Raw genomic sequence first — 114896 nt, 5'->3', positions numbered from 1 at the left:
CGGAGGCCGACGGCATCATGGACCACCTGCGCCAGCGCGACGCCGAGCGCATGGCGCTGGAAGCCACCGGCGGCCTGTTCGCCGGGCGTGCGCTGATACTGGGCAACGCCGCGCGGCGGGCGGCGGCGGCCGAGCCATCGGCGGCGCCGACGAACTGAGCCCCTAAAGCGGGCCGAACAGGTCCGGCTCCAACGCCCCTTCTATCGCCAGCATCCTCAGCTTGGTGCGCGCGCCGCCGCTGGCGGAGAAGCCGCCGGGGCGCCCGCCTGCGGCCAGCACACGGTGGCAGGGCACCACGGGCGCAAAGGGGTTGTGGCCCATCGCCTGGCCGATGGCGCGGGCCAGGCCCGGGTCACCCAGGGCCTGCGCGACCTCGCCATAGGTGCGGGTCTCGCCCGGCGGGATGGCGCGAACGCATTCGTACACCTGACGCTGGAACGGCGTGAGGCGCCGCATGTCCAGCGTGATCTCACGCAGGTCGCTGCGCGTGCGGCCCGCCAGCAGCGCCTGCACGCCTTCGATCGCCGTGCGCACCGCGTCGGGAGGCGTGACCTCTGGCAGCACCGGCAAGCCCGCCAGCAACCGGGCGCGGGTGCGTGCCGCCTCGGGTTCTGGCAGTTGCACCGCCAGCACGCCACCCGGTCCCCAGGCGATGCCACATTCGCCGATGGCGGTGGGGAACAGGGCGTGACCACAACCCGCCAGCGGTTCCGCATGAGCCTGGGAGGAAAGGCTGCTGATGTCCATGTTCTGAGGTTTGGTGCTGCGTTCTCGATAGGTCGGGACGTGGGCTCACATGGCGACCCCCATGAAGGCAGTCTACGTCTCTCCAGCTCCCTATGGAAATGAGACGCTCCATGCCCAATACGCTGCCCAAACTGGTTCTCCTGGCGACGATGGCCTCCATCCAGGCCTGTGGCGGTGGTGGCGGCGACCCCGACCCGGGTGCACCTGCACCTGCGCCAGCTCCCGCACCTGCGCCAGCCCCCGCACCTGCGCCAGCCCCCGCACCTGCGCCAGCCCCCGCACCTGCGCCAGCTCCCGCACCTGCGCCAGCTCCCGCACCTGCGCCAGCTCCCGCACCTGCGCCAGCTCCCGCACCTGCACCAGCTCCCGCACCTGCACCTGCACCTGCACCAGCTCCCGCACCTGCACCAGCTCCCGCACCTGCACCAGCTCCCGCACCTGCGCCAGCTCCCGCACCTGCGCCAGCTCCCGCACCTGCCCCTGCCCCTGCCCCTGCCCCTGCCCCTGCCCCTGCACCTGCACCTGCACCTGCACCTGCACCTGCACCTGCACCGGTCAATGTGCCTCCCACCGCCAGCTTCGTTCACACGGTCGATGAGTTGGCGGTGACTTTTGACGCGGGGCTGTCCTCTGACGTGGATGGCAGCATCGTCAGCTACCGCTGGGACTTCGGTAACGGCCGTACGGGGACGGGCGTGCGCGCCGGCTTCACCTACGCGACGGCGGGCAGCTATGCCGTGACGCTCACGGTCACGGACGACAAGGGGGCTTCTTCTCAGCGCACGGCCAACATTTCGCTCAGTTCGATGCGCACGGGTTTTGAAAGTGGCTCGCTCGGCAAGACGAACGTCGTGTGCACCACGCAGCCCCCCAACGTCGTGGCCACCACCTTGCTGTCCGACGAGGGCATACCCAGGACGCCGTTCAATGGAGAGACGGTGTTGAAGGTGCAATGGTCCCAGGCGACCTACGATGGCAACCGGGATACCCGGGGCGCTGAGCTTTGCCCGGGCCTGCTGAGGGCCTGGAAGGAAGCCTGGATCGGTTTCATGTTCTACCTGCCCTCGAACTACCCCAGAGACAAGAACGCCGCCCTGTTCCAGATTTTTGGGGTGGGCGCTCCGGGCGGATGCTCAAGCTGGGCGGCTCTGCTCTACATCGTGGACAACCGCATGGCCGTGGACCACCGTGTGGCTTGTGTTGTACCAACGACGGGCACGGTGGTTGCCGACATGCCTCGTGACACCTGGATTCCGATCGTGGTCCACATGGTCACGTCGCGCCAGCGCGCCGGACAGGTTCAGGTCTGGGTCGGCAACGACGCCACGCAGGACACCCCCAGCTACAGCGCCACCGACATCAACTTCGGTTTCGGCAACTGGGACGGCGACACGCTGCTCTCGTCCATCGCATTCAAGTTCGGCCAGTACAACTACGACTATGAAAACTACACGCCGGGTGAGGTCCGCACCACCTACTACGACAACCTGCACATCATTCCCATGGCGCACAGCGACGGCTGGCGCGCGGTCCATCCGGCCAGGGACAGCTTCGCCTATTCGGGCGCGGCGCTGGGTGCGAGCACGCAACGCACGGTGGTGGACTATGCCTTCGACAACACCGTCAACACCAACTACTGGATGGGCTATGGCCCCAGCGGCTGGCTGCAGTACCGTTTCCCCGACCGCAAGCCCACCCGCATCACGCGGTATGCGCTGGTGAGCGGTACCTCGTCCGCCGCCCGGGACCCGAGGAACTGGGTCTTGCTGGGATCGCAGGACGGCCAGATGTGGGAAACGCTGGACTTTCGCAGCAACCAGACCTTTGCCAGCCGCTCGCTGGAGCGCAGCTTCGATGTGGCCAACCCGGGGGCCTACGTGTACTACCGCCTGCGCATCGACGCCAACAACGGCGACGCCGGCTTCACCCACCTGGGCGACCTGAAGCTGACGCCCTGACGGCGGAGGCTCAGCGGGCGCGCAGCGCGGCCTTGAGGGCGGTGCCGATCTCGGGGCGCTCCAGGAACGGGTCGGCCGGATTCGTCTGGTTCACGATGCCTTCCATGCGCGCGCGCACGTTGCCCAAGGCCCGTGGGTGGCTGAAGATGTAGAAGCGGTCCGCGCGGACGGCATCGAACACGGCCTGCGCCACCTCGGCCGCCGTGACCTTGCCCGAGCCCACCGCCTTGTCGGTCATGGCCTGGCCGATCAACTGGCTTTGCGTGGGTTTTTCGTCGGCCAGGTCGGCTGGGCGGTTGCGGTGGCTCTGGTGGATGCCGGTGGGCACGAAGTACGGGCACAGCACGCTGGCGCTGACCTGGTCGCTCACCAGCCGCAGGTCCTGGTACAGCGTTTCCGTGAGGCTGACCACCGCGTGCTTGCTCACGTTGTAGACCCCCATGTTCGGTGGTGTGAGCAGGCCGGCCATGCTGGCGGTGTTGACGATGTGGCCACGCCAGGATGGGTCCACGCGCGCGGCGGCGAGCATCATGGGTGTGAACAGCCGCACGCCATGGATCACGCCCCAGACGTTGACGCCGAGCACCCACTCCCAGTCGCGCACGGAGTTTTCCCAGATCAGTCCGCCCGAGCCCACGCCGGCGTTGTTGAACACGAAATGCGGCGCGCCAAAGGTCTGTTGCACGTCGGCGGCGAGGCCTTCCATCTCCGCCTGGCTGGACACGTCGACGCGGCGAGCCAGCACCCGCGCGCCAGCCGCCTGCATCTCGGCGCTGGCGCGGTCCAGCGCGTCCTGCTGCACATCGACCAGCACGAGGTTCATGCCCAGGCGCGCGCCGATGCGTGCGCATTCCAGCCCGAAGCCCGAACCGGCGCCAGTGAGCACGGCGGTCTTGCCGTGGAAGTCTTCGATCATCGGTGTCTCCTTGTGGTGGAAGGGGTTTCAGGCGGCCCGGACCATCTCGACGTGGTCGATGCCGTCCTCAAGATACAACGCGCCTTCGGGCTGGAAGCCGTGTTGGCGGTAGAAGTCCTGCAGGCGCGCCTGCGCGCCGATGCGGATGGGGCGCAGGCCCCACAGGCCCTGCAGGGCCTTCACCGCCTCGCGCATGAGCACGTGGCCTACGCCGCTGCCCCGTGCCTGGGAGGCGCTGATGACGCGGCCGATGCTGGCCTCGCGGAACTTCAGTCCGGCGGGCACCAGGCGGGCATAGGCCATCAGGGCGCCGTCGGGAGATTCGCCGAGCAGGTGAAAGCAGTCGGGATCGGCGTCGTCCATGTCCTGGAACAGACAGGCCTGCTCCACCACGAACACCTCGGCGCGCAGCCGCAGCAGCCGGTACAGCGTGCGCGCGTGCAGGGCATCGAAAGGCAGGCAACGCCATTGCAGGGCCGAGGCATCCAGGCTCAAGCGCGCACCTCCCGCAGCATGTAGCCGATGCGCGGAAAGTGCACATGCACCCGGCCGGCGCGGTCGTCGGTGCGCTCCAGCGTGTAGCGCGTGCGCGTGGCCGCGCGCAGGATGCCTTCGGTGGGCTCCTGGCCAAAGGATTCCGCCGCCACCGTGACGCGACTGCCCAGCGCGATGCCGTGCTCGTCCTGGAAGGCCTCATCGGCCAGGGGCGCGGGCTCGGCGCCCGCCGCGATGGCCACGGCTTCGGCGGCTCCCAGCTTGGCGGGCTGCCCGTGCCCGATGGCGGCGATGCGGTCCATCCAGGCCAGCACCCGGGGCGTGGCATCGAGGATGCCAGCCACCGCAGGATTGACCACACGGCTGAACCACAGCGGGTGGTAGGCCGAAAAGTCGGCGATGCAAGGCGCATCACCCAGCAGGAAAGGCTGTTCCTCGACCATCGTGGAGAGGCGGCGCAGGTAGCTGCGGTAGGCTGCAGTGGCGTCTCCCGGGCGCGGCGTGACCATGCTGCCGCGCATGGCCGCGCGGTCGGCGGCAAAGGCCTGGCCGGTGCCGGGCGGCTGGTTGGCAAACAGTGCGGCCGCGCCCTTGGGGCTGAGCGTGTAGCCCATGGAGGCCCAGAACAGGGTGCTGTCGGCCCATTGCGCGAGCACGCGCGCCAGGCCCTTCTGATGCGCCGGGTACAGCGTGGGCGTGGGCTGGAGGTGCTCCAGCACGTCGGCGATCAGCGCGGTATCGCAATAGATGTCGGCGCCCATCTGCAGCAGCGGCGTTCGCCGGTAGCCACCGGTCAGCGCGAGCACGTCCGGCTTGGGCATCACAGCGGGAATGTGCACGCTGCGCCAGGCCAGGCCCTTGAAGCCGAGCAGCAGGCGTGCCTTCTCGGCAAAGGGCGACATGGGGTAGTGATGGAGGATCATGTTCGTTGGGCGTTGGGCGTTGGGCGTTGGGCGTTGGGCGTTGGGCGTTGGGCGTTGGGCGTCGGGCGTCGGGAAACCTTCTCTGCTCGCTCAACGCCCAACGCCCAACGCAGAACCCCCCACACCCCACGGCATGGCCCGCGCGATGAGGGTGTCGAAGGCCACGCCAGCTCCCAGAGAGCCGAAGCTGTGGCCCCACTGGCCGTCCAGGCGCGAATCGCAGAAGGCGCCGAACACCTCGGGTGGCGCGCACTGTGCCAGCAGGGACGCCTGCACGGCCAGGGCCACGTCCTGCGCGAGGCGGCGGGCTTCCATCTCGGTGGCCATCTCCTCCACGCGCAGCGGCAGGCGGTCGGCCAGGTGGTCCAGCGCGCGGTGCATGCCGCGTGCGGGCGCGAGCTCTGCGGCCAGCGCCTGAGCAGCGTCGGCCTGTTTCATCGCCGGGCCGCCCCGCAGGGCGCGCAACAGATCCAGCGCCATGATGTTGCCCGCGCCTTCCCAGATGGAGTTGAGCGGCATCTCCCGGTAGATGCGCGCCATGACGCCCTCGCCGCCTTCTTCCACATAGCCGTTGCCGCCCAGGCACTCCATGGCTTCCTGGGCGAAATGGCTGCCGCGTTTGCAGATCCAGAACTTGGCCACCGGCGTGAGCAGCCGGCCCATCGCCTGCTCGTGGGGGTCTGACGGGTGGTCGAAGCTGCGCGCCAGTCGCAGCGCCAGCGCGGTGGCGGCCTCGGATTCGAGCGCCAGGTCGGCCAGCACGTTCTTCATCAGCGGCTGGTCGATGAGGCGTTTGCCAAAGGCCTTGCGCTGCACGGTGTGGTTGAGCGCGATCGACAACGCCTGGCGCATCAGCCCGCTGGTGCCCAACGCGCAGTCCAGCCGGGTCATCGTGCCCATGGCGAGAATCTGCGGCACGCCCCGCCCTTCTTCGCCCACCAGCCAGGCCGTGGCGTCGGAGAACTCCACCTCGGAGCTGGCGTTGGCCTTGTTGCCCAGCTTGTCCTTGAGCCGCTGGATCTGGATGGCGTTGACGCTGCCATCCGGCAGTACCCGCGGCAGGAACAGGCAGGACAGGCCGCTGGGCGTCTGCGCCAGGATCAGGAAGGCATCGCACATCGGCGCCGAGAAGAACCACTTGTGGCCGGTGACGCTGAACCGCTGTCCCCAGGCGTCGCTACCCACGGCTTCGGCCCGCGTGGTGTTGGCCCGTACGTCGGAGCCGCCCTGCTTTTCCGTCATGCCCATGCCCATGGTCAGGCCCGGCTTGTCGCGCCAGAGCCTGAGCGCGGGGTCGTAAGCGCGGCTGGACAGCCCCGGTCCCCAGTCCCGGTAGATGGCGGGGTTGTCCTTGAGCGCCGGCGTCACCGCGTAGGTCATGGAGATCGGGCACAGGACAGAGGGCTCCAGCTCGGTGAACAGCATGAACCCGGCCGCGCGCAGCAGGTGCGCGTGGCCCGTGGCCTGTTGCTCGGGCGAGAACGCGGTGCCGTGCAGCCCGGCGCCGACGGCCGCTCCCATGAGGGCGTGGTAGCTGGGGTGGAACTCGACCTGGTCGGTGCGGTGGCCGAAGCGGCTGTGCGTGCGCAACTGTGGCGTATGCACATTGGCCAGCCGCGCGTGCGTCTGCATTTCGGCACTGCCCACGGTGGCGCCCAGGGCGTGCAAGGGCGCTGTGTCCAGCGAAGGCGCATTGAACGCCAGCGCGGCGCGCATCGCCTGGTTGCCCTCGAACAGGTTGATGTCCACCAGCGGCTCAGGCTGGTTGAAGACCTCGTGCGTCGGGGCCATGGCCACCTCCTTCGGTCAGATCAGTTTCACCAGTTGCTTGCCGAAGTTCCTGCCCTTGAGCAGGCCCATGAAGGCCTCGGGCGCGGAAGCGATGCCCTGGGCGACGGTCTCGCGCGGGCGCAGCTTGCCCTGGGCCACCAGCGTGCCCAGTTCCTTGAGCGCGTCGGGCCAGACCTCCATGTGTTCGCTGACGATGAAGCCCTCCAGCCGGATGCGGTTGATCAGCAGCAGCGCGGGATTGCTCATGGGCAGAGGCTGGCCATCGTAGCCGGCGATCATGCCGCACAGGGCAATGCGGCCAAAGGCGTTCATGCGCAGCAGCACCGCGTCCAGCACCATGCCGCCGACGTTCTCGAAGTAGCCGTCGATGCCCTTGGGACAGACGTCCTTGAGCGCCTTCGCCAGCGAGTACATGTCCTTGTGCTGCCGGTAGTCGATGCAGGCGTCGAAACCCAGTTCCTCCACCGCGTACTTGCATTTCTCCGCCCCACCGGCGATGCCGACCGCGCGGCAGCCGCGCGCCTTGGCCAGGGCGCCCAGGGCACTGCCCACGGCACCGGTGGCGGCACTCACCACCACGGTCTCGCCCGGCTTGGGATCGATGATCTTCACCAGGCCGTACCAGGCCGTGACCCCGGGCATGCCGACGGCCCCCAGGTAGTACGACAGCGGGATGTGGGTGGTGTCCACTTTGCGCAGCGCGCCTGGCTGGGCGGCATCGACCACGGCGTATTCCTGCCAGCCTCCCATGCCCACCACCTGGTCGCCCGGCTGGAATTTGGCGCTGCGGGACTCCACCACTTCGCCCACGGTGCCCCCGATCATGACCTCGCCCAGGGCCTGGGAGGCGGCGTAGCTCTTGCTGTCGTTCATGCGGCCCCGCATGTACGGATCCAGGCTGAGGTAGTGGTGCCGCACCAGCACCTGGCCATCCGCCAACGGCGGCGTCTCGGTGCTGACCAGCTTGAAGTTGGCCACGGTGGCCTCGCCCTGGGGGCGGTTGTCGAGCAGGATCTGTCGGTTGGTGGGCATGTTCGTCTCCTAGTCGGTGGAAATGCGGTTGAGCGGCTGGGCGCTGCCGGGGCTGGTCGCCAGGCGTGGCATGAGCTTGAAGGTGCCGGTGGCCTGGGCGCACAGGCGGCCCTGGGCGTCGTGGATGGTGCCTTCCGTGAACACCAGGGTGGCGGTGCGGTGCAGCGTGCGGCCATGCGCACGCAGCGGCCCCTTGGCCGCGCGCATGAAGCTGGTCTTCATCTCGATGGTGACGGCGCCCAGCTCGGGCTGGGCCGAGCGCGCGGCGTGGGCCATGACCACGTCCAGCAGGGTCATGCTGGCGCCGCCGTGCACCACGTCGAAAGAGTTCAGGTGGTCGGGGCCGGGGTCGAAGCTGAGCTCGGCTTCACCGCCTTCGAACTTGTGGAGCTTGAAGCCGAGGTGCTCGACGAAAGGGATGCGTACGGAAAATTCCATGGGTCTGACAAGAGTTCCGTTCGTCCTGAGCCTGTCGAAGGACTTTTGTGAAGGGTGGGCAGGGGCTTCGACAGGCTCAGCCCGAACGGTGTTGGTTCAGTCCGAACGGTGTTGATTCGGCTCGAACAGTGTTGATTCGCCTCGAACAGTGGTCGGTTCCGTCCGAACGGTGTTTGCTCAGTCCGAACGGTGTGGGTTCAGCCGCCGGTGACGATGGAGACGCCGCCGTCCACCGCCAGCCACTGGCCGGTGATGTGCTTGCCGGCGTCCGAGGCATACAGCAGCGTGATGCCCTTGAGGTCCTCTTCATCGCCCAGCCGCCGCAGCGGCGCGTGCGCGGCCAGTTTCTCCTCGCCCATGGCCTTGAGCGTGCCCACGGTCATCTTGCTGGGGAAGAAGCCAGGGCAGATGGCGTTGACCGTGATGCCGTACTTGCCCCACTCGGCGGCCAGCGCGCGGGTGAAATTGATCACCGCCCCCTTGGAGGTGTTGTACGCGATGGTGTTCATGCCTGGCGGGTTGCCGCCCAGGCCGGCGATGGACGCCGTGTTGAGGATGCGCCCGCGCTTGCGGGCGATCATGCTGCGGCGCGCCACTTCCTGGCTGAGGATGAAATAGCTGCGCACGTTGAGGTTCATCACCTTGTCCCAGGCGTCCAGGGGATGTTCCTCCGCCGGCGCGCCCCAGGCTGCCCCCGCGTTGTTGACCAGGATGTCGATGTCGCCCATGCGCTGCAGGGTCTCGTCCACCAGCCGGCGGCAATCCTGTTCGTCCTGGCCGTCGGCCGCGACCCAGCGCGCGTCGATGCCAGCGGCCTGCAGCTCGGCCGTCGCCTGCTCCAGATCGGCCGCTTTGCGCGAGCTGATCATCACCCGCGCTCCCGCCTCGCCGAGGGCGTGCGCCATCTGCAGGCCCAGGCCGCGCGAGCCGCCGGTGACAAGGGCCGTGCGGCCCTTGAGGTCGAAAAGTTGCTGGACGGTACGGGTGCTCATGCACGTGTCTCCTGGTGGTCGATCTATGGGGATTCAGAATGCCTCTTCGGGCAGGGATGCGCAAGTCATGTCGCGCCGGCTCACCACCTGCAGCCAGGCGCCGGTCCTGGGCAACTCGTAGTGGAAGAAGAAGCGCATGGCGGCCAGGCGACCGGTGCGCGCGGCGCTCTCGGGGAGGGCCAGCGCGGCGAGCGCCACGTCCAGCCATGTCCAGGCCAGCACCGTGTGGCCAAAGGCCTGCAGGTAGGGCACGGCATTGGCCAGCGCCTCGCCAGGCTCCGCCGTGGCCCAGGCCGCCTTGGTCGCAGCGCCTATCTGGGCCAGAGCCTGACCCAGCGCGTTGGCGTGCGGCGCCAGATCGGGCTGGTGGATGGCGCGCTCGATGGTGCCGTTGATGCGCTGGGCGAGCAACTGCAGGCCGCGCCCGTTCTCCATCAGCACCTTGCGCCCCAGCAGGTCTATGGCCTGGATGCCGTGTGTGCCCTCGTGGATCATGTTCAGGCGGTTGTCGCGCCAGTACTGTTCCACCGGGAAGTCGCGCGTGTAGCCGTAGCCGCCGTGCACCTGGATGGCCAGGCTGTTGGCCTCCAGGCACCATTCGCTGGGCCAGCTCTTGGCGATGGGCGTGAGCACCTCCAGCAGCAGGCGCGCTTCGTCGGCGGCCGCTTCGTTGCCGGTGTGCTGCTCATCGACCAGGCGCGCGCAGTACAGCTCCAGCGCCAGCGCGCCCTCGCAATAGCTTTTCTGGGCCAGCAGCATGCGCTTGACGTCGGCGTGTTCGATGATGTGGCTCTGTGGCTGGCCCGGGTCCTTGCCGCCGGGGCCCACCGGACGGCCCTGCGGCCGGTTCTTTGCATAGTCGAGGCTGGCGTGGTAGCCCGCCATGCCCAGCATGGTGGCGGCCATGCCCACGCCGATGCGGGCCTCGTTCATCATGTGGAACATGCAGCGCAGGCCCTCGCCGGGCTGGCCGACGAGGTAGCCGATGGCGCCCGCGCTGCCGCGCACGGGGAACTTGCCCTCGCCGAAGTTGAGCAGCGTGTTGGTGGTGCCGCGCCAGCCGCATTTGTGGTTCAAGCCGGCCAGCGCCACGTCGTTGCGTTCGCCGGTGAGCCTTGCGTCGGCATCCACCAGCTTCTTGGGCACCACGAACAGCGAGATGCCCTTCACACCCGCCGGCAGCTTGCCGTCGGGGCCGGGAATCTTGGCCAGCACCAGGTGGACGATGTTCTCGGTGATCTCGTGCTCGCCGGCCGAGATCCACATCTTGTTCCCCTTGAGGCGAAAGCGCGGACCCAGCGGGTCGTCCATGAAGTCACCGCCATCGGGCACGGCGCGCGTGGCCACATCGCTCAGGCTCGACCCCGCCTGGGGTTCGGACAGGCACATGGTGCCCGACCAGCGTCCCGCGAACTCGTTGAGCGCGAACACGCGCCTTTGCGTCTCGGTGCCGTGCGCCATCAGCAGGTTGGCGTTGCCCACGGTGAGCATGCCCGCCCCGATGCTGACGGAGGCCATGGCAAAGAAGGCATTGGCCGCCGCCTCCACCGTGTACGGCAGTTGCATGCCGCCAATGTCGTGGTTCTGCGCAGCGCTGAGCATGCCGCTCTCGGCGTAGGCGGCCCATGCATCGTGCGTGGCCTGCGGCAGGGTCACGCGCTCACCGTCGAAGTGCGGCTCCTGCGTGTCCACGAGGCGGTTGAAGGGCGCGTACTTTTCGCGCGCGATGCGCTCGCAGGTGTCGAGCACGGCATCGAAGGTCTCGCGGCTGTGGTCGGCGAAGCGCTCGCGCTGCTGCAGCGACTGGACACCAAGCCAGTCGTACAGCAGGAAGTCGACGGTGGGGCGCAGGCTCATGGATTCTCCATCACGCAGACAGACAGCAAGGCGGCACCCGGTGTGCGGTCCGAGCCCAGGAAGCCATGGATCCGGCTCTGCCGGGGCACAGGCATGGCCCCTCCGGGAGTTTGTTGTGCGACCGCGCGACGCGCGGCATCACAACACTTCAAACACCCCGGCCGCGCCCATGCCGCCGCCAATGCACATGGTCACGCACACGCGCTTGGCGCCCCGGCGCTTGCCCTCGATGAGTGCGTGCCCGGTAAGGCGCTGGCCCGAGACACCGTAAGGGTGGCCGACGGCGATGGCACCGCCGTTGACATTGAGCCGATCGGCCGGGATGCCCAGCTTGTCGCGGCAGTAGATCACCTGCACGGCGAAGGCCTCGTTGAGTTCCCAGAGGTCGATGTCCGAGACTTTCAGGCCGAGCTTCTTGAGCACCTTGGGCACGGCGTAGACCGGGCCGATGCCCATTTCGTCGGGCTCGCAGCCAGCGACGGCAAAACCGAGGAAGCGGCCCATGGGCTTGAGGTTGTGGGACGCCGCGTACTGCTCGCTCACGACCACGCAGGCGCCCGCACCATCGCTGAACTGGCTGGCGTTGCCGGCGGAAATCACGCCACCGGGCAGCGCGGGCTTGATGCCGCTGATGCCCTCCTTGGTGGTGCCCTCGCGCAGGCCTTCGTCGGCGCTGACGGTCACTTTCCTGGTGATCAGGCCCAGGGTCTTGTCGGCTACGCCGGCCGTCACGGTGATGGGCGCGATCTCGTCGTTGAACTTGCCCGCCGCCTGCGCCGCGCAGGCCTTCTGCTGGCTGGCGGCGCCGTATTCGTCCATGGCGTCCCGCCCGATGCCGTAGCGCTTGGCCACCTGTTCGGCGGTCTGCAGCATGCTCCAGTAGATCTCGGGCTTCTTCTTGTCGAGGTCCAGGTCGCGCAGCATGTGCAGGTTCATCTCCTGCTGCACGCAGGAAATGCTCTCCACGCCGCCGGCCACGTACACATCGCCCTCGCCAGCGATCACGCGTTGCGCGGCCAGCGCAATGGTCTGCAGCCCGGAGGAGCAGAAGCGGTTGACGGTCATGCCGGAGACGCTGACGGGACAGTCGGCCATGAGGGCGATCTGGCGCGCGATGTTGGCGCCGGTGGCACCCTCAGGGTTGGCGCAGCCCATGATCACGTCCTCGACGGCGGCGGCCTCGACACCGGCGCGCCCCAGCGCGGCGCGCACGGCGTGGCCGCCGAGCGTGGCGCCATGGGTCATGTTGAAGGCGCCCTTCCAGCTCTTGGCCAGGGGCGTGCGGGCGGTGGAAACGATAACGGCGTTGCTCATGTGATTTCTCCTGGTTCGGTGCGCTGCATCAGCCGTTGAAGTTCTTGCCCTCGGCCACGAGCCGCTGGATCAGCGGCGCGGGTTCCCAGAACTTCGCGTCGTCGAGCGGGTTGCGCTGGAAGCGCTTCATGGCCTGGGCCACGTTGAACAGGCCGACCTCGTCGGCGTACTTCAGCGGGCCTCCGCGGTGCACCGGGAAGCCGTAGCCGAAGATGTAGACCACGTCGATGTCGCTGGCCTTGTTGGCAATGCCCTCTTCCAGGATGTGGGCGGCCTCGTTCACCAGCGAGAACACCAGGCGCTGCACGATTTCCTCGTCGGATATCTTGCGCGGCGTGATGCCCAGGCTCTTGCGGTGGTCGGCGATCATCTGCTCCACCTCGGCATTCGGGATGGCGTCGCGCTTGCCGGGCACGTAGTCGTACCAGCCCTTGCCGACCTTCTGGCCAAAACGGCCCTTCTCGCACAGCAGATCGGCGGTCTTGCTGTACTTCATGTCCGGGTGCTCCACGGCGCGGCGCTTGCGGATTGCCCAGCCGATGTCGTTGCCGGCCAGGTCGCCCATGCGGAACGGTCCCATGGCGAAGCCGAACTTCTCGATCGCACGGTCCACCTGCGCGGGCGTGCAGCCTTCGTCCAGCAGGAAGCCACCCTGGCGGCCGTACTGCTCGACCATGCGGTTGCCGATGAAGCCATCGCACACGCCGGAGACCACCGCGGTTTTCTTGATCTTCTTGGCCACGGCCATCACGGTGGCCATCACGTCCTTGGCGGTCTTCTCGCCACGCACCACCTCCAGCAGCTTCATCACGTTGGCCGGGCTGAAGAAATGCAGGCCGACCACGTCCTGTGGACGCTGCGTGAAGGCGGCGATCTTGTTCAAGTCCAGCGTGGAGGTGTTGGACGCCAGGATCGCGCCGGGCTTCATCACCTCGTCGAGCTTCCTGAACACCGCCTCCTTCACACCCAGGTCCTCGAACACCGCCTCGATCACGAGGTCGGCGTTGCGGATGTCGTCGTAGCTCAGCGTGGTCTTGAGCAGGCCCATGCGCTGGTCCAGCTTGTCCTGCTTGAGCTTGCCTTTCTTGACCTGGGCCTCGTAGTTGCCCCGCATCACGCCCACGCCGCGGTCCAGTGCCTCCTGCTTCATTTCAAGCATGACCACCGGAATGCCGGCATTGAGGAAGTTCATGGCAATGCCGCCGCCCATGGTGCCGGCGCCGATGACCGCCACGCTGGCGATCTCGCGCCGGGGCGTGTCCTCCGGAACGTCCGGGATCTTGCTCGCTGCGCGCTCGGCGGTGAACAGGTGGCGCAAGGCGCGGCACTCCGGCGTCCACATCAGGTTGATGAAGATCTCGCGCTCGAACAGCATGCCGTCGTTGAATTTCTTCTGCGTGGCCGCCTCCACCGCGTCCACGCACTTGGCCGGCGCGGGGAAGTTCTTGGCCATGCCCCTGACCATGTTGCGCGCGAACTGGAAGTAGGCATCGCCGTCCTTGTGCTTGCAAGGCAGGTTGCGCACCAGCGGCAATGCGCTGCCGTCGGCGTGTTTCGCCGCCACTTCCTTCGCCAGCGCAAGGGCCTCCTCGGCCAGTTTCTCCGGGCTGCTGGCGAGCTTGTCGAACAGCTTCTGGCCCGGCAGCATGGCCAGCATCTCGCTCTTGACCGGTTCGCCGCTCACGATCATGTTGAGGGCGGCCTCCACACCCAGCACGCGCGGCAGGCGCTGCGTCCCGCCGGCACCGGGGATCAGGCCCAGCTTGACCTCGGGCAGCGCCACGTTGCAGCCGGGCGCGGCGATGCGGTAGTGGCAGCCCAGCGCCAGTTCCAGCCCGCCGCCCATGGCCACGCTGTGCAGGGCAGCCACCACCGGCTTGCTGCAGTTCTCCACCGCCAGGATCACGCTCAGCAGATTGGGCTCCGCCAGGGCCTTGGGCGTGCCGAATTCCCGGATGTCGGCGCCACCGGAAAAGGCCTTGCCGCCGCCGGTGAGCACGACGGCCTTGACCGCCGGGTCCGCCTGCGCCTTCTCCAGGCCGGCCGTGATGCCCTGGCGCGTCGCCAGGCCCAGGCCATTGACCGGCGGGTTGTTCATGGTGATGACGGCCACATCGCCGTGGACCTGGTACTCAGCGGTCATGGAATCTCCTTCGTTGTGTCGGACGTTCTGAAAAAGAACGAGCGTTCGATTTTAAGGACTTGCTGCGGTGCCACAAGGGCCTCCTGTCGCGGCGGAGTCAAGGAGGCTTGCCAGCCCACAGGCATCGCCAGGGGCTCAGACCTCCAGCCACTCCTTGCGAGTGTAGGGATCGGCGCGCAGGCTGTCGGGCGTGCCCTGGAACACGATGCTGCCATGTCCCATGACCAGCGCGCGGTCGGAGATGCTCATGGCGATGGTCAGCTTCTGCTCGATCAGCAGCACGGCCACGCCGCGCGACTTGAGCTTCTGCAGGTACTGCCCCACCAGTTCCACGATCTTGGGCGCCAGGCCCTCGGTGGGCTCGTCGATGATGATCAGGTCGGGGTCGCCCATCAGGGTGCGGCACAACGTCAGCATCTGCTGCTCGCCGCCGGAGAGCACGCCCGCTTCGGTGTGCTGGCGCTCCTGGAGCCGGGGAAACATGGCGTACATGTCGTCGAAGGACCAGCGCGAGCCCTTGCCCTTGCCTTTCTGGCCCAGCATGAGGTTCTGGTGCACCGTGAGGCGGGGAAAGATGTCACGGTTCTCGGGCACGTGGCCTATGCCCAGGTGCGCGATCTCGAAAGGCTTGAGGCCGAGGATGTTGCGGCCCTTCCAGTCCACGCGGCCGCTGCCTTCGACCAGGCCCATGATCGCCTTGGCCGTGGTGGAGCGGCCCGAGCCGTTGCGCCCGAGCAGGGCCACGATCTCGCCGGGTTGCACCTGGAAGCTCACGCCGTGCAGGACGTGGCTCTTGCCGTAGTAGGCGTGCAGGTTTTCGATGTCCAGCATGGTGGTCAGTGCTCCGCGGTCTGCTGTGCCTCCAGGGAGCCCAGGTAGGCTTCCTGCACGCGGGCGTTGGCGCGCACCGCGTCCGGCGTGTCGAAGGCAATGACCTCGCCATACACCACGACGGCGATCCGGTCCGCCAGGCCGAAGACCACGCCCATGTCGTGCTCCACCGTCAGCAGCGTCTTGCCCACCGTCACTTCCCGGATCAGGTCGATGAAGCGGCTGGTCTCGCTCTTGCTCATGCCGGCCGTGGGTTCGTCCAGCAGCACCACGTGGGCGCCGCCGGCGATGGTGATGCCGATCTCCAGCGCGCGCTGCTCCGCATAGGTGAGGTTCATGGCCAGCACGTCGCGCTTGCGGTCCAGGTGGATCATGCGCATGAGCTCTTCGGCGCGGTCGTTGGCGTCGTCGAGGTCGGCCAGGAAGCGGAACAGCGTGTACTTGTAGCCCAGGCTCCAGAGCACGCCGCAGCGCAGGTTCTCGAACACGCTGAGCTTGGGAAAGATGTTGGTGATCTGGAAGCTGCGCGAGAGGCCCATGCGGTTGATCTCATAGGGCTTCTTGCCGTTAATGCGCCGGCCGTCGAGCAGCACGTCGCCACTGGTGGGTTCGAAGCGGCCGGAGATCAGGTTGAACAGCGTGGACTTGCCCGCCCCGTTGGGTCCGATGATGGCCACGCGCTCGCCAGGCCGCACCACCATGTTGGCGCCCCGGATGATCTCGGTCTTGCCAAAGCTCTTGCGCAGGTCGCGCAGCTCCAGCGCCGGTGTCTGTTGCTGGGTCATAGCGTCTCCCGCCGCTTGATTTCCTGTTCGATCTCCACCTGGATGTCGTGCCATTCGCGCAGGAACTGGCGCCGCGCAAGTTCGAACAGGCCCAGGCCGGTGAGCATCACGAACACGGCGCCAAACCAGCTCTGCGGGCTGCGCGCATTCAGCGTGGCGCCGAGGAAGCTCAACTCGTCGCCCAGCGCCGCGTTGAGCTGCAGGTGGTAGACCATTTCGATCATCGCGCCCGCCCCCACCAGCACCACCAGCGCCAGCAGGCCCAGCGCGAGGTAGCTGGTCCAGATGCGGCGCAGCATGCCGAAGGCGGCCACACGCACGTTCATCATCACCAGGCTGGCCACGCCGCCGGGTGCGTACATCACCATGAAGAGGAAGATCAGGCCCAGGTAGAGCAGCCAGGCCTTGGTGAACTCCGACAGCAGCACGAAGGCCAGCACCATGAGAATGCCGCCGATGATGGGGCCGAAAAAGAAGGTCGCGCCGCCCAGGAAGGTGAACAACAGGTACGCGCCCGAGCGGGCGCCGCCCACCACCTCGGCGGTGACGATCTCGAAGTTCAGCGCCGCCAGGCCGCCGGAGATGCCGGCGAAGAAGGCCGCGATCACGAACGCGATGTAGCGCACCACCTGGGTGTTGTAGCCCACGAACTCGACGCGTTCGGGGTTGTCCCGCACCGCGTTGAGCATGCGGCCCAGCGGCGTGCGGGTGAAGGCGAACATGAGCGCCGTGCAGACGAAGGTGTAGAGGGCGATCAGGTAATAGAGCTGGATCTGCGGACCGAAGCTGATGCCCAGCGGCCGCGCGCCAGTGACGCGGTTGCCGGCGATGCCGCCCTCGCCACCGAAGAACTCGGGGAACATCAGCGACATGGCGTACACCAGCTCGCCGATCCCCAGCGTGATCATGGCAAAGGGCGTGGCCGCCTTCTTGGTGGTCACCCAGCCGAACACGAGCGCGAACGCCATGCCCGCGAAGCCACCCACGATGGGAATGAGGCTGACCGGGACCGGCCACTGGCCGGCGCTCACGATGTTGAGCGTGTGGATGGCCAGGAAGGCACCCAGGCCGGAGTACACCGCATGGCCGAAGCTGAGCATGCCGCCCTGCCCCAGCAGCATGTTGTAGGACAGGCAGACGATGATGGCGATGCCCATCTGGCTGAGCATGGTCTGGCTCAGGCTGCTGGTGAACACCAGCGGCGCGACCGCGAGGAGCAGGGCGAACAGGCCCCAGACGATCCAGCGGCCCACGTTGAAGGGCTTGAACTGGTAGAACTGTTGCGCGGCCATGTTCAACCCTCCCGCGTACCGAGGAGGCCGCGAGGCCGGAAGATGAGAATCAGCACCAGCAACACGTAGGGCAGGATGGGGGCGATCTGGCTGATCTTGAGCTTCCACAGTGCCCAGCCGAAGGTCTCAGGCGTGAGCGTGAGGCCGATCACCCGGGCCAGATCGACCAGCGCCTTGTCGATGCCGACGGCGAAGGTCTGGATGATGCCGATCAGCAGTGAAGCCACGAAAGCGCCCGAGAGCGAGCCCATGCCGCCGACCACGACCACCACGAAGATCACCGAGCCCACGGTCGCCGCCATACCCGGTTCGGTCACGAAGGCGTTGCCGCCGATCACCCCAGCCAGGCCCGCCAGCGCCGCTCCGCCGCCAAAGACCAGCATGAACACGCGCGGCACGTTGTGCCCCAGCGTCTCCACGGTCTCCGGGTGGGTCAGCGCGGCCTGGATCACCAGCCCGATGCGCGTGCGCGTGAGCAGCAGCCAGATGGCGATGAGCATGAGCACCGCGACCAGCATCATGAAGGCCCGGTACGTCGGGAACTGGGTGTCGAACACCGTGAACAGCGGGCCCGAAAGCTCGGCCGGCACCCGGTAATCCACCGAACTCGTGCCCCAGACGAGTTGCACCATCTCCAGGATGATGAAGCTCAGGCCAAAGGTGATCAGCAGCTCGGGCACGTGGCCGAACTTGTGCACGCGGCGCAGGCAGTACTTCTCGAACAGTGCCCCCAGCACGCCCACCAGCAACGGAGCCACCACCAGCGCCGGCCAGAAACCGACGAAGCTCGTCGTGCTGTAGGCGAAATAGGCACCCAGCATGTAGAAGCTGGCGTGCGCGAAGTTGAGCACGCCCATCATGCTGAAGATCAGGGTCAGGCCCGAACTCAGCATGAACAGCAGCAGCCCGTAGCTCAGCCCGTTGAGCAGGAAGATGGTGAAGAATTCCATGAGGTGCGCAGCCAGTGGAAACAGAAAAACGCGTTCACCCGGATCGTATCGAGGGTTCCAGGGGCTTCGACAGGCTCAGCCCGAACGGTGGAGTGGCGACACCCTTGCGACAGGGGCCGCATGAATCAGACCCCACCACCCCAAGCCACCCAGCGAGCGCAGCGACGCGCCCCCAAGGACGGCAAGGATCAGACCCCACCACCCCAAACCACCCAGCGAGCGCAGCGACGCGCCCCCGAGGACGGCAAGGATCAGACTCCACCACCCCAAGCCACCCAGCGAGCGCAGCGACGCGCCCCCAGGGGCGGCAAGGGTCCGGCTTCGCCGGCCCGAGTCGCCGTCCCCCCTCCCAGCGCCGCAGGCGCGTCAGAGAGGGGGGAAGCCGCGCAGCGGCGCAGGGGGGAGTCCCTTTCAAGACGGCCGCTTCATCTGGCAGCTCGTGGGCGTGCTGGCCACATAGGGGTCCATCTGCTTGATGGGCACGAAGGTGTAGCCCGTGTTCTCCACGCTGTAGCGGTTCTTGGCGTCCACCTTCTGCCACTTGGTGACGAACATGGACTGCTGGAGTTGGTGGTCGGTCTTGCGCATGGTCACCTCGCCCGCGAAGCTTTTCACCGAGAGGCCTTCCAGTGCCTTGGCCACCTGCACCGGGTTGGTGCTCTTGGCCTTGGCCATGGCCGCGCCGAGCAGGTTGATGCCGTTGTAGGTGGCGAAGGTGTAGTAGTCGTCGTTGAACTTTTTCTTGAAGGCCGCGGCCATCTGGCCGATCTCGCCGGTGTGGTTGGCGTGGCCGTAGGCGATCACGTAGACCTCGCCTTCGCCGCCGGCCGCCAGCGCGGTGGGCGTGCCGGTGACCTGGGAGTAGTAGGTGTACATGGGCAGCTTGAGGCCGGCGTCGTTCAAGGCCTTGACGAACAGCGTGAGGTCGGCGCCCCAGTTGCCGGTGACGATGGTGTCGGCGCCGGACTGCTTGATCTTGGCGACATAAGGCGCGAAGTCCTTGACCTGCCCGATCGGGTGCAGGTCTTCGCCGACGATCTTCACGTCAGGCCGCTTGCGCGCGATGCCTTCCTTGAAGTACTTGGCCACCTGCTGGCCGTGCGAGTAGTTCTGGTTGAGCAGGTAGATGTTCTTGACCTTGGGCTGGTCCTTCATGAAGGTGGTCAGCGCCTCCATCTTCATGGTGGTGTCGGCATCCAGGCGGAAATGCCAGTAGTCGCATTTCTCGTTGGTCATGGCCGGGTCCACGGCCGCGTAGTTCAGGTAGATGACTTCCTTGCCCGGGTTGCGTTCGTTGTGCTTGGCCACGGCATCCAGGATGGCCAGCCCGGCGCCAGAGCCGTTGCCCTGCGTCACGTAGCGAAAACCCTGGTCGATGGCGGCTTTGAGCGTGTTCAGGCTTTCCTGTGGCGAGCCCTTGTTGTCGAAGCCAACCACCTGAAAGGTCACGCCGGCTGGGTTCTTGGCTCCGGAGAGCTGCTCGGCGGCAAACTGCCAGCTCTTGAGCTGGTTCTGCCCCACGTTGGCGAACGGACCCGAGAGGGGATCCATGAACGCGATCTTGACGGTTTCGCCCTTCTGGGCGTGAGCCGCCACTGCGCAAGCCAGCAGCGAGGCAACGGTAAGGCTCTTGACGGCGAAGTGCATGTCTGTCTCCAAGGTGTGGTTGGGGGAAGCGACGGACAGCTTACAAGTCCCCCCCGGCACCACACTCAGGGATAGCCCCTACGGGCTATCGCCTGGGAGACTGCTCTCAGACTATTGAGGCCTCAAATACCGGGCAACACGTAGTCCTTGAGCTGCTCGCGCAGCACCATCTTCTGCATCTTGCCGGTGGCGCCCAGCGGAATGGCGTCGACGAACACCACGTCGTCGGGCACCTGCCATTTGGCGATCTTGCCTTCGTAGAAGGCCAGGAGTTGCTCGCGCGTGAGGTCCGCGCCGGGCTTCTTCACCACCACCACGATGGGGCGCTCGTCCCATTTGGGGTGTTTCATGCCGATGCAGGCCGCCATCGCCACCCCCGGGTGGGCCATGGCGATGTTCTCGACATCGATGGAGCTGATCCACTCGCCACCGGACTTGATCACGTCCTTGCTGCGGTCGGTGATCTGCATGAAGCCGTCGGCATCGATGGTGGCCACATCGCCGGTGGGGAACCAGCCATGCCCGGCGGCGTCGCGGCGCAGCGGGTCGCCGCCTTCGCCCTTGAAGTAACTGGCCACGATCCATGGCCCACGCACCAGCAGGTCGCCGTAGGCCTTGCCGTCCCAGGGCAGTTCCTCCCCGGCGTCGTTGACGATCTTCATGTCCACGCCAAAAATGGCGCGCCCCTGCTTGAGACGCACCTTGAGCTGTTCGGCCGCCGGCAGCGCGAGCTGCGCGTTCTTGAGCGTGCACACCGTGCCCAGCGGGGACATCTCGGTCATGCCCCATGCGTGCAGCACCTCCACGCCGTACTGGTCGTTGAAGGCGTTGATCATGGCCGGCGGGCAGGCCGAGCCGCCGATGACGGTGCGGTTGAGCGTGCTGAACTTCAGGCCGCCGGCCTGCAGGTGGCCGAGCAGCATCTGCCAGACCGTGGGCACGCCAGCGGCCATGGTGACCTTCTCCGACTCGATCAGTTCATAGACCGACTTGCCGTCCAACGCCGGCCCCGGGAACACCAGCTTGCAACCCACCGCCGCCGCCGAATACGGCAGGCCCCAGGCATTGACGTGGAACATGGGCACCACCGGCAGCACGCTGTCGCGCGCGGACAGGCCCATGGCGTCGGGCAGCGCGGCCCCAAAAGCGTGCAGCAGCGTGGAGCGGTGCGAATACAGCGCGGCCTTGGGGTTGCCGGTGGTGCCGCTGGTGTAGCACATGCTGGAAGCGCTGTTCTCGTCGAATTCGGGCCAGTGGTAGGTGTCGGCGCGCTCGCCGATCCAGCCCTCGTAGCTGTGCAGGCCGGGTATGCCGCTGTCGGCGGGCAGCGCGGCGGCATCGCACAGGGCGATCCAGTGCTTGACCGTGGGGCAGCGCGCGGCCACGGCCTTGACCAGCGGCAGGAAGCTCATGTCGAAGCAGAGCGCCTGGTCCTCGGCGTGGTTGACGATCCAGACCAGTTGGTCCGGGTGCAGGCGTGGATTGAGCGTGTGCAGCACGCGGCCGGTGCCGCTCACGCCGAAGTACAGCTCCAGGTGGCGGTAGCCGTTCCACGCCAGCGTGGCCACGCGGCCACCCATGGGGATGTCCAGGCTGTCCAGCGCGTTGGCCACCTGGCGGGAGCGGCGAGCCACCTCTTTCCAGGTGCTGCGGTGGATGTCGCCTTCGACGCGGCGGGACACGATCTCCCCGGCGCCGTGGTGCCGCTCGGCGTGCACGATCAGCGAGGAAATCAGGAGGGGTTGGCTCTGCATCTGGCCCAGCATGGGAAATCTCCTTGTGTTTCTGACTTGAAGCGGGCTTTGCGCCCACCCGGTCATCATGCCCCAGTCCCAGGGCCCGATCCAGCCGCGCGGACCCGGATAGCCCGTCGGCCAGTGGGTACAAGTCGTCTCGGTGACAATGACCCCATGAGCCTGTCCACCCTCACCTGGACCCACCGGTTCGCCGGACTCGGCCCGGCCTTCTTCACCGAACTCCAGCCCACCCCCCTGCCCTCGCCCCACTGGGTCGGGCGCAGCCGCGCCATGGCGCGTGAACTGGGCCTGCACGAAGACGGCTTCATGGACAGCGACGAAGCCTTGCAGGCTTTCAGTGGCAACCGCGTGCTGCCCGGCATGCGGCCATTGGCCAGCGTCTACAGCGGACACCAGTTCGGCCACTGGGCCGGCCAGCTCGGTGATGGCCGGGCCATTTTGCTGGGTGAGCTGCCCGGCCCGCACGGGCCGCTGGAGATCCAGCTCAAGGGCGCTGGCCTCACACCCTACTCGCGCATGGGCGACGGCCGCGCCGTTCTGCGCAGTTCCATCCGCGAGTTCCTCTGCAGCGAGGCCATGCACGCGCTGGGTATTCCCAGCAGCCGCGCGCTGTGCGTCACCGGCTCGCCCGCGCCGGTCTACCGCGAACAGGTCGAAACCGCCGCCGTGGTCACGCGCGTGGCGCCCAGCTTCATCCGCTTCGGCCACTTCGAGCACTTCGCCCACAGCGACCAGCATGCGCAGTTGCGCGCCCTGGCGGACTTCGTCATCGACAACTTCTACCCGGTGTGCCGCGACATGGACGGTAACCCCTACGCGGCGCTGCTGGAGGCCGTGAGCGCGCGCACCGCCGAAACCCTGGCGCAATGGCAGGCCGTGGGCTTCTGCCACGGTGTGATGAACACAGACAACATGAGCATCCTGGGCCTGACCATCGACTACGGCCCGTTCCAGTTCCTGGACGCCTTCGACCCCGGCCACATCTGCAACCACTCCGACACCGGCGGGCGCTACGCCTACAACCGCCAGCCCAACATCGCCTACTGGAACCTGTTCGCCCTGGGCCAGGCCCTGCTGCCCCTGATGGACGACCCGCAGCAGGCGCTGGAAGCGCTGGAGCCGTACAAGACCCTGATGCCGGCGGCGCTGCAACGCCGCATGGGCGCCAAGCTCGGCCTGTCCGACGTGCAGGACGGCGATGCCGTGCTGACCGAAGACCTCATGAAACTCATGGCGCGCGACGCGGTGGACTTCACCATCTTCTGGCGCCGCCTGAGCCATGCAGTGGCGGATGTGTCCGTCTCACCAGCCGCCGCCTCTGCTCCCGCCGTTCGGGCTGAGCCTGTCGAAGCCCCTCTGCACGCGGTGCGCGACCTCTTCCTGCAGCGCGAAGCCTTCGATGCCTGGGCGGTGCGCTGGCGCCAGCGCCTGCTCGCTCAGCCCGGCTTCGACGCCGCCGCCACCGGCGCGCGCATGCTGCGCACCAACCCCCAGGTGGTGCTGCGCAACCACCTGGGCGAGCTCGCCATCCGCGCCGCCCGGGAGGGTGACTTCGCGCCGCTCGCCCGCTTGCAGAATGTGCTGGAGCAACCATTTGAAGCACTGCCCGGCCACGAGGACCTGGCCGATTTCCCGCCGGACTGGGCACGGCAGATCGAGATCAGCTGTTCGTCCTGACGGACCGCAGAAAGGAGATTCCATGACCTTCCCCATCCAGAAGACCGATGCCGAATGGCGCGAGGTGCTCGCCGCCAAAGGGGCCGAACCGCGCGCCTTCGAGGTGACGCGCCAGGCCTTCACCGAGCGCCCGTTCAGCGGCAAGTTCGAACAGGTCTGGGCCGATGGCAGCTACCACTGCATCTGCTGCGGCAACCTGCTGTTCGACGCCCAGACCAAGTTCGATGCCGGCTGCGGCTGGCCCAGCTTCTCGCAGGCGGTGCCCGGTGCCATCACCGAACTGGTGGACCGCAGCCACGGCATGGTGCGCGTGGAAACCGTCTGCAGCCAGTGCGGCGCGCACCTGGGCCATGTGTTCGAGGACGGCCCCGAGCCCACCGGTCTGCGCTACTGCATGAACTCCGCCGCCCTCGAACTCCAGCCCAGCAAGGACAACACGCCATGAAAGCCCAGAACGTTCTCGAGACCATCGGCCGCACGCCCCACATCCGGCTTCAGCGCCTGTTCGCCGGCGCCACGCAGCAGGTGTGGATCAAATCCGAGCGCAGCAACCCCGGCGGCTCGATCAAGGACCGCATCGCCCTGGCCATGGTGGAAACGGCCGAACGCAGCGGTGCGCTCAAGCCCGGCGGGACCATCGTCGAACCGACCTCGGGCAACACCGGCATCGGCCTGGCCATGGTGGCCGCGGTCAAGGGCTACAAGCTCATCCTGGTGATGCCCGACAGCATGTCGGTCGAACGCCGCCGCCTCATGCTGGCCTACGGCGCCAGCTTCGACCTCACGCCGCGTGAAAAGGGCATGAAGGGCGCCATCGCGCGCGCCGAAGAGATCGTCGCCAGCACGCCCGGTGCCTGGATGCCGCAGCAGTTCAACAACCCGGCCAACGTGGCTGTGCACGTCCAGACCACCGCCGAGGAAATCGCCGCCGACTTTCCGGAGGGCATCGATGTGCTCATCACCGGCGTCGGCACGGGCGGACACATCACCGGCTGTGCGCGCGTGCTCAAGGCGCGCTGGCCACGCCTGAAGGTGTTCGCCGTCGAGCCGGCCGCCTCTGCGGTGATCTCCGGCGGCAGCCCCTCGCCGCACCCCATCCAGGGCATAGGCGCCGGGTTCATCCCGGACAACCTGGACCGCTCTGTGCTGGACGGCGTGATCCAGGTCGATGCCGAGCCAGCGCGCGAGATGGCGCGCCGCAGCGCCCGAGAGGAAGGCCTGCTGGTGGGCATCTCCTCCGGCGCCACCCTGGCCGCCATCGCCCAGAAACTGCCCGAACTGCCGGCCGGCGCCGTGGTGCTGGGCTTCAACTACGACACCGGCGAGCGCTACCTGTCCGTGGACGGCTTCCTTCCCACCTGACGCCATGAAGAAACTGCAAGACATCCGCCTGTCCATGCTCGACCTGGTCGCCGTGCGCGAAGGCGGCACCGTGGCCGACGCGCTGGCCATCGCGCTGCGCACCGCGCAGCACGCCGAGTCCCTGGGCTTCACCCGCTACTGGCTCGCCGAACACCACAACATGAGCGGCATCGCCAGTTCGGCCACTGCGGTCCTGGTCGGCCACATAGCGGGCGGCACCCGTCGCATCCGCGTGGGATCGGGCGGCATCATGCTGCCCAACCATGCGCCGCTGGTGGTCGCGGAGGCCTTTGGCACACTGGCCGAGCTCTACCCCGGTCGCATCGACCTGGGCCTGGGCCGCGCACCCGGCACCGACCCCATGACCATGCGGGCACTGCGCCGCGACCGCGTGGAAACCGAAGCCGACTTTCCACGCGACGTGGCCGAGCTGCAGCAACTGCTGGGCCCCGCCCAGCCCGGCCAGCGTCTGGTGGCCAACCCAGGCGCAGGCACCCAGGTGCCGATCTGGCTGCTGGGCTCCAGCCTGTTTTCCGCGCAACTGGCCGGCGAAATGGGCCTGCCCTACGCCTTCGCCTCGCATTTCGCGCCGCGCCTGCTGCTGCCGGCACTGGAGATCTACCGCAACCGCTTCCGGCCCTCGGCGACGCTGGACAAGCCTTATGCCATCGTGGGCGTGCCGCTGGTGGCCGCGCCGACCGACGAAGAGGCCGAATTCCTGGCCAGCAGCACCTACCAGCGCGTACTGGGCATCCTCACCGGCCGCCGGGGCCTGCTGCCACCGCCTGTGGAAGGCTTCATGCGGGGCCTGCACCCGCAGGAGCGCGCCGGCATCGCCGACTTCCTGGCCGCCGCGGTGATCGGCGGGCCGCAGACCGTGCGCGAGGGCCTGGGGGAAATAGCGCAGGCCACCGAGGCCGACGAATTCATCATCGTGAGCGACGTGTTCGATCCTGCGCTGCGCCTGCGCTCCATGAGCATCACCGCCGAGGCCATGGCCCCACGGCCGGCGCCGGCGGTGCTGGCCACGACCTGAGGTTCAGGCTCCGCCGCGCACCAGCCGCATCACCTCTCCTGCATCCAGCGTGGCCGCTTTCTGCTGGATCTGCGGCAGGTACTGAGCCTGCATCTGTCTGGCCGGCCCCAGCAGGTCCTGGAAAGTCTGGCGCAGCAGTTCGGTGCTCATCACGCGCCCTCCAGCGTAGTAGCGCTTGGCCACCTGCCCCAGGGCGTAGGTGGTGGCGAAGGAGAACGCCATGCCCGTGGCGGCACCGCCCAGGCGCCCCACCGTGCGCCCGGCGGCTTTGCCCAGCAGGCCACCCAGCAGCTTGCGGCCGAACTGCTCCAGGTACTGCGAGGTCAGGCCCACACCGGCCGCGGCGATGAACTCGCGGATATGGCCCTGGTCCAGCTCCACGCCATGGGCCTTGCCGATGGCATAGACCATCTTGATCTGCAGCGGAATGATGGCCATGGAAGCCCAGGACTGCGGCAACAGCTCCAGCGCGCCGTTGAGCAGCGCGTGGTTGAGGATGGATCGGTCCAGTTCGGCATCGCGCACGGCGGAGGGCGAGGCCGCCGCCGTGGCGGGCACGTTCGTGGACAGGGGCGCCTGCGCGGCCTGCACCACGGCCTCGGCCTCGCGCTCGAAAGACGCCGTCTCGGCAGCGCCCAGTTGCAGACGGGCCTTGAGGTCGGCGAGAAAAGCCGTCTCGGCGGGCGTCTGGGCGCCATCGGCGTCGCAGACGCAGACCGCCATCTCGTAGGCCAGTTGGCGCTGCCCGGCATCGGCGAGCCCGGCCGCCGCGTCCGCCAGGGAAACGCGCTTGAGCAGCACATCCTGGTACAGGCGGGCCAGTCCGGCGCCACCGCTCTCCTGCCCCAGCGATTCGGCGATGCGCCGGATCGATTCGCGCTCGGCGTCGGCCTTGTGGCCATCGGCAAAGGCCGCCAGCAGGGCGATGGTGATAATGGACTGGTGTTCCTGGGCATTCATCGGCGGGTGGTCCTTGGGTAGACGGGTGAAAGACAAGACGCCCATTGCAGAGTGGCCGGGCCGCGTCCGAGTTCCGCGCGGCCGAACACGGATAATCCGGCCATGCGTTTCCTCATCGACTTTTTCCCCATCGCGCTGTTCGTGGCGGCCTACAAGATGGCGAACATCTACGTCGCCACCGGCGTGCTCATGGCCGCCACCGTGCTGCAGACCGGGCTGATCTACGCCATCGACCGCAAGCTGCAGACCCTGCACAAGGTGACGCTGGTGCTGGTGCTGGTGTTCGGCGCCCTCACCCTCTTCCTGCAGGACGAGCGTTTCATCAAGTGGAAGCCGACCGTGCTCTACGCCAGCATGGCCATCGTGCTCGCGGCGGCGCTCTGGATCTGGAAAAAGAACTTCCTGCAGATCCTGCTGGGCAGCCAGCTCAAGCTGCCCGAGCCGGTCTGGGCGCGGCTGACGGTGGCCTGGGTCGCGTACTTTCTGTTCATGGCCGCTATCAACGCCTACGTCGCAGCCTACTTCTCCACTGAATTCTGGGTCGACTTCAAGCTCTGGGGCTACATCTTCCCGGTGCTCTTCATCGTCGGCCAGGGTCTCTACATCGCTCGGCACATCAAGGATGAGCCGGCGCAGAAGCCATGACGACGGTCACCGCCGCCGCCATCGAGGCCCGGCTGCGCGAGGTCTTGTCGCCCACGCAACTGGAGGTCATCGACGAAAGCGCCGCGCACGCGGGGCACGCGGGCTCGAACGGCCTGGGCCACGGCACCCATTTCCGGGTGCGCATCGGGGCCAGCGCCTTTGCCGGCAAGAGCCGGGTGGCGCAGCACCGGCTTGTGTATGATGCCCTGCGCGCTTTCACGGACGCCGGCCTGCATGCCCTGGCCATCGAAATCCGTGCCTGACCGACCCCACATGCTCCATCCAGCGCCCGCGCGGGCAACGTTCTGATACCAGTTCGCCGAACCCGGTCCCGCAGCGCGGCTCCAATCCCCTTTTCACTCCGAGGAACACCATGAAATTGACCCTGTCGGCCCTGACCGCGGCTGTGCTGATCACGACCGCGACGGTGGCGTCGGCCCAGAACGTGGCCATCGTCAACGGCAAGGCCGTGCCCATTGCCCGGCTCAACGTGCTGGCCGACCAGATCGCCGCCACCGGCCGCCCTGTCGATGAGGCCGTGCGTGAACAGCTCAAGGACGAGGTCATCCTGCGCGAGATCTTCATGCAGGAGGCGCAGAAGCGCGGCGTGGGCACCAGCAAGGCGTTCAAGGACCAGATGGAGCTGGCCCGCCAGACCATCATGATCCGCGCCCTGTTCACCGATTTCCAGACCAAGAACCCGGTGACGGACGCGGAGATCAAGGCCGAGTACGACCAGATCGTCGCGGCCAACAGTGGCAAGGAGTACCGTGCCCGCCACATCCTGGTCGAGAAGGAAGACGAGGCCAAGGCCATCATCAAGGCCCTCAAGGGCGGTGCCAAGTTCGAGGACATTGCCAAGAAGCAGTCCAAGGACCCCGGCTCCGGCGCCAACGGAGGCGACCTGGACTGGGCCGCGGCCGCCAGCTTCGTACCGGAATTCTCCGAGGCCATGGTCAAGCTGGAGAAGGGCCAGCTCACCCAGGAGCCGGTGCAGACCCAGTTCGGCTGGCACGTCATCCGCGTGGACGACGTGCGCGCCGCGCAGATCCCCAACCTGGACGATCTCAAGCCTCAGCTCACCCAGCAGTTGCAGCAGAAGAAGCTGCGCGACTTCCAGGAAGGTCTGCGCGAGAAGGCCAAGATCCAGTAATCCCCCTGTTTCAAGGGTGTGAAGCGCGGCTTGGCCGCGTTTTTTTTTTGCAACAACCCTTTACATTGGTAGCATTCGGCGTTCGTACCCCTAGGGGGTGTTTATCGAACCGGGAGGTGTGATGTTGCCGAGTGCCAGTGTGCTGCGCCGGATTCTCTGGCCCAAACAGGCTTCGATGTTCGTGATCATCGGCGGCGCGGCCGGCCTGATCGGCGACATGACGAGCTTCTTCGCCTCGTTCATCTCGCCACCGATCCTGGCCGTGCTCTTCCTGGCCGCAGCGCTGGCCACCGCCTGGGTCTGCTTCAACAAGGCGGCCGACGTGGATGTGGCCAACGCCTCGGCCGTCGAGAGCGTGGTGGAATGCGGTGCCTGCGATGCGCTGCGCTTCAGTCTTTTCGCCGCCGTGGCCTTCGGCCTGTTCATGCTGATCGGCCAGGGGCAGTCGGCGACCGAGACGGTGGGCGAAAAGCTCGGCCTCATCCAGAAAGACGTGGCCGAAATCTCGGGCAACGTGCGCCAGCTCACCGACATGACCCAGTCGCAGCGCATACGGTCCAACCCCAAGACGGCGGAGGACTATTTTGCGAACGCCTGGATCTACTCGAACATCCAGCGCGACCAGTCCAAGGCCCATGCCTCGCTGGTGGAGATGTACGGGCGCTTTGGCCCGCGCAAGCTCGATGCGGCCGAGCTGTTCTTCAGCACGGGCCGCGAACTCAAGGGGCGCAACGAACTCATCACGCAGATGGCGCAGATTGCCGAGCAGCGGAAGGACGCCACCTTGCTGGTGGTGGCCGCGCGCAATGCGGCCACCGACGAAGACAGCGCACGCTTGAACACGCGGGCCCGCGAGCTCGACCCGGACCTGCCCTTTGCCTGGTGGGACGTCCAGCAGATGGGCCGCAAGACCGTGCGCGCCACGCCGGACCCCGTCGCGCAGTCGGCCATGATCCAGCGCCAGGTGGACGACCTCAAGGTGTTCCTGCAGCGGATGGGTGACCAGCCGGCTGGCCGCTACTTCTTCCTGCCCCAGTACCAGGGCGACCACGAGATGCTGGCGCGCCAGACCCTGACCAACTTCGAGTCCACGCTCAAGACCTACGAGCGCATCCTGAAGAGGCAAGCGCCGGCGAACTGAGCGCAGGCCTCAGCTCGCTGTCGCCAGGATCACGTCGGAGGCCTTGACCAGGGCGGTCACGGCCTTGCCCGGCGCCAGCGCGAGTTCGGCCACCGCGTCCTGCGTCACGATGGCCACCACCTCCAGGCCGTCGGCGGTGCGCAGGGTCACTTCCGCGTTCACCGCACCCGGCTTGATGGCCGCAACCTCGCCGTCGATGCGGTTGCGCGCCGACACCCGCGCGCCTTGCAGGTCCGTGGCCAGGATCACGGACGAGGCCTTGATCAGCACCACCGCCGCCTGCTGCGTCCTCAGCCCGAGCGCGAGCGTGCTCTCGCGGGTGATGATGGCCGCCAGGCGCTGGCCGCCGGGCAAGGTGACCTCGACCTCGTCATTGACGGCACCCGAACGCACCGCCGTGACCGTCCCTATCCACTGGTTTCTTGCGCTGGTCTTCATGTTCAACACCTTCAGCAGAGAGAAATCCTGGTCCAGGTCCATCGCTTCCTGACCGAGCAACTGGACGAAGCGCTGGTGCACCGCGTCCACCATCTCGTAGCGTTCGATCAGGCGCCGGCCGTGCTCGGTCAGGCGCGTGGAGCCACCGCCTCGCCCTCCCACAGCGCGCGCTATCAGTGGCTGGCGCGCGCGTTCGTTCATGTGGTGGATGGCGTCCCACGCGGCCTTGTAGCTCATGCCGAAGGCCTTCGCCGCCTGGGTGATGGAGCCGTGCTTCTCCACCGCGCGCAGCAGCGCCACCCGGCCATGACCGCCCAGGGACTCTCCTCCCACGGACAGCCAGATCGATCCCTGCACGTCTACCCGCTGCGCGCCCTTTGGTCCTCTGTGTGCCATGCCAGTGCCTGCTCCTTGTTGCCGGGCCAGGATACCAGCGGCTATGCCTGCAACTCGTCGTGCCGGCCCGGGCCCTCGACCACCCGCCCCGCTTCGATGAACACCACCTGCTCGGCCAGCCGACCGACGTCGTCGTCGTCGTGGGTGATCAGCAGCAGCGGCAGCCCCAACTGGGTCTGCAGGTCCCGGAGTTCGTCGCGCAGGCGTTCGCGCAGGCGCTTGTCCAGCGCGGCAAAGGGTTCGTCGAGCAGCAGCGCGGTCGGCTCGGTGACCAGGGCCCGGGCCAGCGCGGTGCGCTGCCGCTGGCCGCCGGAGATCTGGTGCGGGTAGTGTCCTGCGATCGCCTCCAGATGGAACGAAGCCATCCAGCGCGCCACGCGAGGGTCATCCACCGCCTTGCCCGGGTTGCGCAAGCCCTTGCGCAGCGCGAAGGCCACGTTCTGGATGACCGTGAGGTGCGGGAACAGCGCATAGTCCTGGAACACATAGGCCAGGTGCCGCTGCTGCGGCGAGGTGTGCACGCCGCGGTCGGTGTCGCACAGCAGCCGGCCGGCCACGGCGATGCGGGCCTGGTCCGGCGCGACGATGCCGGTGATCATGCGCAGCGTCTGCGTCTTGCCCGCGCCCGACGGCCCGAACAGCACGACGCGCTGCGCGGCGGTCTGGAAACCCACATCGAGCTCGAAGCGCGAGGTGCCCTGGCGCAGGATCTTGCGCACCTGGACGTCCCAGGTGAGCGCGGTCGTGGTGGCTTGTGCGATGGCGTGGAACATCGTCAACCCCTACCGGCGACGCGTCCGGGCACCAGGCGCCCGGCGCTCAGCAGCACCGCGATGCAGGTCACCGAGGTCACGGCAACCAGGAAGTTGGCGGTGCTGTCCTGGCCCGCCTGCACGGCTTCGTAGACCGCGATAGACAGGGTCTGGGTCTTGCCGGCGATGCTGCCGGCCACCATCAGCGTGGCGCCGAACTCGCCCATGGCACGGGCAAACGAGAGCAGCAGGCCAGCCAGGATGCCGCGCCACGCCAGCGGCAGCGATACCCGGAAGAAGACCGCCCATTCGTTGACGCCCAGGGTGCGCGCAGCGTCCTCCAGTTGCGGGTCCACGGTTTCAAACGCGGCGCGCGCGGCCTTGAAAACCAGCGGAAAGGACACGATGGTGGCGGCGATGATGGCGGCCTCCACGGTGAAGATGAGGCGGATGCCGAAGTGCTGGAGCAGCCAGGCGCCCAGCACGCCGTTGCTGCCGATGACCACCAGCAGGTAGTAGCCCAGCACGGTGGGCGGCATGACCATGGGCAGGGTCAGCGCCGCGTCCACCAGGTCCCGGCCGGGAAAGCGCCAGCGCGCCATGGCATAGCCCACGCCCACGCCCAGCAGCAGGTTGAGCGCGGTGGCCCAGCCGGCCACCTTCAATGTGAGGGCGAGTGGGACCCAGGCTTCGGCCATGACGCGAACCGGCCCGGCCGTTCAGGGTTTGCCGAAACCGTACTTGGCCAGGACGGCCTGCGCCGCCGGCGTGAAGAGGAAATCCACGAACTTCTTGCCCTGGGCGGCGTTCGGGCCGCCAGGCAGCGGTGCCACCGGGTAGAGGATGGGCTTGGGCGTGGGTACCTTGAAGGCGACCTTGACCTTGTCCGCCATGATGGCCGCGTCCGTCGCGTAGACAAAGCCCGCTTCCACCTCGCCGCGCGCCACGTAATCCAGTGCCTGGCGCACGTTGGTCGCACCGATCATCTTGGGCTCGATCGCTCCCCAGAGGTTGGCGCCTTCCAGCACGCTCTTGGTGTAGCGGCCCACGGGCACGCTGGCCGGCTGGCCGATGGCGATCCTGGCGTAGGCCGGCTGCGTGAGGTCGTTGACCGTGGCGGGCAGGCGGCTGCTGGTGGCGGGCACGATGACCACCAGCGCGTTGGACACGAAGTCCCGGCGCTGAGCCGGCTTCACCAGTGCCTGCGCCTGTGCCTGGTCCATGGTCTCCTGGTCGGCGCTGGCGAAGACGTCGGCCGGCGCGCCCTTGGCGATCTGCTGGAGCAAGGCACCGGAGGCGGCGAAGTTGAGCTGCACCTTGGTGCCGGGGTTCGCGGCTTCGAACAGCGGTGCGATCTCGCGCAAGGCATTGGTCAGGCTCGCCGCGGCGGAGACGGTGAGGTCCGCGGCGTGCGAGGCCATGGCCAGGCCGTAGGCCAGCACGAATGCCAGGTAGCGGATGAGGGAGGGCTTCTTCATGGTGTCTCTTCCAAGGTGTTGGCGGTGAATCGCAATATCAAAGTATATACAGCGATAGGCAAAGTAATGCCAGATGACCTTCCTCTACCAGGAAATCTGCAGAAAAGTACTTGGTATTTCGGTATAGCCTGGGCTATACGGCGGAGGCTTCAGCGCAGCGCCATGGCCAGCCAGATCAGGCCGATCATCACCGGCTGGTGCAGCAGGTAGTAGCTCAAGCTCCAACGCCCCAGCACGGCCAGTGCGCGCCGCGGCCCTGCCTTGGCCGGAGCATCGCTCGCGCCCAGCCAGGCCGGCCGGTGGCGCAAGGTCCAGCGGCCCGCCGCAAGGCCCCACCACACCACGCCCAGCCAGGGCAACAGAGGCACATAGTCCTCGGTGATGGGCTTGCGGCCGATGAAACCGAGCCAGTTCAGCCAGGGCTGGTTGAACACCTCAAACACCGGCCAGGCGGCCATGGCGGCTGGCGCGGCCAGTGGCAGCGCCATGGCCAGCCCGCCCAGCGGCCAGAGCCAGGCGCCCCACCCCGCCGTGGCGCGCGCCACGATGAGCATGACCGCAATGCCATGCAGCACGCCGAAGTAGATGAAGCTGTTGGGAAACATGAACATGGAGCCGGCGGTGACCAGCAGCGCAGCGCCCGCCACCTGTCCCCAGCGCCGCCAGAAGCGCGCCCAGTCCTGCCCCTGGTGAATCGCCACCGCCTGCGACAGGCCGGCGGTGAAGAGGAACAGGCTCACGATGGCGGTGCGCTGCCAGGTCCAGAACGGGTCGCGGTAGAAGTTCTCGTGGATCAGCCCGAAGAAGTTGAGGTCGAAGCAGAAGTGGTAGGCCGTCATCCACAGCATCGCCACCGCGCGCAGCACGTCGATGCGGTCCAGGCGCCGAGCGCTCATCGGGCGCGCGCCGTGCGCTGGATGTCCAGCAGCAACCCGGCCAGGGCCTCGGGTTCGCTCACCATGGGGTCGTGGCCGGTGGCCATCTCCAGCACCTGCCAGCCCGGTTCGCGGCGCACGCGCGCCCGCGCCGGCGCGATGGTGGCCAGCGCGGGCGAGGTGCAGTCGATGAAGGTGCGCGGCACGGCCGCCACGCGCGCGCCGTCGAAGTCCAGCGGCTGCTGGTACAGGCGGAAGGGTTGTGGCGTCTGGCGGCGGTTCACCCAGTCGCGGTCGGCGCCTTCGAGGCCGAAGATGGAAGCGTCCGGTGGTGGAAAGCTCAGGCCACCGCTGGCGCGTGACGCGTCGATGCGGGCCTGCCGGGTCTCGGCGGTGTGGTAGGTGCTCCAGCTGTCACCAGGGTACGGCACGGCCGCATCCAGGTAGACCAGGTGCGCGAGCGCACCGGGACGCTCGCGCTGCAAGCGGTCGGCCACGCCGGTGACCACCATGCCGGCGTAGCTGTGACCCACCAGCACGAGGCGGGCAACTTCTTCGGCCTCGATCAGCCCAATCACGTCCTGGATGTGGGTGTGCAGGTCGACCGCCGGGCTCAGCAGGTGAGCGCGTTCGCCCACGCCGGTCAGGGTCACGGCATGGGTGTCGACGCCAGCGCCGCGCAGCAGCGGCAGTACGCGGCGCCAGCACCAGGCGCCGTGCCAGGCGCCATGGACCAGCACGATGGCGGTGTGGTCGGGGACGGCGGCAGCAGGGGATGCGGGCATGGGCGTTCTCCAGGACAATCGCAGGTTCGACGGCGATTCTGCCTGCTCCACGACGACGCCCCATGCTGCCCCACCAGATCGAACTGCTTTCCCCGGCGCGCGACGCCGACATCGGCATCGAGGCCGTGAACCACGGCGCCGACGCGGTGTACATCGGCGGCCCATCCTTCGGCGCACGCACCAGTGCCGACAACCGGGTGCAGGACATCGCGCGGCTGGCGAAACACGCGCACCGTTTCGGCAGCCGCATCTATGCCACGCTCAACACCATCCTGCGCGACGATGAGCTGGAGCCCGCGCGCAAACTGGCCTGGCAACTCTACGACGCCGGCGTGGACGCGCTCATCGTCCAGGACATGGGGCTGCTGGAGATCGACCTGCCTCCGATCCAGCTGCACGCCAGCACGCAGACCGATATCCGCACTCCCGAGAAGGCGCGCTTCCTGCAGGACGCCGGCCTGTCCAAGCTGGTGCTGGCGCGCGAGCTGACGCTGCCGCAGATCGCCGCCATCCGGGACGCGCTGGATGCCGAGCGCTGCCTCATCGAGTTCTTCATCCACGGCGCGCTCTGCGTCGCCTACAGCGGCCAGTGCTATGTGAGCCACGCCCACACCGGCCGCAGCGCCAACCGGGGCGACTGCTCGCAGGCCTGCCGCCTGCCCTACGAAGTCAAGGACAGCCAGGGTCGCATCGTCGCGCACGACAAGCACGTGCTCTCCATGAAGGACAACAACCAGAGCGACAACCTGCGTGCCCTCATCGACGCCGGGGCGCGCAGCTTCAAGATCGAAGGCCGCTACAAGGACATGGGCTACGTCAAGAACATCACCGCGCACTACCGCCGGCTGTTCGACGAGATCCTGGACGAGCGCCCCGAACTGGGCCGCGCCTCCAGCGGCCGCTGCACGTTCGGCTTCACGCCCGACCCGGACCAGAACTTCAACCGCGAGTTCACCGACTACTTCGTGCAAGGCCGCCAGCAGGACATTGGCGCCTTCGACACGCCCAAGAACCCCGGCCGCCCCATTGGCTGGGTGACCGAGGTCGGCGGCGACTTCGTCGGCATCGAGACCGAGGACGCTTCGACCACGCTGCACAACGGCGACGGCCTGTGCTACCTGGACCTGCACAAGGAGCTGGTGGGCCTGCAGATCAACCGCGCCCAGGCCCTGGCGGACAAGCCGGGCCACTGGCGCGTCTTTCCCAAGGACGCCGTCGCCAGCCTGCGCCACCTGCGCCGTGGCACGGTGGTCAACCGCAACCGCGACATGGATTGGGTGCGTTCACTGGAGAAGAAGTCGGCCGAGCGGCGCATCGGCGTCTGGCTGCGGCTGGACGAAACCGCCAGCGGCCTGGCGCTGAGCGTCACCGACGAAGACGGTCACAGCGCCACCGCCACCCTGCCCTGCACGCTGGAGCCGGCCAAGGATGCGGCGCAGGCGCAGTGCCGGCTGCGCGAGGGCCTCGCGCGCCTGGGCGAAACCCTTTTTGAGCCCATCGACGTGGCGCTGAACCTGTCCCAGCCCTGGTTCGTGCCCGCCTCGCTGCTCAACCCGCTGCGACGCGATGCCATCGCCGCGCTGGAAGCCGCCCGTGCCGCCGCCTGGACGCGGCTGCCCCGGGCCACGCCGGTGGATCCGCCGACGCACTACCCCGAAGACACCCTCACCTACCTCGCCAACGTCTACAACCACAAGGCACGCGACTTCTACGCCCGCCATGGCGTGAAGGTGATCGCCTCGGCCTACGAGGCGCACGAAGAAGCCGGCGAGGTCAGCCTCATGATCACCAAGCACTGCGTGCGCTTCTCCCTCAGCCTCTGCCCCAAGCAGGCCAAAGGCGTGACCGGCGTGCAAGGCACCATCCGCGCCGAACCCCTGAGCATCACCCACGGCAACGAGAAACTCACCCTGCGCTTCGACTGCAAACCCTGCGAGATGCACGTGGTCGGCCGCATCAAGCCGGCCATTCTGCAGGCGGCGCCCGCCAGTCCGGTGAGGTTCTACCGCTCACGGCCCACCATGCCCGGCACTGCCAGCGCGGGGCCGGCGGGCAGCCTCGTGTAGGGCGCCATCAGGTCGGCATGGCCCAGGATGCCGGCCCAGGTCTCGCCCCGGCTGGCCAGGTCCTGCGCGGAACCGTTGAGGCCATAGTCTGTGGCCTGGCCGCCGCCCGTGGCGCCTGGATCAGCGCCATCCTGCATGGACAGGAAGTACGCGCTGGAACTCCCGATCAAGGCGTGCCGCGTGGTCTCGGTGTAGAGCGCCAGCGTCCGGGCCACCAGGGCGTTGTGGGTGCGGCGGCTGTCCTGAGCGAGCGCCAGGTTGCGGCTGTTGCGGATCATGTCCGACATGCGTGCGGCCACGCCCACCAGTTCCACGGTCCGGTCCACGATGGCCTTGGCGTTGAGCTGCAGAAACGGCACCGGGTTGCTCCAGATGTGGGCATCGAGCGCCGACGCTGTCTGCGCGAGCTTGGCCCAGTTCTTCATCGCCGCGTACATGCCGTTGGCGAAGCTCCAGATGCCTTCGGCGAGGTTCCAGTGGTCCAGCGCATAGCCCACCTCGGCATGCATGCGGTGGTCCTGCACCGCCTTGCCCAGGATGGCCGAGGCCAGGTGCGCGTTGTACTGGCCGCGTCCGGCCACCGCCACCAGGCCGGCGCACCCCAGGTAGCCGGAGACGGTGGTGGCGGCCACCGCCCGCACCGCCTGAGCGCCCGTGCCGCCCGCCACCATGAAGCCCGGCCCATCGGCCTCGCGCTGCACCAGGGTGAAGGCCACCGCCACGCGGGACAAGCCCGAGCAGACGTCCAGCATGCCGTCGTAGCGCCGGCCCAGCAGGGTCTTCAGTGCCATGGGCTGGGCACGCGGTGCGCTGTCCTGGCCGATGGCCTGGTCGTTCCCGAGTGCGATGAAGGGCGTGTCGCCGCCGGCGATGACCGGGTCCAGCGCATAGTGCATGCGCGCCATGGCATCGGCTTCGGGCAATCCCAGGGTCCGGTAGGGGAAAAAGCCCGACGCGCGGCCATCGCAGGACTCGGACCCGTCTGGCTGCGCCGCCGGGCAGGGAAATCGCCTGTGAATGCCCACGAAGGCCAGCACCGCGGCATCGGCACGGGCCAGGCGGAGCCCGGTTCGTTCCTGGTCCTCGCGCCGCTGCATGCCGCCCACGGCCTGCCACAGCACGACCAGCGCCACGCCGATGATGGCCAAGGCCACCGAGGCTTCCACCAAAGACAGGCCGCCCTGGCGCGCGCGCCGCGCATGCCCCCATCCGCGCCTCATGGCCAGACTCCCCGGCGCTGCAACGCATTCACCTGCTCCAGCCTGCGGCCGAATTGCGCGCCACCATCGGCGACACGCGCCTCGGCTGTGGCGAGCATCCGGCGCGCTTTTTCCAGACTGACGTCGGCTTTCTGTTTCTGTCCGGACGCGTAGTCCAGCTGGATGGCCCAGCGGCTGGCCTCCAGCGCGAAGCCGGCGAAGTTGACGAAAGCCATCATCGCGCCTGCCGGCGTGGTGGCGGCGGTCAGCTTGGAGGCCACGAAGTTCCATGTGCTCACGGCCAGCCGGGCGCTGCAGTTGACGATGCGCCATTCGTGGTTCAGGACCGCCTCTTCGGCCTCCTTCACGGCCAGGGCGCGCAGCGATGCATCCAGTTGCGAGAGCTGGAGCACGTCGGCGGCCAGCACGGCGGTCTTGACAGCCGTGGCCAGCCGGGCAAAGGCCTGCACGCAGCCCAGCCGCTGCACCAGCTCACCCGCGCTGGCTGCGCGGGTGTCTACATGGCCATCGGTCTGCTGGGCTCCGGCGGCGGCATGCGCCTGGAGCCGGAAACGCGTGTCCATGGTTCGGTCGGCGGCCTCGACCCGCTGCACACCGAAAGCCAGGCGCAGCGCACGCGCTTCGGCCAACCCGGTCTCTTCCCGCCTCACGGCCTGCAGGCACAGGTCCAGGCCATTGAGGTCGGCGCGAGCCTCCACCTGCGTGCCCAGCAGGTGGAGGGGATCGGCCTGGTAGCGCACGGAAGGTGCTGCCGTGAGCGAGCGATCGACGACATAGCGGATGCTGCGCGCCCGGGCCGTGCCGAGCACCTGCACGGGCAACCAGCCTTCCCAATGGTCCGGCAACTGCGCCGAGACGACCGCGTCGTCCGGCACGGGCAATTGGTGGTCGCGCAGGGCCATGCCGTAGAGCGCGTCCTCGGCCCGCTGCAACAGGTCGCGAGCCTGCTCGCTGCGGCCATGGTGATCCACGAGTGCGAGGGTCTTCCAGAAACCAGCGGCCATGAACGCCACCAGCGACACCACCAGCACCGCCTCCAGCAAGCTCCAGCCGCGCTGGCGCACGCGGGCTTGGGCTTTGACCTGCCGCATCATGGCTCGAACGGTTCTGCAAGAGGCAGCGCGGGCAGGCTGGCCGCCATGCCCGCGGCATGCGAGCGCGCCACCATCTGCAGCGCACCCTGCCAGACAGGCTGCGCTGCGGCATTCCTGGCCATCTGGGCATAGGCCGCCGCGTGCATGCCGCGCAGCGCGACCGTGATCGCGTTGCGGGAGACGTCGACCACGGAGATCAGCAGCCCGCCCAAGGCTTTGCCTATGCCACCGACGTGCACCGGCACATACGGCCACAGCGGGGGCGTTTTCGCGGCGATGACCGCCTTGGCCGCGTTGTCGCCCGCGTTGTAGACCGCGTTCTGGAGATCGGCCAGGGAGTCGACCATGTACAGGGCGTCCGCGGCGGTGCCCAGGCTGTTGGTGAGCACGCCGTTGTCGGCCTTGGCGATGTTGGACGCCCGCATCGCGTTGGCGTCGTCCACCCAGGCCGCGGCCATCGCCATGGCGTCCACCGAGGCGGTGGTGGGTTCGCAACCCGCGGCCTCGTACAGAGCGGCTGGCGTCACCACGATCACCAGGTCGGTGTAGCCGGCATCGGTCGGGCGCTGCGCGGGCTCCAGACCTGGGCGGGAAAAGTCGGCATTGAGGCCAGATGCCTCATCCGTGGCGCCCGGTGCCGCGATAGCCATGGCGTATGCCGCTTCCGACGCCGCCGGTTCACCGGCCAGGGCCAGTCGCGCGCACAGGTCCAGGGTGCTGGCCAGGGCCGGCGGGTAGGCGGCAGCAGACGCCGAAGAAGCCAGCGCGGGATGAAACACGCCGCCGGCGGCCGCCAGATCGCGCGCCGGCGCGCCGCTGCCCCGATCGACCAGGTACCGCACCGCCATGCCCGACGGCAGGAGCGCCTGCGCATCGCCGCCCGAGTCGATCAGCGTCGCGACGGGCAGCCAGCCTTTGGCACGGGTGCCGGCCGCGCAGTCTTCGGCCCCCAGGCGGATCGAAGCGGGGCAAGGCAGGCGGCCCTGCGCATACGCAAAGCCCTGCACCGCCTGCTGGATCTTCAGCATGGCGTCGCGTTGCACCTGAACCTGCGCCTGTCCGGCCCGCGACTTGAACAGCAGAAAGCTGCCCAGCGTCAGGCCTGCGACGGCGACCGTCAACAGGGCCATGGCCAGTGCGGCGACGCCACGCTCTCGCGAACCACGGGGAAGTGGGTATCTGGGAAAAGACATCGGCCTTGCATCCAAAAAGGTTGGGCACGCGCAGGTCGGGCCGCTTCCCTTGATCGCAGGAGGCCGACATGCGCACGGTGTCCAGCAGTGTGCGCACGGCCGATGCAACCACCGTGTCAGTCGAATGACTTACTCATGACAACAAAAGGCCTCAGCCTCCTGCCATCAGCGTTCCTCGCGCGCCTCGACGAGCAACTGGCGTATGCGCACACCCTTCACGCGGGCGGTCGCGCGCACGCGCACCGCCTGCTCCTCCTCCAGCCGCACCCGCTGGTGGTAGTCCAGGCCATCGGTTTGTCCAGGGTTCTGGCTGTTCACCCGGCGCGACCACTGTTGTTGCCCGTCCAGCTCCAGCGCCAGTTCGTGCCACGCCTCGGCGCTCGAAGCGGGCACGTCGACCCACAGGCTCACATCGATGTCGAACACCCGCGCCCGGCCCAGCAGGCCCGGGATGTCGAGCACCGCCACGGAATCACCGCCGGCATCGGCGCGCCAGTGCTCGGGCGGCTCGGCGGCAGGCCCGCGCATGCTCAACTCAACCAGCGGCCGGCGGCTTGCCGCCGCGCAGGCGCCCGATCAGGCTCACCACCGCCACAACCAGTGCGCCGGCCAGCAGCCCGGCAAGCCCACCCAGCAGGCTGCCGAGCAGCGTGCCCCAGAGGCCCAGCCCCGCGACCAGGTTCTCGATGCCATGGCCGATGGCCGGCACCCCGTGCACCAGAATGCCACCGCCGACCAGGAACATGGCCGCCGTGCCCAGCACCGACAGCGCCTTCATCAGCCAGGGCGCGGCGGCGAGGATGCCACGGCCCAGCGCCTGTTGCCAGCGCGCGGCTTGCCGGTTCAGGTACAGGCCGAGGTCGTCGAGCTTGACGATGCCGGCCACCAGGCCGTAGACGCCCACGGTCATCAGCAGGGAAATGCCCACCAGCACGGCCACGCGCTGGCCCATGCCGGCCGCGGCCACCGTGCCCAGGGTGATGACGATGATTTCGGCCGAAAGGATGAAGTCGGTGCGCACGGCGCCCTTGATCTTCTCCTTCTCGAAGGCCACCAGGTCGATGTTCTCGTCGGCCACCGCACCGGCCAGCGCGGCGTGTTCGGCCCCCGCCTCGGCCTTGTGCGGGCCGAAGGCGTGCCAGAGCTTTTCGGCGCCTTCGAAGCACAGGAACAGGCCACCCAACATGAGCAGCGGCGTGATGGCCCAGGGAGCCAGGGCGCTGATGAGCAGCGCCGCGGGCACCAGGATGGCCTTGTTCACCAGCGAGCCCTTGGCCACCGCCCAGACCACCGGCAACTCGCGGTCGGCGCGCACACCGGTGACCTGCTGGGCATTGAGCGCAAGGTCGTCGCCCAGCACGCCGGCGGTCTTCTTCGCCGCCATCTGGGTCATGGCCGCCACGTCGTCGGCCATGGTGGCGCTCTTGCGCGCGGCCACCTTGGTCATCAGCGCCACGTCGTCCAACAGCGTGGCGATGTCGTCGATCAGGGCGAGCAGGCTGGTTCCGGCCATGGTGGGGCGTCCGTGAGAGAAGAGAACAGTGTCAGGGCGCCGGCCACGCCAGCGGAAAGAGAGGGTCGTCCATCACGGCGCCCTCGGCCAGGCGTTCCGTCAGGCCCGCAAAAGGCGGCGAGGTACGCCAGCGGCGCGGCGCGTGGCGCGCGTCTTCGCCCAGGTAGCGGGCGGAAAACACGCGCCGCCGCTGCGCGGGCCCGACGCCGCTGGAAGCGTGCAGCGTGAGCATGTGGAAGGCCACGCAATCGCCCGGTTCCAGCGCCCAGGCGAGCTGGCGAAACGCATCCGGCTGCTGGTCTATCGCGGGCAGCTCGGCCAGGGTGCCTTCCGGAAACCACCTGGCCTGCTGGTCGCGGAAGGTCCGCGGCATGTACCAGGTGCCGGCGTGCGAGCCGGCCACGAAGCGCAGCGTGCTCTGAAGCGGCACCGGGTCCACGGGAATCCAGAAGCTCACGTTCTGGCGGCCGTCCACGTTGTAGTACGGCTGGTCCTGGTGCCAGGGTGTGGGCTGGCGCGTGCCAGGTTCCTTCACCAGCAGGTGGTCGTGGTACAGGCGCGCGGTGGGGCTCTGCATGAGCTGCCCGGCCAGGTGCGGCAGCGCCGAGTCGAGCAGGACCGAGCGGTAGGCCGGGTTGTCCTGCCAGGTGCAGAAATCCTCGACGAAGCGGCCCGGGTCGTCCGGCTCGCTGGCCACCAGGGCCAGCGGGCTCAGGTGCGCCAGGTTGTGCTCTATGCCCTCCTCCAGCCGCGCGAGTTCGCGCGCACCGAGCACCCCGCGCAGCACCACCGCGCCGTCGCGGGCGTAGGCGGCAACGGTGTCGGCGTCGAGAGGATGGGTGCGTGGCATGTCTCAGCGCCCCTTGCCAGCCTTGTCGCGGCGGCGCCAGTAGGTGAAGGCGTCCTCGTGGTGTTCGATGTCGAGCTCGCCAATGCGCATCTGCAGGCGTTCCTGCACATCCGCCACGGCCTGGTTGTAGACCAGCGGAGCGATCTCTTCGAGAAAGAAGCCGAGCAGCCCGCCCGCGGCAATGTTGCCGATGCGCTCCTCCATGTTCTCCTCGACGTAGCGCTGGATCGATGCGATCGCCTCGGCACGTGCGTCTTTCGGGATGTCGATGGCCATGGTCTTGCCTCGTGTCAGCCCACCCACTTGCGGGCATTGCGCCACAGGCGCATCCAGCCGCTGTAGCCCGAGCGGTCCTGGTCGGTCCAGCTCATCTGGATGTTGCGGAACACGCGTTCGGGGTGCGGCATGAGCGCGGTGAAGCGGCCGTCCGCGGTGGTCACGGCGGTCAGGCCCTGCGGACTGCCGTTGGGGTTGAAGGGATAGGCCTCGGTGGCCGCGCCGGTGTGGTCCACGAAACGCATGGCCGCGATCACGCGCTGCGCATCGCCACGGTGGTGGAAGTTGGCATAGCCCTCGCCATGCGCCACGGCGATGGGCAGGCGGCTGCCGGCCATGCCGGCGAAGAACAGGCTGGGCGATTCCAGCACCTCCACCAGCGAGAGCCGGGCTTCGAAGCGCTCGCTCTGGTTGGTGGTGAAGCGCGGCCACGCCTCGGCGCCGGGAATGATGTCGGCCAGTTCGGCGAACATCTGGCAGCCGTTGCACACGCCCAGGCCGAAGGTGTCCTGGCGGGCGAAGAAGCCCTGGAACTGTTCGGACAGCGCGGGGTTGAAGGTGATGCTGCGGGCCCAGCCTATGCCCGCACCCAATGTGTCGCCGTAGCTGAAACCGCCGCAGGCCACGACACCCTTGAAGTCGGCCAGCTTCGCGCGCCCGGTCTGCAGGTCGGTCATGTGCACGTCGAAGGCGTCGAAGCCGGCCTGGGTGAAGGCGTAGGCCATCTCCACGTGCGAGTTCACGCCCTGTTCGCGCAGGATGGCTACACGGGGGCGCGAGAGCAGCAGAGTGGCGCTGGCTGGGTGCCCTTCGACAGGCTCAGGGCGAACGGAGAGGGACTGATGGCCAGCGGAAACGTCTTCGTCTGGGTCGAACGTCAGGTGGGTGTGCAGGCCCGGGTCCTGCGGCTGGCCGGCGGCGGCGTGTTCGGCATCGGCGCAGGCCGGGTTGTCGCGCTGCTGGTTGATCTTCCAGCTCACGCTGTCCCAGACCTGGTGCAGGTCGAACAGGTTGGCGCTGAACACGGCGCGGGCGTCGCGCCAGACCTGGAGCTGGCCCTTGCCGGCGTCCATGGCCGAGGACGCGGGCCGCGTCTTGCCCACGAAGTGGCTGTGCGCGCTCAGGCCATGTTCGCGCAAAGTCTGCATGACCTCGTTGCGCTCGCTGGTGCGCACCTGCAGCAACACGCCCAGTTCCTCACTGAACAGCGCCTTGAGCGTGAGCTCTTCGCGCCGCGCGCTGACCTGGTTGGCCCAGTTCTTCGCGTCGCCGGTTTCCATGCGGCTGTCCTGGATGCCGTCGCCTTCGGTGACCAGCAGGTCCACGTTGAGCGCCACGCCCACGTGGCCGGCGAAGGCCATCTCGGCGGCAGCGGCCAGCAGGCCACCATCGCTGCGGTCGTGGTAGGCGAGGATGCGGCCCTGGGCGCGCAGCGTGTTGACGGCGTCCACCAGGCGCACGAGGTCCTGCGCATCGTCCAGGTCGGGCACCTCGCCACCGGCCTGGGACAGCGTCTGCGCCAGCACGCTGCCGCCCATGCGGTGGCGGCCCTTGCCCAGGTCGATCAGCACCAGCGTCGTGTCCTCGGTCGCGGCGTCCAGCTGCGGCGTCAGCGTGCCGCGCACGTCGGCCAGGCTGGCGAAGGCGCTGACGATCAGGCTCACCGGCGAGGTGACCTTGCGCGTCTGCCCACCGTCGGACCACTGGGTGCGCATGGACAGGCTGTCCTTGCCCACCGGGATGGAGATGCCGAGCGCGGGGCACAGGGCCATGCCCACGGCCTTGACGGTCTCGTACAACGCGGCGTCCTCGCCCGGCTCGCCACAGGCGGCCATCCAGTTGGCCGAGAGTTTCACGCGCGGCAGTTCGATGGGCGCGGCCAGCAGGTTGGTGATGGCCTCGGCCACCGCCATGCGGCCGGAGGCGGCGGCGTCCAGCGCCGCCAGCGGCGTGCGCTCGCCCATGCTCATGGCTTCGCCCGCGAAACCCTGGTAGTCGGCCAGCGTGACCGCACAGTCGGCCACCGGCACCTGCCAGGGGCCCACCATCTGGTCGCGGTGCGACAGGCCGCCCACCGTGCGGTCGCCAATGGTGATGAGAAAGCGCTTGGACGCCACCGTGGGGTGGCTGAGCACGTCGATCACCGCCTTCTGCAGGTCCACGCCGGTGAGGTCCAGCGGCGCGGCGGCACGGGCCACCGTCTTCACGTCCCGGTGCATCTTGGGCGGCTTGCCCAACAGCACATCCATGGGCATGTCGACAGCCCTCTCCACCGAGGCCGAGCCACCCTCCGTTCGGGCCGAGCCACCCTCCGTTCGGGCTGAGCCACTCTCCGTTCGGGCTGAGCCTGTCGAAGCCCCTCCAACGGTCTCGCCAAACCCTCCAGCAGGCTCCGGGCGAACCGGGGCATCCGCCAGCACCAACTGGCGTTCCTCGGTTGCCACGCCGATCACCGCGAACGGGCAGCGTTCACGCTCGCAGAACGCGGTGAAGAGCTCAAGCGACTCCGGCGCGATGGCCAGCACATAGCGTTCCTGGCTTTCGTTGCACCAGATCTCCTTGGGAGCCAGGCCGGACTCCTCCAGCGGTACGGCACCGAGGTCGAAACGCGCGCCACGGCCGGCGTCGTTGGTGAGCTCGGGAAACGCGTTGGAGAGGCCGCCGGCCCCCACGTCGTGGATCGCGAGGATGGGGTTGTCCGCGCCACGCTGCCAGCAATGGTTGATGACCTCCTGCGCCCGGCGCTCGATCTCCGGGTTGCCGCGCTGCACGGAATCGAAGTCCAGCGAGGCCGCGTTGGTGCCGGTGGCCATGGAACTGGCCGCGCCGCCGCCCATGCCGATGCGCATGCCCGGACCGCCCAGCTGAATCAGCAGCGTGCCCGCGGGAAACAGGATCTTGCTGGTCTGCGTGGCGTCGATCGCACCCAGGCCGCCAGCGATCATGATGGGCTTGTGGTAGCCGCGCTGCACACCGTCCACCTGTTGCTCGTACTCGCGGAAATAGCCCAGCAGGTTGGGCCGGCCGAATTCGTTGTTGAAGGCCGCGCCACCCAACGGGCCCTCGGTCATGATCTGCAAGGGGCTGGCGATGTGGTCGGGTTTGCCGCCGGGCTGGTCGGACAGGCCGCCCCAGAGCTTGCCGACGGTGAAGCCGGTGAGACCGGCCTTGGGCCGGGAGCCACGGCCGGTGGCGCCTTCGTCGCGGATCTCGCCGCCCGCGCCGGTGGAGGCCCCCGGGAATGGCGAGATGGCCGTCGGGTGGTTGTGCGTCTCCACCTTCATGAGCACATGGTGGGTGGCGGTCTCGGCCGCGTAGACCGGTGAGCCCTCGCCGGTGGCGCGCGCCACGAAGCGCTCTACCACATGGCCTTCCATGACCGAGGCGTTGTCGGAGTACGCCACCACGGTGTACCGAGGTGCCTGCTGGTGCGTGTGGCGGATCATGCCGAACAGGCTCTTGTCCTGCGCCACGCCATCGATCGTGAACTGGGCGTTGAAGATCTTGTGCCGGCAGTGCTCGCTGTTGGCCTGCGCGAACATCATGAGCTCCACGTCGGTGGGGTTGCGCCGCAGACCTCGGAAGGCCTCGACGAGGTAGTCCATCTCGTCGTCGGCCAGCGCCAGGCCCCATTCGGCGTTGGCGCGCTCCAGCGCCGCGCGGCCACCGCCCAGCACGTCCACCTGCTCCATGGGCGCCGGGGTCAGTTCGGTGAAAAGGGCTTGTGCCTGCCCGCGCTCCAGCGAAACGTTCTCCGTCATGCGGTCGTGCAGCAGATCGGCCACGGCGCGCAACTGTTCGGCCGACAAGCTGGCCTTGCCGAGCAGCCCGGACTTCAGGCCGATGCGGTACTCCACCAGCCGTTCCACCCGGCGCAGGCGCAGGCCGCAGTTGTGGGCGATATCGGTCGCCTTGGAGGCCCAGGGCGAAACCGTACCCAGGCGCGGCATCACCAGCAAGGCCGGGGCATGGGCCTTTTCCAGCGCCAGGTGGACGTCGGTGCACGGCGCTCCGTAGGTGAGCAGTTCGCCCAGGCGTTGCGTGGTGGCCGCGTCCGGCTCGCCATCGAAGCCGGCCAGGTGCACGAAGCGGGCCGAGAGGCCGGTGATCTTGTCGGAGATGCCCGCCAGCCGGGGCAGAAGTTGCTGGACTTTGAAGTCGCTGAGGGCATTGCCGCCCTCGAAGAAGCGCAGGTGCAGGGACACGTTGGGAGCCTGAGGTGCGTTGACCCGGCGTGACCGGGTGGAAAACCCGGAATTTTACCCGCGCGACCTGTGCGGCTTGGCCGCGCCACGGTGCCCCGTGGCGGACCGGATGGGATAATCGCGCCCCATGAGCATCACCTACAAAGACGAGGCCGGCATCGCGGGCATGCGCACCGCCTGCCGCCTGGCATCCGAAGTGCTGGACTACCTCACGCCCCACATCCAGCCCGGCGTGACCACGCTCGAGATCGACCGCCTCGCGGCCGAGTACATGAAGCAGCAGGGAACGGTCTCGGCCACCATCGGCTACCAGCCACAGGGCTATCCGCCCTACCCCGGCCACCTCTGCACCTCCATCAACCACGTGGTGTGCCACGGCATTCCCAATGAGAAACCGCTCAAGAAGGGCGACATCCTCAACGTGGACGTGACCGTCATCAAGGACGGCTGGTACGGCGACAACAGCCGCATGTTCCTGATTGGCGGCGAAGCGGCGGCCTCCATCGCCGCGCGCCGCCTGTGCAAGGTCACTTACGAGGCGATGTGGAAAGGCATCGTGCTGGTGCGCCCCGGCATCCACCTGGGCGACATCGGCCATGCCATCCAGACCTTCGCGGAAGGCCATGGCTACTCGGTGGTGCGCGAGTTCTGCGGCCACGGCATCGGCCAGCGTTTCCATGAAGACCCGCAAGTCCTTCACTACGGGCGCCCCGGCACGCTGGAAGAACTGCGCCCGGGCATGACCTTCACCATCGAACCCATGATCAACGCCGGCCGCCGCGAGATCAAGGAGATGGGCGACGGCTGGACCATCGTCACCCGCGACCGCTCGCTGTCGGCGCAATGGGAGCACACCGTGCTGGTCACCGAGACCGGCTACGAGGTGCTCACCCTCTCTGCGGGAAGCCTGCCGCCGCCGGACTTCGTGACCTCCTCGCCTCAGGCCACGGCCGCGGCGTGAGGCCATGAGCGAGACCGCACCGCCGTCCGCCGTGGGCGACCTGGGCGCGCTGCGCCTGCAGTACCGCAGCAGCAAGGCCGCGCTCATGGCCAGCCTGGGCGTGCAGGGCTCGTCCACCCGCGGCGTGCGCAAGGCCTTGCGGGACCTCTCCCGCCTGACCGACCAGACCCTGCGCGAGCTCTGGACGCAGGCCGGCTTCGCCGCCGGTGTCTCGCTGGTCGCCGTGGGCGGCTATGGCCGGGGCGAGCTGTTTCCCTTCTCCGACATCGACGTGCTGGTGCTGCTGCCCGACGGCTGCCAGCCCGATGAGGACGCGGTCCTCAAGGCCCGCCTGGAAGCCTTCATCGGCGCTTGCTGGGACCTGGGCCTGGAGATCGGCTCCAGCGTGCGCACCATCGCCGAGTGCGTCAACGAGGCGTCCAAGGACGTGACGGTACAGACCTCGCTGCTCGAATGCCGGCTGGTTGCCGGCAGCAAGAACGCCTTCACCCGCCTGGTGCGCGAACTGGGCGAGGCCATGGACCCCAAGGCCTTCTTCGTCGCCAAGACGCTGGAAATGCGCCAGCGGCACACCAAGTTCGAGAACACGCCGTACTCGCTAGAGCCCAACTGCAAGGAATCGCCCGGGGGCCTGCGCGACCTGCAGATCATCCTCTGGGTGGCCAAGGCGGCCGGCCTGGGGCGCAGTTGGGACGAATTGGCCCGGCGCGGCCTGGCCACGCCGCTGGAAGCGCGGCAGATCAAGGCCAACGAAGCCTTGCTGAGCCTGATCCGCGCCCGCCTGCACCTGCTGGCCAACCGGCGCGAGGACCGCCTGGTGTTCGATCTGCAGACCACGGTGGCCGAGTCTTTCGGCTTCAAGGCCCAGGCACCGGGCACGCCAGGCGCCACCCCCTCGGCACGGGGCACCCGCCGCGCCAGCGAAGCCCTGATGAAGCGCTACTACTGGGCGGCCAAGGCGGTGACCCAGCTCAACCAGATCCTGCTGCTCAACATCCAGGAGCGCTTGCGCAGCGACGTCGCCGGCGTGGACCGCCTGCGTCCCCTGAACGAGCGTTTTCTGGAGAAGGCGGGCATGCTGGAAGTGGCCAGCGACAACCTCTACGTGCAGCAACCGCACGCCATCCTGGAGACCTTCCACCTCTACCAGACCACGGTGGGCATCAAGGGCTTGTCGGCGCGCACGCTGCGCGCGCTCTACAACGCGCGCCCGGTGATGAATGCGCGCTTTCGCGCCGACCCGGTCAACCGGGCCCAGTTCCTGCAGATCCTGCAGGAGCCCGAGGGCATCACCCACGCGATGCGGCTGATGAACCAGACCTCGGTGCTGGGGCGCTACCTCTGGGTGTTCCGCCACATCGTGGGGCAGATGCAGCACGACCTGTTCCACGTCTACACCGTGGACCAGCACATCCTCATGGTGCTGCGCAACATGCGCCGCTTCTTCATCGCGGAGCACTCGCACGAGTACCCGTTCTGCTCGCAGTTGGCCGCCGGCTGGGACAAGCCCTGGATTCTCTACATCGCCGCGCTGTTTCACGACATCGCCAAAGGGCGCGGCGGCGACCATTCCGAGCTCGGTGCGCGCGACGTGCGCACCTTCTGCCGCCAGCATGGCATCGCGCGCGAAGACAGCCGCCTGATCGAGTTCCTGGTTTCCGAGCACCTCACCATGAGCCGCATGGCGCAGAAAGAGGACCTGAGCGACCCCGACGTCATCGCCGCGTTTGCCAAACGTGTGGGCAACGAGCGCTACCTCACCGCCCTGTACCTGCTCACCGTGGCGGACATCCGCGGCACCAGCCCCAAGGTCTGGAATGCCTGGAAGGGCAAACTGCTCGAAGACCTCTACCGCTACACCCTGCGCTCCCTGGGCGGGCGCGCGCCCGACCCCGGTGCGGTGATCGAAGGCCGCAAGCGCGAGGCGCTGTCCATGCTCGCGCTGCACGCCTTGCCCCACATGGCCCACAAGGCACTGTGGGACACGCTGGACGTGAGCTACTTCATGCGCCACCAGGCCGACGAGATCGCCTGGCACACCCGTGTGCTCTCGCGCGAGATGGCCCAGCAGGCGGCGCGCAAGGACGCCGCAGGCGCCGACCGCTGCATCGTGCGCGCGCGCCTGTCGCCCGAGGGGGAAGGCCTGCAGGTCCTGGTGTACGCGCCCGACCAGCACGATCTTTTCGCCCGCATCTGCGGCTACTTCGACAGCTCGCACTTCAGCATCCTGGACGCGCGGGTGCACACCACCCTCACCGGTCACGCACTGGACACCTTCCAGGTGGTGGCGCCCTCGCTCTCGGAACACTACCGCGAGCTGATCGCCATGGTCGAGAACAGCCTCGCCCGCACCATCGACGAGCGCGGCCCCCTGCCCCAGCCGACCAAGGGCCGGCTCTCGCGCCGCGTCAAGAGCTTCCCGGTCACGCCGCGCGTGGACCTGCGCCCCGACGAAAAGGCCCAGCGCTGGCTGCTTTCCATCTCGGCCAGCGACCGCGCCGGCCTGCTCTACGGCATCACCCGCGTGCTGGCGCGCAACGACATCAGCGTGCAGCTCGCCAAGATCACCACCCTGGGCGAGCGGGTGGAGGACACCTTCCTGATCAGCGGTCCGCAGTTGCAGGTGAACCGGCGGCAGATCGAGATCGAGACCGAGCTGCTCGAAACCCTCGAAGGTTGACGCCGGCGCGCCATTCGGCGCCCGGATCATGCGCTCGGGCACCGCCGCCGAGCATCCTGTGACTGTCACCCAGTGCCGCGCCGGGGCGGGGCTAGAGTGCGGCTCCGTTCGCGCCACCCGAGGAGAGCCCGCATGCCCAGGCGACCGCCACCCCCCGATCTCCAGCCCGATCCGACCCGCCTGGGCTACAGGCCGGAAGATCCGCCCCGTTCTCCCGCTACCCTGGAAATGCAAGGCAGGGCCATGTGGACCGCCGCGAGGGCCGGTGACCTGGGGTATTTCCATGACGCTCTGGGCGCCACGCCGGACGACGGCGTCTTCAAGATGCTCGAAGAACAGCGCAACCCACGCGGCTGGACCGCGGTGCACCTCGTTTGCTCGCGGGGGCACGCCCCTATCGTCCGGCTGTTCCTGGAGCACGGCGTGAGCTTCCGGCTCACCACCCGCAACGGCGGTACCTCACCCCTGCACGTGGCGGCCGCCGCCGGCCATGCGCCGGTGGTGGCGATGCTGCTGGAGCACGATCCGGCTTCCGTGAACGCCGTGAACGCCGATGGCAGCACCCCTGCGCACATGGCGGCGAACCAGGGTCGCACGGACGTGGTGCGGGTGCTGATGGCGGCGGGAGCCGATCTCTCGGCCCGTGACCGCCACGGCATGACGCCGGTGGACCACGCAACCCAGTTCGGTCACGCGGCGGTGGTGGAGGTGCTGCTCCAGGGTGGCCCCGCGCACCCCGGCGCGTTGTCCTCCGCGTACGCGGTCGAAACGGGTCGAGCCGACGTGGCGGGGGTGCTGATGGCGTCCGAAGCCTTCGACGCTCCGCAAGAGGGGCTTCTCACCGCCGCGCTCGCCGGGCAGACCGAGGTGCTGGATCAGTTGCTGGTGCACGCGGCCGCGCCTGCACTGCCGGCCACGGTGGAGGCGGCGGTGCTGGCCGGGCGCACCGACAGCGTCCGGGCGCTGGCCGCGGCTGGCGTTCCCCTGGCGGGCCTGACGGACGTCCATGGCACGCCCTTGCTCGTGCGCGCGGCGCGCCTGGTACCTGAGAACGCGGACATGGTGCGCCTGCTGCTGGACGCCCAACAAGGAGACCGCTCGCTCGCTGTAGACCTCCCGATGGCCATGCGGGCCGCCCGCCGCGCCGGCCATGCGCAGGTCCAGGGTGTCCTGCTGGCCGCGGCCACCGACCGCGCCGCCGCAGGCAGGCCGCTGCACTACCGGGATGTGGGCGGTGATCCGTCCGCCAGACCCCGGACGCCGTCGCCAGACCCCGGCACGGGGGGAGCCGGCGGCCCGAGCCCTTGACGAGACCTGCTCATCGCGGCACAGCGCCCGGCGAGGAGGAGGTGGGACCGCCTGCCTGCGGGGTGCGCCCACGCGTCCACAGCCGCCGCAGGAACAGCGACACGTCGTCCACCAGCGTGAACACCGCCGGTATCACCAGCAGGCTGAGGAAGGTGGACGTGATGAGGCCGCCGATCACGGCCACGGCCATGGGTGAGCGGAAGCTGCTGTCGGCGGCGCCCCAGCCCACGGCGATGGGCAGCATGCCCGCGCCCATGGCGATGGTGGTCATCACGATCGGGCGGGCGCGCTTGTGGCAGGCGTCCAGGATGGCGTCGAGCCGGTTCAGGCCGTGCTCGCGCCGCGCCTCGATGGCGTACTCCACCAGCAGGATGGAGTTCTTGGTGGCCACGCCCATGAGCATGATCAGGCCGATCAGCGAGGGCATGGAGAAGCTCTTGTTGGTCAACAGCAGCGCCACGAAGGCCCCGCCCAGCGACAGCGGCAGCGCGGCCAGGATGGTGAACGGGTGCAGGAAGGCCTTGAACAGCAGCACCAGCACGATGTAGATGCACAGCACGCCGGTGAGCATGGCCAGGCCGAAGCTGGCGAACAGCTCGCCTTGCACCTCGGCGTCGCCGATCTCGACCACCGAGACCCCGGCCGGCAGGTTGCGCAGGCTGGGCAGTTTTTCCACGGCGGCCTTCATGTCACCCAGCGCGATGCCGGCGAGCTCGACCTCGAAGTTGATGTTGCGCGAGCGGTCGTAGCGGTCGATCACGGCGGGACCGCCGCCAAAGCTGAGCTGGGCCACCTGACCCAGCATCACCGGTCCCTTGCTGCCGGGCACCGTCAACCGGGCCAGCAGGTCCAGATCGTGGCGGGCCGCCTCGTCGAGCTTGACCACGATGGGGATCTGCCGCTCCGGCAGGTTCATCTTGGGCAGCGCGCTGTCGTAGTCGCCCACGGTGGCGATGCGCAGGGTCTCGGCAATGGCGCTGCTGGTCACGCCCATCTCGGCGGCGCGCGCGAGGTCGGGCGTGACGCTGATTTCGGTGCGCACCAGGGCTGCGGTGGACTGGATGCTGCCCACGCCCCGGATGGTGCGCAGGTCGCGCTCGATGGCCGTGGCCGCGGTGCGCATGGCCGCCGCGTCGTTGCCGGTCAGCGTGAGGATGTATTTCTCGCCCGAGCCGCCCAGGCCCACCTTGCTGCGCACACCGGGCAGGTGGGACATGGCCTGGCGGATCTGGTTCTCGATCACCTGCTTGCGCGGACGGGCGCCACGCGCATCGAGCTGAATGGTCAGCGCCGCCTTGCGCGATTCCGCCGTGCCCTGGGGGGCGAATGGGTCCGACCCCGCGGAACCCGAGCCGATGGTGGTGTAGACAGACTTCACGTGTGCCACGGCCGCCACGAGTTGGCGTGCCTGTTCGGCGGTGCGAATGGTCTGCTGCAGCGTCGCGCCGGGCGGCAGCTCCAGGTAGACCTGGGTCTGGGAGTTGTCGTCCGGTGGAATGAAGCCCTGCGGCAACAGCGGGATCAGCATCAGCGAGCCGACGAAGAAGACCCCGGCGCCGATCATGGTGACCCAGCGGTGCCGGATGCACCAGGCGGCCCAGCGCTGGTAGGTGTCGAGCCAGGCCGGCTCGTTCTGGTTGGTCGACCAGCGCCAGAAGGCCGCCGTCACGCGGTTGCCGCGGGCCCAGCGCGGCGCCTCGCGCGCGGTGACGAAGGGCTTGAGGATGTAGGCCGCCATCATGGGCGTGAGCGCACGCGCCACCACCAGCGAGGCGAACACCGCGAACGAGGCGGTCCAGCCGAACTGCTTGAAGAACTTGCCCGGGATGCCGGCCATGAAGGCGGTGGGCAGGAACACCGCAATGAGCGTGAAGGTGGTGGCGATCACCGCCAGCCCGATCTCGTCGGCCGCTTCCATGGCCGCCTGGTACGGGGTCTTGCCCATGCGCATGTGGCGCACGATGTTCTCCACCTCCACGATGGCGTCGTCCACCAGGATGCCGATCACCAGCGAGAGTGCCAGCAGCGTCACCACGTTGATGGTGAAACCCATGTAGTGCATGCCGATGAAGGCCGGAATGGCCGACAGCGGCAAGGCCACGGCCGACACCACGGTGGCGCGGAAGTCGCGCAGGAACAGCCAGACCACCAGCACCGCGAGCATGGCGCCTTCGTAGAGCAAGGTCATGGAGGCGTCGAATTCCTCCTTGACCGGTGTCACGAAGTCGAAGGACTCGTGGATGCGCAGATCGGGCCGGGCTTCCTGCAGCGCCTTGAGCCTGGCGCGCACGCCGTTGCCCACTTCGATCTCGCTGGCGCCCCGGCTGCGCGCGACCTCGAAGCCGACCACCGGCTGGCCATCGAGAAAGGCCGCCGCCGTGGGCTCGGCCACCGCGTCCTGGACCGTGGCGATCTGGTCGAGCCGGATGCGCCGGCCATCGGAGAGCGAAAGCTCCAGGCCGGCGAGTTCCTGGGCCGATCCCAGCGACGACAGGGTGCGCAGCGGCTGCTGGCTGCCGCCCAGGTCCACCCGGCCGCCCGCGCTTTCGATCTGCACGCGTGCGAGCTGGCGTGAGATGTCCGATGCGGTGGTGCCCAGCGACTGCAGCTTGAGCGGGTCCAGCAGGACCTGCACCTCGCGCTTGACGCCACCCACGCGGTTGACCGCGCCCACGCCGGGCACCGAGAGCAGCAGCTTGGAGACGTCGTTGTCCACGAACCAGGAAACCGCCTCCGCGTCCATCTTGTCGGACGACACCGTGTAGGCCAGCACGGCGCCACCGGCGAGCTCGATCTTGTTGACGATCGGATCGCGCAGGTCCGACGGCAGGTCGCCCCGCACCTTGGCCACGGCGGAGCGCACATCGTCCAGCGCCTCCTGCGTGTTTTTCTCGATGCGGAACTCGGCCGTGATGGACACGGTGCCATCCTGCACCTTGGTGTAGATGTGCTTGAGGCCCTGCAGCGAAGCCAGGCTGTTCTCGATGATGCGCGCGACGTCGTTCTCAAGCTGGTTGGGCGAGGCGCCCGGCAGCGTGGCCAGCACGGTGATGTTGGGCACATCCAGGTCCGGGAAGTTCTGCACCTTCATCTGCTGGAACGAGAAGAGGCCCGCCAGCGTGAGCATGACGAACAGCATCGCCGCCGGAATCGGGTTCCGGATCGACCAGGCGGAAACGTTCATGAGCCCCCCTTGCAGCGCCTGCGGCGCTTTTCCCCCACGGGGGTCATGTCCAATGCCTGGCGATTCACTGTACGGGACACGCGGTTCATGGCACGACCTTCACGAGATCGGCTTCGTTGAGGAAGCCCGCGCCCTGCACCGCCACGGACTCCTCGGGCTTGAGGCCTTCTAGCAGCTCCACGCGCTCACCCACACGGCGGCCTGTCTGCACCTTGCGCTGGTTCGCCTTGTTCTGGGCGTCGATCACGAAGACATAGGTGTTGCCGTCGCGCACCACCACCGACTCGCTGGGCACCGTGAGAGCGTCGCTCTGGCCAAGGTCGAAACGACCACGCGCAAAAGTGCCGGCCTTGAGGTCGGTGTGGCGCGGCAGATCGACGAAGACCAGGATGTTGCGCGTCTGCGGGTTCGCGCTGGGCGCGATCGCCCTCACCTGCCCGCTGACCTCCAGGCCGGTGGCGGCGGTGACCTGCGCCTTCTGGCCCACGCGGATACGGCCCACTTCGCTGGGCGTGACCTCCGCTCGCCACTCCATGCGGCCCTGGCGCACCAGCCGGAACAGCTCCTGCCCGGAAGCCACCACCGCGCCCACCGTCGCGCTGCGCGCGGAGATCACGCCGTCGTCCGGCGCCTTGACCTGGGTGTTGCCCAGCCGCACCTCGTTGGCCGCCAGCGCGGCCTTGGCCGCTTCCCATTGGGCGCGCGCCACTTTTTCCTGCGTAAGGTACTGCGCCACCTGCGACCGCGAGAGCGCGCCGGTGTCCTGGATCGCGCGCGCGCGGTCGGCATCGGCTTTGGCGTTCTCATAGCTGGCTTCGGCCTGCATCACGCTGGCCTGGCTCTGCAGGCTGTCGGCCCGCGTGGTCTCGCTGGCGAAGACCGCCAGCACCTGGCCCTTGCGCACGCTGTCGCCGACGTTGACGTTCACCGCGGCCAGGCGCAGGCCGCTCACTTCGGCGCCAATGCTGGCCTCCTGCCAGGCGCTGACGTCGCCATTGGCCTGCAGGCCGATGGGCAGGCTGGCGCGCTCGGGCTTGACCACGGTCACCGTCATCGCCGGCCTGGGCTCTTCGGCAGCGCCGGCTGCGGCAGAGGTCTCGGCGGCGGGCGCAGGCGCCTTGCGGACAAAGGCCCAGAAAACCACCACCAGGACCAGTGCAAGCGCGAGCGCGATCCAGATCCAGATCCAGCGTGATCGACGACGGGGAGCGGGAGAAGACATCGGAGCGTTCATGGGGGGCTCTTCAAGGCGCGGGAGGGTTGTTCACGGGATCGAAGCCGCCACCGAGCGCGACGTACAGGCCGATCCAGGCATTGAGGCGCTCCTGCTGCAGCGCGACGGCCGCGCTGTCGGCGTTGAGCTTGAGGCGGCGCGCCTCTTCGAGTTCGTTCAGGCTGGCCAGGCCGACGCGGTACCGCGCCTCGGTGGCCAGGAAGGACTGGCCATAGCCAGCCACGGCGACCTCGGTGGAGGACTCGCGCTCGCGCAGGGCCGCCAATTGGACCAAGGCCTGCTCCACCTCGGACACGGCCTTGCGCAGCGTTGCCGCATAGGCCAGGGCCGCGGCCTCATAGCGTGCCTGGGCGCTGTCCACGCCCGCGTGCAGCGGCGCACGCCCCAGCAGGGGCAGGCTCAGCGTAATGGGGCCGATGGACCAGGTGTTGAAGCTGACCTGCGTGCCTGCGCCCGAGAAACGGTTGCGCAGCAGGCTGCCCGAGAGCGACAGACCCGGCAGCAGCGCGGCCCGGGCCACCCCCACCTCCGCGCTGGCGGCCACCAGATCGCGCTGCGCGCGGTACACGTCGGGGCGCTGGCGGATCACCTCCGCCGGCACGGCCTGCACCGCCAGCATGCGGTCCAGTCTGGTTGCATCGGGCAACGCGGGCGCGCCGGCCAGTTGCCGGCGCAGTTCGGGCTCCGGCACGCCGGTGAGCGCCACCAGCGACTTGACCTGCCCTTCACACACCTGGGTCTGCTGCCGTTCGCGGGCCACGCCCTCGGCGGCACTGGCGCGCGCCAGCGCCGCCACCGCCGGTGCGGTCAGTCCGGCGCGCTCGGCCACGGCATTGTTCTCGGCGCTGATGGCGCGGGAGTCGCGATCGCGCTCGGCCACCACCCGCTGAGCCTGACAGAGGCGCTGCGCGAAATAGAGCTGGGCGAGTTCGGCGGCGACCAGCACGCGCGCCTCGTGCCAGCCGGCATTGGCGCTGTCCTGCTGCGCCTGGGCACTGTCCTGGCGAGCCTGGTCCTGGCCCCACAGGCCGATGGCCCAGGATGCCTGTACGCCGGCACTCAGCGTGGTGCCCAGCGGTACGGTGGGATCGGTGATGCCTCTGCTGGCCTGGGCCACCAGCGCCGCCTGTGGACCGGTCTGCGCCTCCACGTTCAGCCGCGCCGCCCGTGCCGCGAACACCTGGGCGCGCGCGCTCGCCACCGAGGGGCTCTGCTCCTGGGCCCGCGCCACCCAGTCGCTGAGCACCGGGTCTTCGAAACGGCCCCACCAGGCGCTCAACTGCCCGACATCGCCCTGGTGCGCCAGAGGGGGCGCGTACCAGGTGGGCGGCACCGGTGCGGCCACATCCACCGGAGGGCGGCCCACGCTGCACCCGCCGAGCAGCATGGTGCCTGCCAACACGGCCAGCATTCGCTTCATGTAATAGGGTTCCCTGAGATCGGTGAAACGGGCTCCACTCTAGACGATTTCGTCACCCGTTCCCTTCTGAAAACGCATGATTTGTAACGCCTGCGGCATGGGCCGCGCAGCCGGCCGACCGGACGCTCAATCGTCGTCCAGCGCCGAGAGCCCGGGAAACAAGACCTCCGTGAAACCGAAGCGGCTGAAATCGCGCACCCGCATCGGGTACAAGCGTCCCCAGAGGTGATCGCACTCGTGCTGCACCACCCGGGCATGAAAGCCTTCCACTTCGCGGTCGATGGCGCCGCCAGCCGCATCGAAACCCTGGTAGCGGATGCGCCGCCAGCGCGGCACCACGCCCCGCATGCCGGGCACGGACAGGCAGCCTTCCCAGTCTTCTTCCTCTTCGTCGCTCAACGGGGTGATGATGGGGTTGACCAGCACCGTGCGCGGCACGATGGGCGCCTCCGGATAGCGCGGGTTGGGCAGGCCGCTGCCGAACACCACCACCTGCAGGTCCACCCCGATCTGCGGCGCCGCCAGCCCGGCGCCGTTGGCCGCGGCCATGGTCTCCCAAAGATTGGCCACGAGCCCGTGCAGCGCGGGTGTGTCGAGGGCGGTCACGGGCTGAGCCACGCGCAGCAGGCGCGGGTCGCCCATTTTCAGGATGGTGTGGATGGTCATACGGGGCGTGAGAGTGGAGCTGGAGCAGATGAACTATCTCGCAAGACGTGCACCCCGAGTCTCAAGGGGGTTTGGCCCCCACCAACTTTGCCCATGAGGCCTGGAAACGACCCGAGCGCTCCTAGAATACCAGCACGCGCCCGAGCTCCATGGATTCGTAGTATCCCCGCGATACCCGGATACGCCTTCGGCCCGTTGTGTCACGCCAATCCTTCACATGCAGGTAGTAGCGGTTTCCTCCGCGGCGAGACCGATGGACCGATTTGTCCAGGACCGTTGCCTCTCGAATCACCGGCACGGAATAGTCCCATTCCATATTTGCTTCGCGCAGCTCGCTAGCTGCCGTACTGTAGGCACCAAAGGAGCCCACCAGCAGCAGTTCAAGCAGATACAGATGGGCACGAGCACTGCGCGCGAGCAGAACGAAGTGCGCCGCGAGCAGCGAGCAGATGATGAAACTGCCGACCCAAAGCGCCAACTCGGCGATGCGACCTGTGTCCAGCAGAAATGCATCATCGAACACGACGGGCCGCAACAGAAAAAGCAGCCCATTGAGCGCCAGCGCTGAGGACGTGGCAAGAAGAAGCACGCCCGGCAGAAGGAATGGGTCTCGGCGACGGGCGGGCAAAACAGGCTGCTGGCTTGCGCGCAGTGCTTGGCCGATGCGTTCGAGAAGCGGCAAGGCCGATGCAATCGCCTGGTTCAGGCGTCGACGGTCTGACTTGTTGCCAAACAGGCTGCCGCGGCGCAGGTAGGCGCGAAGCACACCGTTGGCGCAGTACACATACTTCACTCGGCAATCTGCCTCCGCCAGCACCATCAGCCGCTGGGCGGCCGTGCGCAGTTCAGGGCTGTCAGCCACACGATTGAGCAGATGCCCGTCATTGGACGCCACGTAGACCAAACGATCAAAGCCCTCGTGGCCAAACTGCTTCTCTACCGAAAGACCGAGCCACTTGAAGAAGCGATCCACCCGCGATTCCCGTTTCAGTTCAAAGCGGAACCAGTCGGGTACCGCGACAGCGATATCCACGCCGAAGGTACTTTCCTTGTAACTGCGCCACTGGTATTGATAGGTCACGCCGTCGCGCTTGCCGCTTTCGCCGCCTTTCCATGGCAGGTGCCAGCGGTAGCGCACCTGCCAGGCCAGTACAAGGCACAGACTCAGCAGTCCGATGGAGAACCACATGCAGATCAGCCGTCCAGCGGATGGGTGATCAGCGCCAGCATGGCCGCCTCGTCGATCACCGCCACACCCAGAGCCTGGGCCTTTTCGAGCTTGCTGCCGGCCTCGGTGCCGGCCACCACGTAGTCGGTCTTCTTGCTGACCGAACCGGCCACCTTGGCGCCGGCGGCTTCGAGCAGGTCCTTGGCCTGGTCGCGGCTGAGCGTGGGAAAGGTGCCGGTGAGCACGAAGGTCTTGCCCGCCAGCGGCTTGGGCGCGCGGGCCTCGGGCTCGCTCTCGTCCCAGTGAACGCCACAGGCGCGCAACTGCTCCACCACTTCGCGGTTGTGCGGCTGCTCGAAGAATGTCCGGATGCTTTGCGCCACCACGGGACCGACGTCGTTGACCTCCAGCAGTTGCTCGACCGACGCGTCCATGACCGCATCGAGCTGGCCGAAATGGCGCGCCAGGTCCTTGGCCGTCGCCTCGCCGACGTGGCGGATGCCCAGACCGAAGAGAAAGCGCGCCAGCGTGGTCTGCTTGCTCTTTTCCAGCGCCGCCAGCACGTTCTGCGCCGACTTGTCCGCCATGCGGTCCAGCGCGAGCAGCGCCGTGAGGCCCAGGCGGTAGAGGTCCGGCAAGGTCTTGACCACGCCGCTGTCCACCAGTTGCTCCACCAGCTTGTCGCCCAGGCCCTCGATCTCCACCGCGCGGCGCTGCGCGAAGTGCAGGATGGCCTGCTTGCGCTGCGCGCCGCAGAACAGGCCGCCGGTGCAACGGTGGTCGGCCTCGCCCTCCTCGCGCACGGCCGCGCTGCCGCAGACGGGGCATTGCGAGGGCATGGTGAACGGCGGCGGGTCGCCCAGGCGCTTCTCGGGCAGCACCGAGACCACCTCCGGGATCACGTCGCCCGCGCGTCGCACCACCACGGTGTCGCCCACCCGCACGTCCTTGCGCCGGGCTTCCAGCTCGTTGTGCAGCGTGGCGTTGGTCACCGTCACACCGCCGACGAACACCGGCGCCAGCTTGGCCACCGGCGTGAGCTTGCCGGTGCGGCCCACTTGCACGTCGATGGCGAGAACGGTGGTGAGCTGCTCTTGCGCCGGGTACTTGTGCGCCACCGCCCAGCGCGGCTCGCGGGTGACGAAGCCGAGCTGCTTCTGCAGCGCCAGGGAATTGACCTTGTAGACCACGCCGTCGATGTCGTAGGGCAGTTGGTCGCGCGCGGCACCGATGCGCTGGTGAAACGCCACCAGTGCGTCGGCACCCTGGCACAGCGTGGTCTGCTCGGCCACCGGGAAGCCCCAGGCCTTGAGCCGCATGAGCCAGTCGAACTGCGTGGCGGGTGGGTTCTCGTCCCCCAGGACCTCTCCCCATGAATAGGCAAAGAAGCTCAGCGGTCGCTCGCGGGTGATGCCGGAGTCCAGTTGCCGCACCGCGCCGGCGGCCGCGTTGCGCGGGTTGACAAAAGTTTTTTCACCCTTGGCTCCGGCGGCGATCCTGGCGCGCTGGCGTTCATTGAGCGCCTCGAAGTCGTCCCGGCGCATATAGACCTCGCCGCGCACCTCCAGCACCGCGGGCACCGCGCCGTCGATGCGCAGCGGAATCTGGCCGATGGTGCGCACGTTGTGGGTGACCTCCTCACCGGTCTCGCCGTCACCTCGCGTGGCCGCGCGGACCAGCACACCCTGTTCGTAGCGCAGGCTCATGGCCAGGCCATCGAACTTGAGTTCGGCCAGGTAGTCCACCGGTGGGTCGCTGTCGCCCAGGCCCAGTTCTCGGCGCACGCGGGCATCGAATGCCACTGCGCCGCTGGCCTCGGTGTCGGTCTCGGTGCGGATGCTGAGCATGGGCACCATGTGCCGCACCGGCGCCAGTGCCTTGAGCACCGCGCCACCTACGCGCTGTGTTGGCGAGTCCGGGGTCTGCAGCTCGGGGTGCGCGGCCTCGATCTCCTGCAGCTCGCGGAACAGGCGGTCGTACTCGGCATCCGGAATTTCCGGCTCGTCGAGCGTGTAGTAGCGGTAGGCGTGGTGGTGCAGTTGGGCGCGCAGTTCGGCGGCGCGATCGGCCGGCGAGGGACCGGCGTCAAAGAGATCAGGGGTCATGAAAACAGGCGTCTGGCCTGGGCAGAGCCGGCCGACAGGTCGCGGCTGTCCAGCGCGTCGTACAGGCTTTCGAGGTCGGCACCAATGCGGTCCATGGTCTCCGGGGAGAGCGGCTGCCCGGCGTCGTCGGTGACCACGCCCTCCATGACCTCGGCCAGCGCGGTGGCCACCTGGCGCATGCGCAGGAACGGCTGCTCGCTGCGCGGCACATGGGTCACTTCCAGGGACAGGTTCACTTCGCGCAGGGCGCTCTGCTCGGGATCCTCGGCCATGGCGGCCTGCGGGTCAAAGGCCAGGCTGAGCACCGCCGCATGCCCGCTGTGCAGACCGGGCAGCACCATGCGCCCGGGCAGCGCGCCGGCCACGAAACCCTGGCGCGAGGCGTGCTGCGCCACATAGCCAGGGCTCCAGGCCGCACGGCGCGCACGCAGGGTGAAGCCCAACTGGGCGTCGTGGCCGCTGGCGAAGGCGTCCAGTTCACGCGCCCGGGCCACCTCAGCCCGCATGTCCGGGAAATCCGGCGTGGCACCCACCAGATCGGCGAAGGCCTGGGCCTTCACCACGAATTCGGAGAACTCGATGTCGTTGAGCGGACCGGACCGGTTGGCCAGTTGCACGCCGGCCTGCAGACTGCGGTAGCGTTGACCCGGGCGCGGACTCTCCCACTCGCCACTGGCCTCCACCAGGCCTTCGACGGCGAACGGCTTGCTGCCCACACGGCGCGTGCCGGGCAGCGCAGCGAGCACGGCATCGCCGGAGACCTCGTGCTCGAGTTGCAGCGGTGCGATCACGTCGATCAGCGCATCCAGACCGGGTTTGCGCTCGGGTTGTGCCATCAGCGGGTTCACGCTGACCTCGGCGATCGCCGCGGCCACAGTGGCGGGCTCGGGCGGTGCAGGCGCGCCCGGCAGATCGCCCAGCACCGGGTCGATGCGCTGGATCTCGTGTTCGGTGAGGTCGGCGGCGGTGTACGGCAGGGTCTCGTCGCCGGCCGCGTCGTCGGCGTGCGGGCTGCCGCGCTCGCGCGCCGTGCGTGGCACGCTGCGGCCCGTGACCCAGGCGTTGTAGGCCACCACGCCGGCCAGCACCAGCCCTCCGATGATGGCCAGGCCGATTTGCAGAGTGCTCATGATGTGCTCGTTCCTTCGCTCAGGTCGGCTCCAGCATGCCGGCGGCGGACTCCATGTCCACCGCGACGATGCGCGAGACGCCCTGCTCCTGCATGGTCACGCCGATCAGTTGCTCGGCCATTTCCATGGCGATCTTGTTGTGGCTGATGAACAGGAACTGGGTTTCCCGGGACATCGCCGTCACCAGCTTGGCGTAGCGCTCGGTATTGGCGTCGTCCAGCGGCGCGTCCACCTCGTCCAGCAGGCAGAACGGCGCCGGGTTGAGCTGGAAGATGGCGAACACCAGCGCGATCGCGGTGAGGGCTTTCTCGCCGCCCGAGAGCAGGTGAATGGTCTGGTTTTTCTTGCCAGGTGGCTGCGCCATCACCTGCACGCCCGCGTCCAGGATCTCCTCGCCGGTCATCACCAGCTTGGCGTTGCCACCACCGAACAGCTCCGGGAACATGCGGCCGAAATGGGTGTTGACGGTCTCGAAGGTACTGCCCAGCAGTTCGCGCGTCTCGTTGTCGATCTTGCGGATCGCGTCTTCCAGCGTGTTCATCGCATCGATCAGGTCGGTGGACTGCGCGTCCAGGAACGTCTTGCGTTCTCGCGCGGCGGTGAGCTCGTCCAGCGCCGCCAGGTTGACCGCCCCCAGCGACTGGATCTCGCGGTGCAGGCGGTCGATCTCGCCCTGCAGCCCGGCCAGGCGCACAGGGCCTTCGGCGATGCCCTGGGCCAGCACGGCCAGGTCGGCCTGGGCTTCGTCCAGCAACTGGCTGTACTGCTCCACCCCCAGGCGCGCGGCCTGCTCCTTGAGCTGGAACTCGGTGATGCGCGAGCGCAGCGGGTCGAGTTCGCGCTCCAGCTGGAGGCGGCGCTCGTCGCTGGCGCGCAGCTTGGCGGTGAGGTCGTCGTACTGGCTGCGCAGCGCGCCCAGGGCCTGCTCACGCTCCAGCTTCATGGCCAGCGCATCCTGCAGGCCGGCCTGGGCCGCGGCATCGGTCAGGCGGGACAGCTCCTCGCTGGCGCGCTGCTGCTCTTCGGACAACGACTTTTCCTGCGAGGCGGCGGTTTCCATGGCGCGCTGCAGTTCGCCCTGCCGTGCCTGCAGGCTGCGCAGTGCGAAGGTGGCCTCCTGGGCGCTGCGCTCCAGCGCGCGCTGCTGTTCGCGCGCGGCATTGAGCGCGCGCTCGGCCTCGATGACCTTGTCGTCGAGCTGGGCGTGGCGCTCCTGGCTGTCGGCGAGCTGCATGTCCAGTTCCTCGAAGCGCGCCTCGGCCGTCACCTGCCTCTCCTGCAAGGCTTCCAGTTGCGCATCGACCTCGGCCAGGTCGGCGCCGATCTGTTCGCTGCGCGCCCGCGTCTGTTCGGCCAGTTGGGTCAGGCGCAGGGTTTCCACCTGGAGTTCGTGGGCACGGCTTTGCGCTTCGGCCGCCTCGCGGCGGGCCGATACCAGGCGCTGCGAGGCGTCGGTGTAGGCCGCCTCGGCGCGGATCAGGGCGGCACGGGCCTGCTCGGCGATCAGAGCCTGGGCCTTGAGCTGTTTGTCGATGTTCTCGATCTCCTGTGCCCGCGCCAGCAGTCCGGCCTGCTCGCTGTCGGGCGCGTAGAAGCTCACGCTGTGCGCCGTGACCACGTGGCCGCTGGGCACATGGATGGCCTCGCCCGGGGCCAGCCGCTCGCGCTGGGCCATGGCCTCCTCAAGCGTGGCCGCCGTCAGGCAACCGTGCAGCCATTCGGCCAGCAGCGCCTGCTGCGCGGCGTCGTTCAGGCGCAGCCAGCTCGCCAGCGGACGCAGGCCGGTGGCGCTTTGCGCCGTCGACGCTGCGGCAGCCGGCGGGCTGTAGAACGCCAGCTTGGCGGGCGGAGCGTCCTGGCCGAAGGCACGCACCATCTCCAGGCGCGACACCTCCAGCGCACCCATGCGCTCGCGCAAGGCGGCCTCCAGGGCGTTTTCCCAGCCGGCCTCGATATGGATCCGGCTCCACAGGCCCTGCAGGCCATCCAGCCCGTGCCGGGCCAGCCAGGGCTTGAGCTTGTCGTCCGTCTTGACCTTGTCCTGCAGCGCCTTGAGCGCCTCCAGGCGCGCCGACAGGTCGGCCTGCCGGGCGGACTCCTGGTTCACCGCCTGCTGCGCGGCGCGGCGGGCTTCGTCCAGTGCCGGCACGCTGTCCTGCAGCTCGTGCAGCACGGCGTCCAGCGTCTCGGCGGTTTCCTGGGCGCTGGCCAGTTGGGCCTGTGCGTTCTGCAACCGCGCCTCATCGGGCGCTGCCAGCGCGTTGCGGTCGGCGCTCAGGCGTTCGCGGCGCTGGCCGAGCGCGCGGCTTTGCTCCTGCACATTGCGCTGCTCGGCGGCCAGCACCTGGATCTGCTGCTGCACCTGCGTGACGCTGGCGCGCTGCTCGTTGGCGCGGGCCTGGGCCTGGCGCAGGCTGTCCTCCAGCGTGGGCAACGCGCCGGACTGCTCCTCTCCCTGCGCCGCCAGCACCACGGACTGCTCCTCCGCCTGCACCATGGATTCGGCAAGCTGCTCCAGCTCGACCGCCGCGTCCTGGCTGCGCGTCGCCCAGGACGCCAGTTGCTCCTTGAGCTGGACCAGGCGCTGCTCGACACGCTGGCGCCCTTCGACCACGAAGCGGATCTCCGCTTCCAGCTTGCCAACCTCGGCACTGGCCTCGTAGAGCTTGCCCTGGGCCTGGTTGACCTGGTCGCCGGCCGCGTAGTGGGCCTGGCGGATGGTTTCCAGCTCGGCTTCCACGCGGCGCAGATCGGCGGTGCGCGACTCCAGGTCGTTCACCGCCTGAGCGGCGTCGTTCTTGACCCGGACCTGATCGGCCTCGGCTTCGGCGCGCTTGAGGAACCAGAGCTGGTGCTGCTTGAGTGTGGCGCTGGCCTGCAGGCTGTTGTAGCGCGCCGCCACCTCGGCCTGTTTCTCCAGCTTGTCCAGGTTGGCGTTGAGTTCGCGCAGGATGTCCTCGACGCGCGTCAGGTTCTCCCGCGTGTCCGCCAGGCGGTGGGCGGTTTCGCGGCGGCGCTCCTTGTACTTGGACACACCCGCCGCTTCCTCCAGGAACAGGCGCAGCTCCTCGGGCTTGCTCTCGATGATGCGGCTGATGGTGCCCTGGCCGATGATGGCGTAGGCGCGAGGCCCGAGGCCGGTGCCCAGGAACACGTCCTGCACGTCACGCCGGCGCACCGGCTGGTTGTTGATGTAGTAGCTGCTGGTGCCATCGCGCGTGAGCACGCGCTTGACGGCAATTTCGGCGAACTGGCCCCACTGGCCACCGGCCCGGTGGTCGGCGTTGTCAAACACCAGTTCCACGCTGGAGCGGCTGGCGGCCTTGCGCGAGGTGGTGCCGTTGAAGATCACGTCCTGCATGGACTCGCCGCGCAGTTCGGACGCCTTGGACTCGCCCAGCACCCACCGCACCGCGTCCATGATGTTGGACTTGCCGCAGCCGTTGGGACCCACCACGCCCACGAGTTGGCCCGGCAGCATGAAGTTGGTCGGTTCGGCGAAAGACTTGAAGCCGGAGAGCTTGATCGAGTTGAGGCGCACGCTGCGGGCTCCCTTGGCAAGGCCAAGTGATTGAATTCAAAGGCAATTTCACCGCAACGGGCACGGTGGAACGGGTCTTGATGATACCGTGCGGCACGCCCGGCGCAGCGCCGCCGCGCACTCAGAGGGTGACGGCCTGTATCCTCCGTCGCCGGCGGCACCTGCCCCGATAATCCTCTGCCATGAACCCTCTGCTCTCGCGCCTGCAGCCCTATCCTTTCGAGCGGCTGCGCCGGCTCTTTGCCCACGTCACACCCAACCCGGACCTGCGCCCCATCAGCCTGGGCATCGGCGAACCCCGCCACGCCACGCCGGATTTCCTGAAAAAGGCCCTGGCCGACTCGCTGGATACCAGCCTGGCCGGGTACCCAGCCACCGTGGGCGAGCCGGCCATGCGCCAGGCCTGCGCGGCCTGGGTGCAGAGCCGCTATGGCGTGTCCATCGACCCGGCCACCCAGGTGCTGCCCATCAACGGATCGCGCGAAGCGCTGTTCGCCTTCGCGCAGACGGTCGTGGACCCGACGCAGGCCGGTGCCACCGTCATGGTGCCCAACCCGTTCTACCAGATCTACGAAGGCGCGGCCCTGCTCAGCGGGGCCGAACCCTACTACGTGGCCAGCGACCCGGCACGCAACTTCGCCACCGACTGGGACAGCGTGCCCGAAGCCGTCTGGGCCCGCACGCAACTGCTGTATGTCTGCTCACCCGGCAACCCCACCGGCGCGGTCATGCCGCTGGAGGAATGGCAGCGCCTGTTCGCCCTCAGCGACCGCCATGGTTTCGTGATCGCCTCCGACGAGTGCTACAGCGAAATCTATTTCCGCGACGAGCCGCCGTTGGGCGGACTGGAGGCCGCACAGCGCCTGGGCCGCAGCGGTTTCCCGCGACTCATCAGCTTCACCAGCCTGTCCAAGCGCAGCAACGTGCCCGGCCTGCGCAGCGGCTTCGTGGCCGGCGACGCAGACCTCATCAAGGCCTTCCTGCTCTACCGCACTTACCACGGCGGGGCCATGAGCCCGGCCGTGCAGGCCGCCAGCATCGTGGCCTGGGGCGATGAGGCGCATGTGGTGGACAACCGCCGCCTGTACCGCGAGAAGTTCGCCCAGGTCACGCCCCTGCTGGCGCAGGTGCTGGACGTGCGCCTGCCCGATGCCGCCTTCTACCTCTGGGCCGGCGTGCCGCAACGCTTCGCCCAGGCCCAGCCCGGCGTGAGCGCGGACGAAGCTTTCGCCCGCGCACTGCTGGCTCAATACAATGTCACGGTCTTGCCCGGCAGCTACCTGGCGCGCGAGACCGGTGGCATCAACCCGGGTACCGGCCGGGTGCGCATGGCACTGGTGGCCGAAACCGCCGAATGCCTGGAAGCCGCCCAACGCATCGTGCAGTTCTGCCGGGAAACCGCCTGAAGAACCGCACGCCGAAAGCGTCCCCTACACCCAACGCCCAACGCTCAACACAGAACCCGCCCCAGCAACATGACCCAACAACTGCAAACCCTGATCGACAACGCCTGGGACAACCGCGCCGAGCTCTCGCCTGCCTCCGCCCCCAAGGAAGTCACGGATGCCGTCGAACACGTGATCGCCGAACTCAACAACGGCAAGCTGCGCGTGGCCACGCGGCAGGGGGTGGGCCAGTGGACCGTGCACCAGTGGGTCAAGAAGGCCGTGCTGTTGTCCTTCCGCCTCAAGGACAACGAGATCGTGCGTGCCGGCGATCTGGGCTTCTACGACAAGGTGCAGACCAAGTTCGCCCACCTCAGCGAGGCCGAGATGAAGGCCACCGGCGTGCGTGTGGTGCCGCCGGCCGTGGCCCGGCGCGGCAGCTACATCGCCAAGGGCGCGATCCTCATGCCCTCTTACGTCAACATCGGCGCCTACGTGGACGAAGGCACCATGGTCGACACCTGGGCCACCGTGGGCTCCTGCGCGCAGGTCGGCAAGAACGTGCACCTCTCCGGCGGCGTGGGCCTGGGCGGCGTGCTGGAGCCGCTGCAGGCCAACCCGACCATCATCGAGGACAACTGCTTCATCGGCGCGCGTTCGGAAATCGTCGAAGGCGTGATCGTGGAAGAGAACTCCGTCGTGTCCATGGGCGTCTACATCGGCCAGAGCACCCCCATCTACGACCGCAGCACCGGCGAAGTGAGCTACGGCCGCGTGCCGGCCGGTTCGGTGGTGATCAGCGGCAGCCTGCCCAAGGACGACGGCAAGTACAGCCTGTACGCGGCCATCATCGTCAAGCGCGTGGACGCCCAGACCCGCGCCAAGACCAGCCTGAACGACCTGCTGCGGCCGTGAACAAGCCCACCCCCGTCGTCTGCCCACGGCGCGTGGCCGCATCTCCTCCCAAGGGGACCGCGCCAGCGGCGGGGCAAGGCCGGTTCCGTGGCGTGCCAAGGTACAACTTCCCCTGACGAAAGGACGGTCATGAGCAGCGGAACGATGGAGCGCATCCTGCGCCTGATGGCGGACAAGAAGGCCTCGGACGTGTACCTGACGGCGCATGCGCCGGCGATGATCAAGATCAACGGCCAGACCATCCCCATCAACAGCCAGGTGCTGCCAGCCGACGCGCCGCGCAACCTGCTCGCCGAGATCGTGCCGCCCACGCGCATGGAGGAACTGCACGAGACCGGCGAGCTCAACATGGCCGTGCCGCTGGAAGGCGTGGGCAACTTCCGTCTCAGCGCCTTTCATCAGCGCAGCCACACGGCGGTGGTGATCCGCTACGTGCCGGCCGACATTCCTCCGCTGGACACGCTCAACGTCGCGCCGGTGCTGGCCGACCTGGTGATGGAAAAACGGGGCCTGGTGCTGATGGTCGGCGCCACCGGCGCGGGCAAGAGCACCACGCTGGCGGCAATGATCGATCACCGCAACCAGCTCAGCACCGGCCACGTGCTGACGATCGAGGAACCGATCGAGTACTTCTACCGCAACAAGAAGTCGGTCATCAACCAGCGCGAGATCGGTTCGGACACGGCCTCGCTGCAGATCGCGCTGAAGAACGCGCTGCGCCAGGCGCCGGACGTGATCCTGATCGGCGAGATCCGCGACCGGGAGACCATGTCGGCGGCCATTGCCTACGCGCAGTCGGGCCACCTGTGCCTGGCTACGCTGCACGCCAACAACAGCTACCAGGCGCTCAACCGCATCCTGAGCTTCTACCCGGTGGAGGTGCGCCCCACCCTGCTGGGCGACCTGGCCGCCGCGCTGCGGGCCATCGTCTCCCAGCGGCTGCTGCGCACCCACACCGGCGGGCGCGTGCCGGCGATGGAGGTACTGCTCAACACCTCGCTGATCGCCGACCTGATCCAGAAAGCCGACTTTTCCGGCGTGCGCGAAGCCATGGAAAAGTCCCTGGCCGAGGGCTCGCAGACCTTCGAGCAAGACCTGGCGCGCCTGATTACGGTGGGCCTGGTCTCCCGCAACGAGGGTCTGGCCCACGCCGACTCGCCCAACAACCTGCTCTGGCGCCTGCAAAACGACTTCACCGGCCTCAAGCCCAGCGAGACCACCGTGGCCGAAGAGGAAAACAGCGACGCCGCCACCTTCACCGAATTCACGCTGGACGTGAAGTTCTGACCCGCCTGCGATGACCGCCACCCTGCGCCTGACCGAACAGCTGATCGCCCTGCCCTCCGTGACCCCGCGTGACGAGGGCTGCCAGGCGCTGATCGCCGCGCGCCTGGCGCCGCTGGGTTTCCGCTGCGAAACGCTGTCCAGCGGGCCGGACGACTTCCGCGTCACCAACCTCTGGGCGCGGCTGGGCACCGGCCAGCGCCCGACGCTGGTGTTTGCCGGGCATACCGATGTGGTGCCCACCGGCCCGCTGGAAGCCTGGCAGAGCGACCCCTTCCTTCCCAGCCACCGCGATGGCCGCCTGTACGGGCGCGGCGCCAGCGATATGAAGACCTCGCTGGCGGCCATGGTGGTGGCCTGCGAGGAGTTCCTGGCCGCCCAGCCCGCGCCGGCCATCGACATCGCCTTTCTGCTCACCAGCGACGAGGAAGGCCCGGCCGTCGATGGAACCGTGGTGGTGTGCGAAACCCTGCGCCAGCGCGGCGAGCGGCTGGACTGGTGCATCGTGGGTGAACCGACGTCGGTGGAGCGCAGCGGCGACATGATCAAGAACGGGCGGCGCGGCACGCTCAGCGGCAAGCTCACCGTCAAGGGTATCCAGGGCCACATCGCCTACCCGCACCTGGCCCGCAACCCCATCCACCTGGTGGCACCGGTGCTGGCCGCGCTGGTGGCCACCACCTGGGACGCAGGCAACGACTTCTTCCCGCCCACGAGCTGGCAGATCAGCAACATCCACGGCGGCACCGGTGCCAGCAACGTCATCCCCGGCAACGTGGTGATCGACTTCAACTTCCGTTTCTCCACCGAGTCCACACCCGAAAGCCTGCAGCAGCGCGTGCACGCCATCCTGGAGGCGCAGGGCCTGGCGCAGGGCACCGACTACGACCTGGCCTGGACGCTGGGCGGACGGCCTTTTCTCACCACGCCGGGCACGCTGGTCGACGCGGTGCGCCAGGCGATCCTGGACGAAACCGGCCTGCAGACCACGCTTTCCACCACTGGCGGGACCAGCGATGGCCGCTTCATCGCCCAGGTCTGCCCACAGGTGATCGAGTTCGGCCCGCCCAACGCCACCATCCACAAGATTGACGAGCACGTCGCGCTGGCCGACATCGAACCGGTGAAAAACATCTACCGGCGCACGCTCGAACAGTTGTCCGCCAGGGCGGCCGCCCATGCTGACTGAGGTGTCCGTCGTGATCTCCTTCGCCGAGTTGCTCGACCAAGCCAGCCAGCGCCTGGAAGCCGCCCGGCTGTCCTACGGCCACGGCACGACCAACGCACGCGACGAAGCCGCGTGGCTGGTGCTCTGGCAACTGGGCCTGCCGCTGGACAGCGACCTCGACGCCCTGGCGCGCCGCCGCGTGGGCCACGAGGAACAGGCCGCCGTGCGGGCCCTGGTCCAGCGCCGCATAGACACCCGCGAGCCGGCCGCCTACCTCACCCATGAAGCCTGGCTGCAAGGCGTGCCCTTCTACGTGGACCGGCGCGCCATCGTCCCACGCAGCTTCATTGCCGAACTGCTGGCCGAAGGGGCCATCGATCCCTGGCTGGACGAGAACAGCCGGGACGTGCTGGACCTCTGCACCGGCAACGGCAGCCTGGCCGTGCTGGCCGCCATGGCGTATCCGGACGTGCGGGTCACTGGCGCCGACATCTGCGCCGAGGCCCTGGAGGTCGCGCGCATCAACGTCGACCGCCATGGACTGCAGGATCGCATCACCCTGGTCGAATCCGACGGCCTCGCGGCCTGCCCCGGCCCGTGGGACCTGATCCTGTGCAACCCACCCTACGTCAATGCACAGAGCATGGCCGACCTGCCACCCGAGTACCGCGCCGAACCCAGCCTGGCGCTGGACGGAGGGGCCGATGGCATGGACTTCGTGCGCAAACTCCTGCGCGACGCCCCCGCACGGCTCAAACCGCAAGGTGTGCTGGTGCTGGAGATCGGCAACGAACGCGAACACTTCGAGAACGCTTTTCCGGAACTGGAAGCGATCTGGCTTGACACCAGTGCCGGCGAGGACCAGGTACTCCTGCTGACCCAGGAGAGCCTGCTCGCGCTCGCCGCGCCGCACACCCCTTCCCCATGATCACCCTGAAGAATGTGGTCCTTCGCCGAGGGGCGAAGGTCCTGCTCGATGGTGCGTCCTGCACCATCAACCCCGGCGAAAAGGTCGGCCTGGTCGGCCGCAACGGCGCCGGCAAATCCAGCCTTTTTCGCCTGCTCGACGGCACGCTGCACGAGGACAAGGGCGACTTCTCCGTGCCTGCGCACTGGCGCATGGCCCAGGTCGCACAGGACATGCCGGAGACCGACATGCCCGCCACGCAGTTCGTCATCGAAGGGGACGTCTCTCTCATGCACGCCCGGGCCGAGGTACAGGCTGCGGAAGACAGTGGCGATGGCGAGCGCATGGCGCACGCCTACATGGCCTTGCACGATGCCGGCGAGCACGATGCCGCCGCGCGCGCCCAGGCCCTCATCCTGGGCCTGGGCTTTCGAACCAGTGAGCTGGAGCGCCCTGTCGACAGCTTTTCCGGCGGCTGGCGCATGCGCCTGCAGCTCGCACGCGCGCTCATGTGCCCGAGCGAACTGCTGCTGCTCGACGAGCCCACCAACCACCTGGACCTGGATGCCCTGGTCTGGCTGGAGGCCTGGCTCAAGCGCTACGAAGGCACGCTGCTGGTGATCAGCCACGACCGCGAGTTCCTCGACGCGGTCACCGACGTCACCCTGCACATCCACGGCGCGCAACTCACCCGCTACGGCGGCAACTACAGCCGCTTCGAGGACATGCGCGCCGAACAGATGACGCTGCAGCAGGCGGCCTTCGAGCGCCAGCAGGAAAAAATGGCGCACCTGCAGAAATTCATCGACCGCTTCAAGGCCAAGGCCAGCAAGGCCAAGCAGGCCCAGAGCCGCGTCAAGGCACTCGAACGCATGGAAAAAATCGGTCCGGTGCTGGCCGACGCCGAGTTCAGCTTCGAGTTCGCCGAACCCCAGAGCCTGCCCAACCCCATGCTGGCCATGGCCGACGTGGACTTTGGCTACCCCGCAGCCGAGCCCGGGGGCGAACCCGCCACCATCGTGCGCGGCGTCAGCCGTTCGGTGCTCGCGGGCCAGCGCATCGGCATCCTGGGCGCCAACGGCCAGGGCAAATCGACCGTGGTCAAGACCATCGCGCGCGACCTCACGCCACTGGCCGGCCAGATCACCGAAGGCAAGGGCCTGAACATCGGCTACTTCGCCCAGCAGGAGCTGGACGTGCTGCGACCGGCCGACACACCGCTGGAACACATGATCCGGCTGGCGAAGGACTGCACGGCGCAAGGCCGGCTCGCCGGCCAGCCCACGCGCGAGCAGGACCTGCGCAACTTCCTGGGCAACTTCAACTTCGGTGGCGACCAGGTCAAGCAAGCCGTGGGCAGCATGAGCGGCGGGGAGAAGGCTCGCCTCGTGCTGTGCATGATCGTCTGGCAGCGCCCCAACCTGCTGCTGCTGGACGAGCCCACCAACCACCTCGACCTGGCCACGCGCGAAGCGCTGTCCGTGGCGCTCAATGAATTCGAAGGCACGGTGATGCTGGTCAGCCACGACCGCGCCCTGCTGCGCGCCGTTTGCGACGAGTTCTGGCTGGTCTCGCGCGGTGGCATTGCCCCCTTCGACGGTGACCTCGACGACTACCAGCGCTACCTGCTGGACGTGGCGAAGCAGCAGCGCGAAGCACAACGCCAGGAGCAGCGTGCACCGCAAACCGCGGCACCACCGGCCCAGGCCCCCGAGCGCAAACGCCAGGACGCCCAACGCCGCCAGCAGGCCAACGAAAAGACCCGGCCGCTGCGCAAGGAGCTGGAGCACACCGAACAGCGCATGGCCGAACTTGGCCAGGAGAAGGAGCGGCTGGAACGCGCCATGGGCGAACCCATGAGCCCTGCCGAGATGGCCGATGCCGGCCGCCGCCTCAAGGCCGTGAACGAAGAGAACGACGCGCTGGAGAGCCGCTGGCTGGAGCTGCAGGAAGCCATCGAAGCCAGCAGGGCCTGAGCACGGATTCGTGCCCTGGGGTATCCTGCCGGCAGCCAGGGCCGCCGCGGCCTCGGTACCCTCACCATCAGGAAGGACCCCTCAGATGATGTCGATCATTGCGACCCTGTTCATCGGTCTCATCGCCGGCTTCATTGCCCGCGCCATCAAACCCGGCGACGACAGCATGGGCTGGATCATGACCGCCGTGCTCGGTGTGGCCGGCTCCTTCGTCGCGGGCTACCTCGGCGCCGCGCTGGGCTTCTACCAACCCGGTGAACCGGTGGGCTTCATCGCCTCCGTGGTCGGTGCGATCATCCTGCTGGTGCTCTACGGGCTGATCAAGAAAAAATGATCAAGGCCGGCACTTGACCAGGTAGGCCCCCTGCACCACAAGGTAGCGGTCTGCCTGCGCCGCCGGCAGGGGCACCCGCTCGAAGTTGCTGGAAAGGCCCCGCTCCTTCCAGTCTGGAATGGCCCGGTAGGCGCGCCCGCCCGGCGCCAGCGGTGGAACCATGGGCCCGAGCACGGGATTCACCGCCAGGCGATCGTTGTCACCCGCATCGTCGACCCGCAGGCGCACCACGGTACCGCCCTGCCCCTGCTGCCCTGCAGGCAGCAAACCCAGGCTGGGCCACCAGCCATCGGTCATCATCGCGCACTGCACACGCACCAGACGCCCCGCCGCGACATCGGCCTCGGTGACGCCGGCCGACTGCACACCGCGCCGCTCTGCCGGGTTGAGCCCACGGCCTTCCTGCCGCCACTCGGCCAGAGTCACCACGGAGCTCACCTCCACCACAGCCTCCCCGCCCCTCGGCGGCGAAGAGGCGCAACCCCACAGGGCGGCCGAAACGGCGAGGGTCGATGCAAACAGGCGAAGCGGCATGCGGCGGATTCATGGCCGCGCAGTGTAGCGCCGGGGCACACACGCACAAAAAAGCCCGCGGCCAGTGGCTGCGGGCTTTTTCATCCCCGAAGGGTGTCTGGTAGGACGTGAGGGATTCGAACCCACGACCAACGGATTAAAAGTCCGCTGCTCTACCAACTGAGCTAACGTCCCGACAAAATGCAAGGCCTTGCGGGTGACACAAGGCCTTGAACAAACCGGTGGTGGGGCGTGAGTGACTCGAACACTCGACCTACGGATTAAGAGTCCGCTGCTCTACCAACTGAGCTAACGCCCCCGGATCGGCGTGCAGACCGGCCTTTGAAGCCGGTTGACGCGAAGCCTCAGATTATAGCGTCATTGAGGACGTCTTCTCTGGCTTCATGCGCTTTTTTGAACGATCGGTGGCCAGAACATCAAGCACCCAGCCTGCCGCGCACAGGCCGAAAGTGGCCGTGACACTGACCACCGAGCCGTAGCCATGGCAGTTCAGCGAGCCGTCGCCACCGCCGTCCACGCTGCAGGATGCATCGGGCGGCGCCACGGGCTCGCGGCTGAAGACACAGGCCACGCCCATACGGCCTTCGCGGGCGCCGCCATGCTGCTTGCGCAGGCGGTAGCGCAGTTGCGCAAGCAGCGGGTCGTGCGTGGTGTCCGCCAGGTCGGCCACCTCCACCTGCTGCGCCAGGCGCTTGCCACCGGCCGCGCCCACGGTGACGAACGGCACGCGCCGCGCCAAGGCCCAAGCGGCCAGCGCAGTCTTGGCCTTGACCTGGTCGCAGGCATCGATGAGGGCGCCGGGCAACTGACCAGCCATGTCGGGCAGCGCTTCCAGCAAGGCGGGCCAGTTGTCGGGCGTGACGAAATCGTCGACCACATCGACCTGGCAGCCCGGATGGAAGAGCGCGATGCGGTCCCGCATGGCTTCGCCTTTGGCCTGCCCCAGCGTGGGATCCAGGGCGTGTATCTGGCGGTTGATGTTGGATTCGGAAACGTGGTCCAGGTCCACCAGGGTGAGGCGGCGCACGCCGCTGCGCGCCAGGCCTTCGGCGGCCCAGGAGCCCACGCCGCCAATGCCAACCACCACCACATGGGCGTCGAAAAGCCGCTGTGCGCCCTCGACGCCATAGAGGCGCCGCAACCCGCCGAAGCGGCGTTCGAACAGCTCCTGGGTGCCGTTCACTCCCGCTCCAGCAGCCACATCTGGAAGCGGAAGCCGCCAATGGCGCCGAGCACGATGCCCGTGACGGCGATCGCACTGGTGAGACTCAGCGTGGACAGGCCTGATAGGCCCTGGCCCACCGTGCAGCCCATGGCGGTCACGCCGCCGATGCCCATGAGTGCGCCACCGACCAGGTGCAGTGCGGTGTCCTGCGTGCTGCGGAAACCCTCCCAGCGGAAGCTGCCCTCGATCAACGCACTGACCCAGGAACCCACCACCACGCCGGCGACGGTGACCACCCCGAAGGTCAGCAGCTTGGAGGTGTCGCTGAAGAAGATCACCCAGTCCAGCGCGTAGGCCATTGGCGCGGTGAAGGTGAGGGACTCCATGCGGCCGGAATTGGAGCCGAGGTAGACCGCGTCCAGGGTTTCCGGATGCTCTGCGACGAAACCCATGTGGCCGCTGACCCACCACATGGCCACGATGACGAGGCCGATACCCAGGCCCGCGAGCAGGTTGTTGAAGCTGCGGAACTCCGGCCCCAGCAGCGCCCAGACGAGCAGCGCGCCACCCAGCACCAGCGCCGCCAACAGACCGGCCAGTGCAGGATCCAGTCCCAGTCCACTGGAAAGCCACATCGGCAACGCGCCACCCGCGGGAAGCTCGAAGGCCACCTGGTCCACGGTGTTGACGCGCAACACCGCGGTCACGCCACGCAGCGTGGCGAAGGCGGCGAAACCCATGACGAAAAACACCACCAGCGACTTGAGGCTGCCCGAGCCTATGCGCACCAGGGTCTTGCTGCCGCAGCCCGAGGCCAGCACCATGCCCAGGCCGAACAGAGCGCCGCCGAGCAGCGCGGAGAGCCAGATGATGCGGCCACTGGTGTAGATGGATTTGCCCGCATCGATCCAGCCCAGCCAGGCCATGCCGTAGAACCCGATGGTGGCCACGCCGACCGCCATGCCCCACATGCGCATGCGCGTCCAGTCGCCCATGTTGACGATGTCGCTGATGGCACCCATGGTGCAGAAATGGGTGCGCTGGGCGATGAAGCCGAAAGCGACGGCCACGGCGAAGGCGGCCCAGAGTACCTGGGTCTGCAGTTTCAGGAGGTCGGCGATGTCCATAAGGCCGCCATTGTAAGGAGCGGCCCAGTCACCCACGGCCAGCCAGGACGGCCGTCCGTGGCGTGGTCACGGGCATTCAGCGCAGGCGGGCGAGCCGTTCGCGTGCGGCGGCTGCCGCTTCCGAGTTCGGGTAGGCCTTGTTCAGGTCTTCGAGCGTCTTGCGGGCTCCACGCGCATCCTTGAGTTCGATCTGGCTGTTGGCCAACGCCAGCATGGCCTCCGGCGTGCGCAGGTGGTCGGGGAACTCCCGGATCAGGCGCCGGTGCGTGTCGGCCGCTTCCTTGTAGGCGCGCGCGGCGTACTGGGCATTGCCCAGCCAGTACAGCACCGACGGCGTGTAACCGCTGGCGGGATAGCGCTGCATGAAGCCGTTGTAGGCGGTGGCCGCCTGCGCAAACTCGGACTTGCGCAGCAGATCCATGGCGGCATCGAAGTCGCGCTTTTCTGCCGGCGCGGCGTTGAAGGTCTGGCCCTCGTGCTCGACGCGCAAAGGCTCCACCTTGCGCAAACGCTCGTCGATGCCGGACTGCACGTCCTTTTGCAGGCGCTGCAGTTCCGACACTTCACGCGCAAGCTGCTCGTTCTGACCGCGCAGGCGGGCCAGTTCACCACGCAACTGTTCGATCTGGTTGGACAGATCCAGCAGGCTGCGGCGCATGGCCGCGGCGGACTCCCGCGACTCGGCGCTGGCCGCATCGGCATCCTGGCGGTTCTTGTCCACCTTCTGGCGCAACTCGATGATCGCCTTGCGGGCTTCGTCGTCCCCAAACAGGGCGTGCGCCTGCAAGGGCCACAGCGCCGAGAGCGCCAGTGCCAGCAGGCCGAACCGTGAACAGACAGCGGTGGTGGACATGTCAGCGGTAGGTCAGCTCGACGCGGCGGTTCTTGGCGTATGCGGCTTCATCGAAGCCGGTGACCGCAGGCTTCTCCTCGCCGAAGCTCACCGCCTCCATCTGCGCCTCGCTCACACCCAGCAGGCTGAGTGCGCGGCGCACGGCTTCCGCACGCTTCTGGCCCAGAGCCAGGTTGTACTCGCGACCACCGCGCTCGTCGGTGTGGCCTTCCAGGTTCACGCGGCGGGTGCGGTTGGCGTTGAGGTAACGGGCGTTGGCTTCCAGCAGCGCTGCGGCCTCGGGCTTGACGTCGAAGCTGTCGTAGTCGAAATAGACCACACGCTTGAGCGCATCGGGCTGGGCAGCGTCTGTGCCCCCCACGGACACGCCGGAGACGCCCCGCTGGTCGACCGCTCCGCCCTGGCCGCCGGCCCCTCCCGCGGCGCCGGTGGCCGTCCCCGCGCGGTCTTCCACCGGCACGTCGTCCAGCTTGACGCCGGAACTGCAGGCCGCCAGCGCGGCCACCAGCCCCAGGCCGGCGATCAGGCGCAACCAGCGCCGGGTGAGTCGTTCACGGGAGACGGGCAGATGGGTGTTGGACATGAGAGGATCCTTGGAGGTATGGGATGGGGTTGAAGGCAGAAGAAAAACGGATCGGTGGCGAAGACAGACGCCTCAGCGCAGGAAGGGGCCCCACTCGGGCTCACGGATGTCACCCTGGGCACCGGCCAGCCGGGTCTTGATGCGGCCGTCGACGGTGGTTGTCATCAGGGCTTCCTGACCGCGGTCACGCGTGGCGTAGATGATCATCCGGCTGTTGGCGGCGAAACTCGGGCTTTCATCGGCGCTGGCCTCGCTCAGCGCGGTCACGGAGCCGCTGGCCAGGTCCATCACATGCAACCGGAACGCGCCATTGATGCGCGAGATGAAGGCGAGCCAGCGGCCGTCCGGACTGGGCGCGGGCGAAATGTTGTAGTTGCCGTTGAAGGTCAGGCGCTGGGCGGCCCCACCCTGGGCGCTCATCCGGTAGATCTGGGGCGAGCCGCCGCGATCGCTCACGAAGTAGATGTTCTTGCCATCGGCGCTGAACACCGGTTCGGTGTCGATGCTGGCGGTCTGGCTGAGCCGGCGCGGCTCACCTCCCGCGGCGTCCATCAGGTAGATCTGGGTGTTCCCCGACAGGGAAAGCGTGGCCACCACCGAACGCCCGTCGGGCGACCAGGACGGCGCACTGTTGGAGCCCTTGAAATTGGCCAGCAGCCGGCGCTTGCCAGAGGCCACGTCGTGCGCATAGATGACGGGCTTGCGGGCCTCGAAGGACACGTAGGCCAGCTGGGCGCCATTCGGTGCCCAACTGGGCGAAATGATGGGTTCCGGGCTGGTGAGCGCGGCTCGCGCGTTTTCGCCATCGGCATCGGCCACCCACAGGTTGTAGCGAGGACCGTTCTTGGTGACGTAGGCGATGCGGGTGGAGAACACGCCTTTGACGCCGGTGATCTTTTCGTAGACCTGGTCGGCGATGCGATGTGCCGCGAGGCGCAGGTCCTGAGCCCCCACGGGGTAGCTCAATCCCCCGAGGTCCGCGGCGCGCACCACGTCCCACAGGCGGTAGCGCACATCGAAACGGCCATCGGCCAGCCGGGTCACGCTGCCTGTCAGCAGCGAGTCGGCGCCCCGGTCGCGCCAGGGCGCCAGATCCGGCCGCGAAGTTTCGTCCAGTCCTGTGCTCACCGGCTCGACAAAGCGGAACTGGCCGCTGCGCTCCAGGTCTGCGCGCACGATGGCCGCGATGTTCTCGCTGGCCACGTCGTTGCCACGGAAGCCCACGGCCGAGATCGGGTACTGTGTGAGTCCCACGCCCGAGACCTCCACACGGAACTGCGCGTGCGCCGCGGACAGTGGCCAGGCCAGCAGAGGCAGGGAGGAAACAAGGCCGAGAACATGTCGTCTCGGCAGGGGGGCCAGCATTTCGGGTCGGGTCAAATCCAGCATCCTGTAGGTGTCGCTTGTTCTGGCTTGTAACGCCGGCGGGTGGGGCCGGGTCCAACCAACTGATAATAACGGAGGGTTAACCCCCGCCCGTGACAAGATGTGTGTGCACAGCCCGCCGCCGGGGAGTCTTCTGGCTGCATGATCCCGCCGGGCCCGCATTGTTCCGCCGATCTGCGCGAAATCCCGAATTGACCCGCACTTGACCGACTCCGACACCTCGAACAAGCCGCTGGACGGCACCCTGGCTCAGCGACTGCGCCGCCTCTGGCCATTCTTCCGTTCGGCCAAGACCGGCATCGTGCTGGCGGCCGTCAGCACCGTGGTGGGCGCGCTCACCGAGCCCATGATTCCGGCCTTGCTCAAGGCCCTGCTGGACGAGGGCTTCACCGAAGGCGCCATTCCCCTGTGGGCGGTGCCGGTCGCGTTGATGGGCCTGTTCGGCATTCGCGGCATGGCCACCTTCGTGGCGCAGTACACCTTGTCCTACACCGCCAGCCTGGGCCTGCTGAACCTGCGCCGGGCCATGTTCGCCAAGCTCAACGATGCGCAGATGACCCTGTTCTCGCGGCAAAGCGCGAGCAAGCTCTCCAACACCCTGGTCTACGAGGTGCAGAACGGCTCGCAGATGCTGGTCTCGTCCATCCTCACGCTCAGCAAGGACAGCCTGACCGTGCTGGCGCTGCTGGGCTATCTGTTCTACCTGAACTGGGGGCTCACCCTGATCGTGCTCACGGTCTTCCCAGGCCTCATCTACATGATGCGCGTACTCTCGCGCCGCCTCTATCAGCTCACGCGGGACAGCCAGCAGGCCACCGACGAACTGGCCTACGTGGTGGAGGAAAACGCGCTGGCTCACCGTATGGTGCGTCTGCACGGCGCTCAGCAGCGCCAGGCCGAGCGTTTTGACGGCCTCAGCGTGGGCCTGCGCCGCCTGGCGCTGAAATCCACCGTGGCGATGGCGGCCATGACACCGCTGACGCAGCTGCTGGCCTCGGCGGCACTCTCGGCGGTGATCGCGGTCGCGCTCTGGCAGAGCCACTCCGCCGGCGTGACGGTCGGCAACTTCGTCGCCTTCGTCACCGCCATGCTGATGCTGATCACGCCCATCCGGCACCTGGCCGAGATCACGGCGCCCATCACGCGGGGCCTGGCGGCACTGGAGCGAGGACTGGAGCTCATCGAGCACACACCGGCACAGGCGGGAGGCAGCCACACGGCGCAGCGTGCCCGCGGCGATATCGAGTTGCGCGAGGTGCGGGTGCGCTATCCAGCCAAGGACGCAGCCGGCGAACCGAGCGAGGCGGCCGACCACAGCCGCACCGCGCTGCGTGGCGTCTCACTGCACATCACCCCCGGCGAGGTGCTGGCCCTGGTCGGCCCTTCCGGTTCGGGCAAGACGACCCTGGTGAACCTGCTGCCGCGCTTCGTGGAGGTCGACCAGGGCGAGGTGCTGCTGGATGGCACTCCCCTGCCCGACTGGGATCTGGCCAGCCTGCGGCGACAGTTCGCCATGGTGAGCCAGGACGTGGTCATGCTCAACGATTCGCTGGCGGCCAACGTGGCACTGGGCGCAGCGGCATCGGAGATCGACGCCGAGCGCGTGCTGGCCGCCTTGGTCTCGGCCAACCTGGGAGACATGGTCGAGCGCCTGCCCCAGGGCATCCACAGCACCGTGGGACACAACGCGGCCGAACTCTCCGGTGGCCAGCGCCAGCGCCTGGCCATCGCCCGGGCCATCTACAAGGATGCGCCCATCCTGATCCTCGACGAAGCCACCTCGGCGCTGGACAACGAGTCCGAACGCCTGGTGCAGGAGGCGCTGGCACGCCTGATGAAGGGCCGCACCACGCTGGTCATCGCGCACCGCCTGTCGACCATCGAGCACGCCAACCGCGTGGTCGTGCTGGCCGAAGGCCGCATCATCGAGCAGGGCACCCACACCCAACTGCTCGCGGCAGATGGGCTGTACGCACGGCTGCACGCCCAGGGGCTGGGCATCGACCGCTGAGCCCCGCCCCCGCCTTCTGCCCAACCGCCTGACACACCCCCTTACAGCAGGACGATGTCGTACTGCTCCTGCGTCATGGAGCTTTCGCTCTGCAGCGAGATGGGCTTGCCAATGAAGTCCGACAGACCGGCCAGGTGGGCGCGCTCCTCGTCCAGAAACAGCTCGATCACCTTGGGCGAGGCGACCACGCGGAACTCCCGCGGGCTGAAGGCCCGGGCCTCACGCAGAATTTCCCGCAGGATGTCGTAGCAGAGGCTGCGCGCGGTCTTCACCACGCCACGCCCCGAGCACGCAGGACAAGGTTCACTGAGCATGTGGGCCAGCGACTCGCGGGTGCGTTTGCGTGTCATTTCCACCAGGCCCAATTGGGAGAAGCCACCGGTCATGGTCTTGACCCGGTCGCGCGCGAGCTGTTTGCGGAACTCGGCAAGCACCGACTCGCGGTGGTCGTCGCGCGCCATGTCGATGAAGTCCACGATCACGATGCCGCCCAAGTTGCGCAGGCGAAGCTGGCGCGCGATGGCCTGCGCCGCTTCCAGGTTGGTGCGAAACACCGTGTCGTCGAAATTGCGCGCGCCGACGAAGCCGCCGGTGTTGACGTCCACTGTGGTCAGTGCCTCGGTCTGGTCGATCACCAGATAGCCGCCGGACTTCAGGTCTACCCGCCGGCTGAGCGCACGCACGATCTCCTCGTCGATGTTGAACAAGTCGAAGATCGGTCGCTCGCCACTGTAGTGCTGCAGCTTGGCCACCGTGTCGGGCATGAATTCGGCCGCGAACGAGCCCAGCAGTCCGTGCTGCTCGCGCGAATCGATGCGGATGGATTGCGTATGCGCGCCCACCAGATCACGCAGCACGCGCTGCATGAGGTTGAGGTCCTCGTGCAGCAGCGTGGCTGGGGGTTGGCGCGTCGCGGCTTCCTTGATGCGCAACCAGGTCTTGCGCAGGTAGGCGGTGTCCTCGATCAGTTCCTCGTCGGTCGCATCCTCGGCGTTGGTCCGCAGAATGAACCCACCTGAGGGACTGCCATCCGGCAGGGCCGTCAGGCGCATCAGGCGTTGACGCAGGGACTCGCGCTGGGCCGGCGGAATCTTCTGCGAGACGCCGATGTGGTTGTCCTGTGGCAGAAAAACCAGCAGACGGCCGGCAATGCTGATCTGCGCGGTGAGGCGGGCGCCCTTGGTCCCTATCGGGTCCTTGAGGACCTGCACCATGAGCGACTGGCCCTCGAAGATCTGTCGCTCGATCGGCAGCACCGGGTTGGGTGTGAGCACCTTGGCCGCTCCGGCAGGTGGCCCTGCAGCGTCGGGCAGCGGAGCGGGCGCCGCGGCGGCCTTCTCGCGTGGGCCAGCGTGCTTCGCCGCGATGTTCGGCATCAGGTCGGCCACGTGCAGGAACGCCGCGCGGTCCAGTCCGATGTCGATGAAGGCAGACTGCATGCCCGGCAGCACGCGCGAGACCTTGCCCAGGTAGATGTTGCCCACCAGACCCCGCTCGAGCGTGCGCTCTAGGTGCACCTCCTGCACTGCGCCCTGCTCCACCACGGCCACGCGCGTCTCCTGCGGGGACCAATTGATCAGAATGTCCTGGCTCATCGCTTGGCTGTCTCCGTGATGTGTGTTCTGGCGCGAGGAGCCGGTGTCAGCCCAGCCGCACGCCGGCCGAGGCCAGCACCTGCGCAGTCTCGTGCGCGGGCAGACCCATGATGCCCGAATAACTGCCGCTGATGTGGCGAACCCAGAGCGCCGCGCGGCCCTGTATGGCGTAGGCGCCGGCTTTGCCCATGGGCTCGCCGCTGACGACATAACGGGCAATGCGCGAAGCCCCCACGGTCTCGAAGGTGACCCATGACCTGGACAGCGCCGCCCAATGCCGGTCGACATGCCGTCCGGCCACACCGACCGCGACCGCCGTGAGCACCCGGTGGCGCTGGCCGGAGAGGCGGGCCAGCATGCGCCGCGCCTCGGCGGCATCGGCCGGCTTGCCCAGGATCTGCCGCCCCAACGCCACCGTGGTGTCCGCACACAGCACCGGCGCGCCGGGCAAGCCCCTGCGCTTGAGGCGCGCCAGAGCGGCATCCAGCTTGAGCCCCGTCACCCGCTGCACATAGGTCGCAGGCGACTCGCCCGGCCGAACCGCCTCCAGCGCCTCCACATCCTCCCACGCGTCGGGCAGCAACAACTCGCAACGCACCCCCCACTGCTCCAGTAGCTGCAGGCGACGCGGACTCTGAGAGGCCAGGTAGATGAAATCAGGCATGGTCGGCAGATCAAACCTCCGCGAAGCGGAGAAACGTGTGAGGCAAACCGGCCGCCGCCGGGCCGCTCCCAAGACGGCCCAGCCCCCTTGGGGGGCAGCGACCCGCGAAGCGGTGGAGCGTGAGGGGCAAACCGGCCGCCGCCGGGCCGCTCCCAAGGCGGCCCAGCCCCCTTGGGGGGCAGCGACCCGCGAAGCGGTGGAGCGTGAGGGGCACACCGGCCGCCGCCGGGCCGCTCCCAAGGCGGCCCAGCCCCCTTGGGGGGCAGCGACCCGCGAAGCGGTGGAGCGTGGGGGCACTCATTCCCTGTGGTATGGATGGTTGGCGTTGATGGACCAGGCGCGGTAGAGCTGTTCGATCAGCAGCACCCGCACCATGGCGTGCGGCAACGTGAGGTCGGACAGGCGGATACGCTGGTGCGCCGCGGCACGGAAGGCAGGGTCCAGTCCATCGGGACCGCCGATGACCAGCGCCACGTCGTCACCTTCGAGCTGCCATTGCTGCAACTGCTGCGCCAACGCCTTGGTGGTCAGCGCGGTGCCGCGTTCGTCCAGCGCAACGGTGCGGCAGCCGCGTGGCAAGGCGGCCTCGATGCGTTCGCGCTCGGCGGCCAGCAGCGTTTCCAGCGTCTTGGAGCCGCGCGGCTCGGTCTTGATGGCTTTGAGCTCCACCCGCAGCTCAGGTGGGAAACGTTTGGCGAAATCGTCGTAGGCCGTCTGGGCCCAGTCGGGCACGCGCTGCCCGACCGCGACGATCAGCAACTTCATGCCTTGCGGGATGCGGTCGTCTTGGTGGTCTTGCGAGCCGCCGGTTTGGCTGCCGCCTTGGCCACCGGTTTGCCGGCGGCACGTGGCTTGACCACCACGGTCTTGAGCGCAGTCTTGGCCGCCGGGGCCTTGTCGCGCGCACCTTTTGCCGCCACCGTCTTGCGAGCCGCCGGCTTGGCGGCGGCCTTCCTGGGCGCAGGGGCTGCCGTGGACTTGGCCTGCTTTCGCACCACCGTCTTGGCCGGCACGGGAGCCGCGGACTCCGCGGGTGCCTTGCGTGCCTTGCGTGCCTTGGCAGCCGGCTTGCCGGTCACGGCGGCCTTGTCTTTCTCCGTACCGTGCTTGAGCCGGACCGGCTTGGCGCCCCAGATTTCTTCCAGGCGGTAGTACTGGCGGATCACGGGCTGCATCACGTGTGCCACGGCGGCCCCGCAGTCCACGATGATCCATTCGCCGTTGTCCTCACCTTCGATGCGCGGCTTCTCGAACCCGGCATCCCGCACCGCATCGCGCACGCTGGCGGCCAGCGCCTTGGTCTGGCGGTTGGAGGTGCCGCTGGCGACGATGACGCGCTCGAACAACGGCGAGAGGTGCTCGGTGTTGAAAACGACAATGTCCTGGCCCTTGACGTCTTCCAGGCCATCGACGATGGCGCGCTGGAGTTTCTGGATGTCTTTCTTGGCGGTGGATTCGCTGGTCATTGAGGGGTCAGGTAAAGGCGGTGTTGCGAAATATAGCGTGCGACGCCCTCAGGCACCAGAACATCCAGCGGTTGACCGCCTGGCTCGGGTTGCCTGATGCGCGCCCGGACGTCGGTGGCGCTGATGTCGCGCAGCGGCATGTGCAGCGCTTCATGGGGGATACCCACGCCCTCCAGATCGGTGGCATCGCCGGCAATGGGCCGGCCAGCCACGGCGAGCGTGGCCAGCGTCGGTATCTCCTGCCAGCGCACCCAGCTTCTGAATGCTTTCAACTGGTCGGCACCCAACACCAGAAACAGCCGGGCCTGCGGGTACTGGGCGCGCAGTTCAATCAGGGTGTCTGCCGTGTAGCTCGGGCCTTCGCGCCGGATTTCCCGGTCGTCAATGTGCACCTGCGGCAAGTCCCCGAAGGCCAGCCTGCACATCGCCAGGCGGTCTGCGGCGGGCGTGAGCACGCGGGTCTTGTGCCAGGCCAGCCCGGTGGGCAGCACATGCAGCACGTCCAGCCCGAGCTGGGCAATGGCGGTCTCGGCCAGTTCGCGGTGGGCCTTGTGCGGCGGGTCGAAGGCGCCGCCGAACATGCCCACCCGCCGGGGCGCTGGCGAGGTCTGCATCAGACCCAGTCCTTGCGCACCAGGAACTCCTTGTACAGCCGGTCCTCCGGCGTGCCTTTGCGGGTCTTGCGGTTGTAGGCCCAGCTCACCAGCGGCGGCATCGACAGAAGGATGGACTCGCTGCGCCCGCCGGACTGCAGACCGAAATGGGTGCCGCGGTCCCACACCAGGTTGAACTCGACATAGCGCCCACGCCGGTAGAGCTGGAAGCTGCGCTCGCGTTCACCGTAAGGCGTGTTCTTGCGCCGGTCCACGATGGGCAGGTAGGCGTCCAGGAAGGTGTCACCCACCGAACTCATCATGGCAAAGCTGCCGTCGAAACCCAGTTCGGAGAAGTCGTCGAAGAAGACCCCGCCGATGCCTCGCTGTTCGTCGCGGTGCTTGAGGTAGAAGTACTCGTCGCACCACTTCTTGAAGCGCGGGTACTTGTCTACGCCGAAGGGATCGAGCGCCTGCTTGACCGAGCGGTGAAAGTGCACCGCATCCTCCTCGAATCCGTAGTACGGCGTCAGGTCCATGCCGCCGCCGAACCAGCACACCGGCTCACCGCCCACAGGCGTGGCGGCAATCATGCGCACGTTCATGTGCACCGTGGGCACATAGGGGTTGCGCGGGTGAAAGACCAGCGAGACCCCCATGGCCTCGAAGGGCGCGCCACTGAGTTCGGGTCTGTGCTGCGTGGCCGATGGTGGCAAACCGGGCCCGCTCACATGGGAGAAGCCACAGCCGGCACGCTCGAACACGGCGCCATCTTCCAGAATCTGGGTGATGCCACTGCCCTGCAGCTTTTCGCCACGCGGTTTGGTCCAGCGATCGACGAGGAAGTTGCTGCCATCGACCATGGCGACCGTGGAGGTGATGCGTTCCTGGAGGTCGACCAGGTACTCGCGCACCATGGCCAGGGAGGTGGTCGGAGTTCCCATGCGCGGTTACACCTTCAGAGCGCGCGATGGCCGATGTCGCGCCGGAATTGCGCGCCATCGAAACGGATGGCATCGGCCACCGCGTAGGCGCGCTCGCGGGCCTTGGCCACCGAATCCGCCAAGGCCGTCACGCAGAGCACGCGCCCGCCGCTCACCTGCACCTCGTTGCCGACTTCGGTGGTGCCCGCATGGAACACCATGCGGTCGGCCTCATCGGCCGGCAGGCCCGTGATGGCATCTCCCTTGCGGGGGTTCAAGGGATAGCCGGCAGCGGCCAGCACCACGCCCAGCGCCACGCGCGGGTCCCAGTCCAGTTGCACGCCGTCGAGTTCGGCGCGCGTGGCCGCCAGCAGCACCTGCGCGAAGTTGCTGCGCAGGCGCATCATGATGGGCTGTGTCTCGGGATCGCCCATGCGGCAGTTGAATTCCAGCGTCTTGACCCGTCCGTCGGGCGTGATCATCAGACCGGCATAGAGAAAACCGGTGTAGGGAAGGCCATCGGCTGCCATGCCGCGCAGCGTGGGCAGGATCACCTCGTTCATGGCGCGTTCATGCACCTCGGGCGTGACCACGGGCGCGGGCGAATAGGCGCCCATACCGCCCGTGTTGGGCCCCTGATCGGCGTCCAGCAGGCGCTTGTGGTCCTGGCTGGTCGCCAGCGCGAGCGCGTGTTCGCCATCGCACAGCACGATGAAGCTGGCCTCCTCGCCCACCAGGAACTCTTCGATCACCACGCGGGCGCCGCCCTCGTTGTGCGCCACACCCAGCTTGTTGTCGAGCAGCATGAAGTCGATGGCCTCGTGCGCCTCCTCCTCGGTCATGGCCACCACCACCCCTTTGCCGGCAGCCAGGCCGTCGGCCTTGACCACGATGGGGGCACCCTCCGCCTGCACGTAGGCATGGGCCTGCGCCGCGTCGGTGAAGGTCTGGTAGCGCGCCGTGGGAATGCCGTGGCGCTGCATGAAGGCCTTGGAAAACGCCTTGGAGCTCTCCAACTGGGCCGCCGCACGGGTGGGTCCGAAGATCGGCAGGCCGTGCGCGCGGAACTCATCCACCACACCGGCAGCCAGGGGAGCCTCGGGGCCGACCACGGTGAGCCCGATGCCATTGGCCTGCGCCCATTCCCGCAGCGCCACCTTGTCGGTGACGGGCAGGTTGTGCAAACCGGGGTCGCGCGCGGTGCCCGCGTTGCCAGGCGCCACGAAGACCTGGCTCACGCCTTCGGATTGCCGGAGCTTCCAGGCCAGGGCATGTTCACGGCCACCGCCGCCGATCACCAAAACTTTCAAACCGTTCTCCATAAAAACATCTCAACGCACCTCGGACCGCAGGCCGAACTCCAGGGGGAGCGATGCGCAGCGCGGCGCTGGGGTCACATTTCCGCGTTGTGGAACACTTCCTGGACATCGTCCAGGTCCTCCAGCACGTCGAGCAGTTTCTGCATGCGCGCCGCGTCTTCGCCAGCGAGGGCAATGGTGTTTTCCGCGCGCATCGTGACCTCGGCCACCTCAGGCTGGAGGCCCGCGGCCTCCAGCGCGTTCTTCACCGCTTCGAAATCGGTCGGCGAGGTCAGCACCTCGATGGCGCCATCGTCGTCGCTGATCACGTCCTCCGCCCCCGCCTCCAGTGCCACCTCCATCACCTTGTCCTCCGAGGTGCCGGGGGCGAAGATGAGCTGGCCACAATGCTTGAACTGGAAGGACACCGAGCCGTCGGTACCCAGATTGCCGCCGTGCTTGCTGAAGGCATGGCGCACCTCGGCCACGGTGCGCACCCGGTTGTCGGTCATGGTGTCGACGATGATGGCGGCGCCGCCGATGCCGTAGCCCTCGTAGCGGATCTCTTCCAGGGCCTGGCCTTCCAGGTTGCCGGAGGCCTTGTCGACGTTGTACTTGATGCGGTCGGCCGGCATGTTGGCCGCCTTGGCCTTTTCGATCGCCAGACGCAGCCGCGGGTTCATGGACGGGTCGCCGCCACCCTGGCGGGCCGCCACGGTGATTTCACGGATGACGCGCGTCCAGATCTTGCCCCGCTTTTCGTCCTGTCGGCCTTTGCGGTGTTGAATATTCGCCCATTTGCTGTGTCCGGCCACGAAATTGTCCTTTTGCCCGTTCTGGCTTTGATCTAATAAGCCTGCGATTTTACGTTTTCACCCGCAACGCCCGAACACGCCACGCAAGGAAGACTCGACCATGGCCGAACCGCTGCTGATCGCCCAGAACGCCTCCACCACCTGCCAGCTCCTGCCTGGCCTGGCCAACCGCCACGGCCTCATCACCGGTGCCACCGGCACGGGCAAGACGGTCACCCTCCAAACCCTGGCCGAACAGTTCTCCAACATCGGCGTGCCGGTCTTCATGGCCGACGTCAAGGGCGATCTTTCGGGCATCAGCCAGCGCGGCAGTTTCGGCGAAAAGCTCACCAAGGTGTTGCAGGACCGCGGCATCACCCTGCCCGCTCCCCAGGCCTGTCCGACGACGGTGTGGGACGTGTTCGGTGAACTCGGCCATCCCGTGCGCGCCACCATCAGCGACATGGGGCCGCTGCTGCTCTCGCGCATGCTCAACCTGAACGACACCCAGGCCGGCGTGCTCAACCTGGTGTTCAAGATTGCCGACGACAACGGCCTGCTGCTGCTGGACATGAAGGACCTGCGGGCCATGCTGCAACACGTCGGCGACAACGCCAAGCAGTTCACCACCGAGTACGGCAACATCAGCGCCGCAAGCATCGGCGCCATCCAACGGGGGTTGATGCAGGTCGAGCAACAGGGCGGCGACAAGTTCTTTGGCGAGCCCATGCTCGACATCAACGACTTCATGCAGACCGTCGACGGCAAGGGCGTGGTCAATATCCTGGCCGCCGACAAGCTGATGAACGCGCCGCGCCTCTACGCCACCTTCCTGTTGTGGATGCTCTCGGAGCTGTTCGAAAACCTGCCCGAGATCGGCGACCCCGAGAAGCCCAAGCTGGTGTTCTTCTTTGACGAGGCCCACCTGCTGTTCAACGAAGCGCCAAAGGTGCTGGTCGAGCGCATCGAACTGGTCGTGCGCCTGGTCCGCTCCAAAGGGGTCGGCGTCTACTTCGTGACGCAGAACCCGCTCGACATACCGGACAGCGTGCTGGGACAGCTTGGCAACCGCGTGCAGCACGCCCTGCGTGCCTTCACGCCACGAGACCAGAAAGCCGTGAAGTCCACAGCCCAGACGATGCGACCCAAGGCCGGCCTGGACATCGAGGCCGCCATCACCGAACTGGCGGTCGGCGAAGCTTTGGTCAGCCTGCTCGATGCCAAGGGCCGCCCTTGCGAAACCGAGCGCGTGTTCGTCATTCCACCCGGCAGCCAGCTCGGCCCCATCACGCCCGAACAGCGTCGCGCGCTGATCCAGAACTCGTTGGTGGCAGGCGTCTATGAAAAAACCGTAGACCGCGAAAGCGCCTACGAGATGTTCCGCTCGCATGCGGGTGAACGCGGCCAGGCGGAGGAACAGGCCCAGACCGCGCCGGCGACCAAGACCACGCGCATTCCAGGTACCGCCAGCAAGGAGGCCCCCGCGGCGGAGAAGAATGTCATCAACGAGGTGCTGTTCGGCCGCACGGGCCCGCGCGGCGGCCAGTACGATGGCCTCGTGCAGACCATGGCGAAAACCGCCGCCCGCACGGTGGCCAGCGGCCTGGGCCGGCAGATCCTGCGCGGCGTGCTGGGCGGGCTGCTGGGCGGCAAACGCTGAAGCGACGCTCCCTCCCGGGAAGACCCCAAAAAAGAAAAAGACCCGGCATGACCGGGTCTTTTTCGTCGAAGGTGCGGCTTTCTTTCAGCCTGCCGTGGCCTCTTCCGGCCGAGCCTTGCCTTCCTTCTTGGGCAGAGGCTGGATGTCCAGCGCGACTTCCTGCACTTCCTTGCCCGCCTCGTCCGTCTTGGTCACCAGATCCACGATCAAGCGGCCGCCTTCCGTGAGCCGGCCGAACAGCAGTTCGTCGGCCAAGGCCCGGCGGATGGTGTCCTGGATCAGGCGCTGCATGGGCCGCGCGCCCATGAGCGGGTCGAAGCCCTTCTTCGCCAGGTACTTGCGCAGGGTATCCGTGAAGGTGACCTCCACTTTCTTCTCGGCCAGTTGCGTCTCCAGTTGCAGCAGGAACTTGTCCACCACCCGCATGATGATGTTCTCGTCCAGGGCCTTGAAGCTGACGATGGCATCCAGGCGGTTGCGGAACTCCGGCGTGAACAGGCGCTTGATGTCGGCCATCTCGTCACCCGCCTCGCGCGGGTTGGTGAAACCGATGGTGGCCTTGTTCATGGTCTCGGCACCCGCGTTGGTGGTCATGATGATGATCACGTTGCGGAAGTCGGCCTTGCGTCCGTTGTTGTCGGTCAGCGTGCCATGGTCCATCACCTGCAGCAGCACGTTGAAGATGTCCGGGTGTGCCTTCTCGATCTCGTCGAGCAGCAGCACCGCATGCGGCTTCTTGGTGATGGCCTCGGTCAGCAGGCCACCCTGGTCGAAGCCGACGTAGCCCGGAGGCGCGCCAATCAGGCGGCTCACGGCATGGCGCTCCATGTACTCCGACATGTCGAAGCGGATCAGGTCGATGCCCATGATGTAGGCCAACTGCTTGGCCGCTTCGGTCTTGCCAACGCCAGTGGGGCCGCTGAACAGGAAGGCACCAATGGGCTTGTCGGCCTTGCCCAGGCCCGAGCGAGCCATCTTCACCGAGGACGCGAGCACCTCCAGAGCCTTGTCCTGACCGAACACCACGCTCTTGAGGTCGCGCTCCAGCGTCTGCAGCTTGCTGCGGTCGTCGTTGGAGACGTTGGCCGGCGGAATCCGGGCGATCTTGGCCACGATGTCCTCGACCTCGGTCTTGGAAATCGTCTTCTTGCGCTTGGACGCCGGCAGGATCCGCTGTGCCGCGCCCGCTTCGTCGATCACGTCGATCGCCTTGTCGGGCAGATGACGGTCGTTGATGTACTTGGCGCTCAACTCGGCCGCCGCCTGGAGGGCGTTCAGCGCGTACTTGACGTTGTGGTGCTCCTCGAAGCGCGACTTCAGGCCTTTGAGGATGTCCACGGTCTGCTCCACCGTCGGCTCGACCACGTCGACCTTCTGGAAACGGCGGGAGAGCGCAGCATCTTTCTCGAAGATGCCCCGGTACTCGGTGAACGTGGTCGCACCGATGCACTTGAGCTGGCCGCTGGAGAGCGCCGGCTTGAGCAGGTTGGAGGCGTCCAGCGTACCGCCCGAGGCCGCGCCAGCCCCGATCAGGGTATGGATCTCGTCGATGAAGAGCACGGCATTGGGCTTGTCCTTGAGGGACTTGAGAACGCCCTTGAGGCGCTGCTCGAAGTCACCCCGGTACTTGGTGCCTGCCAGCAACGCGCCCATGTCCAGCGAATACACGTTGGACTCGGCCAGGATCTCTGGCACGTCGCCCTGGGTGATGCGCCAAGCCAGGCCTTCGGCAATCGCCGTCTTGCCCACGCCAGCCTCACCCACCAGCAGCGGGTTGTTCTTGCGGCGGCGGCACAGGATCTGGATCACGCGCTCGACCTCGTAGTCGCGACCGATCAGGGGGTCGATCTTGCCGTCCTTGGCCATCTGGTTGAGGTTCTGGGTGAACTGTTCCAGGGGCGAGGCCTTTTCGTTGCCCTTGGCTTCGGCGGCCTCCTCGTTGTCGGCAGCGCTCTCCCCGGACTTGGTCGGTTCGGGCGGATCGCTCTTGCGGATGCCGTGGGCGATGAAATTCACCACGTCCAGGCGTGTGACGCCCTGCTGGTGCAGGTAGTAAACCGCATGCGAGTCCTTCTCGCCGAAGATGGCCACCAGCACGTTGGCGCCAGTGACTTCCTTCTTGCCGTTGCCGGTGGACTGCACGTGCATGATGGCGCGCTGAATCACACGCTGGAAACCCAGAGTGGGCTGGGTGTCCACCTCGTCGGTGCCGGCCACCTGCGGGGTGTTGTCCTTGATGAAATTCGTCAGGGACTTGCGCAGGTCGTCGATGTTCGCCGAGCAGGCGCGCAACACCTCCGCCGCGCTGGGGTTGTCCAGCAGGGCGAGCAACAGGTGCTCGACGGTGATGAATTCGTGCCGCTGCTGCCGGGCCTCGACGAAGGCCATATGCAAGCTGACTTCAAGTTCCTGGGCAATCATGGGCACGTCCTTTGGGCTGGGAGGGTGGAATGAGCAAGCGTTTGGATACGGTTAGCTGGTACGGGGTTCAGATGGGGTGCTTCCGGCTTTATTCAACGGGCTCGCTCAGGCACTGCAGCGGATGACCCGCCGCGCGTGCGGCCTGGAGGACCTGATCGACCTTGGTGGTGGCCACGTCCCGGGAATAGACCCCGCAGATCCCTTTGCCCTCCAGATGGATCTTGAGCATGATCTGCGTGGCGGTTTCCCGGTCTTTGCTGAAAAACTCCTGGATGATGTGCACCACGAATTCCATCGGGGTGAAATCGTCGTTGAGCAGCACCACCTGGAACATCTGCGGCGGCTGGGTGCGCTGGGTGCGGCGTTCAAGCACGACCGCGTCATCGCTGCCGGCTGCCGGAGGGGCAGCGGGCACGGGCGGTTTCTTCGGGTTCTGGGTGGCCATGAAAACCATTCTAGCGGCGCCCCCACGTCCCCGATCGCGTCCGGGAATAGGAAGTACGCGGACCCACCCTCTTCTTCGTCCCGACGGACCGAAGCCAGTGCATAAACGGTACGGGTGGATTCATCCATGCCCCATTGTGAGGCGAAAAGCGATGGGAAATCCGTGAAGAAAACCGCCTTTCCTGCGCCTGTTCGCGGCGCACGGCGCCCCGCTCAGTCGGCCATCTGCTCGATCATCACATCGCCAAAACCGGAACAGCTCACCTGGATCGCCCCGGCCATCAGGCGAGCGAAGTCGTAGGTCACCCTTTTGGTGGCGATGGCCCTCTCCAGCGAGACGATGATCAGGTCGGCCGCCTCCCTCCAGCCGATATGGCGCAACATCATCTCCGCCGACAGGATTTCCGAGAGCGGGTTGACGTAGTCCATGCCGGCGTACCTGGGCGCGGTTCCATGGGTGGCCTCGAAGCACGCAACCGAATCCGACAGGTTGGCCCCTGGCGCAATGCCGATACCCCCGACTTGAGCGGCCAGCGCGTCGGATATGTAGTCGCCGTTGAGATTGAGGGTCGCCACGACCGAATACTCCGCCGGGCGCAGCAGGATCTGCTGCAGGAAGGCGTCGGTGATGCTGTCCTTGATCAGGATGTCACGGCCGCTGCGCGGGCTCTTGAATCGGCACCAGGGGCCGCCATCGATGGGCTGGGCGCCGAACTCCTTTTGAGCCAGAGCGTACGCCCAGTCGCGGAAGCTGCCCTCGGTGTACTTCATGATGTTGCCCTTGTGCACGATGGTCACGCTGGGCCTGTCGTTGTCGATGGCGTACTGGATGGCCTTGCGCACCAGCCGCTCGGTGCCTTCGCGCGAGACCGGTTTGACGCCAATGCCAGAGGTCTCCGGGAAACGGATACGGTTCGCGCCCAACTCCTCGGCGAGGAAGCGGATGAGCTTTCTGGCTTTCTCCGACTCCGCCTCGAACTCGATGCCGGCGTAGATGTCCTCGGAGTTCTCCCGAAAGATCACCATGTTGGTCTTCTCCGGCTCCTTCAACGGCGACGGCACGCCCTTGAAGTACTGCACCGGGCGCTGGCAGACGTACAGGTCGAGTTCCTGGCGCAAAGTCACGTTCAGGGAGCGGATGCCGCCGCCAACCGGTGTCGTCAAGGGACCTTTGATGGACACCACGTATTCGCGCAGCGCATCCAGCGTCTCCGAGGGAAGCCATACATCCGGCCCGTAGATCCGGGTGGCCTTCTCGCTGGCGTACACCTCCATCCAGTGGATCCTGCGTTTGCCGCCGTAGGCCTTTTCAACTGCAGCGTCCACCACCTTGAGCATCACGGGGGTGACATCCACCCCCACGCCATCGCCCTCGATGTAGGGCACGATCGGCTGGTCGGGCACATGGAGCGACAGGTCCGGGTTGACGGTGATTTTCTGGCCCTGGGCGGGCACCTGGATATGCTGGTACATGGGGGTAGATCTGCGCGGCGAAAGCAAGGGAACAAGCGCGAAAATTCTAGACCCAATCCCAAGCGCCCTCGCCGTGCCGGACAATCCCGCTTACGACAAGTGCCTGTGCCTTTACCAGTGAGCCCATCATGAAACGCCTGATTGCCTGCCTGCTCTTCGCCTTCCTCAGCAGCACCGCCTGGTCTCAAGAGGCCGCACAACTTCAGTTGCCCCGTGTGCAACTTTCGGCAGGCATGCACCTGATCCATGCCCAGGTCGCCGCGACGCCCGAGCAACGTGCCATCGGGCTCATGCACCGGCAGGAAATGCCGGCCAACGAAGGCATGCTCTTCGTCTTCGAGCAGGCAGCCGGCCAGTGCTTCTGGATGAAGAACACGCTGCTGCCTCTGACGGCGGCTTTCGTCGCAGATGACGGCACCATCGTCAATCTGGCGGACATGCAGCCCAAGTCGCTGGACTCCCACTGCTCGGCCAAGCCGGTGCGCTACGTGCTGGAGATGCACCAGGGCTGGTTTGCCAAGCGCAACCTCAAGGCTGGCTCACGCCTGAGCGGTCCGCCTTTCAGCAAATAAAAGAAAAAAAGCCGTACCCGTGCAGGTACGGCTTTTCATGCGATGGCCGATCGCCTCAGACTTTCACGGACGCCAGCGCCTCGTTGAAGGTCTTGCTCGGGCGCATCACGGTCTCCAGCTTCGCGAAGTCCGGCTTGTAGTAGCCGCCAATGTCGACCGGCTTGCCTTGCACTTCGGTCAGCTCAGCCACGATCGCTTTTTCGCCGTCCGCCAGGCGCTTGGCCAGTGGCGCGAACTTGGCGGCCAGTTCGGCATCTTCGGTTTGAGCAGCCAGTTCCTGGGCCCAGTAGAGCGCCAGGTAGAACTGGCTGCCGCGGTTGTCGAGCTGCCCCGTCTTAGGCGAAGGGCTCTTGTTGTTGTCCAGCAGCTTGCCAGTGGCCGCGTCCAAGGTCTTTGCGAGCAGCTTGGCCTTGCTGTTGCCGGTCTTGATGCCCAGATCCTCGAACGACACCGCCAGTGCCAGGAATTCGCCCAGCGAATCCCAGCGAAGGTGGTTTTCCTCCACTAGTTGCTGGACGTGCTTGGGCGCAGAGCCGCCAGCGCCGGTCTCGTACATGCCGCCACCGGCCATCAGCGGCACGATGGACAGCATCTTGGCCGAGGTCCCCAGCTCCATGATGGGGAACAGGTCGGTCAGGTAGTCGCGCAGGATGTTGCCGGTAGCGCTGATGGTGTCCAGGCCTCGGATCACGCGTTCCAGCGTGTAGCGCATGGCGCGCACCTGGCTCATGATCTGGATGTCCAGGCCGGTGGTGTCGTGCTCATGAAGGTACATCTTGACCTTGGTGATGAGCTGCGCCTCGTGCGGGCGATAGGCGTCGAGCCAGAACACCACGGGCATGCCGGAGTTGCGCGCACGGTTGACGGCCAGCTTGACCCAGTCACGGATGGCGGCGTCCTTGACCTGGCACATGCGCCAGATGTCGCCCTGCTCCACGTTCTGGCTCATCAGCACCTCGCCGGTGGCCAGATCGGTGATGTTGGCCACGCCGTCCTCGGGGATCTCGAAGGTCTTGTCGTGCGAGCCGTATTCCTCGGCCTGCTGGGCCATCAGGCCCACGTTGGGCACGGTGCCCATGGTCCGGGGATCGAAGGCGCCATGCCATTTGCAGAAGTTGATGATCTCCTGGTAGATGCGGGCGAAGGTCGACTCGGGCATCACGGCCTTGACGTCCTTGAGACGCCCGTCGGCCCCCCACATCTTTCCGCCATTTCGGATCATGGCCGGCATGGACGCGTCGACGATGATGTCGTTGGGCGAGTGGAAATTGGTAATGCCCTTGGCGGAGTCCACCATGGCCAGCTCTGGACGGTGCTCGTGGCAGGCGTGGAGATCGCGCTTGATCTCGTCCTGCTTGCTCTGCGGCAAGGTGGCGATCTTGTTGTAGAGATCGACCATGCCGTTGTTGACGTTGATGCCCAGCTCGTCGAACAGCTTGCCGTGCTTCTCGAAAGCTTCCTTGTAGAAGATCTTGACGCAGTGGCCGAACACGATGGGGTGCGAGACCTTCATCATGGTCGCCTTGACGTGCAGCGAGAACATCACGCCGGTCTTGCGTGCGTCCTCGATTTCCTTTTCGTAGAAGGCCAGCAAGGCCTTCTTGCTCATGAACATGCTGTCGATCACCTCGCGGTCCAGCAAAGAGACCTTGGGTTTGAGCACGATGGTCTTGCCCGACTTGGTGATGAGCTCCATCTTCACGTCGCGCGCGCGGTCCAGCGTCATGGACTTCTCGCCATGGTAAAAGTCCCCGGCGTGCATGTGCGAGACATGCGAGCGCGAGGCTTGGCTCCACTCGGCCATGCTGTGCGGGTTCTTGCGGGCGTATTCCTTCACCGCCTTGGGCGCACGGCGGTCGGAGTTGCCCTCGCGCAGCACCGGGTTCACCGCACTGCCGATGCACTTGCCATAGCGCGCCTTGATCTCCTTCTCCTTGTCGTCCTTGGGGTTCTCAGGGTAGTCGGGGATCTTGTAGCCCTTGGCCTGCAGCTCCTTGATGGCGGCCAGCAGTTGGGCCACCGAGGCGCTGATGTTGGGCAGCTTGATGATGTTCGCTTCGGGTTTGAGTGTGAGTTTGCCCAGCTCGGCCAGGTTATCCGGCACGCGCTGCTCTTCCGTGAGGTACTCGGGGAAACTGCCCAGAATGCGGCCCGCGACCGAAATGTCGCTGGTGGCCACGTTGATACCGGCCGGTGCCGCAAAGGTGCGGATCACGGGCAGGAACGCACTGGTGGCCAGCAGCGGGGCTTCGTCGGTCAGGGTATAGATGATGGTGGGTGGCTGGCTGCTGCTCATTGCTTATCTCCAGAGTTGTTGGGGGTGCCGCAAGCCGGGCCGGCGCATCCGCCGGCAAGCTGCAAAAAACGGTACCAGAGTGATTGTGCTTTCTCTGTTCGGTCCGGGCGGCCGTTTTCGGAAGCTCATTCTCACGATGCAAAATGCACGCAAAAAAAACTGCGCTTTGGACTGACGTGGACGAAAAAAAGGCCCGAAGGTCACCCTTCGAGCCCTGGTACTGGCATGCGCGATGCCTCAGGCGAAATTCGCCTCGGCAAACGACCAGTTCACCAGCTTGTCGAGGAAGGTCTCGACGAACTTGGGACGCAGGTTGCGGTAGTCGATGTAGTACGCGTGCTCCCACACGTCGACGGTCAGCAGGGCCTTGTCGCCGGTGGTCAGCGGCGTACCGGCCGCACCCATGTTGACGATATCCACGGTGCCGTCGGCCTTCTTCACGAGCCAGGTCCAGCCGGAGCCGAAGTTGCCCACTGCGGACTTCACGAAAGCCTCCTTGAAGGCGGCGTAGCTGCCCCACTTGGCGTTGATGGCCTCGGCCAGCTTGCCAGACGGTTCACCGCCGCCGTTGGGCTTCATGCAATTCCAGAAGAAGGTGTGGTTCCAGATCTGTGCCGCGTTGTTGTAGATGCCGCCACTGGACTTCTTGACGATGGACTCGAGGTCCATGCTCTCGAACTCGGTGCCTTTCTGCAGGTTGTTGAGGTTGACCACATAGGCGTTGTGGTGCTTGCCATGGTGAAACTCCAGGGTTTCGCGGCTGTAGTGCGGGGCCAGTGCGTCCAGGGCGTACGGCAGGGGGGGCAGGGTATGTTCCATGGGGGTCCTCTGGTGTTGTGGGTGTTCAGAAGCGTGCCTGGCCCATTTGAGCGTGGGCGGCGGGGCAACAGAACGGCATTGTAGGCACGCCGGCTCAACGGCAAGACCATTGTGGTTTCTTCAGCGACGCCGATGTCCGTTCAGGCGGGGTCCACGTGCAACCCCAGTTCACCATCGGCCAGCGTGGCTCGCACGGCTTGCCCGGGTAAGGCCTGTGCCGCGCGGGTCAGCGCCAGGCCTTGCTCGTTGGTCAGAAACGCATAGCCGCGCTGCAGCACCAGGCGAGGATCCAGCATGGCCAGGGCGACCTCACAACGCTGCAGGCGTGTGTCCTGGCGCTCCAGGACCCGATGCAGCGCCACCGGCAGGGCCGTTTGCAGCGCCTGCAGACGTGCACCCTGTTGCTGGGCCGAAAGCCGTACGCCGTTCTGCAGGCGATGCTGCAAGCGCATGAGCTGTTGCTGCCCATCGTGCAACCGGGCGGAAGGCCGGCCCAGCCGCTGCGCCAGGCGGTCCAGGCGCTGCCCCTGGCGGTCCAGCGCAGCCCCCACCGAGGAAGCCAATTGCTCCTGCAGGTACGCCAGTTCGCCCAGACGCTGCTCGCGCGCCGGCGCGCAGAGTTCTGCCGCGGCCGTCGGCGTAGGCGCACGCAGGTCTGCCACGAAGTCGGCCAGAGTGAAATCGGTTTCATGACCGACACCGCAGATCACCGGCATCGGTGCCTGCGCAATAGTCCGTACCACTTGAGGATCATTGAAGGACCAGAGGTCTTCCAGAGAACCGCCACCACGCACCAGCAGCAGGACCTCGCTCTCCCCCTCTCTGGCGTGGCGTGCGTACGCCGTCTGCAAAGCCGAGCAAAGTTCTGCCGGTGCCTGCTGGCCTTGGACGGAGGCCGGATAGACCACAACCGGAATGTGAGGCACGCGCCTGCGCAAGGCGGTGACCACGTCACGCAAGGCCGCCGCCCCCAGCGAAGTCACCACGCCGATGCTGCGTGGCTGGGCCGGCAACGGCCGCTTGCGTGCCGCCTCGAACAGGCCTTCGGCTTCGAGCTGTGCCTTGAGCCGCAGGAATTGCTCGAACAACGCGCCCTGCCCGGCTGGCTTGAGGCTGTCCACAATGAGCTGCAAATCGCCCCGGGGGCCGTACACATCGAGCTTGCCCCGCGCCTCGACAAGCTGGCCGTCGCGCGGGACAAAGTCGAGTTGATCAGCGGCACGGCGGAACAGGGCGCAGCGCACCTGACCGGTATCGTCCTTGAGGGTGAAGTAACAATGCCCGCTGGCCGCGCGCGAAAAGCCGGAAAGCTCTCCCCGGACCGCGATGGGATTGAAACGCGCGGCCAAGGTGTCCGCTATGGCTCGCATGAGCGGGCCAACCGCCCATACACGGCGCGCCAATGGGGCCTCGCCATCCAGAAATGATTCAATCACAAGGCTTTTCCCGCCAAATGTGTCCACAAGCCGCGCCGTTGCTTGCTTCGGACAACGCATCCCCACAAAAATCCAGGCCTGCCGTCCAAGGCCTTGATTTCAAAGCGCTTTGAGCTGCCCGTTTTGTCATCGATCCGTCGCAGGCCGCATGAAATGGGCGATCGCAGCAGGAGTCCAGAGGCTTTTTCACAAAGTTATCCACAGTTTCTGTGCATGAAGCCTGGCTGCAGCAACCGACGGCGTCTGGCCGACAACCGGACTCTACGGGCAGAACGGCGTCGCAGGGCGGCTGCGGCCCCTGAGACATAATCGTCCGATCGCAAGCGCCCCGGCCGGGGCAGTCGACTGGAGCCCAGAGTTGTTTTCCATCATACAAGCCGCTGGCTGGCCGATCTGGCCCCTGATCATCTGTTCCATTCTTGGCCTCGCGCTGATCATCGAGCGCTTCGTCAGCCTCAAGGCCAGCAAGATCATGCCGCCGAAGTTGCTTGAGGAAGCCATCATGGTCTCGCGCAACGGCATTCCGGGCCCGGAGGTGGTCACGCAACTCGAACAGAACTCTGTGCTGGGGTCGGTGCTCGCCACCGGCTTTCGCACCTTCAACAGCAACCCCCGCGCCAGCGAGGAGGATCTGCGCGCCAATCTGGAGGGCGCAGGACGGCTGGCCGCCGCCCGCCTGCAGCGCTACCTCGGTGCACTCGCCACCATTGCCTCGGCCGCCCCGCTGCTGGGGCTGCTGGGCACGGTGATCGGCATGATCGAGATCTTCGGCGCGCAGGCGGCCGAAGGCGTCGGCGCGGTGCCCGGCATGGGCAATCCGGCCCAGCTCGCGCACGGCATCTCGATCGCGCTTTACAACACGGCCTTTGGCCTCATCATCGCCATTCCCGCGCTGATCTTCTGGCGCTATTTCCGCGCCCGCGTGGACGACTACCTGCTGAGCATGGAAGTGGCCGCCGAGCGCTTTACCCGTCACCTGCTGAACCTGCGCAGGACACCGCTATGAACTTCCGACCGGGCTCGCGCGATGAACCGGAAATCAACCTGATTCCCTTCATCGACATCCTGCTTGTGGTGCTGATCTTCCTGGTGCTGACGACCACCTACAGCAAATTCACCGAATTGCAGGTGAATCTCCCCGTGGCAGACGCCCAGGCCCCCAAACAGAACCCGCGCGAGATCATCGTGGCCGTGGGCAGCGATGGCCGCTATTCCATCAACCGCCAGTTGCTGGATGGCGCTGGCGTGGATGCGCTGGCGCGGGTGCTCGCGACGGCATCCCAGGGAAACCGGGAAACCGTGATCGTCATCAGCGCCGACGCCGCCGCGACCCATCAGGCGGTCATCAACGTCATGGATGCCGCCCGCCGTGCCGGACTCGTGCAGATCACGTTCGCCACGCAGCAGACGGGCGGCAGTTCGACCACTGCCCGCGGCAAACCCTGAGAAAGCCTGACCGGCCCATCCGCCCCACATGAGCGAGGGTCTCCCTCCCGCCCGCAGACAGGCCGCCTGGCTGCGCATGGCCCAGCACCGGGGACCCATGGCCCGCCTGCTCTGGCCTCTCTCGTGGATCTTCGGCGTGGCGCTTGCCGTGCGTCGACACCTCTACCGCATGGGCCTGCTGCGCGTACACCATCTGGACGTACCGGTCATCGTCGTCGGCAACGTGGTGGTGGGTGGCGCGGGCAAGACGCCGTGCACCATGGCCCTGGTGTCGCATCTTCAGGCCCGCGGTTGGCAACCTGGCGTGGTCTCGCGCGGCCACGGCCGGCGCGGTGAAGAGGTCGTGCATGTCGACACGCAGACGCCCGCCTCCCGGGTGGGCGACGAGCCGCTGCTGATTCACCGGCGCACCGGAGTGCCGGTCTGCGTCGCACGCCGGCGGGTCGATGCGGCCCGAGCGTTGCGGACACGGCACCCTGAGGTGGACATCCTGGTGTGCGACGACGGCATGCAGCACTTGGCGCTCGGACGGGATTTGACCGTGGCTGTCTTCGACGAACGGGGCGTGGGCAACGGCTGGCTGCTGCCCGCGGGATTGCTGCGCGAACCATGGCCGGGCCAACGCACAGCCCTCGGCATGCCAGACCTGGTGCTGCGTCAGCGGCGCGAGCACGCCGCGCCTGTCGAACTGCCCGGCTGCGCGAACCTGCCCGTGTTCGACGCGGTACGGCGTCTGGCCAACAAGGCCTTTGGTCCAGATGATGAACACATCGAACTCGCGAGCCTTGCAGGCCAGCCGCTGGCTGCGGTGGCTGGCATCGCCCGGCCGGAGCCGTTCTTCGACATGTTGCGCGAGAGGGGCTTGACGCTGTCCGCCACCCTCCCCCTGCCCGACCATGCCGGGGACGAGGCCTACGAAGCGCTCCTCCAGGCGACCCCTCCGACCCTGGTCTGCACAGAGAAGGATGCCGTCAAGCTGTTTCCACTGCTCAAGAGCCACCCGGCTGCACAAGCCTGGGCAGTACCGCTGACACTCACGCCCGACCCCTCGTTCCTGTCCGCCGTCGACGCCCGGTTGGCCGCAGCCGGCCACTCACCCCGCTGAAGACGTCCAGCGGCGACTATCATCCCCGTCATGGATGCCAAACTGCTCGAACTGCTGGTCTGCCCTGTCACCAAGGGCCCACTGCTCTACGACCGAGAGCGTCAGGAACTCCTCTCGCGCAGCGCGCGCCTGGCCTACCCCGTGCGCGATGGCATTCCCATCCTGCTTGAACACGAGGCGCGTCCCTTGACCGAAGAGGAAGCCGCCCGACCCTCCGCACCCGCGCCGCTGGGATGAGCAAGTCGGAGACATCCGGAGCCGGCTTCACGGTGCTGATCCCCGCCCGGTTGGCATCCAGCCGGCTGCCCGACAAGCCTCTGGCCGACATCGCCGGACTGCCGATGGTGGTTCGTGTGGCCCAGCGCGCACAGCTGAGTGCCGCTCGCCGGTGCGTGGTGGCCTGCGACGACCAGCGGGTACTCAAGGCCTGTGCCAGCCATGGGGTGGAGGCCGTACTCACCCGCGCGGACCACGTCTCGGGCAGCGACAGGCTGGCCGAAGCCTGCGAACTGCTGGGACTGGATGGCGACGAGGTCGTGGTCAACGTGCAAGGGGATGAACCCTTGATCGAACCGTCGCTGGTCGACGCCGTGGCGACCGAACTCGTCCGACGAAGCGATTGCGCCATGAGTACCGCCGCCCATGCCATCGACAGAGTGGAAGAATTCCTCAACCCCAACGTGGTGAAGGTCGTGGTGGATCGGATGGGCACGGCGCTGTACTTCAGCCGCGCACCGATGCCCTGGTGGCGCGACGGCATGGCAGACCTTTCTTCTGGTCGTGTGCCAGCGAAACTCCCCAGCCCGGCGCCATTGCGCCATGTGGGCCTGTACGCCTATCGCGCCGGCTTCCTGCGCGGCTTCCCTGAGCTGGAGCCAGCCCCCTTGGAGGTCACGGAATCCCTGGAGCAGCTTCGTGTGCTGTGGCATGGACAGCGCATTGCGGTTCACGTCACACCTCTCACTCCCGGCCCTGGCGTGGACACCCCCTTGGATCTGGAGCGCGTGCGCAAGCTGCTGGTTGCTGGCGCCTGACTGAATCAGCGGTTTTTCGCCGGTCCTTGGCCTGGACCGCTGTAAGCCAGGCTCAGGAGTGCCCGTGCTATCCTCGAACGGTTGCCCCGGTCGGCAGACCCGGGCTCGCCTCCGGAGACCGGCGGCCAAGCCATTCAAAACTCTGTACAAGGACAACGATGAGACTGATTCTGTTGGGCGCACCGGGTGCCGGCAAGGGAACGCAAGCCACGTTCATTTGCCAGAAGTACGGCATTCCCCAGATATCCACGGGCGATATGTTGCGCGCCGCGGTCAAGGCCGGAACGCCACTGGGCCAACAGGCCAAGGCAGTGATGGAATCCGGCGGACTGGTGAGTGACGACCTCATCATCAACCTGGTGAAGGAGCGCATCGCCCAGCCCGACTGTGCCAGCGGTTTCCTCTTCGATGGATTTCCGCGCACCATCCCTCAGGCCGACGCCATGAAGGCCGCAGGCGTGAAGCTGGACTACGTGCTGGAAATCGACGTCCCTTTCGACGCCATCATCGAGCGCATGAGTGGCCGTCGCTCGCACCCGGCCTCAGGCCGCACCTACCACGTCAAGTTCAACCCACCCAAGGTGGCCGGCGTGGACGACGTGACCGGCGAGCCGCTGATCCAGCGCGACGACGACAAGGAAGAGACCGTGAAGAAGCGCCTTGAGGTCTACAGCGCGCAAACCCGACCTCTGGTGGACTACTACAGCAACTGGGCTCGCCTAGACCCGGCCGCGGCACCGAAGTACCGGGCGATCAGCGGCATGGGCTCGGTGGAGGACATCACGGCGCGGGCCTTCGAAGCCTTGTCCCGCTGAGCACCACCACTGGCTGCGCGCGAGCCGACGGTTTTCCACGCGTCGGCTTGCCGACTGGTTCCAGGAATTGCAGAAAGAAAAACGGGTTAGCTTCACAAGAAGCTAACCCGTTGTCTTTGGTGGTCGGCGTGGCGGGATTCGAACTCGCGACCCCTTGCACCCCATGCAAGTGCGCTACCAGGCTGCGCTACACGCCGACAAGCCTTTGATTATAGCTGGCAAATCGCTTCGTTCAGACCACAGGACGAAGAAGTTCGCGTATTTCAAGCAGTTCCCGACGCACATCGAGCAGCAAAGAACCCGATTCGCGAAGCTCTGGCACATCGGCCTCGATGAAGGGCACCACCACGTCGCTGCCGTGCACCATTTCGTCGAGATCGATGACGTCGATTACCCCACCTTCCTCGTTGCGGCGACGGTCACGTTCAGCCTGCACCAGTTCCTGCAACTTGTTGCGCGCCCCGCTGATGGTGAAGCCCTGGTCGTACAGCAGCTCACGGATGCGCCGGATCATGAGCACCTCGTGGTGCTGGTAGTAGCGCCGGTTGCCCCGGCGCTTCATGGGCCGCAACTGAGTGAACTCCTGCTCCCAGTACCGGAGCACGTGCGGCTTCACGCCGCACAACTCCCCCACCTCACCAATGGTGAAGTAACGTTTGGCCGGTATGGGCGGAAGGGATTTCTCCATGAAAATCAAGGCAGTACGAACTGAACCTTGAAATCTACTCTAAGTTCGCTCGGCGCGGTGGCGGGAGCGACAAATTCCGTGTGAAATGTTGCAAACGGCATGGCGGTCGGTGCCGCATGCCTCCACAACGGACTCGGCCCCGTGCGACCGACGCCCGTCGAAATCGCCCTCAGAGCGCGCGTCAACCGCCAATGACGGCGGCCTGCACCTGCTCCTTGAGCTTGGGGCTGGCGTGGAAAGTCACCACCCGACGGGCCTCGATGGCCACGGGTTCTCCCGTACGCGGGTTGCGCCCCGGCCGCGGGGCCTTGGTACGGATCTGGAAATTGCCGAAGCCGGAGATCTTCACATCGTTGCCATTGACAAGGCTGTCGGTAATGAGATCAAAGAAGGCATCGATCATGTCCTTGGATTCGCGCTTGTTCAAACCGATCTGGTCAAACAGCAGTTCGGCAAGCTGGGCCTTGGTCAATGCCGGAGTTTCCAGGCTTTCAACGGCGAGTTCCATTCGGGCTTCTCCATCCATTCTTGTTGCTGATCAGGCGCGCAGACGGCCTGCGAGGCGCTGCTCAACGGACGCCACCGCCGCTTTGACGGCGGCGTCGATGTCCTCCTCGGTCAGTGTAGCGTCGTCGCGGTTGAGCACCAGTCGCACCGCAAGACTCTTTTCATCTTCCGCCAATGCACCCGCAGCCTGCGCCTGCCCTGCAGGAAGCTTCTTGGGGCGGTAGACGTCGAACAGCACCACCTCACGCAGCCAAGGATTGGCCGGTGCACGAATCGCTTCGACCACGGCGGCGTGCGTGACGGCCTCCTTCACGACAATGGCGAGGTCACGTTCGACAGGCTGGTGCCGGCTGACCGGCTGGTAGCTGGGCACAGGGCGGGCCAGCACGGCATCGAGATCCAGCTCGAACATCACCGGGGCCTGGGACAGATCGTAGGCATGGCGCCAGCGAGGATGCAGCTCGCCCACATGGCCGATGCAATGCCCCTCCACCCAGACGGCCGCACAACGCCCCGGATGCATCGCGGGATGTTCGGCCACACGGAACTCCGCGTTGCGCGGAGACAGCAACGCCTGTACATCACCCTTCACGTCAAAAAAATCCACCGATCGTTCGGCACTGCCCCACTGCAGCACACTGACGCCGCCATGGCACAGACCGGCCACGCGCATGGGCTGGTAAAAGCCCGCCACCGTGGTGTCACTGTCGCTCACTGAGGCGTCACGCAGAAACACGCGCCCCACTTCGAACAACCGTACCCGGTCGGCACGGCGGTCCAGATTGAACTTGAGCACCGAGATCAGGCTGCCCAGCAAGGATGAACGCATCACGCTCATCTGGCTGGCGATCGGGTTGAGCAAGCGGATCGGCTGGGCGTTGCCAGCCAGTTCGTGTTCCCAACGCGCCTCCACAAAGCTGAAGTTGATGGTTTCCTGATAACCCAGCTGCGCGAGCTGGCGGCGAACCGCAAAAGGCCCGCGGCGGGCCTCCGGGCGAATGCGGGCGGTGATGGGCGCCAGCGGCGGGGTGTCGGGCAACTGGTCGTAGCCCATCACACGTGCCACCTCTTCGATCAAGTCCTCCTCGATCTGCAGGTCGAAGCGGAACGGCGGCGGCGTGACGGTCACGGTCCCCTCACCCTCGGCAACCGGCAGGCCCAGGCGACGAAGCGCGCCTGCGCATTGCGCCTGCGTCAGCGGCATGCCCGTCACCTTGGCCGCACGCGCCACGCGCAGCGTCACGGCCTGGACCTGGGGCAGGCTAACCACGTGGTCGTCCATCACAGCGGCTTCGCCGCCACAGATGTCCAACACCAACTGCGTGATGCGCTCGATGTGTTCCACGGTACTCGACGGGTCCACACCTCGCTCGAACCGGTGGCCTGCATCGGTGGAGAAGTTGTAACGACGCGAGCGACCCGCAACCGCCTTCGGCCACCAGAAAGCCGCTTCGATATAGATGTTGCGCGTCTCATCGGACACCGCCGTGGCGTCGCCGCCCATGATGCCCGCGAGCGACTCCACCGCCTCACCGTCAGCAATCACCCCGACTTGCTCATCCAGCGCGATGGTGTTGCCGTTCAACAGCTTGAGCGTCTCGCCCATGCGCCCCCAGCGCACCTCCAAGCCTCCATGGATCTTGTCCAGGTCAAAGATGTGCGAAGGCCGACCCAACTCGAACATGACGTAGTTGGAAATGTCCACCAGCGCGGTCACGCTGCGCTGTCCACAACGCGCCAGCCGATCGACCATCCAGGCCGGCGTGGCGGCCCGGGTGTTCACGCCGCGCACAATGCGGCCAGAAAAACGACCGCACAGGTCCGGTGCCAACACCTTCACGGGAAGGCGGTCCTTCAGGCCAGCGGCAACCGGTGTGAAGACGGGTTCGATCAGGGGCGCTCCCGTCAGTGCAGCCACCTCGCGAGCAATGCCGTAGACGCTCAGGCAGTGCGCCAGGTTGGGCGTGAGCTTGAGCGTGAACAGCATGTCATCCAGCGCCAATTGTTCGCGGATGTCACGCCCCACCACGGCATCGGTTGCAAGCTCGAGAAGACCACCGTGGTCCTCTGCCAATTTGAGTTCACGCGCGGAGCACAACATGCCCTGACTCTCCACGCCACGCAACTTGCCCAACTGGATACGAAACGGCTTGCCATCCTCACCCGGTGGCAATTCCGCGCCCACCAGGGCACACGGCACCTTGATGCCATGGCGGGCGTTGGGCGCACCACAGACGATCTGCAGGGGCTCCCCCTGCCCCACATTCACCCGACAGACGCGCAGGCGATCCGCATTGGGGTGCTGTTCGGCCGACAGGATTTCGCCTACGACGACCTTGTCGAAAGGCGGTGCGACGGGATGGAGCTCTTCCACCTCCAGGCCGGCCATGGTCAGGGTGTCGGCCAGTTGCTGGCTGTTCAAGGGCGGGTTGCAAAAGGCACGCAACCAGGATTCGGGAAATTGCATGTCGAAGTCTCAGCGGAATTGCGAGAGGAAGCGGACGTCGCCGTCAAAGAAAAGCCTCAGGTCGTTGACACCGTACCGCAGCATGGTCAGACGATCTGGCCCCATGCCGAAAGCAAAGCCGATGTAGCGCTCGGGGTCCAGTCCCATGTTGCGCACCACGTTCGGGTGCACCTGACCGGAACCAGCCACTTCCAGCCAGCGACCTGCCAGAGGGCCTTGCTGAAACTGGATGTCGACCTCTGCGCTGGGCTCGGTAAAGGGGAAAAAACTCGGACGGAAACGCAGCACCAGATCGTCGGACTCGAAGAAGGTGCGGCAGAAATCGGTGAAGACGAACTTGAGGTCCTTGAAACTCACGTTCTCGCCGATCCACAAGCCCTCGCACTGGTGGAACATCGGTGAATGGGTCGCGTCGCTGTCCACGCGGTAGGTACGCCCTGGCGCAATGACCCTGATCTCTGGCATGCCCTGCCCGGCATCCAGCGCGGCACGGTGGCGCTTGACATGCTGCACGGCATGCCGTATTTGCATCGGGCTGGTGTGGGTACGCAGAAGATTGGGCGCCTTCTCGCTGCCCCCTTCCACGTAAAAGGTGTCGTGCATGGATCGCGCCGGATGGTCCTCGGGCGTATTCAATGCCGTGAAATTGAACCAGTCGGACTCGATCTCAGGCCCTTCGGCCACCTCGAACCCCATGGATCCAAAGATGGCCTCGATACGCTCCAGCGTCAGACTCACAGGGTGAAGTCCTCCCGCTCCGCGCTGCCGACCCGGTAATGTGATGTCGAGCGATTCGGCCTTGAGTTGGGCCAGCAATTCGGCTTCGGCCAGCGCCTGCCGCCGCTCAGTCAGAGCCGCCTCGATCGCCTGCTTGGCGAGGTTGACCGCTGCACCCCGGGTTTTCTTATCCTCCACGGAAAGTGCAGCCATGCCCTTCATCAGTTCGGTGATGCGGCCTGACTTCCCCAGGTATTGGGCTTTGGCGTTCTCCAGGTCCGCCGGAGCCTGGGCCTTTTCAAAGGCAGCGCGGGCACCCTCGACCAATGCGTCCAACTCGTTCATGTGTGTGATGCGATCGATGAAAACAAAAAAGGGATTGAAGCCAGCGAGGGAATCCCTCAAGCTTCAACCCCTTTGAGCGACAGGCGAAAACGCCACGGAGCCCGCGGCGCTCTCCCGGCCGTGAATCAAGCGGCCAGCTTGGCTTTGACTTGCTCCACGATGCTGCCAAAGGCAGCAGGATCGTTCACCGCCAGATCAGCCAGGACCTTGCGGTCGATTTCGATCTGAGCCTTCTTCAGGCCATTGGCGAACTGGCTGTAGGTCAATCCGCAGGCGCGAGCACCAGCATTGATACGGGCGATCCACAGTTGACGGAACACGCGCTTCTTGGTGCGGCGATCACGGTAGGCGTACTGCCCGGCCTTCATCACCGCCTGCTTGGCGATGCGAAAGACATTGCCGCGGCGGCCGCGGAAACCTTTGGCCAGAGCCAGGACTTTCTTGTGTCGGGCGCGAGCCGTGACACCACGTTTGACGCGAGGCATGAGTTACTCCTTGTTCGTCGTTGATCAAATGCCCGTGCCGGGCAGCATCTGCGCCATGTGACCCATGTTGGTCTCATGCACATTCACCGCACCGCGCAGGTGGCGCTTGTTCTTGGTGGTCTTCTTGGTCAGGATGTGACGCTTGAAGGCTTGACCGCGTTTGACGGTGCCACCGGGACGAACGCGAAAACGTTTCTTCGCGCTGCTCTTGGTCTTCATTTTGGGCATTTGCATGCTCCTTTTCATTTGTGCTCGTGAGGCGCTGCGAACCTTCCGCAGACTTGTTGGCCCCGAGCCACTTTTAAGAAAGCCCTTTCGAGCTTCCCATTCGGCGCAAGCCTTTCGGCCCACGCCTCAGACCACCAGGAGACGACCCTGGCAGTCCAATCCTCTCACCGAAACCATCCCCCGTTCAGGCAGCCGGTTGCCCTTCCACCGGCGCCGAAGCTTCTGCAGCCTTGGCCGCTCCGCCCCCCGCCTTCTTGCGACCGGGCGCAATCATCATGATCATCTGCCGCCCCTCGAGCTTGGGAAACTGCTCCACCAAAATGGTGTCGCCCAGATCGTCGCGAATCCGGTTGAGCAACGCCAACCCGAGCTCCTGGTGGGTGATCTCGCGGCCACGGAACCGCAACGTGATCTTGCACTTGTCGCCATCTTCCAGGAACCGGCGGATGTTGCGCATCTTGATGTTGTAGTCGCCATCATCCGTTCCAGGACGGAACTTCACTTCCTTGATCTCGATGACCGTTTGCTTGGCCTTGGCCTCCGCAGCCTTCTTCTGCTCCTGGTACTTGAACTTGCCGTAATCCATCAGGCGACACACGGGAGGAACTGCATTGGCCGCAATCTCGACCAGGTCCACATCCAGTTCACCAGCCATGCGCAACGCTTCCTGCAGACTCACGATGCCCAGAGGTTCGTTCTCCGGTCCGTTCAGGCGGACCTCGGGGGCCATGATTTCCCGGTTCAGTCGGTGTGCGCGCTCCTCACGCTGGCGGCGGTCGCGAAAGTTGGTAGCTATGGTGAGTTCCTTTGCGTGGGCTGGTCAAAAAAGAGGCAGCACCGGGGCCGCCAGATCGCATGCGGGGACACCACAGCCGCACGGGCTTCGATCCTGGCGCTTGAGTGCATCAAACCTTGGATGAAACGTCTGCCGCAATCAGTTTGGAAAAGGCTTCCAACGGCATGACCCCGAGATCCTTGTTGCCTCGGGCCCGCACAGCCACGGCGCCAGCGGCCTTCTCCTTGTCGCCCACGACCAGAATGAAAGGCAGCTTTTGCAACGCGTGCTCCCGTATTTTATACGTAATTTTCTCGTTGCGCAGGTCGATCGTGACCCTAAGCCCTTGATTCTGCAACGTTTTTGCGATTTCACGACAGTAATCAGCCTGTGAGTCGGTGATGTTGAGCACCGCCACCTGCTCCGGCGCCAGCCAGGCGGGCAATGCCCCGGCATGCTGCTCGATCAGAATACCGATGAAACGCTCCAGGCTGCCCACGATGGCCCGGTGCAGCATCACGGGATGGGCGCGCTCGCTCGTCTCCGTCACGTACTCACCACCCAGGCGTTCGGCGGTATTGAAATCCACTTGCATGGTGCCGCATTGCCACTGCCGGCCGATCGCATCCTTGAGCGTGTACTCGATCTTCGGGCCGTAGAAGGCGCCATCGCCCGGCGAGACGATGAATTCGCAACCCGAACGGCGCAAAGCCTCCATCACCGCGAACTCGGCCTTGTCCCACAAAGCGTCGGAGCCCACACGCTTCTCGGGACGCGTCGCCACCTTGTAGATGATGTCCTTGAAGCCAAAGTCGGCATAGACCTTCTGCAGCAGAGCCGTGTAGGCAATGCATTCTTCAAGGATCTGGTCTTCGGTGCAAAAAATGTGTCCATCGTCCTGCGTGAACCCTCGCACCCGCATGATGCCGTGCAACGCCCCGCTGGGTTCGTTGCGATGACATTGGCCGAACTCGCCGTAGCGCAGAGGCAGGTCCCGGTAGCTCTTGATGCCCTGTTTGAAGATCAGCACATGACCGGGGCAATTCATCGGCTTGAGCGCGTATTCGCGCTTCTCCGATTCCGTCGTGAACATGTTGTCGCGGTAGTTGTCCCAATGGCCGGTCTTCTCCCAGAGGCTCTTGTCCAGGATCTGCGGACCTTTGACTTCCTGGTAACCGTTGTCGCGGTAGACGGCTCGCATGTACTGCTCCACCACCTGCCATACCGTCCAGCCTTTCGGGTGCCAGAACACAAGGCCCGGCGCGGTTTCCTCCATATGGAACAGGTCCAGCTCGCGCCCCAGTTTGCGGTGATCGCGTTTCTCGGCTTCCTCCAGCATCGTCAGGTATTGCTGGAGGTCTTCCTTGCTGGCCCAGGCCGTGCCGTAGATGCGCTGAAGCATTTCGTTGCGATGGTCACCGCGCCAGTACGCTCCTGCCACCTTCATGAGCTTGAAGTGCCTGAGCTTGCCCGTGCTGGGCACGTGAGGACCACGGCAAAGGTCTTCGAAGGCACCCTCGCGGTAAAGAGACACCTCTTCATTGCTCGGGATACTGGCAATGATCTCGGCCTTGTAGTGCTCGCCCAGGCCCTTGAAATAGGACACCGCTTCGTCCCGCGGCAAGACCCGGCGCACCACGGGCTCATCTTTCGCGGCCAGTTCGGCCATGCGCTTCTCGATGGCGGCCAAGTCCTCTGGCGTAAAGGGACGCTTGTACGAAAAGTCGTAGTAGAAGCCGTTCTCGATCACCGGCCCGATCGTCACCTGTGCGTCCGGGTACAGATCCTTCACCGCGTAGGCCAACAGGTGGGCGGTCGAATGGCGGATGACCTCCAGGCCATCGGCATCCTTGGCGGTCACGATGGACAAGGGGCTGTCTTCGGTAATCCGGTAGCTGGTGTCTACCACCTTGTCACCGATCTTGCCGGCCAATGCAGCCTTGGCCAGACCGGAGCCAATGGACGCGGCGACTTCGGCCACGGTAACCGGGCCGGGGAATTCGCGCTGGGAGCCGTCGGGGAGCGTAATGTGCAACATGGTAGGGTCGTCCGGAAAACAAAAAAGCGCGGCAGAGGCCGCGCTTGGATGGGTCGAGAACAGGGGAACAGGCAGGCGCGATCTGCAGGCCTCATGAGGCCGTGGTAGTGCGCTCCATAGTTCGCGGTGTCATAACCAGATTGCCTTTCTCGTTCTTGCTGATTCGAGTCACAAAGGCGAATTATCCCACGAAAGCCCCGTGACACGCCCGTGGCTCAAGGGCTTCAGGCTGGGCCGGATCGCAAACCGTAGGTCCTGCCATCCAGAAACAGGTATTCGGCACGCACAATGGTCCCGCCTTTTTCGTCCTTGAAGGTGAACCCGACGACAGCCACCATCGCCCCGGCCTTGATCTCCGGCACCTGCCATTGACCGAGGCGAAACAGGGGTGCCAGTTCGATCTCCCAGCGGCGGTCTCGTCGTTGCGGCAGCACCGTGCGGGCCAGCAAGCCAGGACCGTCAACGCCTGCTGTTTGAGCGGGTAACGGGCGTTGCGCGAGATCGGCGGGCAGGACCAGGGGCTGGGGCAATTCGATCACCAGTTCGGCATGCGGATTGCGCCATTTCGCTTCAACGACGCGCCCCTCCACGTAGACAGGCCGGTCCTGGTCGAAACTGCTCCAGCCATGGTGCGCTTGGGCACGGCCCATCCAGCCGGGGAGTCCGAGCAGTGCGCCCAGGCGCACGAGTTCACGTCTTTGCATGAGGCCTCCTAAACGTAGCCAATCCATCGGCCGCAGGTCAAGACCAGCAGCCAGAGAGTCGACGACAGCAACAGCAAGGCGCGGGCGATGCGGTCCTGGGACTGCAGCGATCCCCTTGCATGGAACAGGCCCGCGTTGCACCCCGCGAGCATGATCAGCACCATCTTGGCTGTGAACACCCGGTTCGCCAACAGTTCCCCAGACTGCGTGCCGAACATCAGCAAACCTGATGTGGCGGCGAGAGCAAAGCCGGCTGCCGCAAGGCTCAAACTCAAGCGAGCCAGCGGTGCCACCGGCAGCGCCGCACCCCAACCGAAGACGCGGACTTCTAGCAGGATCAGGTTGCCCAACAACAACGCAACGCCCAGAAGGTGCACCACCTCCAGCATGGGATAGGCCCAGGGATGGGCGCCGAGCGCTGCAAACACGTTCAGCCGCTTCCGAGCAACTCAAGCGCCAACGCCAGGCGAGCCTTGACAGGCGACAGGTCGCTCACCTCATCGAAACTCAGACCGGGATGGGTCACCACATGGCCGCGTGCGCAGCGGCTGGTCAGGCACACGCGCACACCTTGTCCGCGCGCCGCTTCCAGGGCGGCCACCAGATCCTTGTGCACGGTGCCATTGCCGGTGCCCGCTACAACGATGCCACGCAACGGCCGATCACCGTCCGCCTGTGCGAGCAGGGCACGAACCAGGCCGCCATCAGCGTCAGCGTGGCTGAACACCAACTCCACGCGCGGCAATGCTGTCGCGGCCAAAAAAGAGGCCAGTAAGCCACCATCATGGAGCGGCTGCCCCAACGCGGGCACGCGGAATAGGCGAATCCGCCCTTCTTCGACAGCGGCCAGAGGCCCCTCGTCTCCGGAATCAAAGGCGTCCAGGCGGTAGGTATGCACCTTGGCGACATCGCGGGCTGCGTGCACCATGCCTGCACAGACCATGGTCACCCCAGCGAGGGATCCATCACACGCCAGAGCCACCGCATCGCTGAGGTTCTGCGGACCGTCCGGCACAAGTGCGCTCGATGGACGCATGGCACAGGTCAGCACCACCGGTTTGCGAGGCGCCAACAGCATCT

The 114896-nt window shown here is 66.9% G+C and carries 102 protein-coding genes and 3 tRNA genes (2 of these 105 running past the window's edge); 30 read left to right on the top strand and 75 right to left on the bottom strand.

Going from position 1 to position 114896, the window contains the following annotated elements; genetic code table 11:
* Positions 1–158: the 3' end of a monovalent cation:proton antiporter-2 (CPA2) family protein gene (locus tag KIT53_RS01565; protein WP_297746524.1), read on the top strand. The gene continues 1645 nt to the left of window position 1, outside the view; 158 of the gene's 1803 nt are visible here — the last part of the coding sequence; its start codon lies beyond the left edge, outside the window; the stop codon is at positions 156–158.
* A 4-nt stretch (positions 159–162) separates the two neighbouring features.
* On the opposite strand, the gene KIT53_RS01560 is transcribed toward KIT53_RS01565, so the two are convergent.
* The gene (locus tag KIT53_RS01560; RefSeq protein WP_297746520.1) at positions 163–747 is read right to left on the bottom strand and encodes a methylated-DNA--[protein]-cysteine S-methyltransferase; all 585 of its coding nucleotides are present in this window, start codon (positions 745–747) and stop codon (positions 163–165) included.
* A gap of 90 nt (positions 748–837) precedes the next feature.
* Entirely contained in the window at positions 838–1299 is a 462-nt protein-coding gene (locus KIT53_RS01555) for a hypothetical protein (protein ID WP_297746517.1), read from the bottom strand.
* 8 nt (positions 1300–1307) lie between these two features.
* Between KIT53_RS01555 and KIT53_RS01550 the strand changes: the two genes are divergently transcribed.
* The gene (locus KIT53_RS01550; RefSeq protein ID WP_297746514.1) at positions 1308–2705 is read left to right on the top strand and encodes a PKD domain-containing protein; all 1398 of its coding nucleotides are present in this window, start codon (positions 1308–1310) and stop codon (positions 2703–2705) included.
* Between the two features lie 10 nt (positions 2706–2715).
* Here the strand turns inward: KIT53_RS01550 and KIT53_RS01545 are convergent, their stop codons facing one another.
* The 16 genes from KIT53_RS01545 to KIT53_RS01470 form a co-directional block, all read right to left on the bottom strand.
* The gene (locus KIT53_RS01545) at positions 2716–3621 is read right to left on the bottom strand and encodes an SDR family oxidoreductase (protein ID WP_297746510.1); all 906 of its coding nucleotides are present in this window, start codon (positions 3619–3621) and stop codon (positions 2716–2718) included.
* A gap of 27 nt (positions 3622–3648) precedes the next feature.
* Positions 3649–4116: a GNAT family N-acetyltransferase gene (locus KIT53_RS01540; protein ID WP_366521880.1), complete on the bottom strand. Its 468-nt coding sequence runs from the start codon at positions 4114–4116 to the stop codon at positions 3649–3651.
* Positions 4113–5039: a glutathione S-transferase family protein gene (locus KIT53_RS01535; RefSeq protein ID WP_297746505.1), complete on the bottom strand. Its 927-nt coding sequence runs from the start codon at positions 5037–5039 to the stop codon at positions 4113–4115. The genes KIT53_RS01540 and KIT53_RS01535 overlap by 4 nt, the downstream gene beginning before the upstream one ends.
* 90 nt (positions 5040–5129) lie before the next feature.
* Positions 5130–6830, bottom strand: a complete 1701-nt coding sequence (locus KIT53_RS01530) for an isovaleryl-CoA dehydrogenase (protein ID WP_297746502.1) — start codon at positions 6828–6830, stop codon at positions 5130–5132.
* Between the two features lie 15 nt (positions 6831–6845).
* Complete coding sequence (locus KIT53_RS01525) at positions 6846–7862, bottom strand: NADP-dependent oxidoreductase (protein ID WP_297746499.1); 1017 nt, start codon at positions 7860–7862, stop codon at positions 6846–6848.
* A 9-nt stretch (positions 7863–7871) separates the two neighbouring features.
* Entirely contained in the window at positions 7872–8300 is a 429-nt protein-coding gene (locus tag KIT53_RS01520; protein WP_297746495.1) for a PaaI family thioesterase, read from the bottom strand.
* A 197-nt stretch (positions 8301–8497) separates the two neighbouring features.
* Positions 8498–9292 carry an SDR family oxidoreductase gene (locus tag KIT53_RS01515; protein WP_297746490.1) on the bottom strand — a complete coding sequence of 265 codons (795 nt, stop codon included), beginning with the start codon at positions 9290–9292 and terminating at the stop codon, positions 8498–8500.
* A gap of 33 nt (positions 9293–9325) precedes the next feature.
* The gene (locus KIT53_RS01510) at positions 9326–11149 is read right to left on the bottom strand and encodes an acyl-CoA dehydrogenase (protein WP_297746487.1); all 1824 of its coding nucleotides are present in this window, start codon (positions 11147–11149) and stop codon (positions 9326–9328) included.
* 138 nt (positions 11150–11287) lie between these two features.
* Entirely contained in the window at positions 11288–12463 is a 1176-nt protein-coding gene (locus tag KIT53_RS01505; protein ID WP_297746485.1) for an acetyl-CoA C-acyltransferase, read from the bottom strand.
* 28 nt (positions 12464–12491) lie between these two features.
* The gene (locus KIT53_RS01500; protein ID WP_297746482.1) at positions 12492–14606 is read right to left on the bottom strand and encodes a 3-hydroxyacyl-CoA dehydrogenase NAD-binding domain-containing protein; all 2115 of its coding nucleotides are present in this window, start codon (positions 14604–14606) and stop codon (positions 12492–12494) included.
* A gap of 135 nt (positions 14607–14741) precedes the next feature.
* Positions 14742–15437 (bottom strand): ABC transporter ATP-binding protein, encoded by a 696-nt coding sequence (locus KIT53_RS01495; protein ID WP_297746479.1) that lies wholly within the window; start codon positions 15435–15437, stop codon positions 14742–14744.
* 5 nt (positions 15438–15442) lie between these two features.
* Positions 15443–16222, bottom strand: coding sequence for an ABC transporter ATP-binding protein (locus tag KIT53_RS01490; RefSeq protein ID WP_297746476.1), 780 nt, complete (start codon positions 16220–16222; stop codon positions 15443–15445).
* On the bottom strand, positions 16219–17514 hold the full coding sequence (locus KIT53_RS01485; protein ID WP_297746473.1) for a branched-chain amino acid ABC transporter permease: 1296 nt from the start codon (positions 17512–17514) through the stop codon (positions 16219–16221). Before KIT53_RS01485 ends, KIT53_RS01490 begins: the two co-directional genes overlap by 4 nt.
* A gap of 2 nt (positions 17515–17516) precedes the next feature.
* A complete protein-coding gene (locus tag KIT53_RS01480; protein ID WP_297746470.1) occupies positions 17517–18464 on the bottom strand; it encodes a branched-chain amino acid ABC transporter permease in 948 nt (315 codons plus the stop codon).
* Between the two features lie 411 nt (positions 18465–18875).
* Positions 18876–20111 carry a branched-chain amino acid ABC transporter substrate-binding protein gene (locus KIT53_RS01475; RefSeq protein ID WP_297746467.1) on the bottom strand — a complete coding sequence of 412 codons (1236 nt, stop codon included), beginning with the start codon at positions 20109–20111 and terminating at the stop codon, positions 18876–18878.
* 122 nt (positions 20112–20233) lie between these two features.
* Positions 20234–21877: a 3-(methylthio)propionyl-CoA ligase gene (locus tag KIT53_RS01470; protein ID WP_297746464.1), complete on the bottom strand. Its 1644-nt coding sequence runs from the start codon at positions 21875–21877 to the stop codon at positions 20234–20236.
* Positions 21878–22021: 144 nt separating this feature from the next.
* On the opposite strand from KIT53_RS01470, the gene KIT53_RS01465 reads away from it, so the two are divergent.
* From KIT53_RS01465 to KIT53_RS01450, 4 genes are read left to right on the top strand one after another with little or no spacing between them, the layout of a single operon-like run.
* Positions 22022–23545, top strand: coding sequence for a protein adenylyltransferase SelO (locus tag KIT53_RS01465; protein WP_297746461.1), 1524 nt, complete (start codon positions 22022–22024; stop codon positions 23543–23545).
* Between the two features lie 22 nt (positions 23546–23567).
* Positions 23568–23990: a peptide-methionine (R)-S-oxide reductase MsrB gene (msrB, locus tag KIT53_RS01460; protein ID WP_297746458.1), complete on the top strand. Its 423-nt coding sequence runs from the start codon at positions 23568–23570 to the stop codon at positions 23988–23990.
* Positions 23987–24907 (top strand): cysteine synthase A, encoded by a 921-nt coding sequence (cysK, locus tag KIT53_RS01455; protein ID WP_297746455.1) that lies wholly within the window; start codon positions 23987–23989, stop codon positions 24905–24907. Before msrB ends, cysK begins: the two co-directional genes overlap by 4 nt.
* A 4-nt stretch (positions 24908–24911) precedes the next feature.
* Positions 24912–25943: an LLM class flavin-dependent oxidoreductase gene (locus KIT53_RS01450; protein ID WP_297746452.1), complete on the top strand. Its 1032-nt coding sequence runs from the start codon at positions 24912–24914 to the stop codon at positions 25941–25943.
* Between the two features lie 3 nt (positions 25944–25946).
* On the opposite strand, the gene KIT53_RS01445 is transcribed toward KIT53_RS01450, so the two are convergent.
* On the bottom strand, positions 25947–26903 hold the full coding sequence (locus KIT53_RS01445) for a DUF533 domain-containing protein (RefSeq protein WP_297746449.1): 957 nt from the start codon (positions 26901–26903) through the stop codon (positions 25947–25949).
* Between the two features lie 102 nt (positions 26904–27005).
* Between KIT53_RS01445 and KIT53_RS01440 the strand changes: the two genes are divergently transcribed.
* From KIT53_RS01440 to KIT53_RS01425, 4 genes are all read left to right on the top strand, one after another.
* Positions 27006–27548 (top strand): septation protein A, encoded by a 543-nt coding sequence (locus tag KIT53_RS01440; RefSeq protein WP_297746446.1) that lies wholly within the window; start codon positions 27006–27008, stop codon positions 27546–27548.
* Positions 27545–27811: a BolA family protein gene (locus KIT53_RS01435; protein WP_297746443.1), complete on the top strand. Its 267-nt coding sequence runs from the start codon at positions 27545–27547 to the stop codon at positions 27809–27811. Before KIT53_RS01440 ends, KIT53_RS01435 begins: the two co-directional genes overlap by 4 nt.
* 110 nt (positions 27812–27921) lie before the next feature.
* Positions 27922–28701, top strand: a complete 780-nt coding sequence (locus KIT53_RS01430) for a peptidylprolyl isomerase (RefSeq protein ID WP_297746441.1) — start codon at positions 27922–27924, stop codon at positions 28699–28701.
* Positions 28702–28822: 121 nt separating this feature from the next.
* A complete protein-coding gene (locus KIT53_RS01425) occupies positions 28823–29842 on the top strand; it encodes a hypothetical protein (RefSeq protein ID WP_297746438.1) in 1020 nt (339 codons plus the stop codon).
* A gap of 9 nt (positions 29843–29851) precedes the next feature.
* Here KIT53_RS01425 and KIT53_RS01420 read toward each other — a convergent pair whose 3' ends face one another.
* From KIT53_RS01420 to KIT53_RS01395, 6 genes are all read right to left on the bottom strand, one after another.
* The gene (locus KIT53_RS01420; protein ID WP_297746435.1) at positions 29852–30676 is read right to left on the bottom strand and encodes a TOBE domain-containing protein; all 825 of its coding nucleotides are present in this window, start codon (positions 30674–30676) and stop codon (positions 29852–29854) included.
* A gap of 41 nt (positions 30677–30717) precedes the next feature.
* Positions 30718–31449, bottom strand: a complete 732-nt coding sequence (locus tag KIT53_RS01415; protein WP_297746431.1) for an ATP-binding cassette domain-containing protein — start codon at positions 31447–31449, stop codon at positions 30718–30720.
* A 2-nt stretch (positions 31450–31451) separates the two neighbouring features.
* Positions 31452–32126 carry a molybdate ABC transporter permease subunit gene (gene modB, locus KIT53_RS01410; RefSeq protein WP_297746428.1) on the bottom strand — a complete coding sequence of 225 codons (675 nt, stop codon included), beginning with the start codon at positions 32124–32126 and terminating at the stop codon, positions 31452–31454.
* A gap of 21 nt (positions 32127–32147) precedes the next feature.
* Entirely contained in the window at positions 32148–32906 is a 759-nt protein-coding gene (gene modA, locus KIT53_RS01405) for a molybdate ABC transporter substrate-binding protein (protein WP_297746425.1), read from the bottom strand.
* Positions 32907–33055: 149 nt separating this feature from the next.
* A complete protein-coding gene (locus KIT53_RS01400) occupies positions 33056–33802 on the bottom strand; it encodes a heparan-alpha-glucosaminide N-acetyltransferase (RefSeq protein WP_297746422.1) in 747 nt (248 codons plus the stop codon).
* Positions 33799–34566 (bottom strand): alpha/beta hydrolase, encoded by a 768-nt coding sequence (locus KIT53_RS01395; RefSeq protein WP_297746419.1) that lies wholly within the window; start codon positions 34564–34566, stop codon positions 33799–33801. Before KIT53_RS01395 ends, KIT53_RS01400 begins: the two co-directional genes overlap by 4 nt.
* 62 nt (positions 34567–34628) lie before the next feature.
* Between KIT53_RS01395 and KIT53_RS01390 the strand changes: the two genes are divergently transcribed.
* Positions 34629–36632, top strand: coding sequence for a U32 family peptidase (locus KIT53_RS01390; protein ID WP_297746416.1), 2004 nt, complete (start codon positions 34629–34631; stop codon positions 36630–36632).
* Here KIT53_RS01390 and KIT53_RS01385 read toward each other — a convergent pair.
* The 8 genes from KIT53_RS01385 to purL form a co-directional block, all read right to left on the bottom strand.
* Positions 36569–37852 carry a type II secretion system protein gene (locus KIT53_RS01385; protein ID WP_297746413.1) on the bottom strand — a complete coding sequence of 428 codons (1284 nt, stop codon included), beginning with the start codon at positions 37850–37852 and terminating at the stop codon, positions 36569–36571. The genes KIT53_RS01390 and KIT53_RS01385 overlap by 64 nt on opposite strands.
* Positions 37849–38946: a hypothetical protein gene (locus KIT53_RS01380; protein ID WP_297746410.1), complete on the bottom strand. Its 1098-nt coding sequence runs from the start codon at positions 38944–38946 to the stop codon at positions 37849–37851. The genes KIT53_RS01385 and KIT53_RS01380 overlap by 4 nt, the downstream gene beginning before the upstream one ends.
* Positions 38943–40076: a hypothetical protein gene (locus KIT53_RS01375; protein ID WP_297746407.1), complete on the bottom strand. Its 1134-nt coding sequence runs from the start codon at positions 40074–40076 to the stop codon at positions 38943–38945. Before KIT53_RS01375 ends, KIT53_RS01380 begins: the two co-directional genes overlap by 4 nt.
* A 228-nt stretch (positions 40077–40304) precedes the next feature.
* A complete protein-coding gene (locus KIT53_RS01370) occupies positions 40305–40667 on the bottom strand; it encodes a hypothetical protein (RefSeq protein ID WP_297746404.1) in 363 nt (120 codons plus the stop codon).
* A gap of 7 nt (positions 40668–40674) precedes the next feature.
* Positions 40675–41652: a DUF808 domain-containing protein gene (locus tag KIT53_RS01365; protein ID WP_297746401.1), complete on the bottom strand. Its 978-nt coding sequence runs from the start codon at positions 41650–41652 to the stop codon at positions 40675–40677.
* Positions 41653–41683: 31 nt separating this feature from the next.
* On the bottom strand, positions 41684–42502 hold the full coding sequence (locus KIT53_RS01360; RefSeq protein WP_297746398.1) for a phytanoyl-CoA dioxygenase family protein: 819 nt from the start codon (positions 42500–42502) through the stop codon (positions 41684–41686).
* Positions 42503–42505: 3 nt separating this feature from the next.
* Positions 42506–42778: a DUF2164 domain-containing protein gene (locus KIT53_RS01355; protein WP_297746395.1), complete on the bottom strand. Its 273-nt coding sequence runs from the start codon at positions 42776–42778 to the stop codon at positions 42506–42508.
* Between the two features lie 14 nt (positions 42779–42792).
* A complete protein-coding gene (gene purL, locus KIT53_RS01350; RefSeq protein WP_297746392.1) occupies positions 42793–46983 on the bottom strand; it encodes a phosphoribosylformylglycinamidine synthase in 4191 nt (1396 codons plus the stop codon).
* 127 nt (positions 46984–47110) lie between these two features.
* Here purL and map point away from each other — a divergent pair, with 127 nt between their 5' ends.
* The 3 genes from map to KIT53_RS01335 all read left to right on the top strand — a co-directional run bounded on the left by map (position 47111) and on the right by KIT53_RS01335 (position 51932).
* Positions 47111–47944, top strand: coding sequence for a type I methionyl aminopeptidase (gene map, locus KIT53_RS01345; RefSeq protein ID WP_297746388.1), 834 nt, complete (start codon positions 47111–47113; stop codon positions 47942–47944).
* A gap of 4 nt (positions 47945–47948) precedes the next feature.
* Entirely contained in the window at positions 47949–50624 is a 2676-nt protein-coding gene (locus KIT53_RS01340; protein WP_297746385.1) for a [protein-PII] uridylyltransferase, read from the top strand.
* 132 nt (positions 50625–50756) lie between these two features.
* A complete protein-coding gene (locus KIT53_RS01335) occupies positions 50757–51932 on the top strand; it encodes an ankyrin repeat domain-containing protein (protein WP_297746381.1) in 1176 nt (391 codons plus the stop codon).
* 10 nt (positions 51933–51942) lie between these two features.
* Here the strand turns inward: KIT53_RS01335 and KIT53_RS01330 are convergent, their stop codons facing one another.
* From KIT53_RS01330 to smc, 8 genes are all read right to left on the bottom strand, one after another.
* Complete coding sequence (locus KIT53_RS01330) at positions 51943–55116, bottom strand: efflux RND transporter permease subunit (protein ID WP_297746378.1); 3174 nt, start codon at positions 55114–55116, stop codon at positions 51943–51945.
* An 85-nt stretch (positions 55117–55201) separates the two neighbouring features.
* Positions 55202–56350 carry an efflux RND transporter periplasmic adaptor subunit gene (locus KIT53_RS01325; RefSeq protein WP_297746375.1) on the bottom strand — a complete coding sequence of 383 codons (1149 nt, stop codon included), beginning with the start codon at positions 56348–56350 and terminating at the stop codon, positions 55202–55204.
* 10 nt (positions 56351–56360) lie between these two features.
* Positions 56361–57770, bottom strand: coding sequence for an efflux transporter outer membrane subunit (locus KIT53_RS01320; RefSeq protein ID WP_297746372.1), 1410 nt, complete (start codon positions 57768–57770; stop codon positions 56361–56363).
* A gap of 126 nt (positions 57771–57896) precedes the next feature.
* Positions 57897–58436 (bottom strand): peptide deformylase, encoded by a 540-nt coding sequence (gene def, locus KIT53_RS01315; RefSeq protein ID WP_297746369.1) that lies wholly within the window; start codon positions 58434–58436, stop codon positions 57897–57899.
* Between the two features lie 121 nt (positions 58437–58557).
* Positions 58558–59625, bottom strand: coding sequence for a hypothetical protein (locus KIT53_RS01310; RefSeq protein WP_297746366.1), 1068 nt, complete (start codon positions 59623–59625; stop codon positions 58558–58560).
* Positions 59626–59630: 5 nt separating this feature from the next.
* Positions 59631–61709, bottom strand: a complete 2079-nt coding sequence (gene ligA, locus KIT53_RS01305) for an NAD-dependent DNA ligase LigA (protein WP_297746363.1) — start codon at positions 61707–61709, stop codon at positions 59631–59633.
* The gene (locus KIT53_RS01300; RefSeq protein WP_297746360.1) at positions 61706–62839 is read right to left on the bottom strand and encodes a cell division protein ZipA C-terminal FtsZ-binding domain-containing protein; all 1134 of its coding nucleotides are present in this window, start codon (positions 62837–62839) and stop codon (positions 61706–61708) included. Before KIT53_RS01300 ends, ligA begins: the two co-directional genes overlap by 4 nt.
* Before the next feature lie 19 nt (positions 62840–62858).
* Positions 62859–66380 carry a chromosome segregation protein SMC gene (smc, locus tag KIT53_RS01295; protein WP_297746357.1) on the bottom strand — a complete coding sequence of 1174 codons (3522 nt, stop codon included), beginning with the start codon at positions 66378–66380 and terminating at the stop codon, positions 62859–62861.
* 182 nt (positions 66381–66562) lie between these two features.
* Here smc and dapC point away from each other — a divergent pair, with 182 nt between their 5' ends.
* The 7 genes from dapC to KIT53_RS01260 all read left to right on the top strand — a co-directional run bounded on the left by dapC (position 66563) and on the right by KIT53_RS01260 (position 74349).
* Positions 66563–67786 (top strand): succinyldiaminopimelate transaminase, encoded by a 1224-nt coding sequence (gene dapC / locus KIT53_RS01290; RefSeq protein WP_297746354.1) that lies wholly within the window; start codon positions 66563–66565, stop codon positions 67784–67786.
* 69 nt (positions 67787–67855) lie between these two features.
* Positions 67856–68680 (top strand): 2,3,4,5-tetrahydropyridine-2,6-dicarboxylate N-succinyltransferase, encoded by an 825-nt coding sequence (gene dapD, locus KIT53_RS01285; protein WP_297746351.1) that lies wholly within the window; start codon positions 67856–67858, stop codon positions 68678–68680.
* Positions 68681–68809: 129 nt separating this feature from the next.
* Positions 68810–69967, top strand: coding sequence for a PilT/PilU family type 4a pilus ATPase (locus tag KIT53_RS01280; RefSeq protein WP_297746348.1), 1158 nt, complete (start codon positions 68810–68812; stop codon positions 69965–69967).
* A gap of 10 nt (positions 69968–69977) precedes the next feature.
* On the top strand, positions 69978–71153 hold the full coding sequence (dapE, locus tag KIT53_RS01275) for a succinyl-diaminopimelate desuccinylase (protein WP_297746344.1): 1176 nt from the start codon (positions 69978–69980) through the stop codon (positions 71151–71153).
* Positions 71143–72060 (top strand): 50S ribosomal protein L3 N(5)-glutamine methyltransferase, encoded by a 918-nt coding sequence (prmB, locus tag KIT53_RS01270; RefSeq protein WP_297746341.1) that lies wholly within the window; start codon positions 71143–71145, stop codon positions 72058–72060. Before dapE ends, prmB begins: the two co-directional genes overlap by 11 nt.
* Entirely contained in the window at positions 72057–74015 is a 1959-nt protein-coding gene (locus KIT53_RS01265) for an ATP-binding cassette domain-containing protein (RefSeq protein ID WP_297746338.1), read from the top strand. The genes prmB and KIT53_RS01265 overlap by 4 nt, the downstream gene beginning before the upstream one ends.
* 85 nt (positions 74016–74100) lie before the next feature.
* Positions 74101–74349: a GlsB/YeaQ/YmgE family stress response membrane protein gene (locus KIT53_RS01260; RefSeq protein ID WP_297746335.1), complete on the top strand. Its 249-nt coding sequence runs from the start codon at positions 74101–74103 to the stop codon at positions 74347–74349.
* On the opposite strand, the gene KIT53_RS01255 is transcribed toward KIT53_RS01260, so the two are convergent.
* The 8 genes from KIT53_RS01255 to tolB form a co-directional block, all read right to left on the bottom strand.
* The gene (locus tag KIT53_RS01255) at positions 74350–74778 is read right to left on the bottom strand and encodes a hypothetical protein (RefSeq protein ID WP_297746332.1); all 429 of its coding nucleotides are present in this window, start codon (positions 74776–74778) and stop codon (positions 74350–74352) included. It abuts the gene before it with no gap.
* A 203-nt stretch (positions 74779–74981) separates the two neighbouring features.
* Positions 74982–75057: transfer RNA gene (locus tag KIT53_RS01250), tRNA-Lys, on the bottom strand.
* Between the two features lie 48 nt (positions 75058–75105).
* Positions 75106–75181 (bottom strand) — tRNA-Lys (locus tag KIT53_RS01245).
* 51 nt (positions 75182–75232) lie between these two features.
* Positions 75233–76066, bottom strand: coding sequence for a tRNA threonylcarbamoyladenosine dehydratase (locus tag KIT53_RS01240; RefSeq protein ID WP_297746329.1), 834 nt, complete (start codon positions 76064–76066; stop codon positions 75233–75235).
* Positions 76063–77175 (bottom strand): YeeE/YedE family protein, encoded by a 1113-nt coding sequence (locus tag KIT53_RS01235; protein ID WP_297746326.1) that lies wholly within the window; start codon positions 77173–77175, stop codon positions 76063–76065. Before KIT53_RS01235 ends, KIT53_RS01240 begins: the two co-directional genes overlap by 4 nt.
* A 76-nt stretch (positions 77176–77251) precedes the next feature.
* Positions 77252–78028, bottom strand: a complete 777-nt coding sequence (ybgF, locus tag KIT53_RS01230; protein ID WP_297746323.1) for a tol-pal system protein YbgF — start codon at positions 78026–78028, stop codon at positions 77252–77254.
* A 1-nt stretch (position 78029) separates the two neighbouring features.
* Positions 78030–78611 (bottom strand): peptidoglycan-associated lipoprotein Pal, encoded by a 582-nt coding sequence (pal, locus tag KIT53_RS01225; RefSeq protein WP_297746320.1) that lies wholly within the window; start codon positions 78609–78611, stop codon positions 78030–78032.
* Between the two features lie 72 nt (positions 78612–78683).
* Entirely contained in the window at positions 78684–79976 is a 1293-nt protein-coding gene (tolB, locus tag KIT53_RS01220) for a Tol-Pal system beta propeller repeat protein TolB (protein ID WP_297746928.1), read from the bottom strand.
* Between the two features lie 223 nt (positions 79977–80199).
* On the opposite strand from tolB, the gene msbA reads away from it, so the two are divergent.
* Positions 80200–82008 (top strand): lipid A export permease/ATP-binding protein MsbA, encoded by a 1809-nt coding sequence (gene msbA / locus KIT53_RS01215; protein WP_297746317.1) that lies wholly within the window; start codon positions 80200–80202, stop codon positions 82006–82008.
* A gap of 41 nt (positions 82009–82049) precedes the next feature.
* Here msbA and KIT53_RS01210 read toward each other — a convergent pair whose 3' ends face one another.
* The 8 genes from KIT53_RS01210 to KIT53_RS01175 form a co-directional block, all read right to left on the bottom strand.
* A complete protein-coding gene (locus KIT53_RS01210) occupies positions 82050–83603 on the bottom strand; it encodes an Rne/Rng family ribonuclease (RefSeq protein WP_297746315.1) in 1554 nt (517 codons plus the stop codon).
* 46 nt (positions 83604–83649) lie between these two features.
* Positions 83650–84267 carry a Maf family protein gene (locus tag KIT53_RS01205; protein ID WP_297746311.1) on the bottom strand — a complete coding sequence of 206 codons (618 nt, stop codon included), beginning with the start codon at positions 84265–84267 and terminating at the stop codon, positions 83650–83652.
* A gap of 297 nt (positions 84268–84564) precedes the next feature.
* Positions 84565–85032: a 23S rRNA (pseudouridine(1915)-N(3))-methyltransferase RlmH gene (gene rlmH / locus KIT53_RS01200; RefSeq protein ID WP_297746308.1), complete on the bottom strand. Its 468-nt coding sequence runs from the start codon at positions 85030–85032 to the stop codon at positions 84565–84567.
* On the bottom strand, positions 85029–85733 hold the full coding sequence (gene rsfS, locus KIT53_RS01195) for a ribosome silencing factor (RefSeq protein WP_297746306.1): 705 nt from the start codon (positions 85731–85733) through the stop codon (positions 85029–85031). The genes rlmH and rsfS overlap by 4 nt, the downstream gene beginning before the upstream one ends.
* Positions 85730–86347, bottom strand: a complete 618-nt coding sequence (gene nadD / locus KIT53_RS01190; RefSeq protein WP_297746303.1) for a nicotinate (nicotinamide) nucleotide adenylyltransferase — start codon at positions 86345–86347, stop codon at positions 85730–85732. The genes rsfS and nadD overlap by 4 nt, the downstream gene beginning before the upstream one ends.
* Positions 86347–87270, bottom strand: a complete 924-nt coding sequence (gene hemF, locus KIT53_RS01185) for an oxygen-dependent coproporphyrinogen oxidase (protein WP_297746301.1) — start codon at positions 87268–87270, stop codon at positions 86347–86349. The genes nadD and hemF overlap by 1 nt, the downstream gene beginning before the upstream one ends.
* Before the next feature lie 14 nt (positions 87271–87284).
* Positions 87285–88559 carry a phosphoribosylamine--glycine ligase gene (gene purD / locus KIT53_RS01180; protein WP_297746298.1) on the bottom strand — a complete coding sequence of 425 codons (1275 nt, stop codon included), beginning with the start codon at positions 88557–88559 and terminating at the stop codon, positions 87285–87287.
* 83 nt (positions 88560–88642) lie between these two features.
* Positions 88643–89362 (bottom strand): YebC/PmpR family DNA-binding transcriptional regulator, encoded by a 720-nt coding sequence (locus KIT53_RS01175; protein WP_297746296.1) that lies wholly within the window; start codon positions 89360–89362, stop codon positions 88643–88645.
* Between the two features lie 100 nt (positions 89363–89462).
* Here KIT53_RS01175 and KIT53_RS01170 point away from each other — a divergent pair, with 100 nt between their 5' ends.
* Positions 89463–91001 (top strand): helicase HerA-like C-terminal domain-containing protein, encoded by a 1539-nt coding sequence (locus KIT53_RS01170; protein WP_297746293.1) that lies wholly within the window; start codon positions 89463–89465, stop codon positions 90999–91001.
* An 84-nt stretch (positions 91002–91085) separates the two neighbouring features.
* On the opposite strand, the gene clpA is transcribed toward KIT53_RS01170, so the two are convergent.
* From clpA to icd, 3 genes are all read right to left on the bottom strand, one after another.
* Positions 91086–93422, bottom strand: a complete 2337-nt coding sequence (clpA, locus tag KIT53_RS01165; RefSeq protein WP_297746290.1) for an ATP-dependent Clp protease ATP-binding subunit ClpA — start codon at positions 93420–93422, stop codon at positions 91086–91088.
* Between the two features lie 88 nt (positions 93423–93510).
* Positions 93511–93876: an ATP-dependent Clp protease adapter ClpS gene (gene clpS / locus KIT53_RS01160; RefSeq protein ID WP_297746287.1), complete on the bottom strand. Its 366-nt coding sequence runs from the start codon at positions 93874–93876 to the stop codon at positions 93511–93513.
* Between the two features lie 203 nt (positions 93877–94079).
* Complete coding sequence (gene icd / locus KIT53_RS01155) at positions 94080–95339, bottom strand: NADP-dependent isocitrate dehydrogenase (protein WP_297746284.1); 1260 nt, start codon at positions 95337–95339, stop codon at positions 94080–94082.
* 128 nt (positions 95340–95467) lie between these two features.
* On the opposite strand from icd, the gene KIT53_RS01150 reads away from it, so the two are divergent.
* Positions 95468–95911, top strand: a complete 444-nt coding sequence (locus KIT53_RS01150) for a DUF192 domain-containing protein (protein WP_297746281.1) — start codon at positions 95468–95470, stop codon at positions 95909–95911.
* A gap of 55 nt (positions 95912–95966) precedes the next feature.
* On the opposite strand, the gene KIT53_RS01145 is transcribed toward KIT53_RS01150, so the two are convergent.
* The 3 genes from KIT53_RS01145 to xseA all read right to left on the bottom strand — a co-directional run bounded on the left by KIT53_RS01145 (position 95967) and on the right by xseA (position 100396).
* The gene (locus KIT53_RS01145; RefSeq protein ID WP_297746278.1) at positions 95967–98207 is read right to left on the bottom strand and encodes an NADP-dependent isocitrate dehydrogenase; all 2241 of its coding nucleotides are present in this window, start codon (positions 98205–98207) and stop codon (positions 95967–95969) included.
* Positions 98208–98444: 237 nt separating this feature from the next.
* The gene (locus KIT53_RS01140; RefSeq protein WP_297746275.1) at positions 98445–99026 is read right to left on the bottom strand and encodes a Fe-Mn family superoxide dismutase; all 582 of its coding nucleotides are present in this window, start codon (positions 99024–99026) and stop codon (positions 98445–98447) included.
* Between the two features lie 140 nt (positions 99027–99166).
* Positions 99167–100396, bottom strand: coding sequence for an exodeoxyribonuclease VII large subunit (gene xseA / locus KIT53_RS01135; RefSeq protein WP_366521879.1), 1230 nt, complete (start codon positions 100394–100396; stop codon positions 99167–99169).
* Between the two features lie 424 nt (positions 100397–100820).
* On the opposite strand from xseA, the gene KIT53_RS01130 reads away from it, so the two are divergent.
* The 6 genes from KIT53_RS01130 (at position 100821) to adk (ending at position 104862) form a co-directional block, all read left to right on the top strand.
* On the top strand, positions 100821–101468 hold the full coding sequence (locus KIT53_RS01130; RefSeq protein ID WP_297746272.1) for a MotA/TolQ/ExbB proton channel family protein: 648 nt from the start codon (positions 100821–100823) through the stop codon (positions 101466–101468).
* On the top strand, positions 101465–101908 hold the full coding sequence (locus KIT53_RS01125) for a biopolymer transporter ExbD (RefSeq protein ID WP_297746269.1): 444 nt from the start codon (positions 101465–101467) through the stop codon (positions 101906–101908). The genes KIT53_RS01130 and KIT53_RS01125 overlap by 4 nt, the downstream gene beginning before the upstream one ends.
* A gap of 28 nt (positions 101909–101936) precedes the next feature.
* Positions 101937–103013, top strand: coding sequence for a tetraacyldisaccharide 4'-kinase (gene lpxK / locus KIT53_RS01120; RefSeq protein WP_297746266.1), 1077 nt, complete (start codon positions 101937–101939; stop codon positions 103011–103013).
* A gap of 30 nt (positions 103014–103043) precedes the next feature.
* The gene (locus KIT53_RS01115) at positions 103044–103250 is read left to right on the top strand and encodes a Trm112 family protein (protein WP_297746263.1); all 207 of its coding nucleotides are present in this window, start codon (positions 103044–103046) and stop codon (positions 103248–103250) included.
* On the top strand, positions 103247–104047 hold the full coding sequence (gene kdsB, locus KIT53_RS01110; protein ID WP_297746260.1) for a 3-deoxy-manno-octulosonate cytidylyltransferase: 801 nt from the start codon (positions 103247–103249) through the stop codon (positions 104045–104047). Before KIT53_RS01115 ends, kdsB begins: the two co-directional genes overlap by 4 nt.
* 158 nt (positions 104048–104205) lie before the next feature.
* Complete coding sequence (gene adk / locus KIT53_RS01105; RefSeq protein ID WP_297746258.1) at positions 104206–104862, top strand: adenylate kinase; 657 nt, start codon at positions 104206–104208, stop codon at positions 104860–104862.
* Between the two features lie 120 nt (positions 104863–104982).
* Here the strand turns inward: adk and KIT53_RS01100 are convergent.
* The 12 genes from KIT53_RS01100 to KIT53_RS01045 all read right to left on the bottom strand — a co-directional run.
* Positions 104983–105059, bottom strand: a tRNA-Pro gene (locus KIT53_RS01100).
* Between the two features lie 35 nt (positions 105060–105094).
* Positions 105095–105550, bottom strand: coding sequence for a MerR family transcriptional regulator (locus tag KIT53_RS01095; RefSeq protein ID WP_297746255.1), 456 nt, complete (start codon positions 105548–105550; stop codon positions 105095–105097).
* Positions 105551–105731: 181 nt separating this feature from the next.
* Entirely contained in the window at positions 105732–106058 is a 327-nt protein-coding gene (locus tag KIT53_RS01090; RefSeq protein WP_297746253.1) for an integration host factor subunit alpha, read from the bottom strand.
* A gap of 30 nt (positions 106059–106088) precedes the next feature.
* Positions 106089–108524 carry a phenylalanine--tRNA ligase subunit beta gene (gene pheT / locus KIT53_RS01085; protein ID WP_297746251.1) on the bottom strand — a complete coding sequence of 812 codons (2436 nt, stop codon included), beginning with the start codon at positions 108522–108524 and terminating at the stop codon, positions 106089–106091.
* 9 nt (positions 108525–108533) lie between these two features.
* Entirely contained in the window at positions 108534–109586 is a 1053-nt protein-coding gene (pheS, locus tag KIT53_RS01080) for a phenylalanine--tRNA ligase subunit alpha (protein WP_297746249.1), read from the bottom strand.
* Positions 109587–109711: 125 nt separating this feature from the next.
* Positions 109712–110071 carry a 50S ribosomal protein L20 gene (gene rplT / locus KIT53_RS01075; protein ID WP_086120609.1) on the bottom strand — a complete coding sequence of 120 codons (360 nt, stop codon included), beginning with the start codon at positions 110069–110071 and terminating at the stop codon, positions 109712–109714.
* A 24-nt stretch (positions 110072–110095) separates the two neighbouring features.
* Positions 110096–110299, bottom strand: coding sequence for a 50S ribosomal protein L35 (rpmI, locus tag KIT53_RS01070; RefSeq protein WP_204735817.1), 204 nt, complete (start codon positions 110297–110299; stop codon positions 110096–110098).
* 184 nt (positions 110300–110483) lie between these two features.
* Entirely contained in the window at positions 110484–111095 is a 612-nt protein-coding gene (gene infC / locus KIT53_RS01065) for a translation initiation factor IF-3 (RefSeq protein ID WP_297746920.1), read from the bottom strand.
* Between the two features lie 109 nt (positions 111096–111204).
* The gene (gene thrS, locus KIT53_RS01060; RefSeq protein ID WP_297746244.1) at positions 111205–113112 is read right to left on the bottom strand and encodes a threonine--tRNA ligase; all 1908 of its coding nucleotides are present in this window, start codon (positions 113110–113112) and stop codon (positions 111205–111207) included.
* 224 nt (positions 113113–113336) lie between these two features.
* Positions 113337–113816 (bottom strand): DUF6152 family protein, encoded by a 480-nt coding sequence (locus KIT53_RS01055; RefSeq protein WP_297746241.1) that lies wholly within the window; start codon positions 113814–113816, stop codon positions 113337–113339.
* Positions 113817–113824: 8 nt separating this feature from the next.
* On the bottom strand, positions 113825–114244 hold the full coding sequence (locus KIT53_RS01050) for a hypothetical protein (RefSeq protein WP_297746238.1): 420 nt from the start codon (positions 114242–114244) through the stop codon (positions 113825–113827).
* 2 nt (positions 114245–114246) lie between these two features.
* Positions 114247–114896 carry the 3' portion of an asparaginase gene (locus KIT53_RS01045; protein ID WP_297746235.1) on the bottom strand. The gene runs 322 nt beyond the window's last position, so 650 of the gene's 972 nt are visible here — the last part of the coding sequence; its start codon lies off the right edge, out of view; the stop codon is at positions 114247–114249.

The sequence above is a fragment of the Hydrogenophaga sp. genome (assembly GCF_026125785.1).
Lineage (GTDB): Bacteria > Pseudomonadota > Gammaproteobacteria > Burkholderiales > Burkholderiaceae_C > Hydrogenophaga.
Note: the sequence above shows the minus strand (reverse complement) of the source record. Positions and strands in the feature narration are given on the sequence as shown.

Excerpts from the sequence above, each read along its gene's own strand:
- KIT53_RS01560 (WP_297746520.1), bottom strand. The coding sequence starts at position 747 with ATGGACATCAGCAGCCTTTCCTCCCAGGCTCATGCGGAACCGCTGGCG.
- KIT53_RS01545 (WP_297746510.1), bottom strand. The coding sequence starts at position 3,621 with ATGATCGAAGACTTCCACGGCAAGACCGCCGTGCTCACTGGCGCCGGT.
- KIT53_RS01535 (WP_297746505.1), bottom strand. The coding sequence starts at position 5,039 with ATGATCCTCCATCACTACCCCATGTCGCCCTTTGCCGAGAAGGCACGC.
- KIT53_RS01530 (WP_297746502.1), bottom strand. The coding sequence starts at position 6,830 with ATGGCCCCGACGCACGAGGTCTTCAACCAGCCTGAGCCGCTGGTGGAC.
- KIT53_RS01525 (WP_297746499.1), bottom strand. The coding sequence starts at position 7,862 with ATGCCCACCAACCGACAGATCCTGCTCGACAACCGCCCCCAGGGCGAG.
- KIT53_RS01520 (WP_297746495.1), bottom strand. The coding sequence starts at position 8,300 with ATGGAATTTTCCGTACGCATCCCTTTCGTCGAGCACCTCGGCTTCAAG.
- KIT53_RS01515 (WP_297746490.1), bottom strand. The coding sequence starts at position 9,292 with ATGAGCACCCGTACCGTCCAGCAACTTTTCGACCTCAAGGGCCGCACG.
- KIT53_RS01510 (WP_297746487.1), bottom strand. The coding sequence starts at position 11,149 with ATGAGCCTGCGCCCCACCGTCGACTTCCTGCTGTACGACTGGCTTGGT.
- KIT53_RS01505 (WP_297746485.1), bottom strand. The coding sequence starts at position 12,463 with ATGAGCAACGCCGTTATCGTTTCCACCGCCCGCACGCCCCTGGCCAAG.
- KIT53_RS01500 (WP_297746482.1), bottom strand. The coding sequence starts at position 14,606 with ATGACCGCTGAGTACCAGGTCCACGGCGATGTGGCCGTCATCACCATG.
- KIT53_RS01495 (WP_297746479.1), bottom strand. The coding sequence starts at position 15,437 with ATGCTGGACATCGAAAACCTGCACGCCTACTACGGCAAGAGCCACGTC.
- KIT53_RS01490 (WP_297746476.1), bottom strand. The coding sequence starts at position 16,222 with ATGACCCAGCAACAGACACCGGCGCTGGAGCTGCGCGACCTGCGCAAG.
- KIT53_RS01485 (WP_297746473.1), bottom strand. The coding sequence starts at position 17,514 with ATGGCCGCGCAACAGTTCTACCAGTTCAAGCCCTTCAACGTGGGCCGC.
- KIT53_RS01480 (WP_297746470.1), bottom strand. The coding sequence starts at position 18,464 with ATGGAATTCTTCACCATCTTCCTGCTCAACGGGCTGAGCTACGGGCTG.
- KIT53_RS01475 (WP_297746467.1), bottom strand. The coding sequence starts at position 20,111 with ATGCACTTCGCCGTCAAGAGCCTTACCGTTGCCTCGCTGCTGGCTTGC.
- KIT53_RS01470 (WP_297746464.1), bottom strand. The coding sequence starts at position 21,877 with ATGCTGGGCCAGATGCAGAGCCAACCCCTCCTGATTTCCTCGCTGATC.
- KIT53_RS01465 (WP_297746461.1), top strand. The coding sequence starts at position 22,022 with ATGAGCCTGTCCACCCTCACCTGGACCCACCGGTTCGCCGGACTCGGC.
- msrB (WP_297746458.1), top strand. The coding sequence starts at position 23,568 with ATGACCTTCCCCATCCAGAAGACCGATGCCGAATGGCGCGAGGTGCTC.
- cysK (WP_297746455.1), top strand. The coding sequence starts at position 23,987 with ATGAAAGCCCAGAACGTTCTCGAGACCATCGGCCGCACGCCCCACATC.
- KIT53_RS01450 (WP_297746452.1), top strand. The coding sequence starts at position 24,912 with ATGAAGAAACTGCAAGACATCCGCCTGTCCATGCTCGACCTGGTCGCC.
- KIT53_RS01445 (WP_297746449.1), bottom strand. The coding sequence starts at position 26,903 with ATGAATGCCCAGGAACACCAGTCCATTATCACCATCGCCCTGCTGGCG.
- KIT53_RS01440 (WP_297746446.1), top strand. The coding sequence starts at position 27,006 with ATGCGTTTCCTCATCGACTTTTTCCCCATCGCGCTGTTCGTGGCGGCC.
- KIT53_RS01435 (WP_297746443.1), top strand. The coding sequence starts at position 27,545 with ATGACGACGGTCACCGCCGCCGCCATCGAGGCCCGGCTGCGCGAGGTC.
- KIT53_RS01430 (WP_297746441.1), top strand. The coding sequence starts at position 27,922 with ATGAAATTGACCCTGTCGGCCCTGACCGCGGCTGTGCTGATCACGACC.
- KIT53_RS01425 (WP_297746438.1), top strand. The coding sequence starts at position 28,823 with ATGTTGCCGAGTGCCAGTGTGCTGCGCCGGATTCTCTGGCCCAAACAG.
- KIT53_RS01420 (WP_297746435.1), bottom strand. The coding sequence starts at position 30,676 with ATGGCACACAGAGGACCAAAGGGCGCGCAGCGGGTAGACGTGCAGGGA.
- KIT53_RS01415 (WP_297746431.1), bottom strand. The coding sequence starts at position 31,449 with ATGTTCCACGCCATCGCACAAGCCACCACGACCGCGCTCACCTGGGAC.
- modB (WP_297746428.1), bottom strand. The coding sequence starts at position 32,126 with ATGGCCGAAGCCTGGGTCCCACTCGCCCTCACATTGAAGGTGGCCGGC.
- modA (WP_297746425.1), bottom strand. The coding sequence starts at position 32,906 with ATGAAGAAGCCCTCCCTCATCCGCTACCTGGCATTCGTGCTGGCCTAC.
- KIT53_RS01400 (WP_297746422.1), bottom strand. The coding sequence starts at position 33,802 with ATGAGCGCTCGGCGCCTGGACCGCATCGACGTGCTGCGCGCGGTGGCG.
- KIT53_RS01395 (WP_297746419.1), bottom strand. The coding sequence starts at position 34,566 with ATGCCCGCATCCCCTGCTGCCGCCGTCCCCGACCACACCGCCATCGTG.
- KIT53_RS01390 (WP_297746416.1), top strand. The coding sequence starts at position 34,629 with ATGCTGCCCCACCAGATCGAACTGCTTTCCCCGGCGCGCGACGCCGAC.
- KIT53_RS01385 (WP_297746413.1), bottom strand. The coding sequence starts at position 37,852 with ATGAGGCGCGGATGGGGGCATGCGCGGCGCGCGCGCCAGGGCGGCCTG.
- KIT53_RS01380 (WP_297746410.1), bottom strand. The coding sequence starts at position 38,946 with ATGATGCGGCAGGTCAAAGCCCAAGCCCGCGTGCGCCAGCGCGGCTGG.
- KIT53_RS01375 (WP_297746407.1), bottom strand. The coding sequence starts at position 40,076 with ATGGCCCTGTTGACGGTCGCCGTCGCAGGCCTGACGCTGGGCAGCTTT.
- KIT53_RS01370 (WP_297746404.1), bottom strand. The coding sequence starts at position 40,667 with ATGCGCGGGCCTGCCGCCGAGCCGCCCGAGCACTGGCGCGCCGATGCC.
- KIT53_RS01365 (WP_297746401.1), bottom strand. The coding sequence starts at position 41,652 with ATGGCCGGAACCAGCCTGCTCGCCCTGATCGACGACATCGCCACGCTG.
- KIT53_RS01360 (WP_297746398.1), bottom strand. The coding sequence starts at position 42,502 with ATGCCACGCACCCATCCTCTCGACGCCGACACCGTTGCCGCCTACGCC.
- KIT53_RS01355 (WP_297746395.1), bottom strand. The coding sequence starts at position 42,778 with ATGGCCATCGACATCCCGAAAGACGCACGTGCCGAGGCGATCGCATCG.
- map (WP_297746388.1), top strand. The coding sequence starts at position 47,111 with ATGAGCATCACCTACAAAGACGAGGCCGGCATCGCGGGCATGCGCACC.
- KIT53_RS01340 (WP_297746385.1), top strand. The coding sequence starts at position 47,949 with ATGAGCGAGACCGCACCGCCGTCCGCCGTGGGCGACCTGGGCGCGCTG.
- KIT53_RS01335 (WP_297746381.1), top strand. The coding sequence starts at position 50,757 with ATGCCCAGGCGACCGCCACCCCCCGATCTCCAGCCCGATCCGACCCGC.
- KIT53_RS01330 (WP_297746378.1), bottom strand. The coding sequence starts at position 55,116 with ATGAACGTTTCCGCCTGGTCGATCCGGAACCCGATTCCGGCGGCGATG.
- KIT53_RS01325 (WP_297746375.1), bottom strand. The coding sequence starts at position 56,350 with ATGAACGCTCCGATGTCTTCTCCCGCTCCCCGTCGTCGATCACGCTGG.
- KIT53_RS01320 (WP_297746372.1), bottom strand. The coding sequence starts at position 57,770 with ATGAAGCGAATGCTGGCCGTGTTGGCAGGCACCATGCTGCTCGGCGGG.
- def (WP_297746369.1), bottom strand. The coding sequence starts at position 58,436 with ATGACCATCCACACCATCCTGAAAATGGGCGACCCGCGCCTGCTGCGC.
- KIT53_RS01310 (WP_297746366.1), bottom strand. The coding sequence starts at position 59,625 with ATGTGGTTCTCCATCGGACTGCTGAGTCTGTGCCTTGTACTGGCCTGG.
- ligA (WP_297746363.1), bottom strand. The coding sequence starts at position 61,709 with ATGACCCCTGATCTCTTTGACGCCGGTCCCTCGCCGGCCGATCGCGCC.
- KIT53_RS01300 (WP_297746360.1), bottom strand. The coding sequence starts at position 62,839 with ATGAGCACTCTGCAAATCGGCCTGGCCATCATCGGAGGGCTGGTGCTG.
- dapC (WP_297746354.1), top strand. The coding sequence starts at position 66,563 with ATGAACCCTCTGCTCTCGCGCCTGCAGCCCTATCCTTTCGAGCGGCTG.
- dapD (WP_297746351.1), top strand. The coding sequence starts at position 67,856 with ATGACCCAACAACTGCAAACCCTGATCGACAACGCCTGGGACAACCGC.
- KIT53_RS01280 (WP_297746348.1), top strand. The coding sequence starts at position 68,810 with ATGAGCAGCGGAACGATGGAGCGCATCCTGCGCCTGATGGCGGACAAG.
- dapE (WP_297746344.1), top strand. The coding sequence starts at position 69,978 with ATGACCGCCACCCTGCGCCTGACCGAACAGCTGATCGCCCTGCCCTCC.
- prmB (WP_297746341.1), top strand. The coding sequence starts at position 71,143 with ATGCTGACTGAGGTGTCCGTCGTGATCTCCTTCGCCGAGTTGCTCGAC.
- KIT53_RS01265 (WP_297746338.1), top strand. The coding sequence starts at position 72,057 with ATGATCACCCTGAAGAATGTGGTCCTTCGCCGAGGGGCGAAGGTCCTG.
- KIT53_RS01260 (WP_297746335.1), top strand. The coding sequence starts at position 74,101 with ATGATGTCGATCATTGCGACCCTGTTCATCGGTCTCATCGCCGGCTTC.
- KIT53_RS01235 (WP_297746326.1), bottom strand. The coding sequence starts at position 77,175 with ATGGACATCGCCGACCTCCTGAAACTGCAGACCCAGGTACTCTGGGCC.
- ybgF (WP_297746323.1), bottom strand. The coding sequence starts at position 78,028 with ATGTCCACCACCGCTGTCTGTTCACGGTTCGGCCTGCTGGCACTGGCG.
- pal (WP_297746320.1), bottom strand. The coding sequence starts at position 78,611 with ATGTCCAACACCCATCTGCCCGTCTCCCGTGAACGACTCACCCGGCGC.
- tolB (WP_297746928.1), bottom strand. The coding sequence starts at position 79,976 with ATGCTGGCCCCCCTGCCGAGACGACATGTTCTCGGCCTTGTTTCCTCC.
- KIT53_RS01210 (WP_297746315.1), bottom strand. The coding sequence starts at position 83,603 with ATGAGCCAGGACATTCTGATCAATTGGTCCCCGCAGGAGACGCGCGTG.
- KIT53_RS01205 (WP_297746311.1), bottom strand. The coding sequence starts at position 84,267 with ATGCCTGATTTCATCTACCTGGCCTCTCAGAGTCCGCGTCGCCTGCAG.
- rlmH (WP_297746308.1), bottom strand. The coding sequence starts at position 85,032 with ATGAAGTTGCTGATCGTCGCGGTCGGGCAGCGCGTGCCCGACTGGGCC.
- rsfS (WP_297746306.1), bottom strand. The coding sequence starts at position 85,733 with ATGACCAGCGAATCCACCGCCAAGAAAGACATCCAGAAACTCCAGCGC.
- nadD (WP_297746303.1), bottom strand. The coding sequence starts at position 86,347 with ATGCAGACCTCGCCAGCGCCCCGGCGGGTGGGCATGTTCGGCGGCGCC.
- hemF (WP_297746301.1), bottom strand. The coding sequence starts at position 87,270 with ATGGGAACTCCGACCACCTCCCTGGCCATGGTGCGCGAGTACCTGGTC.
- KIT53_RS01170 (WP_297746293.1), top strand. The coding sequence starts at position 89,463 with ATGGCCGAACCGCTGCTGATCGCCCAGAACGCCTCCACCACCTGCCAG.
- clpA (WP_297746290.1), bottom strand. The coding sequence starts at position 93,422 with ATGATTGCCCAGGAACTTGAAGTCAGCTTGCATATGGCCTTCGTCGAG.
- clpS (WP_297746287.1), bottom strand. The coding sequence starts at position 93,876 with ATGGTTTTCATGGCCACCCAGAACCCGAAGAAACCGCCCGTGCCCGCT.
- icd (WP_297746284.1), bottom strand. The coding sequence starts at position 95,339 with ATGTACCAGCATATCCAGGTGCCCGCCCAGGGCCAGAAAATCACCGTC.
- KIT53_RS01150 (WP_297746281.1), top strand. The coding sequence starts at position 95,468 with ATGAAACGCCTGATTGCCTGCCTGCTCTTCGCCTTCCTCAGCAGCACC.
- KIT53_RS01145 (WP_297746278.1), bottom strand. The coding sequence starts at position 98,207 with ATGAGCAGCAGCCAGCCACCCACCATCATCTATACCCTGACCGACGAA.
- KIT53_RS01140 (WP_297746275.1), bottom strand. The coding sequence starts at position 99,026 with ATGGAACATACCCTGCCCCCCCTGCCGTACGCCCTGGACGCACTGGCC.
- xseA (WP_366521879.1), bottom strand. The coding sequence starts at position 100,396 with ATGCGAGCCATAGCGGACACCTTGGCCGCGCGTTTCAATCCCATCGCG.
- KIT53_RS01125 (WP_297746269.1), top strand. The coding sequence starts at position 101,465 with ATGAACTTCCGACCGGGCTCGCGCGATGAACCGGAAATCAACCTGATT.
- lpxK (WP_297746266.1), top strand. The coding sequence starts at position 101,937 with ATGAGCGAGGGTCTCCCTCCCGCCCGCAGACAGGCCGCCTGGCTGCGC.
- KIT53_RS01115 (WP_297746263.1), top strand. The coding sequence starts at position 103,044 with ATGGATGCCAAACTGCTCGAACTGCTGGTCTGCCCTGTCACCAAGGGC.
- kdsB (WP_297746260.1), top strand. The coding sequence starts at position 103,247 with ATGAGCAAGTCGGAGACATCCGGAGCCGGCTTCACGGTGCTGATCCCC.
- adk (WP_297746258.1), top strand. The coding sequence starts at position 104,206 with ATGAGACTGATTCTGTTGGGCGCACCGGGTGCCGGCAAGGGAACGCAA.
- KIT53_RS01095 (WP_297746255.1), bottom strand. The coding sequence starts at position 105,550 with ATGGAGAAATCCCTTCCGCCCATACCGGCCAAACGTTACTTCACCATT.
- KIT53_RS01090 (WP_297746253.1), bottom strand. The coding sequence starts at position 106,058 with ATGGAACTCGCCGTTGAAAGCCTGGAAACTCCGGCATTGACCAAGGCC.
- pheT (WP_297746251.1), bottom strand. The coding sequence starts at position 108,524 with ATGCAATTTCCCGAATCCTGGTTGCGTGCCTTTTGCAACCCGCCCTTG.
- pheS (WP_297746249.1), bottom strand. The coding sequence starts at position 109,586 with ATGAACGAGTTGGACGCATTGGTCGAGGGTGCCCGCGCTGCCTTTGAA.
- rplT (WP_086120609.1), bottom strand. The coding sequence starts at position 110,071 with ATGCCTCGCGTCAAACGTGGTGTCACGGCTCGCGCCCGACACAAGAAA.
- rpmI (WP_204735817.1), bottom strand. The coding sequence starts at position 110,299 with ATGCCCAAAATGAAGACCAAGAGCAGCGCGAAGAAACGTTTTCGCGTT.
- thrS (WP_297746244.1), bottom strand. The coding sequence starts at position 113,112 with ATGTTGCACATTACGCTCCCCGACGGCTCCCAGCGCGAATTCCCCGGC.
- KIT53_RS01055 (WP_297746241.1), bottom strand. The coding sequence starts at position 113,816 with ATGCAAAGACGTGAACTCGTGCGCCTGGGCGCACTGCTCGGACTCCCC.